Annotated in this window: 123 protein-coding genes and 1 tRNA gene (2 of these 124 only partly in view); 78 read left to right on the top strand and 46 right to left on the bottom strand. The window is 61.9% G+C overall.

Annotated elements, in window-relative coordinates; translation table 11 throughout:
- The 5 genes in view from NKH06_RS05715 to NKH06_RS05695 are tightly spaced (at most 47 nt apart) and all read left to right on the top strand, a layout consistent with a single transcriptional unit that may run on beyond the window.
- Window positions 1–100: the 3' portion of an ATP-binding cassette domain-containing protein gene (locus NKH06_RS05715; RefSeq protein ID WP_023810449.1), read on the top strand. The gene continues 671 nt to the left of window position 1, outside the view; the window shows 100 of its 771 coding nt (coding positions 672–771); the start codon falls outside the window, past its left edge; the stop codon is at window positions 98–100.
- A 33-nt stretch (window positions 101–133) separates the two neighbouring features.
- Entirely contained in the window at window positions 134–1,120 is a 987-nt protein-coding gene (locus NKH06_RS05710) for an autoinducer 2 ABC transporter substrate-binding protein (protein WP_127293279.1), read from the top strand.
- Window positions 1,121–1,167: 47 nt separating this feature from the next.
- Complete coding sequence (locus NKH06_RS05705) at window positions 1,168–2,115, top strand: ABC transporter permease (protein WP_352555246.1); 948 nt, start codon at window positions 1,168–1,170, stop codon at window positions 2,113–2,115.
- Entirely contained in the window at window positions 2,112–3,071 is a 960-nt protein-coding gene (locus NKH06_RS05700) for an ABC transporter permease (protein ID WP_352759174.1), read from the top strand. The genes NKH06_RS05705 and NKH06_RS05700 overlap by 4 nt, the downstream gene beginning before the upstream one ends.
- The gene (locus NKH06_RS05695) at window positions 3,068–4,387 is read left to right on the top strand and encodes a M20 family metallopeptidase (RefSeq protein WP_352892479.1); all 1,320 of its coding nucleotides are present in this window, start codon (window positions 3,068–3,070) and stop codon (window positions 4,385–4,387) included. The genes NKH06_RS05700 and NKH06_RS05695 overlap by 4 nt, the downstream gene beginning before the upstream one ends.
- 177 nt (window positions 4,388–4,564) lie before the next feature.
- Here NKH06_RS05695 and NKH06_RS05690 read toward each other — a convergent pair whose 3' ends face one another.
- Window positions 4,565–5,089, bottom strand: a complete 525-nt coding sequence (locus NKH06_RS05690) for a hypothetical protein (RefSeq protein WP_023810444.1) — start codon at window positions 5,087–5,089, stop codon at window positions 4,565–4,567.
- A 160-nt stretch (window positions 5,090–5,249) separates the two neighbouring features.
- Complete coding sequence (gene tig, locus NKH06_RS05685) at window positions 5,250–6,716, bottom strand: trigger factor (RefSeq protein WP_352555251.1); 1,467 nt, start codon at window positions 6,714–6,716, stop codon at window positions 5,250–5,252.
- A gap of 373 nt (window positions 6,717–7,089) precedes the next feature.
- Here tig and NKH06_RS05680 point away from each other — a divergent pair.
- Window positions 7,090–7,174 (top strand) — tRNA-Leu (locus NKH06_RS05680).
- A gap of 93 nt (window positions 7,175–7,267) precedes the next feature.
- Here the strand turns inward: NKH06_RS05680 and NKH06_RS05675 are convergent.
- Window positions 7,268–7,846 (bottom strand): NUDIX domain-containing protein, encoded by a 579-nt coding sequence (locus tag NKH06_RS05675; RefSeq protein ID WP_352892478.1) that lies wholly within the window; start codon window positions 7,844–7,846, stop codon window positions 7,268–7,270.
- A 225-nt stretch (window positions 7,847–8,071) separates the two neighbouring features.
- On the opposite strand from NKH06_RS05675, the gene NKH06_RS05670 reads away from it, so the two are divergent.
- The 3 genes from NKH06_RS05670 to NKH06_RS05660 all read left to right on the top strand — a co-directional run bounded on the left by NKH06_RS05670 (window position 8,072) and on the right by NKH06_RS05660 (window position 9,972).
- Window positions 8,072–9,175, top strand: coding sequence for an NADH:flavin oxidoreductase/NADH oxidase (locus tag NKH06_RS05670; RefSeq protein ID WP_352892477.1), 1,104 nt, complete (start codon window positions 8,072–8,074; stop codon window positions 9,173–9,175).
- A gap of 248 nt (window positions 9,176–9,423) precedes the next feature.
- Entirely contained in the window at window positions 9,424–9,702 is a 279-nt protein-coding gene (locus NKH06_RS05665; protein WP_013532012.1) for a DUF982 domain-containing protein, read from the top strand.
- Window positions 9,703–9,732: 30 nt separating this feature from the next.
- The gene (locus NKH06_RS05660) at window positions 9,733–9,972 is read left to right on the top strand and encodes a DUF2188 domain-containing protein (protein ID WP_013532013.1); all 240 of its coding nucleotides are present in this window, start codon (window positions 9,733–9,735) and stop codon (window positions 9,970–9,972) included.
- Between the two features lie 153 nt (window positions 9,973–10,125).
- On the opposite strand, the gene NKH06_RS05655 is transcribed toward NKH06_RS05660, so the two are convergent.
- Complete coding sequence (locus NKH06_RS05655) at window positions 10,126–10,407, bottom strand: hypothetical protein (protein WP_128303342.1); 282 nt, start codon at window positions 10,405–10,407, stop codon at window positions 10,126–10,128.
- A gap of 321 nt (window positions 10,408–10,728) precedes the next feature.
- Here NKH06_RS05655 and NKH06_RS05650 point away from each other — a divergent pair, with 321 nt between their 5' ends.
- The 7 genes from NKH06_RS05650 to NKH06_RS05620 all read left to right on the top strand — a co-directional run bounded on the left by NKH06_RS05650 (window position 10,729) and on the right by NKH06_RS05620 (window position 19,579).
- Window positions 10,729–11,472 carry a competence/damage-inducible protein A gene (locus tag NKH06_RS05650; protein ID WP_352720282.1) on the top strand — a complete coding sequence of 248 codons (744 nt, stop codon included), beginning with the start codon at window positions 10,729–10,731 and terminating at the stop codon, window positions 11,470–11,472.
- An 81-nt stretch (window positions 11,473–11,553) separates the two neighbouring features.
- On the top strand, window positions 11,554–12,387 hold the full coding sequence (locus NKH06_RS05645) for a universal stress protein (protein ID WP_352720284.1): 834 nt from the start codon (window positions 11,554–11,556) through the stop codon (window positions 12,385–12,387).
- 132 nt (window positions 12,388–12,519) lie between these two features.
- Complete coding sequence (gene gpt, locus NKH06_RS05640) at window positions 12,520–13,020, top strand: xanthine phosphoribosyltransferase (RefSeq protein ID WP_128303340.1); 501 nt, start codon at window positions 12,520–12,522, stop codon at window positions 13,018–13,020.
- Window positions 13,021–13,231: 211 nt separating this feature from the next.
- Window positions 13,232–13,720: an NUDIX hydrolase gene (locus NKH06_RS05635; protein ID WP_023810435.1), complete on the top strand. Its 489-nt coding sequence runs from the start codon at window positions 13,232–13,234 to the stop codon at window positions 13,718–13,720.
- Between the two features lie 132 nt (window positions 13,721–13,852).
- Window positions 13,853–14,164: a PilZ domain-containing protein gene (locus NKH06_RS05630; RefSeq protein ID WP_023810434.1), complete on the top strand. Its 312-nt coding sequence runs from the start codon at window positions 13,853–13,855 to the stop codon at window positions 14,162–14,164.
- A 598-nt stretch (window positions 14,165–14,762) separates the two neighbouring features.
- Complete coding sequence (locus NKH06_RS05625) at window positions 14,763–18,539, top strand: vitamin B12-dependent ribonucleotide reductase (protein ID WP_352892475.1); 3,777 nt, start codon at window positions 14,763–14,765, stop codon at window positions 18,537–18,539.
- 650 nt (window positions 18,540–19,189) lie between these two features.
- The gene (locus NKH06_RS05620; RefSeq protein WP_352892474.1) at window positions 19,190–19,579 is read left to right on the top strand and encodes a hypothetical protein; all 390 of its coding nucleotides are present in this window, start codon (window positions 19,190–19,192) and stop codon (window positions 19,577–19,579) included.
- Window positions 19,580–19,652: 73 nt separating this feature from the next.
- Here the strand turns inward: NKH06_RS05620 and NKH06_RS05615 are convergent, their stop codons facing one another.
- From NKH06_RS05615 to NKH06_RS05585, 7 genes are all read right to left on the bottom strand, one after another.
- A complete protein-coding gene (locus NKH06_RS05615; RefSeq protein WP_352892472.1) occupies window positions 19,653–19,970 on the bottom strand; it encodes a hypothetical protein in 318 nt (105 codons plus the stop codon).
- Complete coding sequence (gene fghA / locus NKH06_RS05610; protein WP_352892543.1) at window positions 19,954–20,784, bottom strand: S-formylglutathione hydrolase; 831 nt, start codon at window positions 20,782–20,784, stop codon at window positions 19,954–19,956. Before fghA ends, NKH06_RS05615 begins: the two co-directional genes overlap by 17 nt.
- 102 nt (window positions 20,785–20,886) lie before the next feature.
- Window positions 20,887–21,696 carry a formylmethanofuran dehydrogenase subunit C gene (locus tag NKH06_RS05605; RefSeq protein WP_352892471.1) on the bottom strand — a complete coding sequence of 270 codons (810 nt, stop codon included), beginning with the start codon at window positions 21,694–21,696 and terminating at the stop codon, window positions 20,887–20,889.
- Window positions 21,693–22,601 (bottom strand): formylmethanofuran--tetrahydromethanopterin N-formyltransferase, encoded by a 909-nt coding sequence (gene fhcD, locus NKH06_RS05600; protein WP_352610628.1) that lies wholly within the window; start codon window positions 22,599–22,601, stop codon window positions 21,693–21,695. Before fhcD ends, NKH06_RS05605 begins: the two co-directional genes overlap by 4 nt.
- Window positions 22,589–24,220, bottom strand: coding sequence for a formylmethanofuran dehydrogenase subunit A (locus NKH06_RS05595; protein WP_352892469.1), 1,632 nt, complete (start codon window positions 24,218–24,220; stop codon window positions 22,589–22,591). Before NKH06_RS05595 ends, fhcD begins: the two co-directional genes overlap by 13 nt.
- The gene (locus tag NKH06_RS05590) at window positions 24,214–25,302 is read right to left on the bottom strand and encodes a tungsten formylmethanofuran dehydrogenase (RefSeq protein WP_352440201.1); all 1,089 of its coding nucleotides are present in this window, start codon (window positions 25,300–25,302) and stop codon (window positions 24,214–24,216) included. The genes NKH06_RS05595 and NKH06_RS05590 overlap by 7 nt, the downstream gene beginning before the upstream one ends.
- A 117-nt stretch (window positions 25,303–25,419) precedes the next feature.
- The gene (locus NKH06_RS05585; protein ID WP_352440200.1) at window positions 25,420–25,800 is read right to left on the bottom strand and encodes a 4a-hydroxytetrahydrobiopterin dehydratase; all 381 of its coding nucleotides are present in this window, start codon (window positions 25,798–25,800) and stop codon (window positions 25,420–25,422) included.
- A gap of 155 nt (window positions 25,801–25,955) precedes the next feature.
- Between NKH06_RS05585 and NKH06_RS05580 the strand changes: the two genes are divergently transcribed.
- From NKH06_RS05580 to fae, 7 genes are all read left to right on the top strand, one after another.
- On the top strand, window positions 25,956–26,927 hold the full coding sequence (locus NKH06_RS05580; protein ID WP_352440199.1) for a beta-ribofuranosylaminobenzene 5'-phosphate synthase family protein: 972 nt from the start codon (window positions 25,956–25,958) through the stop codon (window positions 26,925–26,927).
- 29 nt (window positions 26,928–26,956) lie between these two features.
- Entirely contained in the window at window positions 26,957–27,850 is an 894-nt protein-coding gene (locus NKH06_RS05575) for an NAD(P)-dependent methylenetetrahydromethanopterin dehydrogenase (RefSeq protein ID WP_023810423.1), read from the top strand.
- A gap of 196 nt (window positions 27,851–28,046) precedes the next feature.
- Complete coding sequence (locus NKH06_RS05570; RefSeq protein WP_352892467.1) at window positions 28,047–28,958, top strand: ATP-grasp domain-containing protein; 912 nt, start codon at window positions 28,047–28,049, stop codon at window positions 28,956–28,958.
- A complete protein-coding gene (gene mch, locus NKH06_RS05565) occupies window positions 28,955–29,911 on the top strand; it encodes a methenyltetrahydromethanopterin cyclohydrolase (RefSeq protein WP_352892466.1) in 957 nt (318 codons plus the stop codon). Before NKH06_RS05570 ends, mch begins: the two co-directional genes overlap by 4 nt.
- A 135-nt stretch (window positions 29,912–30,046) precedes the next feature.
- Window positions 30,047–30,994 (top strand): ATP-grasp domain-containing protein, encoded by a 948-nt coding sequence (locus tag NKH06_RS05560; RefSeq protein ID WP_352610620.1) that lies wholly within the window; start codon window positions 30,047–30,049, stop codon window positions 30,992–30,994.
- Entirely contained in the window at window positions 30,991–31,866 is an 876-nt protein-coding gene (locus NKH06_RS05555) for a triphosphoribosyl-dephospho-CoA synthase (RefSeq protein WP_352440195.1), read from the top strand. The genes NKH06_RS05560 and NKH06_RS05555 overlap by 4 nt, the downstream gene beginning before the upstream one ends.
- Window positions 31,867–32,015: 149 nt before the next feature.
- Complete coding sequence (fae, locus tag NKH06_RS05550; protein ID WP_013532036.1) at window positions 32,016–32,522, top strand: formaldehyde-activating enzyme; 507 nt, start codon at window positions 32,016–32,018, stop codon at window positions 32,520–32,522.
- A gap of 137 nt (window positions 32,523–32,659) precedes the next feature.
- On the opposite strand, the gene NKH06_RS05545 is transcribed toward fae, so the two are convergent.
- The gene (locus NKH06_RS05545; protein WP_128303328.1) at window positions 32,660–33,370 is read right to left on the bottom strand and encodes a HisA/HisF-related TIM barrel protein; all 711 of its coding nucleotides are present in this window, start codon (window positions 33,368–33,370) and stop codon (window positions 32,660–32,662) included.
- 33 nt (window positions 33,371–33,403) lie between these two features.
- Between NKH06_RS05545 and NKH06_RS05540 the strand changes: the two genes are divergently transcribed.
- Entirely contained in the window at window positions 33,404–34,441 is a 1,038-nt protein-coding gene (locus NKH06_RS05540) for a hydantoinase/oxoprolinase family protein (RefSeq protein ID WP_352892463.1), read from the top strand.
- 20 nt (window positions 34,442–34,461) lie between these two features.
- On the opposite strand, the gene NKH06_RS05535 is transcribed toward NKH06_RS05540, so the two are convergent.
- From NKH06_RS05535 to NKH06_RS05520, 4 genes are read right to left on the bottom strand one after another with little or no spacing between them, the layout of a single operon-like run.
- A complete protein-coding gene (locus NKH06_RS05535; RefSeq protein ID WP_352892462.1) occupies window positions 34,462–35,052 on the bottom strand; it encodes a DUF447 domain-containing protein in 591 nt (196 codons plus the stop codon).
- A 4-nt stretch (window positions 35,053–35,056) separates the two neighbouring features.
- Window positions 35,057–36,451, bottom strand: a complete 1,395-nt coding sequence (locus NKH06_RS05530; RefSeq protein ID WP_352892461.1) for a DUF6513 domain-containing protein — start codon at window positions 36,449–36,451, stop codon at window positions 35,057–35,059.
- A complete protein-coding gene (locus tag NKH06_RS05525) occupies window positions 36,444–36,995 on the bottom strand; it encodes a flavoprotein (RefSeq protein WP_352630229.1) in 552 nt (183 codons plus the stop codon). Before NKH06_RS05525 ends, NKH06_RS05530 begins: the two co-directional genes overlap by 8 nt.
- Window positions 36,996–36,998: 3 nt before the next feature.
- Entirely contained in the window at window positions 36,999–38,828 is a 1,830-nt protein-coding gene (locus NKH06_RS05520; protein ID WP_352630231.1) for a (5-formylfuran-3-yl)methyl phosphate synthase, read from the bottom strand.
- 250 nt (window positions 38,829–39,078) lie between these two features.
- On the opposite strand from NKH06_RS05520, the gene NKH06_RS05515 reads away from it, so the two are divergent.
- Genes NKH06_RS05515 through NKH06_RS05490 form a run of 6 tightly spaced genes read left to right on the top strand, consistent with a single transcriptional unit; the run spans window position 39,079 to window position 44,118 of the window.
- On the top strand, window positions 39,079–40,308 hold the full coding sequence (locus NKH06_RS05515) for a lanthanide ABC transporter ABC transporter substrate-binding protein PedA1 (RefSeq protein WP_352440193.1): 1,230 nt from the start codon (window positions 39,079–39,081) through the stop codon (window positions 40,306–40,308).
- Between the two features lie 21 nt (window positions 40,309–40,329).
- Complete coding sequence (locus NKH06_RS05510) at window positions 40,330–41,301, top strand: YVTN family beta-propeller repeat protein (protein WP_352440192.1); 972 nt, start codon at window positions 40,330–40,332, stop codon at window positions 41,299–41,301.
- A gap of 28 nt (window positions 41,302–41,329) precedes the next feature.
- Window positions 41,330–41,773: a hypothetical protein gene (locus tag NKH06_RS05505; protein WP_023810411.1), complete on the top strand. Its 444-nt coding sequence runs from the start codon at window positions 41,330–41,332 to the stop codon at window positions 41,771–41,773.
- Between the two features lie 55 nt (window positions 41,774–41,828).
- Window positions 41,829–42,617 (top strand): lanthanide ABC transporter ATP-binding protein PedB/LutE, encoded by a 789-nt coding sequence (locus tag NKH06_RS05500; protein WP_128303321.1) that lies wholly within the window; start codon window positions 41,829–41,831, stop codon window positions 42,615–42,617.
- Window positions 42,618–42,652: 35 nt separating this feature from the next.
- Window positions 42,653–43,489: a lanthanide ABC transporter permease protein PedC gene (locus NKH06_RS05495; RefSeq protein ID WP_050580490.1), complete on the top strand. Its 837-nt coding sequence runs from the start codon at window positions 42,653–42,655 to the stop codon at window positions 43,487–43,489.
- Window positions 43,489–44,118, top strand: a complete 630-nt coding sequence (locus NKH06_RS05490) for a hypothetical protein (RefSeq protein WP_023810408.1) — start codon at window positions 43,489–43,491, stop codon at window positions 44,116–44,118. Before NKH06_RS05495 ends, NKH06_RS05490 begins: the two co-directional genes overlap by 1 nt.
- A gap of 15 nt (window positions 44,119–44,133) precedes the next feature.
- Here the strand turns inward: NKH06_RS05490 and NKH06_RS05485 are convergent, their stop codons facing one another.
- Window positions 44,134–44,334 (bottom strand): hypothetical protein, encoded by a 201-nt coding sequence (locus NKH06_RS05485; protein ID WP_023810407.1) that lies wholly within the window; start codon window positions 44,332–44,334, stop codon window positions 44,134–44,136.
- A 192-nt stretch (window positions 44,335–44,526) separates the two neighbouring features.
- Entirely contained in the window at window positions 44,527–45,465 is a 939-nt protein-coding gene (locus tag NKH06_RS05480) for a LysR family transcriptional regulator (RefSeq protein WP_127319312.1), read from the bottom strand.
- A 124-nt stretch (window positions 45,466–45,589) separates the two neighbouring features.
- Between NKH06_RS05480 and NKH06_RS05475 the strand changes: the two genes are divergently transcribed.
- The 10 genes from NKH06_RS05475 to gph are packed head-to-tail and all read left to right on the top strand — an operon-like array spanning window position 45,590 to window position 55,568.
- Entirely contained in the window at window positions 45,590–46,636 is a 1,047-nt protein-coding gene (locus tag NKH06_RS05475) for a class 1 fructose-bisphosphatase (protein ID WP_023810405.1), read from the top strand.
- Window positions 46,637–46,644: 8 nt separating this feature from the next.
- Window positions 46,645–47,517 (top strand): phosphoribulokinase, encoded by an 873-nt coding sequence (locus tag NKH06_RS05470; RefSeq protein WP_352440189.1) that lies wholly within the window; start codon window positions 46,645–46,647, stop codon window positions 47,515–47,517.
- Window positions 47,518–47,527: 10 nt separating this feature from the next.
- Window positions 47,528–49,540: a transketolase gene (gene tkt / locus NKH06_RS05465; RefSeq protein WP_352440188.1), complete on the top strand. Its 2,013-nt coding sequence runs from the start codon at window positions 47,528–47,530 to the stop codon at window positions 49,538–49,540.
- Window positions 49,541–49,551: 11 nt separating this feature from the next.
- On the top strand, window positions 49,552–50,631 hold the full coding sequence (gene fba / locus NKH06_RS05460; RefSeq protein ID WP_023810402.1) for a class II fructose-bisphosphate aldolase: 1,080 nt from the start codon (window positions 49,552–49,554) through the stop codon (window positions 50,629–50,631).
- A 21-nt stretch (window positions 50,632–50,652) separates the two neighbouring features.
- A complete protein-coding gene (locus tag NKH06_RS05455; RefSeq protein WP_023810401.1) occupies window positions 50,653–52,146 on the top strand; it encodes a ribulose-bisphosphate carboxylase large subunit in 1,494 nt (497 codons plus the stop codon).
- Window positions 52,147–52,164: 18 nt separating this feature from the next.
- Window positions 52,165–52,599, top strand: coding sequence for a ribulose bisphosphate carboxylase small subunit (locus NKH06_RS05450; protein WP_013532057.1), 435 nt, complete (start codon window positions 52,165–52,167; stop codon window positions 52,597–52,599).
- Window positions 52,600–52,606: 7 nt separating this feature from the next.
- Window positions 52,607–53,545, top strand: a complete 939-nt coding sequence (gene cbbX, locus NKH06_RS05445; protein WP_023810399.1) for a CbbX protein — start codon at window positions 52,607–52,609, stop codon at window positions 53,543–53,545.
- 59 nt (window positions 53,546–53,604) lie between these two features.
- Window positions 53,605–54,291 (top strand): ribulose-phosphate 3-epimerase, encoded by a 687-nt coding sequence (rpe, locus tag NKH06_RS05440; RefSeq protein WP_352440186.1) that lies wholly within the window; start codon window positions 53,605–53,607, stop codon window positions 54,289–54,291.
- A gap of 21 nt (window positions 54,292–54,312) precedes the next feature.
- On the top strand, window positions 54,313–54,870 hold the full coding sequence (locus NKH06_RS05435; RefSeq protein WP_023810397.1) for a thioredoxin family protein: 558 nt from the start codon (window positions 54,313–54,315) through the stop codon (window positions 54,868–54,870).
- The gene (gph, locus tag NKH06_RS05430; RefSeq protein WP_352440185.1) at window positions 54,867–55,568 is read left to right on the top strand and encodes a phosphoglycolate phosphatase; all 702 of its coding nucleotides are present in this window, start codon (window positions 54,867–54,869) and stop codon (window positions 55,566–55,568) included. The genes NKH06_RS05435 and gph overlap by 4 nt, the downstream gene beginning before the upstream one ends.
- Before the next feature lie 47 nt (window positions 55,569–55,615).
- Here the strand turns inward: gph and NKH06_RS05425 are convergent, their stop codons facing one another.
- The gene (locus tag NKH06_RS05425; protein ID WP_023810395.1) at window positions 55,616–55,996 is read right to left on the bottom strand and encodes a c-type cytochrome; all 381 of its coding nucleotides are present in this window, start codon (window positions 55,994–55,996) and stop codon (window positions 55,616–55,618) included.
- 363 nt (window positions 55,997–56,359) lie between these two features.
- Between NKH06_RS05425 and NKH06_RS05420 the strand changes: the two genes are divergently transcribed.
- From NKH06_RS05420 to NKH06_RS05395, 6 genes are all read left to right on the top strand, one after another.
- On the top strand, window positions 56,360–56,569 hold the full coding sequence (locus tag NKH06_RS05420) for a hypothetical protein (protein WP_023810394.1): 210 nt from the start codon (window positions 56,360–56,362) through the stop codon (window positions 56,567–56,569).
- Window positions 56,570–56,602: 33 nt separating this feature from the next.
- Window positions 56,603–57,589, top strand: a complete 987-nt coding sequence (locus tag NKH06_RS05415; protein ID WP_023810393.1) for an ABC transporter substrate-binding protein — start codon at window positions 56,603–56,605, stop codon at window positions 57,587–57,589.
- Window positions 57,586–58,410 (top strand): ABC transporter permease, encoded by an 825-nt coding sequence (locus NKH06_RS05410; protein ID WP_031212962.1) that lies wholly within the window; start codon window positions 57,586–57,588, stop codon window positions 58,408–58,410. The genes NKH06_RS05415 and NKH06_RS05410 overlap by 4 nt, the downstream gene beginning before the upstream one ends.
- Complete coding sequence (locus NKH06_RS05405; protein ID WP_023810391.1) at window positions 58,379–59,119, top strand: ABC transporter ATP-binding protein; 741 nt, start codon at window positions 58,379–58,381, stop codon at window positions 59,117–59,119. The genes NKH06_RS05410 and NKH06_RS05405 overlap by 32 nt, the downstream gene beginning before the upstream one ends.
- 34 nt (window positions 59,120–59,153) lie before the next feature.
- Complete coding sequence (locus tag NKH06_RS05400) at window positions 59,154–60,125, top strand: quinoprotein relay system zinc metallohydrolase 2 (protein ID WP_352440184.1); 972 nt, start codon at window positions 59,154–59,156, stop codon at window positions 60,123–60,125.
- A 118-nt stretch (window positions 60,126–60,243) separates the two neighbouring features.
- Window positions 60,244–61,107, top strand: coding sequence for a quinoprotein dehydrogenase-associated SoxYZ-like carrier (locus tag NKH06_RS05395; protein WP_023810389.1), 864 nt, complete (start codon window positions 60,244–60,246; stop codon window positions 61,105–61,107).
- 127 nt (window positions 61,108–61,234) lie between these two features.
- Here the strand turns inward: NKH06_RS05395 and NKH06_RS05390 are convergent, their stop codons facing one another.
- Window positions 61,235–61,588, bottom strand: coding sequence for a hypothetical protein (locus NKH06_RS05390; protein ID WP_023810388.1), 354 nt, complete (start codon window positions 61,586–61,588; stop codon window positions 61,235–61,237).
- Between the two features lie 686 nt (window positions 61,589–62,274).
- On the opposite strand from NKH06_RS05390, the gene NKH06_RS05385 reads away from it, so the two are divergent.
- The 9 genes from NKH06_RS05385 (at window position 62,275) to pqqE (ending at window position 69,822) form a co-directional block, all read left to right on the top strand.
- A complete protein-coding gene (locus tag NKH06_RS05385; protein ID WP_127293373.1) occupies window positions 62,275–64,176 on the top strand; it encodes a methanol/ethanol family PQQ-dependent dehydrogenase in 1,902 nt (633 codons plus the stop codon).
- A 179-nt stretch (window positions 64,177–64,355) separates the two neighbouring features.
- A complete protein-coding gene (locus NKH06_RS05380; RefSeq protein WP_352440182.1) occupies window positions 64,356–64,880 on the top strand; it encodes a c-type cytochrome, methanol metabolism-related in 525 nt (174 codons plus the stop codon).
- Entirely contained in the window at window positions 64,852–65,745 is an 894-nt protein-coding gene (locus tag NKH06_RS05375) for a quinoprotein dehydrogenase-associated putative ABC transporter substrate-binding protein (RefSeq protein WP_352440181.1), read from the top strand. Before NKH06_RS05380 ends, NKH06_RS05375 begins: the two co-directional genes overlap by 29 nt.
- Window positions 65,742–66,302, top strand: coding sequence for a PQQ-dependent catabolism-associated CXXCW motif protein (locus tag NKH06_RS05370; RefSeq protein ID WP_352440180.1), 561 nt, complete (start codon window positions 65,742–65,744; stop codon window positions 66,300–66,302). The genes NKH06_RS05375 and NKH06_RS05370 overlap by 4 nt, the downstream gene beginning before the upstream one ends.
- 166 nt (window positions 66,303–66,468) lie before the next feature.
- Window positions 66,469–66,564 (top strand): coenzyme PQQ biosynthesis protein A, encoded by a 96-nt coding sequence (locus tag NKH06_RS32010; protein WP_013532074.1) that lies wholly within the window; start codon window positions 66,469–66,471, stop codon window positions 66,562–66,564.
- Between the two features lie 153 nt (window positions 66,565–66,717).
- Entirely contained in the window at window positions 66,718–67,656 is a 939-nt protein-coding gene (pqqB, locus tag NKH06_RS05365; protein ID WP_352440307.1) for a pyrroloquinoline quinone biosynthesis protein PqqB, read from the top strand.
- Window positions 67,653–68,411 (top strand): pyrroloquinoline-quinone synthase PqqC, encoded by a 759-nt coding sequence (gene pqqC / locus NKH06_RS05360; protein ID WP_352440179.1) that lies wholly within the window; start codon window positions 67,653–67,655, stop codon window positions 68,409–68,411. Before pqqB ends, pqqC begins: the two co-directional genes overlap by 4 nt.
- The gene (gene pqqD / locus NKH06_RS05355) at window positions 68,408–68,704 is read left to right on the top strand and encodes a pyrroloquinoline quinone biosynthesis peptide chaperone PqqD (RefSeq protein ID WP_128303310.1); all 297 of its coding nucleotides are present in this window, start codon (window positions 68,408–68,410) and stop codon (window positions 68,702–68,704) included. The genes pqqC and pqqD overlap by 4 nt, the downstream gene beginning before the upstream one ends.
- A complete protein-coding gene (gene pqqE, locus NKH06_RS05350; protein WP_128303309.1) occupies window positions 68,701–69,822 on the top strand; it encodes a pyrroloquinoline quinone biosynthesis protein PqqE in 1,122 nt (373 codons plus the stop codon). Before pqqD ends, pqqE begins: the two co-directional genes overlap by 4 nt.
- Window positions 69,823–69,828: 6 nt before the next feature.
- Here the strand turns inward: pqqE and NKH06_RS05345 are convergent, their stop codons facing one another.
- The 3 genes from NKH06_RS05345 to NKH06_RS05335 all read right to left on the bottom strand — a co-directional run bounded on the left by NKH06_RS05345 (window position 69,829) and on the right by NKH06_RS05335 (window position 72,676).
- Window positions 69,829–70,794: a DUF3592 domain-containing protein gene (locus tag NKH06_RS05345; protein WP_352892457.1), complete on the bottom strand. Its 966-nt coding sequence runs from the start codon at window positions 70,792–70,794 to the stop codon at window positions 69,829–69,831.
- Window positions 70,795–70,911: 117 nt separating this feature from the next.
- Window positions 70,912–71,520, bottom strand: coding sequence for a class I SAM-dependent DNA methyltransferase (locus tag NKH06_RS05340; protein ID WP_128303308.1), 609 nt, complete (start codon window positions 71,518–71,520; stop codon window positions 70,912–70,914).
- Between the two features lie 154 nt (window positions 71,521–71,674).
- Window positions 71,675–72,676: a glycoside hydrolase family 25 protein gene (locus tag NKH06_RS05335; RefSeq protein WP_502895807.1), complete on the bottom strand. Its 1,002-nt coding sequence runs from the start codon at window positions 72,674–72,676 to the stop codon at window positions 71,675–71,677.
- Here NKH06_RS05335 and NKH06_RS05330 point away from each other — a divergent pair.
- Window positions 72,564–72,839 carry a hypothetical protein gene (locus tag NKH06_RS05330; RefSeq protein ID WP_245490376.1) on the top strand — a complete coding sequence of 92 codons (276 nt, stop codon included), beginning with the start codon at window positions 72,564–72,566 and terminating at the stop codon, window positions 72,837–72,839. The genes NKH06_RS05335 and NKH06_RS05330 overlap by 113 nt on opposite strands.
- Before the next feature lie 72 nt (window positions 72,840–72,911).
- Here the strand turns inward: NKH06_RS05330 and NKH06_RS05325 are convergent, their stop codons facing one another.
- The 7 genes from NKH06_RS05325 to NKH06_RS05295 all read right to left on the bottom strand — a co-directional run bounded on the left by NKH06_RS05325 (window position 72,912) and on the right by NKH06_RS05295 (window position 77,664).
- Window positions 72,912–73,688, bottom strand: a complete 777-nt coding sequence (locus NKH06_RS05325) for a phosphodiester glycosidase family protein (protein ID WP_128303307.1) — start codon at window positions 73,686–73,688, stop codon at window positions 72,912–72,914.
- 72 nt (window positions 73,689–73,760) lie between these two features.
- Window positions 73,761–74,633, bottom strand: a complete 873-nt coding sequence (locus NKH06_RS05320) for an undecaprenyl-diphosphate phosphatase (RefSeq protein WP_023810374.1) — start codon at window positions 74,631–74,633, stop codon at window positions 73,761–73,763.
- Window positions 74,634–74,822: 189 nt separating this feature from the next.
- Window positions 74,823–75,020 carry a hypothetical protein gene (locus tag NKH06_RS05315; protein WP_013532087.1) on the bottom strand — a complete coding sequence of 66 codons (198 nt, stop codon included), beginning with the start codon at window positions 75,018–75,020 and terminating at the stop codon, window positions 74,823–74,825.
- Between the two features lie 184 nt (window positions 75,021–75,204).
- Window positions 75,205–75,603 carry a GFA family protein gene (locus tag NKH06_RS05310; RefSeq protein ID WP_023810373.1) on the bottom strand — a complete coding sequence of 133 codons (399 nt, stop codon included), beginning with the start codon at window positions 75,601–75,603 and terminating at the stop codon, window positions 75,205–75,207.
- Window positions 75,604–75,800: 197 nt separating this feature from the next.
- Complete coding sequence (locus NKH06_RS05305) at window positions 75,801–76,757, bottom strand: alpha/beta fold hydrolase (RefSeq protein ID WP_128303305.1); 957 nt, start codon at window positions 76,755–76,757, stop codon at window positions 75,801–75,803.
- Window positions 76,758–76,800: 43 nt separating this feature from the next.
- Window positions 76,801–77,286, bottom strand: a complete 486-nt coding sequence (locus tag NKH06_RS05300) for an SRPBCC family protein (protein ID WP_023810371.1) — start codon at window positions 77,284–77,286, stop codon at window positions 76,801–76,803.
- A 129-nt stretch (window positions 77,287–77,415) separates the two neighbouring features.
- On the bottom strand, window positions 77,416–77,664 hold the full coding sequence (locus tag NKH06_RS05295) for a ParB N-terminal domain-containing protein (protein ID WP_013532091.1): 249 nt from the start codon (window positions 77,662–77,664) through the stop codon (window positions 77,416–77,418).
- Window positions 77,665–77,818: 154 nt separating this feature from the next.
- On the opposite strand from NKH06_RS05295, the gene NKH06_RS05290 reads away from it, so the two are divergent.
- From NKH06_RS05290 to NKH06_RS05270, 5 genes are all read left to right on the top strand, one after another.
- Window positions 77,819–79,462 (top strand): N,N-dimethylformamidase beta subunit family domain-containing protein, encoded by a 1,644-nt coding sequence (locus tag NKH06_RS05290; protein WP_352440173.1) that lies wholly within the window; start codon window positions 77,819–77,821, stop codon window positions 79,460–79,462.
- Window position 79,463: 1 nt separating this feature from the next.
- Window positions 79,464–80,843, top strand: a complete 1,380-nt coding sequence (locus NKH06_RS05285; protein ID WP_352773159.1) for an aminotransferase family protein — start codon at window positions 79,464–79,466, stop codon at window positions 80,841–80,843.
- A gap of 10 nt (window positions 80,844–80,853) precedes the next feature.
- The gene (kce, locus tag NKH06_RS05280) at window positions 80,854–81,783 is read left to right on the top strand and encodes a 3,5-dioxohexanoate:acetyl-CoA acetone transferase (RefSeq protein ID WP_023810367.1); all 930 of its coding nucleotides are present in this window, start codon (window positions 80,854–80,856) and stop codon (window positions 81,781–81,783) included.
- A gap of 226 nt (window positions 81,784–82,009) precedes the next feature.
- Entirely contained in the window at window positions 82,010–82,525 is a 516-nt protein-coding gene (locus NKH06_RS05275; RefSeq protein WP_352440171.1) for a GNAT family N-acetyltransferase, read from the top strand.
- The gene (locus tag NKH06_RS05270; protein ID WP_352440170.1) at window positions 82,522–83,550 is read left to right on the top strand and encodes a histone deacetylase family protein; all 1,029 of its coding nucleotides are present in this window, start codon (window positions 82,522–82,524) and stop codon (window positions 83,548–83,550) included. Before NKH06_RS05275 ends, NKH06_RS05270 begins: the two co-directional genes overlap by 4 nt.
- 15 nt (window positions 83,551–83,565) lie before the next feature.
- Here the strand turns inward: NKH06_RS05270 and NKH06_RS05265 are convergent, their stop codons facing one another.
- From NKH06_RS05265 to NKH06_RS05255, 3 genes are all read right to left on the bottom strand, one after another.
- The gene (locus NKH06_RS05265) at window positions 83,566–84,831 is read right to left on the bottom strand and encodes a cysteine desulfurase-like protein (RefSeq protein WP_352440169.1); all 1,266 of its coding nucleotides are present in this window, start codon (window positions 84,829–84,831) and stop codon (window positions 83,566–83,568) included.
- Window positions 84,832–84,883: 52 nt separating this feature from the next.
- Window positions 84,884–85,951, bottom strand: coding sequence for an aldo/keto reductase (locus NKH06_RS05260; RefSeq protein WP_352796647.1), 1,068 nt, complete (start codon window positions 85,949–85,951; stop codon window positions 84,884–84,886).
- 116 nt (window positions 85,952–86,067) lie between these two features.
- Window positions 86,068–86,523: a hypothetical protein gene (locus tag NKH06_RS05255; RefSeq protein WP_127258340.1), complete on the bottom strand. Its 456-nt coding sequence runs from the start codon at window positions 86,521–86,523 to the stop codon at window positions 86,068–86,070.
- Window positions 86,524–86,919: 396 nt separating this feature from the next.
- Between NKH06_RS05255 and NKH06_RS05250 the strand changes: the two genes are divergently transcribed.
- Window positions 86,920–87,084, top strand: a complete 165-nt coding sequence (locus NKH06_RS05250) for a hypothetical protein (protein WP_224695736.1) — start codon at window positions 86,920–86,922, stop codon at window positions 87,082–87,084.
- Window positions 87,085–87,142: 58 nt separating this feature from the next.
- On the opposite strand, the gene NKH06_RS05245 is transcribed toward NKH06_RS05250, so the two are convergent.
- Window positions 87,143–87,649, bottom strand: a complete 507-nt coding sequence (locus tag NKH06_RS05245) for a DUF1993 domain-containing protein (protein WP_352796643.1) — start codon at window positions 87,647–87,649, stop codon at window positions 87,143–87,145.
- Between the two features lie 138 nt (window positions 87,650–87,787).
- On the opposite strand from NKH06_RS05245, the gene NKH06_RS05240 reads away from it, so the two are divergent.
- Window positions 87,788–88,840, top strand: a complete 1,053-nt coding sequence (locus NKH06_RS05240; protein ID WP_352796640.1) for a DUF1176 domain-containing protein — start codon at window positions 87,788–87,790, stop codon at window positions 88,838–88,840.
- 29 nt (window positions 88,841–88,869) lie between these two features.
- On the opposite strand, the gene NKH06_RS05235 is transcribed toward NKH06_RS05240, so the two are convergent.
- The 7 genes from NKH06_RS05235 to NKH06_RS05205 all read right to left on the bottom strand — a co-directional run bounded on the left by NKH06_RS05235 (window position 88,870) and on the right by NKH06_RS05205 (window position 95,541).
- A complete protein-coding gene (locus NKH06_RS05235; RefSeq protein WP_352796637.1) occupies window positions 88,870–89,721 on the bottom strand; it encodes an alpha/beta hydrolase family protein in 852 nt (283 codons plus the stop codon).
- A 239-nt stretch (window positions 89,722–89,960) separates the two neighbouring features.
- A complete protein-coding gene (locus tag NKH06_RS05230; protein WP_352796634.1) occupies window positions 89,961–91,571 on the bottom strand; it encodes an NTP transferase domain-containing protein in 1,611 nt (536 codons plus the stop codon).
- 66 nt (window positions 91,572–91,637) lie between these two features.
- Entirely contained in the window at window positions 91,638–92,375 is a 738-nt protein-coding gene (locus NKH06_RS05225; RefSeq protein ID WP_352773147.1) for an XdhC family protein, read from the bottom strand.
- Window positions 92,376–92,440: 65 nt separating this feature from the next.
- Window positions 92,441–92,779 (bottom strand): XdhC family protein, encoded by a 339-nt coding sequence (locus NKH06_RS05220; RefSeq protein ID WP_128303293.1) that lies wholly within the window; start codon window positions 92,777–92,779, stop codon window positions 92,441–92,443.
- Window positions 92,780–92,839: 60 nt separating this feature from the next.
- Window positions 92,840–94,084, bottom strand: a complete 1,245-nt coding sequence (locus tag NKH06_RS05215) for a vWA domain-containing protein (protein WP_352773145.1) — start codon at window positions 94,082–94,084, stop codon at window positions 92,840–92,842.
- A 3-nt stretch (window positions 94,085–94,087) separates the two neighbouring features.
- Complete coding sequence (locus tag NKH06_RS05210; RefSeq protein WP_352440161.1) at window positions 94,088–95,017, bottom strand: AAA family ATPase; 930 nt, start codon at window positions 95,015–95,017, stop codon at window positions 94,088–94,090.
- Window positions 95,014–95,541, bottom strand: coding sequence for a flavin reductase (locus NKH06_RS05205; protein ID WP_027036962.1), 528 nt, complete (start codon window positions 95,539–95,541; stop codon window positions 95,014–95,016). Before NKH06_RS05205 ends, NKH06_RS05210 begins: the two co-directional genes overlap by 4 nt.
- Before the next feature lie 179 nt (window positions 95,542–95,720).
- On the opposite strand from NKH06_RS05205, the gene NKH06_RS05200 reads away from it, so the two are divergent.
- Complete coding sequence (locus NKH06_RS05200; RefSeq protein ID WP_352892454.1) at window positions 95,721–96,794, top strand: branched-chain amino acid ABC transporter substrate-binding protein; 1,074 nt, start codon at window positions 95,721–95,723, stop codon at window positions 96,792–96,794.
- A complete protein-coding gene (locus NKH06_RS05195) occupies window positions 96,794–97,819 on the top strand; it encodes a P1 family peptidase (RefSeq protein WP_352892452.1) in 1,026 nt (341 codons plus the stop codon). The genes NKH06_RS05200 and NKH06_RS05195 overlap by 1 nt, the downstream gene beginning before the upstream one ends.
- A gap of 12 nt (window positions 97,820–97,831) precedes the next feature.
- Here NKH06_RS05195 and NKH06_RS05190 read toward each other — a convergent pair whose 3' ends face one another.
- A complete protein-coding gene (locus NKH06_RS05190; RefSeq protein ID WP_352892451.1) occupies window positions 97,832–98,086 on the bottom strand; it encodes a DUF2171 domain-containing protein in 255 nt (84 codons plus the stop codon).
- Between the two features lie 128 nt (window positions 98,087–98,214).
- Between NKH06_RS05190 and NKH06_RS05185 the strand changes: the two genes are divergently transcribed.
- From NKH06_RS05185 to NKH06_RS05165, 5 genes are all read left to right on the top strand, one after another.
- Entirely contained in the window at window positions 98,215–98,940 is a 726-nt protein-coding gene (locus tag NKH06_RS05185) for a DUF2259 domain-containing protein (protein WP_128303288.1), read from the top strand.
- A 107-nt stretch (window positions 98,941–99,047) separates the two neighbouring features.
- Window positions 99,048–99,461 (top strand): hypothetical protein, encoded by a 414-nt coding sequence (locus NKH06_RS05180; protein WP_128303287.1) that lies wholly within the window; start codon window positions 99,048–99,050, stop codon window positions 99,459–99,461.
- A gap of 59 nt (window positions 99,462–99,520) precedes the next feature.
- Window positions 99,521–100,822 (top strand): adenylosuccinate lyase, encoded by a 1,302-nt coding sequence (gene purB / locus NKH06_RS05175; RefSeq protein WP_352552709.1) that lies wholly within the window; start codon window positions 99,521–99,523, stop codon window positions 100,820–100,822.
- The gene (locus tag NKH06_RS32005; protein ID WP_502914407.1) at window positions 100,788–101,144 is read left to right on the top strand and encodes a metallophosphoesterase family protein; all 357 of its coding nucleotides are present in this window, start codon (window positions 100,788–100,790) and stop codon (window positions 101,142–101,144) included. The genes purB and NKH06_RS32005 overlap by 35 nt, the downstream gene beginning before the upstream one ends.
- The gene (locus NKH06_RS05165; protein ID WP_502914415.1) at window positions 101,026–101,556 is read left to right on the top strand and encodes a metallophosphoesterase family protein; all 531 of its coding nucleotides are present in this window, start codon (window positions 101,026–101,028) and stop codon (window positions 101,554–101,556) included. Before NKH06_RS32005 ends, NKH06_RS05165 begins: the two co-directional genes overlap by 119 nt.
- 15 nt (window positions 101,557–101,571) lie before the next feature.
- On the opposite strand, the gene NKH06_RS05160 is transcribed toward NKH06_RS05165, so the two are convergent.
- Window positions 101,572–102,387 (bottom strand): VOC family protein, encoded by an 816-nt coding sequence (locus NKH06_RS05160; protein ID WP_023810345.1) that lies wholly within the window; start codon window positions 102,385–102,387, stop codon window positions 101,572–101,574.
- A 249-nt stretch (window positions 102,388–102,636) separates the two neighbouring features.
- On the opposite strand from NKH06_RS05160, the gene NKH06_RS05155 reads away from it, so the two are divergent.
- Window positions 102,637–103,191, top strand: a complete 555-nt coding sequence (locus NKH06_RS05155; protein ID WP_023810344.1) for an RBBP9/YdeN family alpha/beta hydrolase — start codon at window positions 102,637–102,639, stop codon at window positions 103,189–103,191.
- A 6-nt stretch (window positions 103,192–103,197) separates the two neighbouring features.
- On the opposite strand, the gene NKH06_RS05150 is transcribed toward NKH06_RS05155, so the two are convergent.
- The gene (locus tag NKH06_RS05150; protein ID WP_023810343.1) at window positions 103,198–103,971 is read right to left on the bottom strand and encodes an HpcH/HpaI aldolase family protein; all 774 of its coding nucleotides are present in this window, start codon (window positions 103,969–103,971) and stop codon (window positions 103,198–103,200) included.
- A 128-nt stretch (window positions 103,972–104,099) separates the two neighbouring features.
- Window positions 104,100–104,420 carry a DUF1476 domain-containing protein gene (locus tag NKH06_RS05145; protein WP_352892445.1) on the bottom strand — a complete coding sequence of 107 codons (321 nt, stop codon included), beginning with the start codon at window positions 104,418–104,420 and terminating at the stop codon, window positions 104,100–104,102.
- Window positions 104,421–104,695: 275 nt separating this feature from the next.
- Here NKH06_RS05145 and purC point away from each other — a divergent pair, with 275 nt between their 5' ends.
- From purC to NKH06_RS05115, 6 genes are all read left to right on the top strand, one after another.
- Complete coding sequence (gene purC, locus NKH06_RS05140; protein WP_013532127.1) at window positions 104,696–105,490, top strand: phosphoribosylaminoimidazolesuccinocarboxamide synthase; 795 nt, start codon at window positions 104,696–104,698, stop codon at window positions 105,488–105,490.
- Between the two features lie 43 nt (window positions 105,491–105,533).
- A complete protein-coding gene (purS, locus tag NKH06_RS05135; protein WP_352630298.1) occupies window positions 105,534–105,776 on the top strand; it encodes a phosphoribosylformylglycinamidine synthase subunit PurS in 243 nt (80 codons plus the stop codon).
- 1 nt (window position 105,777) lies between these two features.
- On the top strand, window positions 105,778–106,446 hold the full coding sequence (gene purQ, locus NKH06_RS05130) for a phosphoribosylformylglycinamidine synthase subunit PurQ (protein ID WP_128303282.1): 669 nt from the start codon (window positions 105,778–105,780) through the stop codon (window positions 106,444–106,446).
- An 84-nt stretch (window positions 106,447–106,530) separates the two neighbouring features.
- A complete protein-coding gene (locus NKH06_RS05125) occupies window positions 106,531–107,196 on the top strand; it encodes a glutathione S-transferase family protein (protein ID WP_352892441.1) in 666 nt (221 codons plus the stop codon).
- Window positions 107,193–107,600: a hypothetical protein gene (locus NKH06_RS05120; protein WP_352892439.1), complete on the top strand. Its 408-nt coding sequence runs from the start codon at window positions 107,193–107,195 to the stop codon at window positions 107,598–107,600. The genes NKH06_RS05125 and NKH06_RS05120 overlap by 4 nt, the downstream gene beginning before the upstream one ends.
- Before the next feature lie 3 nt (window positions 107,601–107,603).
- Window positions 107,604–108,245 carry a Pr6Pr family membrane protein gene (locus tag NKH06_RS05115; protein WP_352773135.1) on the top strand — a complete coding sequence of 214 codons (642 nt, stop codon included), beginning with the start codon at window positions 107,604–107,606 and terminating at the stop codon, window positions 108,243–108,245.
- A 3-nt stretch (window positions 108,246–108,248) separates the two neighbouring features.
- Here the strand turns inward: NKH06_RS05115 and NKH06_RS05110 are convergent, their stop codons facing one another.
- Window positions 108,249–108,500: a DUF1127 domain-containing protein gene (locus tag NKH06_RS05110; protein WP_352892437.1), complete on the bottom strand. Its 252-nt coding sequence runs from the start codon at window positions 108,498–108,500 to the stop codon at window positions 108,249–108,251.
- Window positions 108,501–108,593: 93 nt separating this feature from the next.
- Between NKH06_RS05110 and NKH06_RS05105 the strand changes: the two genes are divergently transcribed.
- A protein-coding gene (locus NKH06_RS05105; protein WP_352892434.1) for an aminotransferase-like domain-containing protein crosses the window boundary here: on the top strand, window positions 108,594–109,724 show its 5' portion. It continues 279 nt past the right edge of the window; the window shows 1,131 of its 1,410 coding nt (coding positions 1–1,131); the start codon lies at window positions 108,594–108,596; its stop codon lies off the right edge, out of view.

The following is a 109,724-nucleotide window of genomic DNA, read 5'->3' as shown; positions in this document are numbered from 1 at the left end:
GGTGGCCGAACGGCTGGCCGCCGATACCGATCACGAGGAAGTCGTTTCGCTCATAACAGGCGCTCATCCCGACGTGCGGGCGCTTGAAAAAACAAACTGAAACGCACGTCATTTCCAGAGAGGTTCAAACACAATGCTTTCACAGCTCAAGAAAGTGCTCGCCGCTTCCGCACTGTCACTCGCCATTGCAACCGCGGCGCATGCCGCGGACAAACACAAGGTCGCCTTCGTTCCGCAATTGATCGGCATCCCTTACTTCAACGCCATGGAAGCCGGCGGTAATCGCGCCGCCAAGGACCTGGGCGTCGATTTCATCTATTCCGGTCCCGTCGACACCAATCCGGTCGACCAGTTGCAGATCGTCCAGAACCTGATCGATCAGGGCGTCGAGGCGATCTCGGTCAGCGTCCTCGATGCCTCCAGCATCGCACCCGTGGTCGAGAGCGCCAAGGCGAAAGGCATCAAGCTGTTCACCAGTGACAGCGACGCGCCCGACAGCGGCCGCGCCGTCTATGTGGCGCAGGCGACCGACGAAGGCCTCGGCACAACCATTGTCGACGAACTCGTCAAGCGCGTCGGCGAGGACGCAACCATCGGCATCGTCTCCGGCGAGGCAACGGCGTCCAATCTCAACGCCTGGATCGGCTTCATGCAGAAGCAAGCCACCGCCAAATATCCGAAGCTGAAGCTGCTCGCGCCGCAATTCGCCGGCGGCACCGCCGAACGCGCCGCGCAAATATCAGGCGATCTGATGGCGGCCAACCCGGACATCAAGGCCATCATCGCCGTCGCCTCCTCGACATGCCCGGGCGTAGCCCAGGCCATCGAAACCGCAGGCAAGATCGGCTCGGTCATCGGTGCCGGCTATTGCAGCCCGAACACGGCACGGTCCTACCTGAAGAGCGGAGCCTTCGGCTTCACCGTGCTCTGGGATCCCGAGCAACTCGGCTATCTCACGGTCTGGGCCGGCAAACAGCTGATCGACGGCAAGAGCTTCGAAGCGGAAAACAAGGTCGCCGGCCTGGAAAAGCCAGTCACCTATGATGCCGCCAAGGGCATTTTGCTTCTCGGGCCGCCGGCTGTCTTCACCAAGGACAATGTCGACAAGTTCAACTTCTGAGCTCTGAGATGAACGTAGTGCGGCAGTTTGGAAACGGTGTCTTCTCCATGAACGGGCGGGAGTGGTCTCTGCTTGTCGCCTGTTTGCTGGCGATCGTCATCTTTTCTGTCGCATCGCCGCACTACGCGACATCAGGCAATGCAGCCACGGTCTTGCGCAACAGCGTCGAACTGCTGCTGATCGGCCTTGGCATGACCCTGCTGCTCGCCATGGGCGGCATCGATGTCTCGATCGGCATCGTCATGGGTCTGGCGGCGATCGCCATCGGGCGCGTGCTCGGCGCCGGCGGCAATCCGCTGCTGGCGCTCATTGCAGGCCCTTTGGTCGGTGCGCTGCTGGGATGCGTGACCGCCGCCGTCGTTGTCCTCGGCCGCGTTCCGGCAATTGTCGGTACACTCGGCCTGCTCGGTGTCTACCGCACCGCCGTCTTCGTACTTCTCGGAGGGCAATGGCTTTCGGGCCTGCCCTCGAGCCTTACAGATCTTCTTGCAACCAGCGTGCTCGGCGTCCCCGTCCCTGCCCTGGTGATTGCCGCTGCCTATCTGGCCGTCTGGCTGGCGCTGCGGCGAACCCCTTATGGGCTGCATCTGCTGGCGATCGGCAATTCGGAGGAAAAAGCGCGGCTTTCTGGCATCCCAGTGATCAAGATCCGCTTCACGACCTTCGTCATCAGCGGTGTGCTGACTGGCATTGCCGCCACGTTCTATGTCGCCACCTACCGCAATGTGGAGATGACGATCGGCAGCACGCTGGCGCTCGACGCCATTGCCGCGGTCATTCTTGGCGGCACCAGCATATTGGGCGGCAGATGCAGCCTGATCGGCACCGTGCTCGGCGTGCTTCTGCTTAGAATCCTGCAAAACGGTCTGCTGCTGATCGGTGTCCCCTCCCTTTGGCAGCCTGTCGTCACCGGCGTTCTCATCATCGGCGTGCTTGGCTTCGAAGCTGTTTGCAACCGATTGCCGCTCGGCAGATTTCAACGAGCCCGCGCATGAAAACGCTCCGCAACCTGCAGGGCCCGGCCCTTACCCTGGCTCTGCTCTGTATGCTTTGGCTGATCGTGATTGTCGGCCTGCTGGCGCTCAAGCCTTCTGTCTTCCATCTCGGTACCGTCACCACCATTCTTCAGTTCTCGACGATCCTTGCCCTGGTCGGCCTTGGACAAGGGTTGGTCATCATGGCCGGTGGCGCCGGCATCGACCTCTCGGTCGGCGGTGCGGTCTCGCTGTCCGCCATCGTCGCGATGCTTTGCCTCAAGCTGGGATTGCCGCCGGTCCTGCTGCCCGCCGTCTGCATCCTGGCCGGCGCGATGCTCGGTGCCTTGAACGGATGGCTGGTGAACGGGCTCGCGCTTCTCCCCTTCATCGCGACGCTCGGCACCTTCTTCGTCTATTCCGGCGCTGCACTTGCCATTACCGGCGGCGCGGCCCAAGCCGGCGTGCCCTCCTGGCTGCTTGTGTGGGGGCGCGGCGTCGTCATGGGCATTCCCCTGCCCTTTCTCACCCTTGCCATCCCCTGCTTTGCGCTAGCCGGTTTGGTGCTGCTCTCGACAGCGTGGGGGCGCTGGATCTACGCCATGGGCTTCAACGAACGCTCGGCCAGGCTGGTCGGTATTCCGGTCGATCGCGTTCGCTTGGTCCTCTACGCCTTGAGTGGCGCGCTCGCCGGCGCCGCGGGACTCGTCTCGATCGCCTGGCTCGGCAGCGGCAGGCCCAATATCGGCCAGAACCTCGAACTTGAATCGCTGACTGCCGCCATGCTCGGCGGCATCGCCATCACCGGCGGGCGCGGCGGCGTCGGCGGCGTGTTCGCGGCCGTCCTGCTGCTGGTCACGCTGAAGACCGGCCTTCTGCAATTGAACATCAACACGGTTTGGCAGGTGGGGATTGTCGGCGCCCTTCTGGTTTTTGTCCTTCTCGCCGACCGACTTTCCCAACGTTGGAGATCATGATGCCGTCCATGGAAGAGATCATTGCCGCGCGCGTCGAGGCAAGCGCTGACCGTATCGTCCAAACGCTGAGCGATCTCGTCGCCTTCCCCTCGATCGTGAAATCCGATCCAAAGGAGGCCGGCCCCGGCGAGCGTGATTGCCAGGTCTATCTGCAAAAGCGGATCGAGGCGCTAGGCTTCTCGACCGATCTATGGGACCCGGACGGCCCAGCACTCTACGAAAAATACAAGGGGCGGGCCGGCGCCAACAAAGGCAGGACGTTCGAAGGCCGGCCCAATCTCGGCGGTATCTTGAAGGGCACGGGCGGCGGTCGCTCCATCATGCTGACCGGCCATATCGATGTCGTCCCGCCCGGCGCCGCCGGGCACTGGACGACCGACCCGTTCCAGCCCGTCCTCAAGGACGGATTTCTACACGGCCGTGGTACGGTCGACATGAAAGGCGGCGTCGCCTGCATGCTGATGGCCGTCGAGATCCTGAGGGGACTCGACATTCCCCTGTCCGGAGACGTCGTCTTCACCACCGTCGTCGACGAGGAAATCGGCGGCATGGGGTCGCTGGCCATGGTCGATCGCGGCTTTCACGCCGACGCCGGCATCATGACCGAACCGACCGCGAACAGGATCGCACCGCTCTGTCACGGCATTCTGTGGGGGAAGATCATCATTGACGGCATAGGCGGGCATGCGGAGCTGACGCCCAATGCCTGGTATTCGAGCGGCCCGGTCGATGCCGTCCAGCTTTGCCGGCAGATCCTCGACGGCATCGACATCCTCAACCGGCGCTGGATGTTCGATCCCAGCAAGAACCATCCGTTGATGGACCTGCCCAACCAGATCATCGTCACCCAGATGAGCGCCGGCGAACATCCGTCCTCCATGGCAGGGCGCGGCGAGATCATCATCGACGCCCAGTATCTGCCAAGCGAGCATGACGAGTTCAAATTGGGCGGCAACGTCAAACGCGAAATCGAAGAGCACATAGCCAATGTCTGCCAGGCAGACCCTTATCTTCGCCAGCGCCCTGCCCGCGTCGAATGGATCCTCGACGCCGACTGCGCCGAAATCCCGTCGGACAATCCCTTTGTCGGCGTCTTCCAGGAGGCCGTCAAAGAAGCCAATCTCTCGCCGGTCCTGAGTGGCTTTGGCGCGCACAGCGACATCGGCCTGCCGACCGGACTCGGCAACACGCCGACCGTCAATTTCGGTCCCGGCGACCCCGCGCAGGCGCATCAGCCGAACGAACGCGTTTCGGTGCGCGATCTCGTCGATTGCACCAAGGCAATTGCAATTGCCGTCGAAAAATGGTGCCGCTAGCCGACAGCGCCAACATGAATGGATCGCTTAGCAATGCCACGGCAGGGGGCGGCACCGTGGCCGAACTTGCGCTACTGCCTGGTGACGTCGTCGCGTTCTGACAGCCGGCGGGCTTGCGCAAGAGATTTTGAGGTCCTGAGCAAACCATTCCTTCCGCTGCCCTGGCTCACGATCCGTTCACGGCGGATCGGTGTTGCAGCTGCCGGCTACCTGGTTGACGGCTTCGCCGAACCCGGCGAGGTCGAAATCGGCCTCGCCGCGCCCCGCCAGCAGCCCGAACCGCCACGAAAGCTGGAGCCGGTTCGCGGCAACAAGGCGCCTGATGCCGTCGGCTCCATCGCGCACCAGCATCCGGCCGCGCGGCCCGACCGACCAGCTTTCATCGAACTTGCTCTCCTGATCGACCGTGATCGACATCGTGATCTTGCGGCTGGCCGAAACAGCGTCGTTCAGTTGCAGCCATTCAGTCCAATGCGGCTCGCCGTTTACCCGGCAGGCAATCGTCAGGATCGGGCTGTAGCTCAAGGCACCGCCGCCGGTGATCAGCTTGTTGGTGGCATAGAGCGAGGCCGTGACGAGGCCGTCTTCACTCGTGCCGAACCGCCAGTTGTCAGGCACCGTGCCGGCCTGGGCAATGCCGCAGACCGAGACAAGCATCAGCGCGATTGCCGAAGCGTGTCCCAATTCGACGAACAGTCTCAACACGCCCTCCAACAACCAAGCGGCTTGCAATAGAAGCGCAGATAATGATCAAAGCTTGGTCGCCACAGGCCGTCGCGTGCGAAGCATGGCGGCTGTTGCAGTTTGGCAACGAAAAAGGCCGCCTCGACGGCGGCCTTCCTGTTTCAGCGGAGCGCTGGTGTTATTCGGCGGCCTTCTTCTTCGGCGCAGCCTTCTTCTTGGGCTCTTCCGCGTCGTCGGCCTTCTTGGCGTCGGCCTTCTTGGCGGCGGCTTTCTTCGCCGGCTTCGCCTTGACGGCGGTCTCGTCCTCTTCGTCGTCGGCCATCAGCTCTTCCTTGCTGACCTTGACGTCGGTGACCGAAATCTGACCGAGCAGATGGTCGACCACCTTTTCCTCAAACATCGGTGCCCGCAGCGTGTTCAACGCTTCCGGGTTGTTGCGGTAGAACTCGAAGACTTCCTGCTGCTGGTTGCCCGGATAGCGGCGCACCTGCTCGAACAGGCCGCGCTGCAGCTCTTCGTCCGATACGGTGACGCCGGCCTTCTCGCCAATTTCAGCCAGTACCAGGCCAAGGCGTACGCGGCGCTCGGCAAGCCGCAGATACTCGGCGCGCGCCTCTTCTTCCGTCGTCTCTTCGTCGGCGAAGGTGCGTCCGGCTGCTTCCAGGTCACGATTGACCTGCGCCCAGATGTTGTTGAACTCGGCGTCGACGAGCTTCGATGGCGCCTCGAACGAATAGGCCGCGTCGAGCTGGTCGAGCAGCTGGCGCTTGACCTTCTGGCGCGTCATAGCGCCGAACTGGTTCTCGATCTGGCCGCGTACGACGTCGCGCAGGCGCTCCAGCGACTCCAGGCCGAGGTTCTTGGCGGTCTCGTCGTTGATTTCCAGCGCGCCGGGCTGGGACACTTCCTTGACGGTGACGTCGAAGGTCGCTTCCTTGCCGGCCAGATGCGCGGCCTGGTAGTTTTCCGGGAAAGTCACGGTGACCTGCTTTTCGTCACCGGCCTTGGCGCCGACCAGCTGATCCTCGAAGCCGGGGATGAATTCCTTCGAACCCAACACCAGCGGCTGATCGGTGCCGGCGCCGCCATTGAAGGCCTCGCCGTCGATCTTGCCGACATAGTCGATGGTGACGCGGTCGCCATTGGCGGCCTTGCCGGTCTTCGGCTCATAGCTGCGCGCCGATTCGGCAACGCGCTGAACCTGCTCGTCGATCTCGGTATCCGGAACGTCGAACACCTGGCGTGTCACCTTGATGTCGGAAAAGTCCTTGATCTCGATCGCCGGGATGATCTCGTAGTTGAGGCGGAATTCGAAGTCGGCGCCGCCGGCCAGGATCTTCTCGGCTTCCTTCTCATCCTCGGTCATGATGACTTCGGGCTGCATGGCAGCCTTTTCACCACGCCCGGTAATGATCGAACGGGTCGAATCGTTGAGGATTTCGTTGACCACTTCGGCCATGAACGACTTGCCGTAAACCTTGCGCAGGTGCTGCACCGGCACCTTGCCTGGACGGAAGCCGTTGATGCGGACCTTGTTGCGGGCATCCGAAAGCCGCGCCATCAGCTTGGCTTCCATGTCACCGGCCGGCACGGTGATCTTGATCTCTCGCTTGAGACCGGAGTTGAGCGTTTCGGTGACCTGCATCGTAAAACCTTTGTTTTCACCAATGAGACTGCCACGGCCTCTGCCGTTCACAGCCTGCCGGTATATTCTTGCCGGGAATGGCTTTTGGTACGGAACCTGGCGATTTGACCGAAAACCCGGCTCAAACTCTCCCAAACTGCGTTCCAAAATGTGAATAAGTTCTTGTTTTTCCTACTTCTTATCACATTCTGCAGAAGCGGATCGTCGCGTCCCGTCACATTTGACACGCCTTTTGTCACAGGCGAGGCCAATTTTCAACAGTCTTCGCATTCCGGCGAATAACCAGCATTCGGGCCTGACCACATCTTGTCGCTGACCCACATCTTGTCTCTGACATTGACAGAATGATGGCCACATGGGATTGCCGGTCCATGCGGATGTGGCGGAACTGGTAGACGCCCTGGATTTAGGTTCCAGTGCCGAAAGGCGTGGGGGTTCGAGTCCCTTCATCCGCACCACCCTTCGCTCTGCGAGCTTCGGGTGGCGGCCACCGAAGCTCGTTAGACGAAGGAGTGTCCTCCGAAGCCCTGGCGAAGGAGGACCGGCGCCGTTCAGGCAGCTATCGGATTGAGCTTCAGATGCTGAAGCAGGATAATGGTCTTGGCGTCGAGGATACGGCCATCGGCGATGCCGGCCAGGGCCTCGTCGAGCGGCATTTCCAGGACCTCGATGTCCTCGCCCTCTTCTTGCGCCCCGCCGCCGGCCGAGATGCGGTCGGCGGGTGAATAACGGGCGATGAAAAACCAGAGACGTTCGGTGACGCTGCCGGGGCTCATATAGGGCGAAAACAGCCGCTCGACGTTCTGCAGCCGATAGCCGAGTTCTTCCTCCGCCTCCTTGCGGATGCAGGTTTCGGGATCGTTTTCGTCCAACAGGCCGGCACAGGCCTCGATCAGCGGCTCGCGGTGGCCGGTGACATAGGCGGGATAGCGGAACTGGCGCACCAGAAGCACGGTCGAACGCAAGGGGTCGTAAGGCAGGATCACCGCGCCATCGCCGCGATCATAGGTCTGGCGGATTTGCGTCTCCCACTGACCGTCGCGCCGACGGTAGTCGAGAACGGTCTTCTTCAGGACGGCCCAGTCGTCGGAGAGGATTTCCTCCGAACGGACGCGAATACGATCTTCCATCGTGGTCTCCATGCAAAAGCGCGTCGCGCTTTATGCTCCTGTTTTATGCGTGTCGTTCTCCCAAACCGGGGCCACTTTTGGGCGCCATGCATTGCCGAGGCCTATCCGCGAACCGGCATTTCGGCAATCCCGTCAGTGATTGGTCCAGAACCCCTTTCACCGCCTCGTGTCTGGCGCGGGCGCCATCGGTCGCCTAAATAGCTGCGAACCCTCCCGGAGTTTCTCATGACAGCGTCGCTTTTCCAGTCGATCACCCTCGACGGCCTCACCTTCCCCAACCGCATCGCCGTCGCGCCGATGTGCCAGTATTCCGCCGACGACGGCTCGGCCAGTGACTGGCATCTCCATCACTGGATGAATCTCGCAATGTCCGGCGCCGGCATGGTCACAGTCGAGATGACCGATGTCGAGCGGCGCGGGCGTATTACCCATGGTTGCCTCGGCCTTTATTCCGAAGACAATGAAGCCGCCGCCCGCCGCGCACTGGACGCCGCACGACGCGTCGCCGCACCCGGCACGAAATTCGGCTCCCAGCTCGCCCATGCCGGCCGCAAGGCTTCGAACCGCAAGCCGTGGGAAGGCGGCGGGCCACTGCAGCCAAACGAGGATCCCTGGCAGACCGTTTCCGCCTCGGCCATCCCCTACGACACCGGCTGGAACGTGCCGCACGCACTGGAGGACGAGGAGATCCTGCAGCTCATCGAACGCTTCGCCGAAGCCGCAAGGCGGGCCGAACGCGCCGGCTTCGATTTCATCGAACTGCACGCCGCGCATGGCTATTTGATCTTCCAGTTCCTGTCGCCCTTGTCCAACCAGCGCACGGACCGCTGGGGCGGCTCGCTGGAAAACCGCATGCGTCTTGCCGTCGAAATCGCCAAGGCGGTGCGCAAGGCGGTGCCAAAGCTGATGCTCGGCGCAAGGCTGTCGGTGAAGGATTGGGTCGACGGCGGCTTCGATGTGGCGGACGCGATCGAAGTGGCCAAAGCGCTCAAGGACGAAGGCGTTGCCTATCTCTGCTGCTCGAGCGGCGGCAATTCGCCGTTGCAGAAATTGCCCGCCGGCCCCGGCTATCAGGTGCATCTAGCGGAGGCGGTGCGCAAGGGCGCTGATATTCCGACCCGCGCCGTCGGCCTGATCGACGACCCCAAGCAGGCCGAAGCGATCCTCACCGAGGGCCGCGCCGACATGGTGGCGCTGGCGCGGGCCTTCCTGGCTGATCCGCGCTGGGGATGGCGTGCGGCGGCGACATTCAGCGAGACAATCCACCCGGCGCCACAACTTGCCCGTTCGGTGACCACGATGCAGCACTGGATGAAGGCAGTAGGCTGAACGGTCCGCGCTCCCGACACGCGCGCCCCTCCTGCTTCCAGACAGCTTGACGGTGCTTCGCGGCTATTCCGTCCGCAAGCTGTTGGCGTGGAGTGGGCGTGGCTGGGCTTGGGAGGAAACCTGTTCAGGGCATTCTTGCCGGTTGCGGCGCTGACCGCAGGTGTAGAACCTTCAAACAGCCTCTGAGACGTTTGGGCGCAGGCTGACGGCCATGGTTGCAACCAATTTGGCTGCTTTGCGTTGCGGCCATGATGGACAACAAACCTTTTGAAGTGCCGGTCGTCGTCGAACTTGGCCACGTCGGCAAATATCGCCACATCCGCAGCGCCCAGGAGGCCGCGGAGTGCCTGATGACGGTGTGGCCGCTCAATCGCGGCCCGCGCCATCGTGATGCCCTCGACACTTGCCTCAAAGTGCTGGAAGGTTATCGTTCGACAGCAGATGCGCGCCGGGCGCTGATTGAAGCCGCCAAGGAATCGGAAGTGCTGGTGCCCGACGACAGACTGCCCGACGACCGGCTGCATTGAGCAGACGGACCTTTCAACCGGAGGTTTTCCATGGCGAAGCTGACTTACAAAATCGTCGAGCATGACGGCGGCTGGGCCTACAAGGTCGGAGCGACCTTTTCCGAGACGTTTCCCACGCATCAGGACGCATTGCGCGCAGCCGAAATCGCCTCGGCTGAGCAGCAGGTCGCCGGAGCGACCGACGGCATCCAGTATGAGGACGCCGAAGGCAAATGGCACGAAGAATTGGCCGACGGCCGCGACCGGCCGCAGACAGAAGTCTCAGATTAATTCGATATAGCGCTTGATGTTGAGCGGTCCGACAGGGCGCCGACCGCAGCGCCGTCCGGAGAAAGGACGCGCCAGCGGCCAGCGGCTGTCCTTGCGGCCTCGAACATGGCTTTCCAGAAAGTCGGTATCCGCTTTTCGGAAATTGCGTTCTGGCTATTTGCCGCAATACTGATCGTTGACGTTTTGCCCTGCGTTTGCGTCCGGGCCTGGCGTGTTGTGGGCACATGGGCCTATTGCGCCGGTATTGCCTTGGGTGTTCAACCCGGAGCCGTCACGGATGCTCCCCGTGGTATAGGGGTCGACAGTTGTCTGGTCGCTGTTGCCGAACAGCCACCAGTCACGATTGTTGGAATACCTGTCGTCCAGTGACTGCGCCATCGCCGATGTTGCGAGACCGATCGTCAGAACAGATGCTGCGAGAATTTTTGTAACCATTGAATCACTCCGTATCTTAGCCGCCTTGGTGCGACACTCATAAAACCCGGTAGTCAGCCGAATGGTTCCTTGAAATTGTCGTGAAGCTGAGGTGAGGCCCTGACCAGCAAAGCCCGGCCGGCGATGCGCTCGATGAATGCGGCGGTTCGCTCCGGGATCACGAATTGCGGCATGTGCCCTATTCCCTCGACCAGTTCGAACCTAGATCCTTGACCTCATCGGCTCGCCGTGGCGGCGCGAAGATGACATTGCGGCCACCGTCGCGCCGCGCTATCTCAGACCACTCGCCTTCCCAGGCCACTCGCCTTGCCGGAGCCTTCCATGCCTGAAATCGTGACCGCCGCCATGCTCGTCATCGGCGATGAGATTCTGTCCGGCCGCACCAAGGACAAGAACATCGGCCATCTCGCCGACATCATGACGGCGATCGGCATCGACCTCAAGGAAGTGCGCATCGTCCCTGACGAGGAAGACGAGATCATCGCGGCGGTGAATGCCGTGCGCAGCCGTTACACCTATGTGTTCACCACCGGCGGCATCGGTCCGACGCATGACGACATCACGGCCGATTCCATATCCAAGGCTTTTGGCGTGCCTTGCGAATACGATGCCCGGGCCTATGCGATGCTGGAAGCAAGCTATGCCGCGCGCGGCATCGAATACACGCAGGCCCGCAAGCGCATGGCGCGGATGCCGCGCGGCGCCGATCTCATCGACAATCCGGTGTCGGTCGCGCCTGGCTTCCGCATCGGCAACGTCCACGTCATGGCCGGCGTGCCATCGATTTTCCAAGCCATGCTCGACAATGTCGTGCCGACGCTGAAGGCCGGCACGAAGATGCTGTCGGCGACCGTGCCCTGCCCGTTCGGCGAAGGCCTCATCGGCGGGCCGCTGGGTGATATCCAGAAAGCGCATCCCGATACGATCATCGGCTCCTACCCGAAATATGGCGATGGCAAGTTCTGGACCGAGTTGGTCGTGCGTGCCCGCAGCCAGGAGGCGCTGGACGCCGCCCGCGCCGATGTCGAGGCGATGGTCGCCGGCTTCGCCAGCAATCCCGGCTGATCTGGTCCAGGCCGGAACAAAGCACGACGCTGCAACGTTTCCCCGGCACGAGTTCGCCAGCTCGTAAACCGAGGGATTGTCATGCGATTCAAAACCATCGTCGCCATTCTGCAGAACGAGCAGGACGCCGAGCGCGTGCTCGACTGCGCCATTCCGCTCGCCACCCGGTTTCAGAGCCATCTGGTCGGCATCCACGCCGAAACGCTTCCCGTGCCCTACACCTCCGCCACAGGCTTTCCCGACACCGAATTCCTGCAGGTTTCGGCAGACATGAACCGGGAACGGGCCGAGAAGTTGAGGACGCTGTTTCTCAGGCATATCGAGGATTCCGGTCTTTCCTTCGAGTGGCGAAGCCTGGAAAGCTTTTCGGGTGACAGCGCACTGTCCGGGATTTCGAGCGTGCGGGCCGCCGACCTGATCATAGCGGCGCAGCGCGAAACGGGCGGAGATTCCAGCGCGGACGTAGACACGCTGGTCTACGATGCCGGCCGGCCGGTGCTGGTGGTGCCGCACGAGGGTCCGCTGATCACCACCTTCAAACGCGTCTTGCTCGCCTGGAACGGAAGCAAGGAAGCGGCACGCGCCGCCTTCGACGCGCTGCCCTTCATCATCGAAGCCGAGAAGACCGACATATTGGTTATCGACCCTCCTGAAACGCTCGACGACAGCCCGGAGGCCGCCGGCGCCGAAATCGCGTCGGCGCTATCGCGCCACGGCGCCACCGTCAGCGTCTCGGTGCAGCAGTCGGGCGGCAGTTCGGTCGATGACATCATCCAGACCAGGATCGCGGAAACCGGCGCCGATCTGCTGGTGCTTGGTGCCTACAGCCACTCATGGCTGCGTCAGCTTCTGTTCGGCGGCGTGACGCGCAGCGTGCTGCGCACCGCGCCGGTGGCAGCCTTCCTGTCGCGGTAGGTCCACACCGATCGTTGGCCCTTGCCTTTGCCAAGGCCCTTGCTCTTGCCAAGATGGGGGCTTTCCAGCTAATTCCGCGCGCATTCCCCTGTTTACCTGCGCGCGATCCCCGCGTGCTGTGGAGTGCGCGACATGTCCCTTCCCGAAAAAGCCTTTCCGGTCTCCTGGGACCAGTTTCATCGCGACGCCCGGGCGCTCGCCTGGCGGCTTTCCGGCGCCAACAAGGGACAATGGAAAGCGATCGTCTGCATCACGCGAGGCGGGCTGGTCCCCGCGGCGATCATCTCGCGTGAACTCGGCATCCGCGTCATCGAGACGGTCTGCGTCGCCTCCTATCACGACTATACCAGCCAGGGGCAGCTGCAGGTCCTCAAGGAGATCACCCCTGCCCTGCTCGCCGAAGACGGCGCCGGCGTGCTGATCATCGATGACCTGACCGACACCGGCAAGACGGCGGGCATCGTGCGCGCGATGATGCCCAAGGCGCATTTCGCCACCGTCTACGCCAAGCCGAAAGGCCGGCCGCTGGTCGATACTTTCGTCACCGAAGTCAGCCAGGACACCTGGATCTATTTCCCGTGGGACATGGGCTTCACCTACCAGAAGCCGATCGCCGACGACCACGCGGGCTGATTCGAACTACCTGCCTGTTACAGACCGGCAGCTTGCACTGGGGATGATTTGCTTTCGCAAACAGGTCCGGCAGGGCCGGATATTTTGTGAAATCGACGTCTATCGGCGGAAATCGGCCAGGCGAATGAAATTTTTTACTTTTATTGCCGACAATTAGCCGTAAGATTCGTGAGACGGCAAACGATTCCGGAGGCTGGGGCTAGCTTCTTCGATGTTGACGAGGCCAACGACACACAATCATCTGGCCGAAAGGGTCCGACGGCTCTTCGGCACGGCGCCGTGCCGCCTGCAGGTTGCCGCCCTGCCTTGGCGCGACACGGGAGACGGCGTCGAGATCATGCTGATCACCAGCCGCGATACGGGTCGATGGGTGTTGCCCAAGGGCTGGCCCGAGGCCAGGGAGCCGCTCTGCGAGGCCGCGGCGCGCGAAGCCGGCGAGGAGGCCGGGCTGCGCGGTCGTGTCTCTCATCTTGAAGCCGGCCGTTACTTCTACGCCAAGGTACTGGCTTCCGGCGAAGAAGTGCCGTGCGAGGTCCTGGTGTTTCCGCTGCATGTCGACAAAGTCGCGGACCGCTGGAAGGAAAAACACTCACGCACCCGCAAATGGGTCCGCGCAAGCGAAGCGGTGCGCATGGTCAACGAACCCGACCTTTGCCAGATCATCGCCTATTTCTGCGCCGACCCGCACAGCTTCTCCTGACGGGCGGCCACACCGCGCTCTTTGCAAAACGGGACTGGCTTGCAAGGGCTGGACATGCGTTGCCGCGTATCGACATGAATGCTTTGCTAAGGAATCAAGGATAGGATTCGGCAGCTCTGGTATTTTTGATCGATGGCGAATCCCGCAAATCCAATTCCAAACGAGTCCGACGAGCCCCAGCGCGAGCGTCGTCCGCGCGTGCTCAAGGGCGGGTCGATCATCACCGGAATTTCGAATTCGGAAGTGGGCTGCACGCTGCGCAATCAGCACGACGGCGGCGCCGAACTGAAGATACCGCTCGAAGCCCGGGTCCCAGATCGCTTCCTTCTCTATGTGCCGCTCGACGGCATTGCCTATCGTTGCGAGGTCCGCTGGCGACGCAACGACCGTATCGGGGTGCAGTTCACCGGCACCGAGCCAAAACCCCGGCTGCATTACGGCTGACGCCCGGGCAAGCTTGCGCGCGGAAAATCGTGATCCGCGCCTGCATTCTATCCCCGTTATCCACATATGTGACACACAAGATGTTGGGGTCACAAAAGCTACGCAAACGAATCCTTGACGGCGCAAAACGAGTCGCCTTTTATAGGCCATGTGCTCCTGTTGAGAGTGCGACCGGAAAGTTCTGAGCCCGGTCTTTTTTCCCGGACTATGTGCGTTTTTGCTCGCATTTCCGCCTGTTTACGAGGCCGGCGGAAGCGTTGGGATTGTGGGGCGGTTGGGACGATAGGGACAATTGTCGGGCTTGAATAAATTGTCTGTTAATACTATATTTAGTGTTTGCAGGTAGGTTCGACGCTAGATAGTGTGAATTTCCCTCGATCGAGGGAATCGGAAAAAATCAGTTTTGAGGGACCCGCGGGTTCGTCGGCGCGTTGGACAGATACTTCGCAAGGAGTTTGACCAGCAGGGCCGGCGGAGACCGCGAAAATGGAGAGCCGGTCGTTTCGAACGCCCGGCAGACGGCGGACATGCGCGTTTCGCATCGGGGGCAGAAATCCCTTGGGAAAAGCGCTATATATAGACAAAAGGGACCGGACCAATGCGCATCGAGCGTCGTTTCACCAAGCCAGGACAATCTGCCTATGCGGAGATCGAATTCCGCAAGGCGCTTTCGGAGATCAAGAATCCGGATGGTTCGGTGGTGTTCCGCTTGGACAATATCGACGTGCCGGCGCAGTTCTCCCAGGTTGCAGCCGATATCCTGGCGCAGAAATATTTCCGCAAGGCCGGTGTCCCCGCACGCCTTAAGAAGATCGAGGAGAACGACGTCCCCTCCTTCCTGTGGCGCTCCGTCGCCGATGAGGCGGAACTGGCGAAGCTGCCGGAAGCCGAGCGCTACGGTTCCGAGATCGACGCCCGCCAGGTCTTCGACCGGCTTGCCGGCACCTGGACTTACTGGGGCTGGAAAGGCGGCTACTTCAAGGGGTCGGAGGAAGACGCGCGCGCCTTCCGCGACGAGCTTGCCTACATGCTGGCCACCCAGCGCGTCGCGCCGAACTCGCCGCAATGGTTCAACACCGGCCTGCACTGGGCCTATGGCATTGACGGCCCGAGCCAGGGCCACTTTTATGTCGACCCGTTCACCGGCAAGCTGACCAAGTCGAAATCCTCCTACGAGCATCCGCAGCCGCATGCCTGCTTCATCCAGGGCGTGCAGGACGACCTCGTCAACGAAGGCGGCATCATGGACCTGTGGGTGCGTGAAGCGCGCCTGTTCAAATACGGCTCCGGCACCGGCTCCAACTTCTCGCTGCTGCGCGGCGAAGGCGAAAAACTGTCCGGCGGCGGCCGCTCGTCGGGCCTGATGAGCTTCCTCAAGATCGGCGACCGTGCGGCGGGTGCCATCAAGTCGGGCGGCACCACGCGCCGCGCCGCCAAAATGGTCATCGTCGACGCCGACCACCCCGATATCGAGGAATTCATCGACTGGAAGGTGAATGAAGAGCAGAAGGTCGCCTCGCTGGTGACCGGCTCGAAGATCGTCAAGAAGCATCTCGAAGCGATCATGAAGGCCTGCGTCAACTGCGAAGGCAATGGCGACGACTGCTTCGACCCGTCGATCAACTCCGCGCTGAAGCGCGAGATCAAGGCGGCCAAGAAGTCGGCCGTGCCGGAGAACTACATCTACCGCGTCATCCAGTTCGCCAAGCAGGGCTATAGCTCGATGTCGTTCAAGACCTACGACACCGACTGGGATTCGGATGCCTACCTCACGGTTTCGGGCCAGAACTCCAACAATTCGGTGTCGCTGAAGGACAATTTCCTGCGCGCCGTCGAGGACGATGCCGACTGGCACCTGACCGCCCGCAAGGACGGCAAGGTGTTGAAGACGCTGAAGGCCAGGGATCTCTGGGAAAAGATCGGTTACGCCGCCTGGGCGTCGGCCGATCCGGGCCTGCATTTCAACACCACGATGAACGACTGGCACACCTGCGCATCGGCCGGTGCGATCCGGGCGTCGAACCCGTGCTCGGAGTACATGTTCCTCGACGACACGGCCTGCAACCTCGCCTCGATCAATCTGCTGCCCTACCGCAACGCTGACGGCACGATCGACATCGCAGCCTACGAGCACACGGTGCGGCTGTGGACCATCGTTCTCGAAATCTCGGTCATGATGGCGCAGTTCCCGTCGAAGGAGATCGCCAAGCAGTCCTACGAATACCGCACGCTCGGCCTCGGCTATGCCAATATCGGCGGCCTGCTGATGACGTCGGGCATTCCCTACGACTCCGATGAAGGCCGCGCGATCTGCGCCGCACTCACCGCGATCATGACCGGCATGGCCTATGCCACCTCGGCCGAGATGGCCGGCGAGCTCGGCGCCTTCGCCGACTACGACCGCAATGCGCAGAACATGCTGCGCGTCATGCGCAACCATCGCCGTGCCGCCTATGGCGAGAAGCAGGGCTACGAGAAGCTCGCCGTCAATCCGGTGCCGCTGGTCGCTTCCGACCTGAAGCAGCAGGACCTTGCTACCCACGCTAAGGCCGCCTGGGACCGCGCCATCGAACTCGGCGAGGAGCATGGCTACCGCAACGCGCAGGCGACCGTGATTGCGCCGACCGGCACGATCGGCCTGGTCATGGATTGCGACACCACCGGCATCGAGCCCGACTTCGCGCTGGTGAAGTTCAAGAAACTGGCCGGCGGCGGCTATTTCAAAATCATCAACCGCGCCGTGCCGGAAGCGCTGCGCACGCTCGGCTACTCCGAAGCCCAGATCGCGGAGATGGAGGCCTATGCGGTTGGCCACGGCAACCTCAACCAGGCGCCCGCCATCAACCCCGGCGCGCTCAAGGCCAAGGGCTTCACCGACGACAAGATCGCCGCGCTCAACGCAGCCTTGAAATCGGCCTTCGACATCAAGTTCGTCTTCAACCAGTGGACGCTCGGCGCCGACTGGGTGAAGGAGACGTTCGGGTTCACCGACGAGCAGCTCAACGACTTCTCGTTCGAGATCCTGCCGGCGCTCGGCTTCTCCCGCAAAGACATCGAGGCCGCCAACATCCATGTCTGTGGTGCGATGACGCTGGAAGGCGCACCGTTCCTCAAGGCCGAACACCTGGCGGTGTTCGATTGCGCCAGCCCGTGCGGCAAGATCGGCAAGCGCTCGCTGTCCATCAACAGCCACATCCAGATGATGGCGGCGGCACAGCCCTTCATTTCCGGCGCCATCTCGAAGACCATCAACATGCCCAACGATGCGACGGTGGAAGACGCCAAGGGCGCCTACATGCTGTCGTGGAAGCTGGCGCTGAAGGCCAACGCGCTCTACCGCGACGGCTCGAAGCTGTCGCAGCCGCTCAACTCCTCGCTGCTCGCCGATGGCGAGGACGACGAGGATGATGCCGTCGAGCAGCTGCTCGCCGCACCTGCGGCAGCACGTGCCGCACAGATCACCGAGCGGATCGTCGAACGCATCATTGAGCGCGTGTCGCGCGAGCAGGAAAAGCTGCCCGGCCGCCGCAAGGGTTACACGCAGAAGGCCAAGATCGGTGGCAACACCATCTTCCTGCGCACCGGCGAATATGACGATGGCCGTCTCGGCGAGATCTTCATCGACATGAACAAGGAAGGCGCGACCTTGCGTGGCCTTCTCAACAACTTCGCCATCGCCATTTCGCTCGGCCTGCAGTACGGCGTGCCACTCGACGAATATGTGCACGCCTTCACCTTCACCAAGTTCGAGCCGGCCGGCATGGTGCAAGGCAATGACGCCATCAAGAGCGCGACGTCGATCCTCGACTATGTGTTCCGCGAGCTGGCGATTTCCTATCTCGGCCGCAATGACCTCGCCCATGTCGACCAGTCGGACTTTTCCAACACCGCACTTGGCCGTGGCATCAGCGAAGGCAAGACCGATGCGGTCTCCAAGGGCCTGACCCGTGGCGCCTCGCCGGTGAAGCTGGTGTCGCGCGTCAGCGGCAACGATCCGAAAGGCTTTGCGGCCCCCTCGAGTGCCCCTGCCCGCTCAGTGCCGACCGCCTTCTCCGGCTCCAACGTGCTGGCCCTGAAACCGGCCAGCGACGAAGCGGTCGCCTACAAGCGCGACTATGAGGAACGGGCAAAGGAACTGGCCGAGGACATCGCCTTCGAGGAAGCGGCTGCTTCCGACGCCACGGCGGGATTGTTCACCGATGCCGCGGCCGTTGAGGCGGCCGAAGCCAAGAAACTCGCCAACGACCGCCGCGCCAAGTCGCTGCTCCAGGGCTACACCGGCAATTCCTGCTCCGAGTGCCAGAATTTTACCATGGTGCGGAACGGGACCTGCGAGAAGTGCGACACGTGCGGCTCGACGAGCGGGTGCAGCTGAGGCTTCGCGAGTTTCCGACATGGCTGAGCGGGAGCAACCCAAGTTCCGGCTTATAGTCGGAGGCAACCAAAAGCCTGCTAGATGGTTGTCGCCGCCGGCGACTGCCATCGGTAGGTCACCGTTCGACAAAAATCGGATTATGGCCTATCGGCTCACCACCGGTGACCTTCAAAAACACTTGGACGCTCGCCAGCGGCAACCTATCCTCGACGTTTGGTGGCATGTTCATGGGCTGGTGCCACCAATATCGGGAGCAGCAAAATTTGATACCGCAGACTCTCGAGGAACCCGCGGGTTAGGTGGGGCCCACGCTTGCTTTCGAGGCTTGATGCGACCTGCCGGCGAGGACGACCGAGGGTTCGATTACGTGGCCTTCGTGACCAAGCCCACAATAGGGTTGAAGTATGAACCTTCTATGGGATGCTTGATCAAACAGTTCGACATGCCCGCTGACCTCGTATTTGTGATATACGCTCGGCTTGATTTTCCGGAGGGCCGGAGGCATAATCAGATGGATGGTAAGCCGCCGGTAACGGAAGGTGTGATCGTGCTTTGGCAGCTCGTCGAGTGCGATCCCGAGAATCCGATGCTGCCAATCGATCATAAATCGCGTTTCCGTCGGAGACTGTGGTAGAGCAGGACAAGTAGCTATGGGCATGCTAACCGCAACGTTTGGTGAGTATACGCCGAGAGCACTGTACTACGAAGACGCCGACGCTCTTGAGTACGTTAGAGTTGACGCCCCGGTTGTGTACCGGCGCATCGATGAATTTCTTACTTTGATACTAGATCTCGAAACTCGTGAGCCTGTTGGCTTTAAGATAAAGGGCTTCCGAAATTTTTATTTAAGAACGATAAAATCTAGCCCGCGCACTATAGAGGCGCCCTTCCTACGCCTGGTAACCGTTCTCGAAGATTTAATGACAGAACTTGGTGAAGGCTTTTTCTCGGAAGCTCCGCGACGTGATGCATATCAAGCGGCCGCCGAGATCGCCACCCAAGATCAGGTTATTCTTTCCGACTTTCCCAAAGCCGCTTGACGTCGACCGAAGCTAAAGGTCGATCAGCGCCTTTTCGTCTTACACGAGCTTGGACCTCCGTACTCCCCACTGTCTAGCCCGCCAACATTTGCAGCATCTGCTCGTCAAACAACGGCTCGTCCTGGGCCATACGCACGAACAGCAGCTTGCGCGCCTCACCCGCTGGCACCTCGAAATACTGGATGCCGTCAGGCATTTCGCCGCAGGGCGGCTCGGGGATCTCATTGAGGTCGGCTACTGCTTTCAGTTCTTTCGCGTGGGCGGCGTCGGGGCTGAATGTGTAGCAATTGACGGCGGCAGGCGCGGCGCCCTCGGTGTAAGGCGTCGGATTCGATAACTTGTTTGCATCTGGCCATGCCTTCGGCCTGCCCAGATCAAAGCCTCTCAGCATGCCATCTCAGATGGTCGTCCATGAAGCTGGAGATGAAAAGATACGAGTGATCGTATCCATCCTGCATCCGCAGCTTCAGCGGAATACCTGCTTTGGCGCAGGCCGTCTCAAGCAGCCAAGGCCTCAGCCCGTCGTCAAGAAATCCGTCCGACGTTCCCTGATCCACCAAAAATTCGGGGAAACGGTATCCGTCGTCGATGAGCGACGTCGCGTCGCAGGTTCGCCACGAGGCCTCATCCTTGCCCAGATACTTCTCAAAGGCCGGTCTCGACCAGCCGGCGGTGCTTGGCTGGGCGATCGGGGCGAACGCCGAGCAGCTCTTGAAACGCTGCGGATTCTTCAAGGCAATCGTCAGCGCGCCATGCCCGCCCATCGAATGGCCGGAGATAGCCTGGCGCGCCATATCGGCTGGAAATTCAGCCGCGATGAGAGCCGGCAACTCCTCGGTGACATAGGAATACATGCGATAATTCTTCGCATAAGGCTCTTGCGTCGCATCGAGATAGAAGCCAGCGCCGGAGCCGAACTGCCAGTTGTCTTTTTCATCCGGAATGTCGGGCCCGCGCGGGCTGGTGTCGGGACAGACGACCATCAGACCAAGCTCGGCGGCCATGCGCCTGTACTCGCCCTTGTCCATTACATTGGCGTGGGTGCACGTTAGGCCTGAGAGATACCACACAACGGGACAAGGCGTTTCCCGCGCCTGCGGAGGTATGAAAACGGCAAAAGTCATGTCGCAACGGCAACTCGTCGACCAATGGGAATAGACGCCCTGCACGCCGCCATGGGCTTTCGTTTGAGAGATGATTTTCATGTGTTCTCCACGTTGCAGGCCGAATGACGGTCGGCCCCACCACTGCCACCCAGCGGCAAGCACTTGCGTCCTGCCATCCTATGGTTCTTGTGTCGACGGATCTCAGCGCGGAAAAAGAACCTCGCCCATTCCGAGCACTGCATTGTCCCCGCCATATTTGTGCGGTGCGCTCCCCAGAAGCGGCCGTTTCAAAATGCCCTCGGCGATCAGATGACGATCGATGATGGCGGCGAAAACGCTCTCGGGCGCGCCACATTCGACGAAGCTCGGCGACATGCGTGCCGGCGCGCGATCGAGAAGGATCGAACCGCGACGCATCAGATAGCCGGGCATATCACCGGTGCCACCGGCCACCACCAGCGTGCCGGCGATCATGCGGCTGCCGGCAAGGTCGCCGGAGCCTTTCAGCACCGCGATCAGGCCGCGCCGCATGCGGTCCGCCGCGAAGGCGCCCGCCTTGCCCCTGACGATCAACACACCGCCGTTCATGCCGGCCAGTTCCCCCACGAGCGGCGCGCCGAGGTGGTCGCCGGCATTGCCTGTTATCTCAAGCCTGCCGCCGCGCATGCCGGAGCCGGCGTATGGACCCGAATTGCCTTCGATCGTCAGCTTGCCACCGCGCATGGCGCGCCCGGCCTGGGCGCCGGCATTGCCAACGAGGCGAACCGACCCACCCCGCATGCCTTGCGCCACAAGGTCAAGGCGCGCGCTTCCGCCTTCGAACACGATGTTTGTCGGATCGCTGCCGGCGACGCGAAAAATGTCGCCCACCTTCGATCCGTGTTTCGACATGCCGATCTGGATTCTTTCGACGTCGCGGCTTTCGATCCCGGCCAGCCGCTCCGGCGTCAGCGGCGACAGGTCAAGGCGCTCCGGCGGCTCGGCAACCAGGGTGAAGGTCAGCGCCTTCATGGCAGCATATCCTTCAGCGAGTAGATGAATTTTCCGAGCTTGCCGCCGTAATTGCCGGCGCTGATGCGAACCGCGCCTCTTTTCGGTCCGAGCTGTATGACAGCCTTGATGCCGGCCTTCATCGCGGCGGCAACTGCATCATTGGTTTCACCATCGATGACGATTTCCAGGACGGCGTTGATGTCGGGACCGAGTTCACTCGCGACGACGCCGCGCAGCGTCGGCGCGTAGGCTTCGTTGGCCGAGGCGATCATGCCTTTGTATTTGCCACCTATCTTGGAACCCGAACGGGCAATGCCGCCCGGAAACGGCACGATGGCGCCAGGCACCATGCCGATCGCACCGACCGCGGCCTCGGCAGCGGCCAAAGCGTTGGCGCTGCTTTGCGCCATGACAAAGAAATTGCCGCCACCGACAGCTTCCTTCGTCAGTCCGGTCGTTGCTTCGCACAGGAACTCGCCATCCATGACGGGAATACGCCAGAAATGCCTGTCGCCGATCTTCTTGGAGATTTGCCAGCCGTCGCCGAAATAACGCAGCGCCGAACCGAGCTTGAGCTCGGCGCTGCCCTGCAGCCCGGCAAAGCAGGCGGAACCCGGCGAGGTCAAAACGCACTGGCCGACACGATTGAGCAGTTGTTTCTGCAATTCGTCCGTTCCCATCGCGAAAATCATGACGCGGCAGCCCGGCCGGCCATCCGGTGTGGCCGATGGCGGCAGGTCGAGATCGATTGCTGCTTCGCAGCCGCAACCGATCACCGAGGTGGCGAAGCCGGTCATCGTGATCGCCGCTTGGCGAGCCCATTTCCGACTCGGCGCGGTGATGACGATGGCGGTTGCGCGCATGCCGAAGGCTTCGGCGAAGGTATCGTCGATCGTTACCCCATTGACGCTCATGTTCGGCATGGCACCTCGCCGAATGGCTGTTCGCGCGCAATCGCGGAATCCGGAAAATTGAACCAGTCCAGCGACAGGCCGTAGCGCTGCTGGTGATAGTCCTCGAGCCGTCGCACCATTGCCTTGTCGACAGGCGGCTTGAGCCTCAATGCCTTGCCCCAGCGGTAATGGATGATTTCCCCGTCTTGCACGACGAGATGGCCATCCTTGAAAACATACGCCGCTTGTCCGAGCATTTTCGCGATACTGCGGTCCCTGCGATAGACAGCGATGTCGGCTATTGCACCGGCGCCGAGATGGCCTCGATCCGTCAAGCCGAGCAGCTTGGCTGGCGCCGCGCGCGTCATGATGGCGATTTCCTCGAACGTGTATTCGCGGTCGATTGCGGCCAGGGTAGAGAGCGCCAGGGCGGATGATGAAAGTCCGGCGGTCATTTCGGTGCGCGCTTCCCGGCTCATCAGCAGTTCGAACAGCGCCGGATAAGCGGTAAAAGGTGCACCGTTGGGATGATCGGTGGTGAAGAACACACGCCAGGGATCGTCGATCAGGAGAAAAAGCTCGAGCCCGATCGCCCACTGCATCGTGCCGTAGAAGTCCTTGCCATAGCTGTAGGGCACGATGCCGCCGCCATTGCCGTCACCGTCATGAATGACGGTCTTTTTGGGGTGCGCGCTGCCACGCGCCGAAAACTGCCGCATGACGTCGGAGGAGACCGTGACCGTCTGGCCGAACATGACCTGGCCGATATCGATGGTGACTTCCGGCGTCGCATTGACCAGTTCGGCAAGCCGTGCGGCGGCGGAAGAAAACCCGCGTTTTCCTTCCGTGCCATAGCCATAGAACTGGAGGTGGGCGAGATGCAGCGGCAGCCCATCCGCCGCTGCAATCGTCGCAGCCGCCGTATCCGCCGATCCGGGGCTGCCCAGATTGTTGCAATGGACATGCAGGGGATGCGGCAGGCCAAGACTGTCGACGGCGGCCTGCAGCGTCTTGACGATCTTGCGCGAACTGACGCCATAGGAAGGCACGACATCGTCCAGCGCGAAGGTGCGGACGTTCTCCTTGAAGGCGGCGGCCGCACCGGCGTTGATCACCTTGACCCCAAGCGCTCGCGTCGAAGCGACCGTCCAGGCGACATAGTCTTCGATCATCGTTCGGGGGGCGTCGTCGCGGATCATCGACAACAGGAAATCGTCATTGCCGAGAATGGCAAGGGTCGCTTTGTCGATGATCGGGATGTCAGCCAGTTCGAGATGCGTATGAAGCGCCGCTCCCGGCGACATCGCCGGCTCGACCACCGTCGTAAAGCCCATCTTTGCGTAGAGGCAGCCCGTCTGGAACGTCGACCAGCCGGCATTGGAGAGCGGCGTCGTTGCTGGCCTCACCTGATGGGCGGCGTGCTGTTCGGGCAAGAGCAGCCGCGCGGTGTTCACATTGCCGCCGCCGATGTGGGAGTGGATGTCGATGGCGCCAGCCATCACGATGCAGCCGCTGGCTTCGATGATCCGGTCGGCCGCCCCTCCCGCCGGCGCCGGAACGATCTTGTCGTCCTTGATCCAGAGGTCGCCCTTGCCGAGACGGCCGTTGACGGGATCGATGATGTCGCCGCCGGCGATTTTCGTCAGCATGGCAGTGGCTCGGCGAAAGCATGGGTAGCGATCAGGCGGATGATCGTCGCGGCGGAGGGCAATTGCGAGGCCGCTTGCGCATCAATCGACCTGAGCGAGCCCGTGCGGCTGGAGTAGACAACCGCATCGTGATCGACCCCAGCCTTGCCGATGGCGATGGTGACTACGGCGCCGGCAACCGGCTCTTGCGTTTTCGTCAACGCAATCAGCGCCATGCGGCGCTTTTTTTCCATCGCTTGAGCCGTTGTGGCGGAGATCCGCAGGTGCAGGTCGGCTTCGCCGGCAGCGATCATGCGCGCCACATCGTAACGCCAGGGATCGAACTCCGGGAAGCCGCGCGCAAAGCCCGTGCGCAGCGGAAAACCTGTCATCCAAGCCGAGGCGAGCGTGCTTCCCCAGCCGTTTTCGTTCGCCGGCAGATGAAGGCCGGATGCGCGCGATTTGCGATTGAGATCGGCGATTAGTCCTTGCAGCATCTCCAAAGCCAAGCCTTCGGCGGCGTGGCCTGAAAACAGGAACACGGGAAAATGCGCGGCCGCCAGAGCTTTGGCGAAATCATTGAAATTCGACACCGGTTGCGATGTACGCTGCCCTTTGTACTGTGCTCTCAGTGCCGCCAGCGTGGCGGCGAGGCTGGCTTGGCCACAGGAAAGTTGCGTTGCCTTGCGCCCGCCGTTCAGCGGCGGCACAGACATCCCGTTTGGACCTACCACGAAGAACGCGCGCTGGTTCCCGGTCGAGAGGTCGGGAACCGTTCCAGCGAGTTCGCCAACAAGACCATGATGGATCCGCGGGAGCTCGCCCACGATCACCACGACATCGGCACGCCGGCGCGTCTCTCCGGGGGCGACGGTCATTGCCCCCGTGTCCGTAAAAAGCGCGGTCTCTCGGGCAAGTGCCGCGCCATCGGCATGGTCGTATGCCGCGCCAGCCCGCTCGGCCAGCGCGATCGCCGCCCTGGTGCCGTCTATATCCGTATCAAAGCTGAAAACCGGGCACCGACTTGACGACAATAGCGACGCGGCATGCGCAGCCGCGTGCTCAATCAGCGCTTCCCGGTTGCCGATCCAAGCAACCGCCATTCGCTAAACTACTTTCTGGTGCCGGCCCGATCCTAGACGAAACTGGATTGGCCGTGAACCCCACCTTGCAGCGGATCAGCGAATGTTTTCATACGCGTCAACAAATTCCGACCCTGCCTAGTCATATTTGACGTAAGCGAAGCGTTGATCGGTCAGCGGAGTGCCTTCCAGCGCCCCGCCTTCCTTGGCCGGCTGCCACTGAACAACATCCTCGATCTTTTTCGCCAACTCGAAATCCTTGTCGGTAATGCCTTTCGCCGCGTGGTTCGTCAGGCGCACCTCGACCCAGGCATAGGAGGCGGTGATATCGGGATGGTGCCACGCCGCCTCGGCGAGATGGCCAACCGTGTTGATGACCATGAGCGTCGATTTCCAGCTGTGGGTCTTGTATTTGCGCCGGATCCAGCCGTTTTCGTAACGCCATTTCGGCAGCTCCTTCTCAAGCCGATCGGCGATCTCGGCTTCCGAATGGACCTTTTCCTTGACTGTCTCGTTCATCTCGACCTCCGCGAATTGCTCGGTCTGTCTATGCGCCGGAGCCGGCAAACACGTGATGCATTCTCTTTGGCTTGCCCCATCGACGAAAACAGTTATCATGGTACCGGGCACCTAAACTTCCATGATGCATCCATGATGCACCCATCGGGGGGCAGATGTCGAATTCTGTTACCATACGAGTGCCCGCTCGCCTGCACCTTGGCTTCCTTGATCTCAATGGCGATGCCGGACGGCGGTTCGGCAGCGTCGGGCTTCCATTGAGCGAACCCGAAACCGTCGTCACCCTGTCGCGGTCCGGCGAGACCATCGTCGAAGACTCCGAGAGCACCCGCGCCAGCGAGCATCTGTCGACGCTCTGCAAGCATCTCGGCATTCGCGGCCAGCACCATCTGGTGGTCGAGCAGTCGATCCCCAGTCATGCGGGTCTGGGGTCCGGCACGCAGATCGCCCTTGCCGTCGCCTCGGCATTGCGCACTCTCCATAATTTGCCTCTGGATATCGTCGGCGACGCCAGCCTGCTCGAGCGGGGCGGCCGATCCGGCATCGGCATCGCAAGTTTCGAAGACGGCGGCGTCATAGTCGACGCCGGCAAGAACGACCGCGGCGGAACGCCTCCGGTCGTCGCGCGGCTGCCGTTTCCGGAAGAGTGGCGCGTCATCCTCATCCTCGACCATTCCGGGCATGGACTGCATGGCGCTGCCGAGGTCGCGGCGTTTCGTTCGCTGCCGCCATTCCCAACGGCAGGCAGCGGGGAGATCTGCCGGAGGGTGCTGATGGGCATTATGCCGGCTCTGGTCGAGCGGGACCTTCCGGCATTCGGCGCCGCCGTCACCGCGATACAGATGCTGATCGGCAGCCATTTCGCCCCGGCGCAGGGCGGCGTGTTCACCTCGAAGCGGGTCGAGATGGCGGCCCACCGTCTCAATGAAGAAGGCGCAGTCGGCATCGGCCAGAGTTCCTGGGGGCCGACAGGCTTTGCCTTCGCGCCATCGCATGACGCCGCACTCAAGTTCGTCGACGCGGTTCGGAAGACGAAAGTTGGAGACGGCCTTGAGATCAAGATCGTCAAGGGCAGGAACTCCGGCGCGAAGATCAGCTCAACCAGGCTGAATCTCGTCGGCAGCTGACGCTCCCGTTTCAGGCAGAAAGGCAAGAAATGGCCCGCAAACACATCCTGCACATGCTGACACCGTTGAAGCAGATGAGCCCCTTCGACGTGAATATGGCGCTCGACGCAGGTTTCGACGCCGTCGTCCCCTATGTCGATGTAAGCCTCGCCGAAGTGACAGGCCTGGTCCAGGACGCGATCTTTTCGCGCCCGCCGGATGCGGGTGTCGACACCGGCATCTTCATCGCCGGGAAGGATGCCTCGTTGGCGCTCGACATGTTCGACGCCGCGAAGAAGGCGATGGTGCCGCCTTTCCAGGTTTCGGTATTTGCCGATCCGGCCGGCTCGTTCACCACGGCCGCGGCGATGGTGGCCAAGGTCGAAAAGGCGCTGGAGAAGAAATTCCAGCGTGGGCTCAGGGATACGAGGGTGGCTGTTTTCGGCGCCACCGGCGTCGTCGGCTTCTGCACCGCCGTCATCGCGGCAGAGGAAGGTGCACGGGTCACACTTGTCGGCCATGACGGCATCGAAAGGGTCAAGCAGATCGCGGCCGAGATCGAAAGCAGATTCAACATCATCGTCGATGCCGCTGACGGATCGAGCGACGCCCGCAAGACAAAGCTGGTCGAGGCAAACGAAATTATCCTGGCTTGCGCTAAAGCCGGCGTCCAAGTGGTCTCCAAAGCCCAATTGAAAGGCAATGACCTGCTTATTGCGGCCGACGTCAATGCTGTTCCCCCGGCCGGCATCGAAGGATTGGCCGTCAATGCCAATGGTGATCCACTCGAAACGGCAAAAGCTGTCGGCATTGGTCCGCTTGCCATCGGCAATGTCAAATATAAGGTCGAATTCGGTCTCTTCAAAAGAATGATCGAATCCGAAAAGACGATCACGCTCGATTTTCAGGAAGCGTTTTCCCTTGCACGCGAGATTGCCAAGTAACGCCGGATCTCTTTTGATCGCGGCAATTTCAGGCCGGGCGCTGGCCGCCGCCGCGCGTCGCGCCGGCTATCGTCCGCTGGTCGCCGATTTCTTTTGCGATACGGACACCGTCGCGCTCGCAGAACGCGCGACGATATTGCCAGGCGACCTGCAGGGGGGCGTCGATGGCGAGCGCATCATCGACACGCTTCGGCGATTGGCTGGCGACGACCTCCCGGTCGCCATTATCCTGGGCTCTGGGTTTGAGCGGATGCCTGAGACCGTGGACAAGATCGCGCGACACTTTCCGCTCGCAGGCAATGGCGGCGGCGCGATCCGCAGGATCAAGGATCCGCAGTTGCTGGCTGATGATTGCGCCGAACTTGGCATCCCGCATCCGCAATTGCGATGGGACCAACCGCCTGATCCGGAGAACTGGGTGGCCAAGACCGCGGGCGGCGCCGGTGGCGGGCACGTCAGACGAGCAACCGGAGAAAGCCCGACCGCCGGCCGCTACTTCCAGCGCTTCGTTGCCGGTCGCAGCATCTCGGCCCTGTTCGTCGGCAACGGGCAAACCGCGCACGTCGTGGGCTTCAGCCAACAATGGACGTCCCCCTCCCCGACAGCGCCCTATCGCTACGGCGGCGCCGTGCGGTTGAGACGCTTCGATCGCAGACAGGCGGCGCTCATCGGCGGTTGGCTCTCAAGTCTGACGCGGCGCGCCGGCCTGGTTGGATTGTGCAGCGCCGATCTCATCCGCGGGCCGGATGGCTACAAGTTCATCGAGATCAATCCGAGGCCGGGCGCCACCCTCGACATTTTCGACGATGTCGAAGCGCCATTGATCGAAGCGCATCTGCGCGCCGCGACGGGTCAGGTCTTCCGCTTGCCGCGCTTCGTCGATTCGATGGCGTCGATGGTGACTTACGCCGCGACGCCAATCACTCACTTTCCGTCGATCGCCTGGCCTGAATGGACAGCGGACCAGCAGTCGGCTGGCACCCGTCTGATTGCCGGCGACCCTGTCTGCACGGTCTTCGCGCGCGGTCCGAGCGTCCAATCGACCAAGCGGCTCATCAAGGGACAAGTCAGTCAATTGCAACTCCAATGGGAAGGAGACCGGACATGAAAGACGGTTCGGCATTCCTGAACGACAATGCACAGCGCATCGTTGACGGCATGATCGACGACGCCGAACGCCTGCGTATCGTCGTCTCCACGGGGCCATTGGGCGAGCGCCTGATCGATGCCGGCGCCAAGACCGTCGGCAGCGTCGAAGCCGGGCTGCGCATGGCTGAGGCTGCGATGGGCGGTCTCGGCAGCGTTTCGGTGTTCATGGATCGTGCGTCACAGCAATGGCCGTTCACCGTCGAAGCGCGATCTTCGCAGCCGGTGCTAGCCTGCCTGGGCAGCCAATATGCGGGCTGGAATCTATCTGGCCAGGACTATTTCGCCATGGGATCTGGGCCGGCGCGGGCGCTCGCCCGGGTCGAACCGCTGTTCGAAACACTTTCCTATCGCGACATCGCATCGTCCGCGGTGCTTATCCTGGAGACGGCCGAACCGCCTCCCCGCGCGATCGTTGAGAAAGTGGGCAAGGCAACTGGATTGGCGACGGAAAAGCTCACCTTCCTCTATGCGCCGACACAAAGCCTTGCCGGCGGCGTGCAGATCGTTGCGCGCGCGCTCGAGGTTGCCCTGCACAAGATCAACGATCTCAAATTCCCGCTGGAGAACGTTGTCGATGGCATCGGAACGGCTCCGATCCCCGCCCCCCATCCGGATTTCCTGACCGCCATGGGCCGAACCAACGATGCCATCATCTATGGCGGCAGCGTCCAGCTCTTCGTGAAAGGATCGGCGAAAGAAGCTGGCAAACTCGCGGAAAAACTCCCAAGCAGCGCCTCACGGGACTACGGCCAACCCTTCGCCGAGATCTTCACGCGGTTCAAGGGCGATTTCTATGCCATCGACCCGCTGCTGTTCAGCCCGGCCGAAGTGATCGTGACAGCGATCGAAACCGGCGATACGTTTCGCGCCGGTGGGCGTGATCTGAAGATGCTCGAACGGAGTCTCGGCTAAGAGGATGGCGGTGCAAAGGGATTCGTCCGTCATTCGCCTGCCCGACGACTGCATTTCGTGCAGCCCTGCCGCGGACGCGGCAATGAGGGCGTGGAATCGCTCGCGCCGCCGACATTCCCGCACCCGAGAGGCCACATGATCCCTCGCATCCTGATCGTCAGCGACAAAGTGGACACCGGCTCCAACGGCCTGGCGGTAGGGCTTGGTCGGCGGGGCGCCGCCGTTGCAGCCGCGCCGCTGGCGGCTATCGCATTCGACACCGGCAGCCCGAGCGGGCTTTCGATCCCTGGCTTCGGCGGCACGCTGCCCGACGCCGTGCTCGTCCGTTCGATCGCCGCTGGATCGTTCGAAGCGATTACCCGGCGCCTCGGCGTGCTGCACGCGTTAAGCAGACTGTCGGTTCCCGTGTGGAATTCCGCGCAGGCGATCGAGCGCTGCGTCGACAAGTCGATGACGACATTCCTCTTGAAAAATGCCGGCCTGCCTACGCCACGCACCTTTGCCGTAGAAGGACTTGCCGTCGCCGAGGAGATCGCGGCGCAAGAGCTTCCGCGGGGACCGCTGGTGCTGAAACCATTGTTCGGCGCGCAAGGCCGCGGGATAAAGCTGATCCGCACGCTCTCGGACCTGCCGGCCGCAGAAGAGGTGAACAGCGTCTACTACCTTCAGCAATATGTGTCGCGTGCCGGTCCGCCTTTCCGGGATTTTCGCGTCTTTGTCTGCGCCGGCGAGACCGTGGCGATGATGAGCCGCATCAGCGACGACTGGATCACGAACGTCAACAGGGGCGGCGTGCCGGAACAGGTTTCCGAACATGGCAAGGCGGAACTGGCCTCGCTGGCTGTCGCCGCGTCAGCCGCGGTCGGCGCGGATTTTGCCGGCGTGGACATCGTGCGGGCTGACGACGGCAATCTGTTCATACTCGAAGTGAACAGCATGCCCGCCTGGTCGGGATTGCAATCGGTGGTCGCCGTGAACATCGCCGAAGCAATCGCCGATGCCTTGCTGAAACTCCTGGCCGACCGCGCCGAAGCGGCCGCCGCGCCGCGGCCCTACCGTTTCGCCGCGCCTGCGAATTCGTGAGGGCCGCTAGGTTGGCGCTATCGCGTGAACGCCTCCGGGCCAGCTACAAGGATGCCTGCAGGATGGAGATCGAAGCCCTCAAACCGGGCAACGTCCATCTGTTCGCCGACGGACACGGCATGTCGGCCGCTCAATTCATGATGAGTGCGGAGGTTTCTTCCGGGCCGCTGACCGATCCTCGTCTGCCGGTCGGACAGCGCATGCTGGAGGCGGTGCGCGCGACCCGACTGGCGGTCGCAACCAATACCAATCTCGGAATCATCCTTCTGACAGGGCCACTGATATGCGCCGCCGAAATGAGCGGTGACAGACTGCAGGACAATCTCGACTCGCTGCTTCGGGCTTTGAGCGTGCAGGATACCAAGGCGGTGTTCGAGGCGATCGTCACGGCCGCGCCAGGTGGCCTCGGAGAAGCCGCCAACGATGTGCGGCAGGAGCCGAAGATCCATTTGCTGGACGCGATGCGGGAGGCCACCGACCGCGACATGATCGCCCGCCAGTACGGCAGCTGTTTCGGCGACGTGTTCGGGGTCGGGCTCGCGGCGCTGGATGGAGCGTTGGCACGTGGAGAAACCGGCATGTGGCCGACGATATTCGTCTACATGGCGTTTTTCGCCGACTTCCCCGACAGCCATGTGATGCGCAAGCACGGCGTTGACGTCGCAAATCAGGCGCGGCAGGAAGCCGTTGCCGTCCAGGCGGCGCTCCATGCCGAGGGCGACGAACCGTCTCGCATTCGCCTGCTCATGGAGTTCGACCGTCGGTTAAAGGCCGACAACATCAATCCCGGCACCTCGGCCGACCTCACCGTGGCTACTCTTTTAGTCCACACCCTCGCCCTCACCTTGCATAATCGCGGCGTTGGTGCTTGACTTCCAAAAGCGGAAGCTGTGCTTCCGCGGCTATCTAGCCAACCGGTCCGGGCAAATCCGGACGCTGCCAACAAGGATAGCTGTCCATCGAGCGCCTGCTCGGTTGCAGCGTCCGTGGACACCATAATTGTGTCTTGGAGGAAATTGGCATGGCAAAAATCTCAAAGGTTATGGTCGGTGAATCGCTGGTGGGAGACGGCAACGAAGTCGCGCATGTCGACCTGCTCATCGGCCCGCGGGGGAGCGCGGTCGAAACGGCATTCTGCAACGCGCTTACCAACAACAAGGACGGCTTTACTTCGCTTTTGGCGGTGATCGCGCCCAATCTTCAATGCAAACCCAACACCGTGATGTTCAACAAGGTCACGATCAAGGGCGCCAAGCAGGCGGTCCAGATGTTCGGCCCGGCGCAGCACGCCGTGGCAAAGGCCGTGCAGGACAGCGTCGCGGACGGGACCATTCCGGCCAACGAAGCGGACGACGTGTTCATCTGCGTCGGGGTATTCATCCATTGGGACGCGGCGGACGACGCCAAGATCCAGAAATACAATTACGAGGCGACAAAGGAAGCTATCCAGCGCGCCGTTGCAGGAACGCCGACCGCCGCCGAAGCAACGGCCCAGCGCGACAAGGTCAAGCATCCGTTCGCAGCCTAGACAAGAGACAGCCCCGCACAGGAAAAACCCTCTTCTGAGACGGATGGTCTGTTGCGCCGGCTGAAAAAGGTTCTGGGCTTTTGAAACGTCAACTCCCGAAGGGCGCTCGCCCTTCGGGAGTTGACGAGCGACGATTGTCAGGCGCCGAGTGACGCGAGGCGGCCGGGGGTGAGCGTAGCGTTGTGCAATGAGGTTGCGACCAGCGCCGCGGCGACACCCATCGCGGACAAGGCGCTGATGTCGGTCTCATCTCGGACGCCGCCGGCCGCGATGACGGCGCGATTTCCGGCCTTGGCCTTGACCTCCTGCAACCGCCCGAAGTCGGGACCGGCGGCCGCACCGACCTTGGCCAGCGTCATGACAATCACCTTTTGAGGCCAAAGCTCGGGCTCATCGAGAAGAGAACGCGGTCCGCAAAAACTATCGCCGACGAAATCAAGGGACAGGATGAGATCGGGATGATCGCGAAAACGCCGCAGCAGCATGTCGTCCCGCTGCGATTCAGAGCCCAAAACAGGAGACAGCGAGCGTTCGGCAAGCGCCGCCAAAAGTGTCTTTTCGTCGGCCACACCGGCATCGACCCAAAGTTCCGGCGGCTCCGCCATCGTCCTCAGCCGGGCGAGTGCGTCGCTGTTTGGCACACCGCCTTCGATAGCGTCCAGATCCGCGATGTAGAAGGTCGAAAAAGGATAAAGCCCACGCAGTCCTTCAGCGACCGCGACGACATCAGGGCTTCGGCTGAGCGGCGTAACGATCGGCCTGTAGCGATCGCGTTTTCCCTGCTGGGCGCGAACCACCACGCCGTCTTTCAGGTCGAGAACCGGAATGATACGCAACGCTTTTTTCACCGACCAATTGCCCCCGTCATGAAAGCTTGAAGCGTGGAAAAAAGAAAGGGCATCATTGCCGGTTTCGACATTGGCGGTGCACATCTGAAGGTGACCCGCGCACAAGACGGTCGCATCGTCGAGGCGGTAACGATCGCAACGCCGCTCTGGCAAGGGCTGCACAAGCTGGCGTCAGCCCTCGACGAAACGGCTCCGATCTACGCGGGTGCGGATCTCAACGCATTCACCATGACAGGCGAACTGTCGGACATCTTTCCGTCCCGCGATGTCGGCGTAGGGGCTCTGCTGGGTCAGATTTCCACCCATTTCCCCACAGACAAAAAGCTGGTCTATGCCGGACCATCCGGTTTCGTCGGGGTCGAGCAGGCAGCGCAGCTAGCCGCCGATGTGGCTTCCGCCAATTGGCACGCGACAGCCTTGTTGGTGGCAAAACTCGCCGGCGATGCCCTGTTCGTCGACATGGGCTCCACCACCACCGATATCATTGCCATCAAGAACGGCGCCGTGGCCAATGACGGCTACACCGACGCCGGACGGCTTCTAACCGGCGAATTGGTCTATACCGGCTTCACCAGGACATTCCTGTTCGGCGTAGCCTCGTCGGCTCCCGTCCATGGCAGGCTAACGCCGCTGATGAACGAGTATTTCGCCTCGATCGCCGACGCGCATCGCATCCTGGGCGTGCTCGACGAGGACGACGACAGGCACCCTCCCGCCGACGGCAAGGAAAAGACCGTGGATGGCTCGATCGCGCGGCTGGCGCGCATGGTCGGGCGCGACGCCACTGACCTGACCCCGCCGGAATGGGGTGAAGTCGCGCGCTGGTTCAGCGAGCAGCAACTGCGCAAAGTGCACGATGCAGCGTCGCTGGTTGCCGGAACCCTGCCTCGGGACGTCCCGATCGTCGGCGCCGGAAGCGGTCGCTGGCAGATCAAGCGACTGGCCCAACGCATGGAACGCAGTTACGTCGATTTCGCCGACATCATCCCCGCGGATGACACCGTTCGCGGCCAAGCGAGCAGCGCGGCACCCGCTTCCGCGGTAGCGCTTTTGGCGGGATATCCTTCGTAAACAGGTTGCGGCGCTCGCGTCTATGCTCGGGCGTCCTCGCTACCGGAACCTTTGGCGGTCAAGTGATCGCTGACACGCTGCATCAGCCAGCCCCAGGCTTCCTTTTCACCGTCGCCAGCTGTCTTCTCGATGGCGATCGAAAGGTAGGCGATTTCCGCCTCGATCTTGTCGCGCGGCAGCATGCCGAGCCGGCTGACAAGGATGGCCAGCTCAAGCACCGCCGCCTTGGCTCGGTTGAGGCCGGTGAACGGCGCAAGCGCTTCCTCCCGCACCACGCGGCAGAAATGGCGGGGGCGCACGCCATTGTCATCGACCGCCTGGACTTCGAGGCCCGAATACGCCAGCGCCGACTCGAGCCTCGGCACGGGAAACCCGTCAACCGGAACGATTGGCCAATGCTTGCGGCCTGTCAGGCAGCCGGCAAAGACACGCACGTCGTCGGTATAATTGGCGATGGCGAACGGCACTTCGGCGAGATTGTCGAGCGTGACCGACGGCCGGAACGGCGCAATCACCCAGCCGTCATTCTCGGCAATGATGCCGATCGGCGCGATGTGGACGTTGCCTGCCTTGTTGACCGTCGTGATGATCGATTCTCGAATGTAGGGCATGATCCTAGCGCTCTTTCCTTGCGCGAAGCGTCTTGCCCGGCTCGGCAAGACGGGTACGGTCGGTTTCGGGAGCCGGCGTGGCAACGCCCCATGCGAGCGGCTCGTCCTGCACATAACGCTTGCCGAGGCGCCACGCGATCTCGGCCTTCATCAGTTCCGCGCCGAGGTAAAAAGCGTGTGCGCCATCGGCGTTGACGTCCAGCCCGGCAAAAAGTTCGAACGCATCCGTGGCAACTGCATGCCCTTTGCTATTGAAAACATGGATGCCGTCCTCCGCTACCGCGATCCGGAAGTTGGCATCGCGCACCTGGGCCGCCAATGCCTCGATATCGTCGGTTGAGGCTGTGAAAGGCTTGCGATCGTGGACCTGCAACAGGCCTGGGTGATAGCCGCGCGGCAAGGCGCCGTCCGTGCAAGCAGCCAACATGACGCGGCGGGCGATATCGTGCTCCTCGATCGTCCGCACCGTGTGTGGGCTGACATGCACCGCCAGCACGTTTCGGATCCGGAGTTCCGAGCAGAGTCCCGCTAGAACGGCCGTAACACCAGAACTGTCCGCGTCGGTCAATTCGGTGAGATTGCCGGTGCCCATCAGCAATTCGACGTCCGGCCAGCGGCGCCGCGCCTCGATGAAGCGCCCGAGTGAAACGGCGAAGCCGAAATGGATCGGGTCGAGCACGGGATCGGCAATGAAGGCAACGCCGGCCTTTTGCGCGGCTTCGATGGCCCGGCCGAGCGAATCCAGATCGCCAGGCGTGGAAGGTATCAACACTGCCGTAGCCCTATGGTCGAAGATCAACGGCAGCGTGTTCTCGTCGAGGCTGAGAAGATAGTCCGCGCCGGCGCGTGCCCCGATCGTCAGTTCGTCCACGCTGGCCGAATCGACGCTGACCATGAATCCCCGTGCCTTGAGCGCTCGCACAGCCTCCGCCAGCAACGGAAACGGCGTCTCCGGCAGGCAGCCCAGATCGATGACATCGGCGCCGGCCGCAGCTAGCATCGAGGCCCTCGCCATCAGTGCCTCGACCGACAGCATCGGCGCATCGACGATCTCGGCGAAGATGCGCATATCGTGACGCGTCAGATCCGGCGGTTTGCCCGCCCGGCCAAGGAAGGCCGGAAGGTCGGCGATCTCGTCGGGGCCGCGCACAAAAGGCACGCCGAAATGCTCCGACAGGTGCTCGATGTTTCCCCGATAGCGTCCGGGCAGGATTACGCGGTCGACGTCTCCTGTCAGAGTGAGCCGACGCTTCACAATGTCCTCGCTCATCAGCGCGGCGACCTTGACGCCGACGTCGACGATTTCCCACGCGAATTCGGTTTTGCCCAGCCCGGCCAGCAGCCGTTCCAGCCGCGCCTTGGCCAGATGGCCGGTAAGAAAAACCAGCCGCTCAGCCATCGCTTGCGAGTTCGGCCTGTCGCCGTGTGAGCGAGGCTTCGAGATCAGCGAGCGACTCGACCACCTGGGTCCGCTCGAAACTCTTCAACTGCTTGGTATTTTCCAGGTCGATCCCGCGCGGATAGACCTTGACTAGCCCGTGCGGTGCCTGGGTTTCGAGTTCCGGCGCGGTGTCGCAAGCAAAGACGATGGCTGGCACACGGCACTTTCCCGCTTGGGCAAAGACATTGGTGGCGAGCGTGTCGGAAATGCCATGCACGCATTTGGCGACCGTGTTGGACGTGGCCGGCGCCACCACGACCGTGTGATAGACACCGTGGTAGAATTCGCCGACCGGGATCGCGCTCGCGGTCTTGTCGTGCAGCACGCGCGTCGTCTCCGGGAAATCAAGTTTGAGCTTGTACATGCGCAGCACTTCGTTGGCGGCCTTTGACACGAAGACATCGCAGTGTTCGAGTTGGCGAACAAGTGCGAAGCTCTCCGTAAAAAAATGCCCGGAACCCGTCAAAACCCACGCCCAGCGCGGCACATGCAGCTTCACCATCGGCTATCCCGCCTTCTTTGCCGACGACCCTGTTGAAGCCACGATCCTGATGCCGGGCAGCTTGCCCAACGCGAGCATCGCGCCGGCCTCGGCAGCATCCTTCGGACCGGCGAGATGGAAATCGACGCCGTCAGGCAGCATGGCGGCAAAGCCTGGGTCGACAATGCCTCGGGTCCTCAGGCTGTCAGCGGTATCGCCGTCGAAGAATGCACCGGTCTGTTTGATAAGCAACAGCGCGTCTGCGCCAAGCTTGCCGGCAAGCCAGGCGGCCAGAGAATCGGAGGTAATGTCCCAGGAGGCCGGAACATCCAGCGCCGGCAGTGCCAGTGAGGACGGCAGCCACACCGGAACCTTCCCCGCCTCCAACGCTCGCCCGATCTCATCCAGCGACCGCGCCGGCGTCAGCCTTTCGTCCCGGTCGAGGATGACATGGCCGAACTGTTCCATGGCCAGGATCGCCATGGCATGTGCGGCGGTGTCGGAAAAATCCATGCGGGTCTGCGTTTCGCGCACATGATCGGCAAAGAGCCCGCCGCCGGGCACGATGACGATCGGCAGCCTGGAACCCGCCAGCGCTGCGATCCAGCTCTTCATCTCCGCCGCATGGGCCGTGCTGCCGCCAAGCTTGACGATGGCCCTTCGGAGCATTTCGGGGCGTTCCTGGCGCGGTCGGAAAACAACGCTTCGGTCTTTTCGGCCAGCAGTGCCGGAGGCAGCACCGCGTCCCGCCGATTGGCGCTTGCGTTCGATCTCGACGCCGACGCCGCCAGGGCCGAGCTCGAGCTTTTCCACCCTTACCGTGACGCGCACGACACGCTGGTTCTCCAGGACGTGCGCCGCCACCTGCTCGGCCAAAGCCTCGCTGAGCTGGATATGGCCTCGCGCGACGATGGTGCGAATGCCGTCCATGATGATGTCATAAGAGAATACATGGCGCATGTCCTCGGGATGGTCGGTGATTTGCAGCACGTCGGCGGTCACATCAAAGCGCACTTTTTGAGTATGGCCATGCTCGAAGCTGTAGGCACCGATCTGGACCGGCAGAACAAAATCCCGCACAAAAATCCTGTCCGTGCCCAGTGTCGGGTCGGTGTCCGGCGAATAGCCTCTCGCCGCCAACAGGCGATAGTCGATACTCGATTGACCGCCGGTCCCGGATTCCGCCGGGATCAACTCTCGAATCTGCGAGACCGCCTCGGCGCTGATCGAACTCGTGCGACCGGAATGGCCACACAGCGCCCCCCGAAAGCCGAGAAAATCGGGAGCGAAAGGCAAGAGGCGCGGAAGATCCGGAGCTTCCAGCGATCCACTCAGGCCGACCATCAGACCGAGCGATTTCGTGCGATCGACGAATCCCGGAATACGCTCCGGCGGCAGATGATTGAGCAGCCGGCCCTTCCCCTTTTGCGCGGTATCAACCATCACGCCATGGAAGCGATGCCTGGCGAATATCGGCAGAAGTTCGAAGTCCGGCGCCAGATCGGCAAACAGCACGGCAATCAGCTTCGTTCGTGCGGCGAGCGGTTCGAGCGCCTGTGCGCAGGCAGAGATATTTGCCGAAGGGAAAAATCCGATCTTCACATAGTCGACGCCGGTCGCCGCGATCTCTTCGGCCTTGATGCGGATCGTTTCGGGCTCCATCGGCAGGTCGCCGCAGACCGCGCTGACCGGAGCCCGACCAGCGATGAACGAAATCGTTCGGCGCATGGTTTCCGTGGACACCGCGCCCAGGGCTCCCGCCTTCGGGTCCTTCAGGTCGACGATGTCGACACCTCCAGAAAGAGCGATCTCCGCCTCTTCGATGCCGGTGACGCTTGCCAGCATTCTGGTCATTTGAACAGTTTCTCCAGCTTGGAGGACAAGACGTTTTTATAAAGGCAGTCGAGATCCCTGCGCCACGTCTCGTCGGTGTTGCCACGCGAATCGACGCTGGCGACTTTCCGCACCGTTCTGGCAGGCGCGAAAAGTCGTCCGATAGGGTTTGATAAATTTTGCGGGTCGGCTAAGTTGATCATGGGCACCTTGACTTGGCGCGGGTCCGGCAACAGTCGAACCTTTGCGCAAGAATGGGTAATTACTATCGATGACGAGCGCGGTGCCAGGCACTCTCGCTGCCTTTTTGTGCTTTTTTTCCCTGACCGTCAACGTTTCCGACGCGACAGGCCAGGAAACGGTGGCGAAGCCGGAAAAAAAGACAACTGAAATCAAAATAGGTTATTTGCGGGCCTACGCACCGCAATTGACGCTTTCCATGCTCGACCTGCCGCCACGTGACGAAGGTGTCGCCGGCGCCGAGGTGGCAATCGGCGACAACAACACGACGGGAAAGTTCACCAACCAGAAATTCAGCCTGGACGTGACCGAGATCAAACCCGAAGGCGACGCGGTTCGGGCATTCGAGGACCTGATCGCCAAAGGCGACCGCTATGTGGTCGCCGATCTTTCAGCAAAACAATTGCTGTCGATCGCCGACATCGCCCGCGAAAAAGGCGTGCTGATCTTCAACGTCGGCGCGACCGACGACAGCCTTCGCGAGGAGGACTGCCGCATCAACGTTTTCCATATCGCGCCGACGCGCAGCATGCTGGCCGATGCGCTGGCGCAGTATCTCATGGTGAAGAAGTGGCCGAATTGGGTGCTGCTCTATGGATCGCATGAGCAGGATCATCTTTACGCCGATGCGTTGCGCCGCGCGGCGACCCGCTTCGGCGGCCAGATCGTCGCCGAGAAGGAATTCAAGGATACCGGCACAGCCAGGCGCACCGACACCGGCGCCACGCAGATACAGCAGCAGATTTCCGTGTTCACGCAAGATCTCCCGGAGCATGACGTGGTGCTTGTCGCCGACGAAAGCGAGGTTTTCGGGACCTACGTGCCCTATCGCACCTGGACGCCGCGGCTGGTCGCCGGCACGGCCGGTCTGGTTGCATCGTCGTGGCATCCCGCCAGCGAACAGTGGGGCGGCATCCAGATGCAGAGCCGCTTCCTGAAGACGACGAGCCGGCGGATGCTCTCCAAGGACATGTCGGCCTGGACGGCGGTGCGTGCCGTCGGCGAGGCCACCACGCGCACCAACGGCGACGATGCGAAAAAGATCAGCGACTACATGCGCTCTGACGATTTTTCGGTTGCTGCTTTCAAGGGGCAGAAGCTGACCTTCCGCAAATGGAACCTCCAGCTTCGCCAGCCGATCCTGCTTGGCGATACCAAGTCCGTCGTCTCGACATCGCCACAAGAGGGCTATCTTCACCAGGTCTCCGAACTCGACACGCTCGGTGTCGATCAGCCGGAAACGAAATGCGCTCTCAAGTAGAGTCAATCGGGAGGAATTTGCGTGCAGAAACGAGCTTGCGCATTCGCCATTCTCGCGGCCGGCCTGACAGTCAGCCCCGCATCGGCCTATACGGCCTACGTTTCCAACGAGAAGGACAACACGATGACCGTCGTCGACACGGCGACGATGCAGGTGATGAAGACCGTCGAAGTCGGCCAGAGGCCGCGCGGCATCACCATCTCGCATGACGGCAAGTTCGTCTACCTATGCGCCAGCGATGACGATACGGTCCAGATCATCGATACCGCGACGCTTGAAATCGTCGGTACGCTGCCATCCGGCCCCGATCCCGAATTGTTCGTGCTCTCGCCGGACGGCAAGACGCTTTATGTCGCCAATGAGGACGATAATCTCGTCACCGCCATCGACGTCGAAAGCAAGCAGGTCCTGGCCGAGATTCCGGTCGGCGTGGAACCGGAAGGCATGGGTGTCAGCCCCGATGGCAAGACCATGGTCAACACTTCGGAAACCACCAGCATGGCGCATTTCATCGACACCGGCACGCATGAGGTGACCGACAACGTGCTGGTCGACACGCGCCCGCGCTTCGCCGACTTCAAGCCCGACGGCACGCAGGTCTGGGTCAGCGCCGAGGTTGGCGGCACCGTCAGCGTCATCGACAACGCCAAACGCGAAGTGGTGAAGAAGATCCAGTTCGCGATTCAGGGACTGCGGGCCGAAACCATCCAGCCGGTAGGCATCGCCATCAGTGCCGATGGCAAGAAAGCCTATGTCGCGCTCGGCCCGGCGAACCATGTCGCGGTGATCAATACCGATACCTACGAGGTGGAGAAATACATCCTCGTCGGCCAGCGCGTCTGGCATCTGGCCTTCACGCCCGACCAGAAAACGCTAATCACCACTAATGGCAATTCCAACGATATCACCTTCATCGACACGGCCACCGACGAGCCGGTCCAATCGCTCACCGTGGGCCAGCAGCCCTGGGGTGTGGTCATTTCGCCCAAATAGCAGACATTGATCATCGGGAGGTCAAGACATGAAACTTTGCCGCAGGTTTTTCTTCGCCGCGCTCGCCGGATTTGTCCTTGCTCCGATCGGAGCAAGCGCCGACGACGCAACACCAAAACCGTCGCGTGCCAGCAAGAACCTGCCGGAATTGATTATCGGTTCGGCCGATTCCACCTATGCCGTCAATCAGAAGGACTTCGAGCTGATCGCCGGCCAGGGGTATCGCTGGAAGATCACCTCCAAAGGCGGTTTCGAATACAAGTTCGTGACCGACCTCTTCCGCAATGTCTGGATGGACCAGATCGTCATCAACGATTTGGAAGTGCATATGGACGGCGGACCAGCCTGGCTGGAATTCGACGATGCGGGAACGATCCAGGTGCAGTTCCATACCGTTCGCCCGGGCGAATATACCTGGTCGGTTCCCGACCTTGCCGACAAGGGACTGAAGGGCAAGATTACGATCAAGTGAGACAAAGGCGACCAGGGCGCCAGATAGCCAACGCGTCCTGAAGGAGCGACCCGGCATGCAGCATATGAGGACAAACGGTCCGGGAGAAGAGGTGGCGGCGCTCGATGTCGGCGCCGTCAGCCATTCCTATGGCCAGAAGCGGGCGCTCAACGACGTCTCCTTCTCGATCGCGCCGGCGACTTTCACCGTTCTGCTCGGCCTCAACGGGGCCGGCAAGACAACGCTGTTCTCACTGATAAGCCACCTCTACGACACGCGTCACGGATCGATCCGCATCTTCGGCCATGACATTCGCCGCGCGTCCGGCGAAGCACTCAGACGGGTCGGCATCGTGTTCCAGGCACGCACGCTCGACCTCGACCTCAGCGTCTACCAGAATCTCTCCTACCACGCCTCGCTGCATGGCATTGGCGGACGCGAAGCTCGCCAGCGCATTGCCGCGCTGCTTGAAACGGTCGACATGCAGGGCCGCCAGCACGACAAGGCACGCAGCCTCTCCGGCGGTCAGATGCGACGCATCGAAATCGCCAGGGCGCTGCTTCACCGACCTTCCCTGCTCCTGCTTGACGAGGCGACCGTCGGCCTCGACATCGAATCCCGCGCGGGCATCCTCGCCACCATCCGCAAGCTCGTCCAGGCAGAGGGCATCGGCGTGCTCTGGGCCACGCATCTGATCGACGAAGTCGAAGACGCCGACCATGTTGTCATACTGCGGCGGGGTGATCTGGTCGCGAGCGGCAAGGTGTCGGATGTGACCCGTGCGAACGGTGGAAATTCGATTCGCGAAACCTTTTCGAAGCTCAGCCGCGTCGATGCGGCGGGCATGGCGGAGACGTCGCCATGAGCGCTCCTGCGATGCCTGGAAAGGTCGCCGGCATCATGCCGGTGCGGTCTGAGCCATTCGGCCTGCGCCACTATCTCATTTGCCTGAAAGGCGTCGTCCTGCGCGAGTGCCTGCGCTTCCTGCACCAGCGCGAACGCTTCATTTCCTCGCTGGTCCGGCCGCTCGTCTGGCTGTTCATCTTCGCCGCCGGCTTTCGCCAGGTGCTCGGCGTGTCGATCATCCCGCCCTACAAGACCTATGTGCTCTACGAGGTCTATATCACACCGGGCCTTTGCGGCATGATCCTGCTGTTTTCCGGCATGCAGTCTTCGCTGTCGATGGTCTACGACCGCGAGATGGGCAACATGCGCATCCTGCTGGTCAGCCCGTTTCCGCGCTGGTTCCTGCTGGTGTCGAAGATGCTGGCCGGTGTGGCCGTATCGATCGTGCAGGTCTACGCGTTCCTGATCGTTGCCTGGTTGTGGGGCGTCAAGGCGCCGCCACTCGGCTACCTCTACGTGCTGCCGGCACTGTTCCTGTCGGGCATGATGCTTTGCGCGCTCGGTATGCTCTTGTCTTCGCTGATCAAGCAGCTCGAAAACTTCGCCGGCATCATGAACTTCGTCATCTTTCCCGGCTATTTCGCGTCTCCGGCGCTCTATCCCTTGTGGCGCATCCAGGAGGCGAGCCCGCTGCTCTACAAGATCTGCCTCTGCAACCCGTTCACCTATGCCGTCGAACTGATCCGCTTTGCCTTCTACGGACAGATCGAATGGCTGTCGCTGGGCGTCGTCGCCGGCTGCACGCTGCTGTTTCTGGGCGGCGCCATCATCGCATACGATCCTTCGCGCGGTTTGGTGATCCGCAAACAGGACATGGGAGGAAACGCCTGATGGCGCGAATGAGGCTTGCTCACACTCTGGTTCTGGTCGCCACGCTTGCCTCGATGGGGAGCGCCGGCGCGGCAAACACCGATCCCGACTGGCCCTGCATGCAGCGTAAGGTGCCACAGCTCTCGCTTGGCCAGATCTGGAATGGGCCGGAGCTTCCTGCGACCGCGAAAGATTGGGCGAAGGATGCCCGTGTGTCGGCGCTTGTCGAGGCGGTGGCGGCCCGGCGGACGCCGATTGCCGAAGCCCAGAAAGAGATCAAGGATTTCGCGACTTCCCTGTCGGCCGAGCAGGTCGCACCAAAAATGACGATGCTGGTGCAGGGAATGTTCGACCATATGGACGCCGAGCGTTCGCACGTGATCTCCGGCATCTCCCGCTATGCGCACAAACAGCTCGAAATGGCGGCACAGTTGCGCAAGGAAGCATCCGAAGTCGACGCGCTGCGCGCCAAGGCCGATGCGGATCCGGACGAAGTCGAACGGCGAACCGACCAGCTGAATTTCGCGACGCGAATTTTCACCGAACGGGTCCAGTCGCTGACTTATGTCTGCGATGTGCCCACGATAATCGAGCAGCGGCTTTACCAGTTGTCGAAGACCGTCTCGGAAACGCTCGTCGTGAAGAAATAGACCTTGGCGCCTGCCTCATGACCCCCTGCCAGGCAGCACACGCCAGCGCTGCACGAAATAACCGGGATGCGTCTCGATCCACCGAGCCACCAGCGGCTGCGCCTGCATGAAGGCAGTCCCGGGATTCATCGCCAGACCGTCTACCATTTGTTCGCGTTGTTCGCAGGTCCGCGGTACATCCGTCAGGCAGACCATCATAACGAGTGTGTAAAGCATTACCCCTTTTCCCCATCGAATTCCCGAACCCTACCCGGGAGATTTCTGCAGGGGTTGCACATACGGATCGCTTACGGGTGTGAAAGGACGTGGCCCCCGCTCTTTCGCACTGCAACATAACATATTGCTTATATAACACCAACGATCGCGAGCGTTATCCACCGGGCTTTCATCCGTTGCGTTCGTGCAATGTCATCCCGCCTTGTCTGGATACAGCTTTCCGAAAAGGGGCAGATACATCGCGCCCTTGCGCATCAGGAAATCGTTGAACGTGGCCATGGCCGGCGAGATCGCGTGATCGGTTCGCATCACCGAAAACCATTGCCGGCGGATCGGCATGCCGACAACGTCGAGGATGACAAGCCGGCCTGCTTCGGTTTCCGCAGCGATGGTGTGGGCAGAGATGAAGGCGATGCCGAGACCAGCCATCACCGCCTGCTTGATCGTTTCGTTCGAGGCCATCTCGACACCGAGGTCGTCGATGCGCCCAGGTACGTCGCTCAGGAATATTTCCAACGAGATGCGGGTTCCGGAGCCGGGCTCGCGAATAAGGAAATGCTCCTCGGCGATGCGCTCCTTGGAGATATCGCGCGCCGCGACCAACGGATGGTCGGGCGGCGCGATGATGACCAGCGGGTGATCGCCGAAGACCGAAGCACGCACCGGAACCTCCTTCGCCGGGCGCCCCATCAGCGCGATATCGATGTCGTGGTTCCTGAGGTTGTCGATCGTCTGGGCACGGTTGCCGATGGCAAGCCGCATGTCGATGTCGGGATGGTCCTTCATGAACGCAGCCATCAGCCGCGGCGCGAAATATTTGGCGGTGGAAACAACGCCGAGCCTCAAGCTGCCGGTGCGTACGCCCTTGATGGCATCCATCTTGTCTTCGAGCAAACCGAGATGCTCCTCGATAACCTGCGCTGTCTCGACGAAAGCCCGACCTGCGGCAGTGGGACGCATGCCGTCCGACGTTCGGTCGAACAGAGCCAGCTGGAATTCTTCCTCCACTTGCCGCAGCTGGATTGTCAGCGCTGGAGGAGACAGACCTAACATCTTGGCTGCGCTGACAATTTTGCCGCACTTGATGATTGCCTGGACGGTCTTGAAATGCTTAAGGGTGAGGTTTCTCATGCCGCATACTAAATTATTTTTACTGGTTAAGTAAAGTTATTGAATTTTACTTATCTGGCGACGTTTGTTTCCATTCCTCCAGTCCAGCCGCTCCGAGGAGATGCGGCCCGACCGGGAGGTTACGATGCCAGCGGCAACGCTCGACGCTTTTCTGAACTCCTATCTCGGCCAGCCTGACGAATTTCGCTCGGCAGTTGTGACGACCGTCCGTCAGTTGACACAGGCCGCCATCAAGGTCCGCAACACCATCAACCAAGGGGTGCTCGGCGCCGCCTTTGCCGAAACCCGTGGCGCCAATGCCGATGGCGACGTCCAGAAGGATCTCGACGTCTTCTCCGACGACATCTTCCTCGACGCCATGCGCCGTGCACCGGTCGCGCTTTACGCCTCCGAGGAGCTGGAGCAGCCAGTCCTGCTCGACAGGCAAGCGCCACTCGCCATCGCGATCGACCCGCTCGACGGCTCTTCCAACATCGACACCAACGTGTCGATCGGAACGATCTTCTCGCTCCTGACCGCAACTGGCGCGCCGGACGCTGATCCGGCCGCCTCTTTCCTGCAGGCGGGCGTGAACCAGCTAGGCGCCGGTTTCTTCATCTATGGGCCGCAGCTGGCACTCGTCCTGTCGCTCGGCAGCGGCACGCATGTCTTCGTCTTCTCGACAAGGCTCGGAACCTTCGTCCAGGCCTATGAAAGCCGGATCATTCCGCAACGCACTCAGGAGTTCGCCATCAACGCCGCCAACTACCGGCACTGGGACGAGGCCGTGCGGCTCTATGTAGACGACTGCCTGGAGGGCACCGAAGGACCGCGCGAGAAGGATTTCAACATGCGCTGGATCGCCTCTCTGGTTGCCGACTGTTACCGCATATTGATGCGCGGCGGCGTTTTTCTCTACCCCGGCGATCGGCGCAAGGGCTATGGTCAGGGACGGCTGCGCCTCGTCTACGAGGCCAACCCGATCGCCTATCTCATAGAACAGGCTGGCGGTGCCGCCACCGATGCGATCAACCGTATCCTGGAAATCGAACCCGAGAGCCTGCATCAGCGCGTGCCGATGATCTTCGGGTCGGCGCGGGAAGTCGCGCGCATCACCCGCTACCACACAGAGCCGAGCAACATCGGTGAGCGTGCGCCGCTGTTCAGCCGCCGCGGCCTGTTCAGAGCCTGAGCAGCACCATGTCAGCCAAGCACCCCATCATCACCATCACCGGGTCGTCGGGCGCCGGCACGACCTCGGTCAAGCGCATCTTCGAGCTGATTTTCCGGCGCGAGAACATCGAGGCCGCTTTCATCGAAGGCGACGCATTCCACCGCTACGACCGCGCGGCGATGAAGGCAAAGGTGGCCGAGGAGGAAAAGGCCGGCAACCCGAACTTCACCCATTTCAATGCCGCGGCCAACGAACTCGGAATTCTCGAAGAGGTGTTCGCGGAATATGGCCGCCGCGGAACCGGCAAGACCCGCACCTACATTCATGATGAGGAAGAGGAAAAGCAGCACGGCACGCCCCCGGGAACCTTTACCGAATGGCGCGAATTCGCTCCCAGCGACCTGCTCTTCTACGAGGGGCTGCACGGCTGTGTCGTCACCGACACGATCAATTTGGCCAAGCATGCGGATCTCAAGATCGGCGTCGTGCCGGTCATCAATCTCGAATGGATCCAGAAGATCCATCGCGACCGTTCGACACGCGGCTATTCCACCGAGGCGGTGATGGACGTCATCCTGCGCCGGATGCCCGACTATGTCCGCTACATTGTCCCGCAATTCTCGCAGACCGCCATCAACTTCCAGCGCGTGCCGATCGTCGATACGTCCAACCCGTTTATCGCGCGCTGGATTCCGACGCCCGACGAATCGATGCTGGTTATCCGCTTCGCCAATCCGCGCGGCATCGATTTTCCGTATCTGCTGTCGATGATCCACGACTCGTTCATGTCGCGGCCAAATTCCATCGTGGTGCCAGGCAACAAGCTCGATCTTGCCATGCAGCTGATCCTGACGCCGCTCATTCTGCAATTGACTGAACGCAAGAGCCGTGTGTCGTGAGGAGGATGCAATGACCAGCCAAACAGCACTGAAGCCCGTCACCACAACCGCTCCCGTCTCGGAGCGCGACATGGCGAACGCCATTCGCGCGCTGGCGATGGACAGCGTCCAAAAGGCGAATTCGGGTCACCCTGGCATGCCGATGGGCATGGCCGATGTCGCAACGGTGCTGTTCAACCGCTTCATCAACATCGATCCGTCGAGGCCGGGCTGGCCCGACCGTGACCGTTTCGTGCTTTCAGCCGGCCACGGCTCGATGCTGCAATACGCGCTGCATCATCTGCTTGGCTATGAAGACATGCAGATCGAGGAATTGCAGCGATTTCGGCAGTTGGGCAGCCGCACCGCCGGACATCCGGAATACGGCCATGCGCTTGGCGTGGAGACCACCACCGGACCGCTCGGACAGGGCATTTCCACGGCGGTCGGCATGGCGCTGGCGGAACGTATGCTTGCCGCCCGCTATGGTACCGATCTGGTCGATCATCATACCTATGTGATTGCGGGCGACGGCTGCCTTCAGGAGGGCATCAGTCACGAGGCGATAGACCTCGCTGGTCACCTGAAGCTTTCCCGCCTGATCGTCTTCTGGGACGACAATGCGATTTCCATTGACGGGCCGACCTCCCTCTCCACGTCGATGGACCAGCCGGCGCGCTTCAAGGCCGCCGGCTGGGATGTCCAAAGCGTCGCCGGCCACGACATGGAGGCAGTCGCCGCGGCAATCGAGTCGGCGCGGCGGTCGGATCGGCCATCGCTGATTGCCTGCCGCACAGTGATCGGCATGGGTGCCCCCAATCTCGGCGGTTCGGAGAAGACGCACGGCGCACCGCTGGGTGAAGCAGAGATCGCCGCGACACGCGAAAACATCGGCTGGGCCCACGCGCCGTTCGATGTGCCGGATGATATTTTTTTCGCCTGGCGCGAGATTGCCGGTCGCGGCGAAGCGATGCGGCGCGCCTGGGAGCAGCGGCTTGCCGCCTCGCCGCGGCGCGAGGCTTTTGAGAGCGCCGTCGCGGCCGAACTGCCCGACACCGTCTTCAAAGCGCTCGACGCCTTTCGTCGCGAACATGTCGAGAAGGCAACCAAGGTGGCGACGCGAAAAGCCTCCGAAATGGCGCTGGAGGCCATCAACGGCGTAACGGAATTGACCGTCGGCGGCTCGGCCGATCTGACGCATTCAAATCTGACGATCACCAAGGGCATGAACCGCATTGCGCCGGGTGATTATGCCGGCCGCTACATTCACTACGGCATTCGTGAGCACGGCATGGCGGCCGCCATGAACGGCATCGCGCTGCATGGCGGTTTCGTGCCCTATGGCGGTACGTTCCTGTGCTTCGCCGATTATGCGCGCGGCGCGATGCGGCTCTCGGCGCTCATGGGCCAGCGCGTCATCTATGTGATGACACACGATTCCATCGGCCTCGGCGAGGACGGCCCGACGCACCAGCCGGTCGAGCACCTTGCGATGCTGCGTGCCACGCCTAATCTCAACGTCTTCCGCCCGGCGGATGTCATCGAAACGGCGGAGTGCTGGGAACTCGCGCTAAAGAGCAAGGATCGGCCGAGCGTCCTGGTGCTGTCGCGCCAGAACTTGCCGATGCTGCGTCGGTCGCACAGCGACGAGAACCGCTCCTGCCAAGGCGCTTACATCCTGCGCGAGCCGTCAAAGCACCGCGCCGTCACCCTGATCGCCACCGGCTCGGAGGTCGAGATCGCGGTTGCTGCCGCCGAAAGGCTGGAGACCGAGCATGGCGTCGCCGCCGCCGTCGTGTCGATGCCGTGCTGGGAGCTTTTCGAGGAGCAGGAAAGCGCCACCCGCAAGGCCGTCCTCGGCTCGGCGCCGCGCGTCGCGGTCGAAGCGGCAGCCCGGCTGGGCTGGGACCGCTGGATCGGCGAGACCGGTGCTTTCGTCGGCATGACCGGCTTCGGCGCCAGCGCCCCTGCCCCCGACCTCTACCGGCATTTCAACATAACATCCGAAGCGGTTGCTGCAGCGGCGCTGAAGCTCATCATCTAGGAGGATTCACAATGGCTCGCATCACCCTTCGCCAGCTTCTCGACCATGCCGCCGAGCACGGCTACGGCGTTCCGGCATTCAACATCAACAACATGGAACAGGGCCTCGCCATCATGGAGGCGGCCAAGGCCTGCGACGCGCCAGTCATCATCCAGGCTTCACGTGGCGCCCGGTCCTATGCCAACGACATCATGCTGGCCAAGATGATGGAGGCGCTGACCGAAATCCACCCGGCCATCCCGCTATGCATCCATCAAGACCACGGCAACAGCGAGGCCACCTGCCTTTCCGCGATCCGCCACGGCTTCACCTCGGTGATGATGGACGGATCCTTGATGGCGGACGCCAAGACGCCGGCAAGCTACGACTACAACGTCGCCATAACCGAACGCGTCGCACGCATGGCGCATTGGGTCGGCGCTTCCGTCGAAGGCGAACTGGGCGTGCTCGGCTCGCTGGAAACCGGCCAAAGCGAGGCGGAGGATGGCCACGGCGCCGAGGGCGCGCTCTCTCACGACCAACTCTTGACCGATCCCGATCAGGCGGTCGACTTTGTGACTGCAACCCAGGTCGACGCGCTGGCGATTGCCTGCGGCACCTCGCACGGCGCCTACAAATTCACCCGCAAGCCGGACGGCGACATCCTGGCCATGCAGGTGATCGAGGCGATCCACGAGAAGCTGCCCAACACGCATCTGGTCATGCACGGCTCTTCCTCGGTGCCGCAGGAGCTGCAGGACATCATCAACAGATACGGCGGCGAGATGCCCCAGACCTTTGGCGTTCCGGTCGAGGAGATCGAGCGCGGCATCCGCTACGGCGTGCGCAAGGTCAACATCGACACCGATTGCCGCATGGCCATGGCCGGGCAGTTCCGCCGCGTCGCGACGGAAGACCCGCGCGAGTTCGATCCCCGCAAATTCCTGAAACCCGCCATGGATGCCTTGCGCGACCTTTGCCGGGACCGCTTCGAGCGCTTCGGTACGGCGTCCAACGCCTCGAAGATCAAGGTCATCGCCATGGACGAGATGGCGAAACGTTACGCCGCGGGAAAACTCGACCCCCATATCGCAACCGCGAAAGCCGCCTGAGCAACAAACAGGAGACCTGTCATGAACAAGATCGACATACTGCCAGTGGGGACGCTCAAGGAAGGCAAGGAACGCTACAAGTCAGGGGTCATCCCCTACAAGAAGATGGGCTATTGGGAGCCTGACTACAGGCCCAAGGAAACCGATCTGATCGCCATGTTCCGGATCACGCCGCAACCCGGTGTCGACCACGAGGAGGCGGCGGCGGCCATCGCCGGCGAATCCTCCACTGCGACGTGGACCGTGGTGTGGACCGACCGGCTGACCGCTTGCGAGCTCTACCGCGCCAAGGCGTTCAGATCCGAGCCGGTGCCGAACACCGGTCCCGGAACCAAGACCGAGCAACAGTACTTCGCCTACATCGCCTACGACCTCGACCTGTTCGAGCCGGGCTCGATCGCCAATTTGACCGCATCGATCATCGGCAATGTGTTCGGCTTCAAGGCAGTCAAGGCGCTGCGGCTGGAAGACATGCGTATCCCGGTCGCGTACCTCAAAACCTTCCAGGGGCCGGCGACAGGCATCGTGGTGGAGCGTGAGCGGCTCGACAAGTTCGGCCGGCCGCTGCTCGGCGCTACGACGAAGCCGAAGCTCGGCCTCTCGGGCCGCAATTATGGGCGCGTCGTTTACGAAGCGCTGAAGGGCGGCCTCGACTTCGTCAAGGACGACGAGAACATCAACTCGCAGCCCTTCATGCACTGGCGCGACCGCTTTCTCTACTGCATGGAGGCCGTGAACAAGGCGTCGGCCGCCACCGGCGAGGTCAAAGGCCATTATCTTAACGTCACCGCCGGCACGATGGAGGAGATGTACGAGCGCGCCGAATTCGCCAAGCAGCTTGGTTCCTGCATCGTCATGATCGACCTCGTCATCGGCTACACGGCGATCCAGTCGATGGCCAAGTGGGCGCGCCGCAACGACATGATCCTGCACCTGCACCGTGCCGGCAACTCGACCTATTCGCGCCAGAAGAACCACGGCATGAATTTCCGCGTCATCTGCAAATGGATGCGCATGGCCGGCGTCGACCACATCCATGCCGGCACGGTGGTCGGCAAGCTGGAAGGCGACCCGCTCATGATCAAGGGATTTTATGACACGCTGCGTGAGGAGCGCACGCCGCAGAACCTCGAAACCGGGCTGTTCTTCGATCAAGAATGGGCCTCGCTCAACAAGGTGATGCCCGTCGCCTCGGGCGGCATCCATGCCGGCCAGATGCATCAGTTGATCCACTATCTCGGCGAGGACGTCATCCTGCAGTTCGGCGGCGGCACAATCGGCCATCCGGACGGCATCCAGGCAGGCGCGACGGCCAATCGCGTCGCCCTGGAAGCGATGATCCTGGCCCGCAACGAGGGGCGCGATTATTTGCGCGAAGGGACCAAGATCCTCGAACAGGCGGCCAGATGGTGCACGCCGCTGAAGGCTGCCCTGGAGACCTGGAAGGACGTCACCTTCAACTACGAATCGACCGACACGGCCGACTTCGTGCCAACCGCAACGCCCAGCTTCTAGACGAAAGGAACCATCGTCATGATGACCAATCCGGGAAACAAGGTCACGCAGGGACAGTTCTCGTTCCTGCCAGACCTGACCGATGAGCAGATTTCGGCGCAGATCAAATACGCGCTGAAGAACCATTGGGCGGTCAGCGTCGAGTACACGGACGATCCGCATCCGCGAAACACCTACTGGGAAATGTACGGCAACCCGATGTTCGATTTGAAAGATCCGGCGGGCATACTGCTCGAGGTCAATGCTTGCCGGAAAGCCTGTCCGAACATGTATGTGCGGGTAACCGCCTTCGATTCGACCAAGGGCTGGGAAGCGCCGCGCATGTCGTTCATTGTCAACCGGCCGCCCAGCGAACCCGGGTTCCGGCTGCTGCGCCAGGAGCGCGACGGCCGCAGCCAGGGTTATTCGATCGTGCCTTATGCGACCGACAGGCCAGAGGGCGAGCGGAGCTAGCTGAACCATGCTGAACGCGATGACCAAGGACGCTGCCGCACAGGACGCGACGGTTGATCTGCAGGCCGAGTTCGAGGCCTCCAACATCGACGAGGTGATGGACAAGCTCGACCGTGAACTCGTTGGCCTGAAGCCGGTCAAGACCCGCATCCGCGAGATCGCCGCTCTCCTCCTGGTCGACCGGCTTCGCCGCAAGTTCGGGCTGACCTCGGGCGCCCCGACGCTGCACATGAACTTTACGGGAAATCCCGGCACCGGAAAGACCACCGTGGCGCTGAGGATGGCCGAAATCCTGCATCGTCTGGGCTATGTCCGCGAAGGCCACATGGTCGCCGTGACGCGCGACGATCTTGTTGGCCAGTATGTGGGCCACACCGCGCCCAAGACCCGCGAGGTGATCAAGCGTGCCATGGGCGGCGTGCTTTTCATCGACGAGGCGTACTATCTCTACAAGCCCGAGAACGAACGCGACTACGGCCAGGAATCGATCGAAATCCTGCTGCAGTGCATGGAGAACAACCGTGACGATCTGGTTGTGATCCTTGCCGGCTACAAGAACAAGATGGACCGCTTCTTCGACAGCAATCCCGGTATGCGTTCGCGCATCGCCCACCATCTCGATTTCCCCGACTATGGTGTCAGCGAACTGAAATCAATCGCCGAGATTATGCTCGCGGAGCAGAATTATCGCCTCAGCGAGGCGGCATCCCGTGCGCTCGAAGAGTATCTTCCGATCCGCATGAGGCTGCCGCATTTCTCCAACGCGCGTTCGGTCCGCAATGGGCTCGATCGGGCACGGCTGCGGCAGGCCAACCGGCTTTTCGCATCGCGCAGCAGGGTGTTGACCAAGGCCGATCTTGTCACCATCGAGGAATCCGACATCCGCGGCAGCCGCGTGTTCGCGGAAGGGAAACTCGAAGGCGAACCGGAGACGAAGATGCGCTGACGGGATGAAGCCGGCTGGCGCAGAGACCAACAGCGCAGACAGGATTGGAGACGACGACCATGGTCACCAGGACAATCATCGCACCCTCCGTGCTTTCCGCGGATTTCTCGCGGCTCGGCGACGAGGTCGAAGCTGTCGTGCGGGCGGGTGCCGACTGGATCCATCTCGACGTGATGGACGGGCATTTCGTACCCAACATCACCTTCGGTCCGCCGGTGATCAAGGCGATCCGCGACCGAACGGACAAAGTCTTCGACTGCCATCTGATGATCGCGCCGGCCGACCCCTATCTGGCCGCCTTCGCCGACGCCGGCTGCGACATCATCACGGTGCACGCCGAGGCCGGGCCGCATCTCGATCGTTCCCTGCAGGCGATCAAAAATCTCGGCAAGAAGGCCGGCGTATCGCTGAATCCTTCGACGCCGGAGAGCGCCATCGAATATGTGCTCGACAGGCTCGACCTGGTGCTTCTGATGACGGTCAATCCAGGCTTTGGCGGCCAGGCCTTCATTTCCGCGGTCATCGAGAAGATCAGGCGAATCAAGGCACTGGTTGGCCACCGCCCGATTGACATCGAAATCGATGGCGGCGTCACGGCCGAAACCGCCCCGCTGGTCGCCGCGGCCGGCGCCAATGTGCTGGTCGCCGGGTCGGCCGTGTTCAAGGGGGGCACCGAGGCGGCCTATCGCGCCAACATTGGAACCATCCGAAAGGCGGCCGACGGTGCGATCCGGAAAGCCGCGTAAACCATTCCATCGGAGGCAAGCATGGCGGCCGTCCCCCCTGTCTGCGATTTCGGCTGGCGCGCCATCGATGCCGTTTTGCCTGACGTCGACGGCAGGTCGCATTCGATCTTCAGCCAGGCCGGCCCGAACGGCCTGGTCGTGGCCTTCATCTGCAATCACTGCCCTTATGTGAAGGCGGTGATTTCACGTATCGTGCGCGATGCCAACGACCTCAAGGCCGAAGGTATCGGCTTTGTCGCGATCAACTCAAACGATGCCGATGCCTACCCGGAGGATTCCTTCGACCAAATGAAGCTCTTCGCCACGACGAGCGGCTTCAGCTTCCCTTACCTGCACGACCAGCACCAAACTGTGGCGCGCGATTACGCAGCCGTGTGCACTCCCGATTTCTTCGGGTTCAACAGCGAGTTGGGACTGCAATATCGCGGTCGGCTGGACGCCTCGCGACGAGAAGCCGGAGCGCCCGGGCTGAGACGCGATCTGTTCGAGGCGATGAAGCAGGTTGCCCGAACCGGCGACGGGCCGCTGGACCAGATCGCCTCGATCGGCTGCTCGATCAAGTGGAAGGATGCCGCATGAACGTCGGCGCAGGTAGGCCGCTTCGATCGCCGAAGGCGATCCTGTTCGACCTCGACGGCACGCTGGTCGACTCGGCGCCGGACATAGCGGCCGCAGTCAACGAATTGCTGGCCAGCCGCGATCTGCCGCCGCTGCGCCTGGATCAGGTCACGGCCATGATCGGCGGCGGCGTCAGGAAATTGATCGAGCGAGCCTTCGCGGCGTCGGGAGCGCCACTGCTCGGTAACGCTCTCGATGAGGCCAACCGCGTCATGGCGCCTATCTACCGCCGGCATCTGACCGGCCTGACAAGGCTGATGCCTGGCGTCAGGGAGGCTCTCACCCACTTTCATTTGGGCGGGGTAAGCATGGGGGTGGTAACCAACAAACCGCAGTTGGCGACCCGCGAAATCCTGCTTCATTTCGGATTGACGGAATATTTCGGCGCCATCGTTGGCGGAGACGCGGTGACATTCCTGAAACCGGCGCCCGATGCCCTGCTGCTGGCGTTGGCACAGCTTGGGGTCGACGCCGGTGACGCGCTGCTGGTCGGAGACAGTGGCGCTGACCTGGGCGCCGCACGCGCCGCCGGCTTGCCCGTCATTCTGTTGCGCGGCGGCTACAGCCACATTCCGGTGGAAGAGCTTGGCGCCGACCTTGTTTGCGACAGCCTTTTCGATCTGCCTTCGGCAATGCAGAGGCTGCAAGCCGATGCGTGATTGAGGCGTCCGCCGGCCGAACGCAAATTCGAACGGCCGGCTGCGCTCTATTTCGAGAATTGCTTCAGATAGGCAATGACATTGGCGATGTCTTCGTCCTGCTTGAGGCCGACAAACGCCATCTTCGTTCCTTTGACCATGGCCTTGGGATCGTGAAGATAGGTCTTCAGTGAGGGCTCATCCCATTTGACGCCGGATTTGCCAGCCGCGACCATCGCCTGAGAATAGCTGAACCCCGGGTGTGTTCCAGCCGTTCGGCCTATGACGCCGTTCAACGACGGGCCGACCTTGTTCTTGTCCTGGTCGGCGACGTGGCAGACCTTGCATTTGGCGAAGACCTTCTCACCCGCCGCCGCATCCTGTGCCTGGGATTGGCTCGCGATGAAGGGCACAACGGACATGACTGCGAAAAATGCGATTGCGCGCATGGCATTTCCTCATTGATCGTCTGGGTGCCCTGGACGATTTGCGCATGCCGATCCTTTGATCCGTCGGCATGCGCCTTACGCGGTGGTGTGGAATATCCGCTTCTCCCGTGGAGCCGCGCCGCGTGATTCAGAAGCTAATTGGCATGTTGTGAAAGTCAATCGTACAAAGGTTTAGAGGCCTGGGTGCTCAACAGACCCGTCCATTCGTCTTTGTTGACGGTGATCCGGCGAGCGCGTAGCTTGACCTCACTCCGGTTTCTCCATTGGCACCTCGGGAAATCCGGCAAACGGTGATTTTGCCCTCGCTTCTGGTTGGGCTGAGCTCGCCGGGATGAGCGTTTGGGAACGCGCAAGAGGTGCTGAATGGACATGGTCGATCTCATATTGACGGTTTGCCTCAGCGCCAATCCGAGCAATTGCCGAGACGAACATCTCTATTTCGAGAGCCGCGGCACTCTGTTCCAATGCATGATCCTTGCCCCCAGCGAAATCGCGAAATGGTCCCAAGAACACCCGACCCTCAAGGTCATGCGCTGGAAATGCGCATTTCCAAACAAGGAACGAGCCATCTGATTTGGCAGCGCGGAACCCTGGGGAGGAGGTGTCATGATGGTTTCACGGCGCATGACGTTGCGTCTGGCGGTTCTCGGGACAGCCGCTGTTCTTGCTACCAGGCCGGGCGTTGCGGCAGCCAGGATTCGCCTCGGTGTGCTGAAGTTTGGAACCGTGAGTTGGGAACTCGATACGCTAAGGCAGCACAAATTCGATGCCGCGAACGGGATCGGTCTGGAGATCATCGACTTCGCCGGCGAGGATGCAACCAACGTCGCGATGCTGGCTGGCGCGATCGATATGATCGTCTCCGACTGGCTGTGGGTCTCGCGCCAGCGCTCCGAAGGCGGCGACCTCACATTGACCCCCTATTCGACCGCGGTGGGTGCGATCATGGTGAAGGAGGATTCGCCGATCCGGACGGTCGCCGATCTCAAGGACAAGAAGATCGGCGTCGCCGGCGGCCCGCTCGACAAGAGTTGGCTGCTGATACAAGCGCTGACCAGACGCGATCTCGGCGTCGACCTGTCGGCAACCAGCGACATCGTCTTTGGCGCGCCGCCACTGATTTCGGAAAAGGCGATACAGGGCGAACTCGATGCAGTGCTGAATTTCTGGCATTTTTGCGCGCGTCTCGAGGCCAATGGCTTCCGTCGATTGATCGGCGTGAATGACGCGGCAAAGACGCTCGGGGCTCTGGGACCCGTTTCGGCGCTCGGTTACGTCTTCCATGACCAATGGGCCAACGAGAACCCCGATGCCGTCAGGGGTTTCGTGAGGGCGTCCGCGCAAGCCAAGGACTTGCTGGCCAGATCCGATGACGAATGGCTGCGCCTGGCGCCGATCATTCGCGCGGAAGGCAAGGAACTGGAAAAACTGCGCGATCGCTACCGCCAGGGCATTCCCAGCCGGTCGATCGCCGAGGAAGCGGCCGACGCCGGGAGGCTATACCATGTGCTTGCGGCGATCGGCGGCGCGAAGCTTGTCGGCAGCGCGCCGGAAATGGCGCCCGGCACGTTCTGGCAGGACCCCGAGAAATGACCGCATTGGGAACCGACGGCGCGCGTGATGCCCCGCCGACCATGTCCGGCCGACGCAATCTGGCGACGGCACTCATGCCCGCGCTGACCGTAGCGGTCTCCCTGCTCGGGCTTTGCCTGCTATGGAACCTTGCGGCAAGTGTCTGGCCAAGCCGTGCCTTTCCAGGACCTGGGCAGGTCTGGCAGGTGCTTCTCAGGGAGGCTGCGAGCGGCGACCTTTTTTACCATCTCGGCGTGACCCTCGGCCGGGTCGCCGCGGCATATATCGTCGCAATGATCATCGGATCCGTCATCGGCGTTTTGCTCGGCAGCCATCGTCGCGTCGACCGTTTTTTCAACCCGTGGGTGATCCTGTTCCTCAACATCCCGGCGCTGGTGGTCATCGTCCTCGGCTATATCTGGTTCGGCCTCAACGAGGTGGCGGCGATCGGCGCGGTGGCGGTGAACAAGATCCCGAATGTCGTGGTGACGATGCGCGAAGGCGCCAGGGCGCTTGATCCAAGTTACGCCGAAATGGCCACCGTCTATCGCTTCGGCCGCCTTGAACGCATCCGCCATATCCTGCTGCCGCAATTGCAGCCCTATCTTGCCGCCGCATCGCGATCCGGCATCGCCCTCATCTGGAAGATCGTCCTGGTCGTCGAGTTGCTCGGCCGCTCGAACGGTGTCGGCTTCCAGATCCATCTCTATTTCCAGCTCTTCGATGTCGCCGCCATTCTTGCCTACACGCTGGCTTTCGTGGCGGTGATGCTTGTCATTGAACTTCTCCTGGTGCAGCCCGTTGAACGACATGCAACCCGTTGGCGCCGTCGTCCCGCTTAAGGTCGACATCGCCGAAAAGACCTTCAGGTCCGCGCGAGGCGTCTCGATCACGGCGCTTCAGGACCTTTCCTTCGAGGTCCGGCAAGGCGAATTCGCCTGCTTGCTGGGACCGTCGGGCTGCGGCAAAACCACGACGCTGCGTATCCTGCTTGGCTTGGACAAAGACTTTTCCGGCTCCTTCCAGTTGCCGCAAGGAGGTTCGAACCGCATCGCCGCCGTATTCCAGGAACCGACCCTGCTGCCGTGGCGAACGGTGGAGCAGAATGTCAGGCTGGCGTTGCCGAAAAGCTTGAGAGCGAAAAATCTCGACAGGCTGTTCGACACGCTCGGCCTCGCCGGCATGCGCTCGCTCTATCCTGCCGAACTGTCGCTCGGCCTTGCGCGCAGGGCAGCACTTGCCAGGGCTTTCGCCACCGAGCCGGCGGTGCTTTTCCTGGACGAACCCTTTGTCTCGCTCGACGAACAGACCGCCGAGCGGCTTCGGCATCTGCTTTTGACCGTGTGGTCGGCACGGCCAACGACCGCCTTGATGGTGACGCACAATCTACGCGAGGCACTGATGCTGTCGGACCGCATCATCGTGCTCGCGCCGCGGCCAACCCATGTGCTCGGCGTGTTCGACGTACGGCTGCCACGGCAACATCGCAATTCGCAGGTGATGAGCGACCTTCTGCGGTCGTTCCATCATAGATTTCCGGACGTCACCTGATTGCCAGCAGGCGAAATGCATATCGGAGGCCTTCATGTCGGTTGATCGGCTAAGACGCAGGCTTGTGAGTGGCTTCGCCTGCACCGCCGCCAGCGCCGCCTTGCTGCCATGCTGCCTCGGACGAGCCGTTCTGGCCGCAGGTGGCAGTTCTCGGTTCTCGGTCAGACAAATCGCCGACGGCGTCTTCGCCTTCCAGGGCGCGGATGAGTTGATGACCGCCGCCAACGACGGTGCGATCTGCAATCTGGGCGCCGTCATCGGCACCGATGCGGTTGCCGTCATCGACAGCGGTGGCAGCCTGATCGAGGCGCACGCCTTTCTCGCCGCGATCGGAAAGCTGACAGCAAAGCCGGTTCGCTTCCTGGTCAACACCCACATGCATCCCGACCATATCTTCGGCAATGCGGCATTCCGGAAGATCGGCGCGACCATCGTCGGTCACCGCAATCTGCCGCGTGCCCTCGAGGCGCGTGGCGCGTTCTATCTGCACAACTATCGCGAACAGCTTGGCGAGGCGCTGATGGAGGGGATCGAGATCGTGTCGCCGACCATGCTGGTCGACGATCGCCTGCAACTCGACCTCGGCGGGCGCATGATCGAACTGCGGGCATGGAAGGCGGCGCACACCGACAACGACCTGACCGTGTTCGATCCCGCGACCAGAACGCTCTTTGCCGGCGATCTCGTGTTTATGGGCTCCTTGCCGACGCTCGACGGATCCCTGCTTGGATGGCTCCGCCAGATGGATGCGCTCACCGCGATCGACGCCGCGCGCGTCGTTCCAGGTCATGGTCCTTTAACGGCCGACTGGCCACAGGCGCTGGCGGGGGAGCGACGCTATTTCGAGGTTCTGGCGCGCGATATCCGCAAGGCGATCGCCGACGGAACGCCGCTGCGCGAAGCAGTCAAAACCGCTGGCGAAAGCGAACGGGATAATTGGCACCTGTTCGACGACTACAACGAGCGCAACGCAACGGCCGCATTTGCCGAACTCGAATGGGAATAGACGACACCGACATGCGCCAGGCAGCTGTAAGGCACGGCGATTTGCCAAGGCGTCGCCAAAGGCTTATCCTCAACGCCAGCCTGGGCACCACCTCTCTTGCATTGGTGGAGGCATCGAAATGCAAAATCACGCTTACTCGAGCCGGCAGCTCGCTTTGCCGCTCGCATTCGTTTTCGTCGCGATCATCTTGGCCATCGGCACGCTGCTCGGCTCCTCGGGAACCGCCAGCGCACAGCAAACAACCGCGTCCTCGGATAGGATCTGGCAGGATTTGAAGGGCGACGTGTTCGGCGATCGGGCAATTCTGGTCGATACCGGCGTCGTCAGGATCGAAGCGCCGAAGCGGGCGCAGGATGCCGCCATCGTGCCCGTCGACATCTATCTCGATCCAGCCAAGGCCCCGGACGGCATCAAATCCGTTACCTTGATCATCGATGCCAACCCTGCACCGGTGGCGGCAACGTTCCAGCTCGGCAAGGATGCCGGCGTGACGCATCTGTCGACGCGCGTGCGCGTCAACGACTATTCCTATCTGCGTGCCATCGCTGAGACGCAGGGCGGCCAACTCCATATGGCGCAGACCTTCGTCAAGGCGTCAGGCGGATGCTCCGCCCCTGCGGTCAAGAACCAGGACGAGGCCAACGCGACGATGGGTCAGATGAAGCTGCGCCAGTTCCCGCCCAAAGAGACGATGACCAAGACCGAGGAACTGCAGTTGATGATCCGGCACCCTAACAATTCGGGGCTGCAGCGGGATCCGCTGACCCAGTATTTCATACCGGCGCATTTTGTCCAGAAACTGTCGATCTCCCAAGCCGGCCAGCCGATCCTCTCCATGGAAGGTGGAATATCGATTTCGGAAGACCCCAATTTCCGATTTGATTTCACCGTGCACGGCAACGGCGAAATCCAGGTTGAAGCGATCGATACGGATGGCAAGACATTTCGCAATCAGTGGCCGCTGGAGACAGCGGGACTCTGAAGTCTCGATATCCTGTGCCGGACTGCCGGGTGCTTGCCAGCTTGACCCCGAAAGTGGAGCTTGTTTCGGGAAGGTACTGTCCAGACAAAGGATGGAACCCCATCCGGCTTGCGGATTTGAGCAGGTTCTAAAAGCAGCGCACGTCGGCTTCCGACTGCGCGCGCTTCAATTCGGTACGGGCTGCCTTCGCCGGTGCGCTCTCGCGAAACAGCCCCGCGTTTTCCCCTGTGGTCAAAGACATGCTCTTGAAAGTCTCGGCTCTCTCATAGTGGTCGTAGGGAAGGATCGAGGCGATGACGTCGATCGAGCAGGAACAGCTTTCCAGCGCCTGACGTGTCTGGCCGTTCGTCTGCATGCAGCCGAGCACGTAATCGGCAATCGTTGCTGTCGGGTAATCTCCCGCCGCGCCCGCCGGGTTTGCGAAGGCCAGCGGCGCGGCAAGGAGCAGCGGCAAAGTCGAAAATCCAACATATCTGATCACGGGAAAACCTCCGGTTGGCCTGGGCGCGATGCGCCCAGTCGGGATCACCGTGGCAGTTGGCAACGTGCCGCAGAGTCAGTCAAGCGCCCATGGCTTCCGTATACGACCAAAGGAGGAATGCGGTGCTGGTCGACGGTGGTTCCGCATGGCGGCCCCATGGCCCGCTCCACGCCCCAACTCCAACGATCATCTCATGCTTGGCTCACTATCGATTCCCAATGGGGCACGTACATGGCCAGGCCGAGACATCGAAGTGAATACCTCCAAATAAAATCCACACTTAGGTGAAATGTAAAACTCAAAAAATAATCAAATTTTATCCGGCCCACCGTTATTTCTCAATCAGAAATACTTCATCTAACAAATACTACCCCACTTATTTCCTTATATTGCGCCGCATCATTTACGATATTGCGGTGCAAAAAAACACCCAGCCTTTTTTGCTTGCCTAGCGTTTTGCGATGACATAGCCTCACCCTGTTTCCGGCTTCAAGGGCGTCACCGTCATTAGGGAGCGGCGACAGTCTTTCGTAGGCCAAGGTGAGGTGGGCAGTAACGGTGCCCTCTGCACATCTGGCTTAGGTCGTGACACGCTGCCGGAAATATTTCCCCCCCGTGAATCGCTTGGGCAAGCCCTTGTGGGCTCAGCAAATGATTCATCACTATGAACCTCGGGAGGAATTCGGATGCGTGTACTTACGAAAGCTACCTATATTCTAACCACTGCGGCGTTTCTGTCGCTCGGCGCGGCCTTTACGGCGTCGGCTAACGAGGACCTTGCAAAGCTGGCTTCGGATTCGAAGAACTGGGCGATGCAGACGGGTGACTACGCCAACACCCGCTATTCCAAACTCAACCAGATTACTGCGGACAATGTGAAGAACCTGCAGGTCAAGTGGACCTTTTCCACCGGCGTGCTACGAGGCCACGAGGGTGGACCGCTTATCATCGGCGATGTGATGTATGTCCACACGCCTTTCCCGAACAATGTCTTTGCGCTCGACCTCAAGAATGACGGGAAGATCCTCTGGAAATACGAACCCAAGCAGGATCCCAACGTCATTCCGATCATGTGTTGCGATACGGTCAATCGCGGCGTTGCCTATGGTGACGGCAAGATCATTCTCAATCAGGCCGACACCACGGTCGTCGCCCTCGACGCGAAGACCGGCAAGGTCGTCTGGTCGGTCAAGAACGGCGACCAGACCGATGGCGGCAAAGGCGAATCCGGTACGGCTGCCCCCGTCGTCGTCAAGGACAAGGTGCTCATCGGCGTATCCGGCGCCGAATTCGGCGTTCGCGGCTGGCTGGCCGCCTACAATCTGAAAGATGGCAAACTCGCCTGGAAAGCCTATTCGGAAGGTCCGGACGCGGACACCCTGCTCGATCCTGAGAAGACCACGCATCTCGGCAAGCCGGTGGGCAAGGATTCCGGCACGAACACCTGGGAAGGCGAGCAGTGGAAGACAGGCGGCGGCACGACATGGGGATGGTATTCCTATGATCCCAAGCTGAACCTGGTCTACTATGGCACCGGCAATCCCTCGACGTGGAACCCGGTACAACGCCCCGGCGACAATCGCTGGTCGATGACGATCATGGCCCGCGATGCGGATACCGGTGTTGCCAAATGGCTCTACCAGATGACCCCGCATGACGAATGGGACTATGACGGCATCAACGAGATGATCCTCGTCGATGGCATGGAGGTCAACGGCGCCAAGCACGACGTGCTGGTGCATTTCGATCGCAATGGTTTCGCCTACACCATGGATCGCGCCACCGGCGACCTTCTCGTCGCCAAGAAATACGATCCGGCCGTGAACTGGGCGACGGAAGTCGTCATGGACCCCAAGAGCGAACAATATGGTCGCCCGCAGGTCGTGGCGAAATATTCGACCCAGCAGAACGGCGAAGACACCAACTCGACGGGCATCTGCCCGGCGGCGCTTGGAACGAAGGACCAGCAGCCGGCGGCCTATTCGCCGAAGACCGGGCTGTTCTATGTCCCGACCAACCATGTCTGCATGGACTATGAGCCTTACAAGGTGAGCTACACCGCCGGTCAGCCTTATGTTGGCGCCACCGTGTCGATGTATCCCGCACCTGGCGGCGACGGCAACATGGGCAACTTCATTGCCTGGGATGCGGCCAAGGGTGAGATCGTCTGGTCGAAGCCCGAGCAGTTCTCGGTGTGGTCGGGTGCGTTGGCGACAGATGGCGACGTCGTCTTCTACGGTACACTCGAAGGCTACATCAAGGCGGTCGATAAGGACGGCAAGGAACTCTACAAGTTCAAGACCCCGTCCGGCATCATCGGCAACATCACGACCTACGAGCAGGGCGGCAAGCAGTACATCGCCGTTCTGTCCGGCGTCGGTGGCTGGGCAGGTATCGGCCTGGCAGGCGGCCTGCTTTCGCCTGATAACGCCGCTGCCTGGCATGGCGCCGTCGATCAGGGCCGTGCCCAAGGCGACGAGGCCGCGGTCGTTGGCACCGCTGGTCTTGGTGCCGTCGGCGGCTACGCGGCACTTGCCGACTACACGACGCTGGGCGGTCAGCTCACCGTCTTCGGTCTCCCGGATTGATGCGCCGGGAACCTTGAGCACGCCTCGGGTCTTGTGAGACCAAAGGCTTGAAGAACGAGAGCCCGGATCATCCGGAAGGCATGTCCGGGCTCTCGATTCGGTTACGCACCCAAAAACACCGATCAAGGCCGGTCGCGACAGCAAAACCGTGTCCATTGGCAAATGAAGGAAGCGTTTGAATGTCCGTTCGCATTGTAATTTCGGCTTTGGTCCTGGCTCTGCTGCCTCTGGCAAGCTCAGGCGTCGCCCAGGCCGATGACAGCATGGAAAAAGCCAAGGCGGTAAAGGAAGAAGGCGGCAAGTATTTGGATGCGGATGGAAATCCGACCTACAAGATCGAAAACGGAACCGTCGATTGGTACACGTTCAGCGGCTACCGCCGGTATCACTCCGATTGCCATGTCTGCCACGGACAGGACGCGACAGGTTCGAGCTATGCGCCGGCTTTGGTCAACAGCCTGAAAACCATGGATTACCCCACATTCCTCTCGATCGTCGCCGAAGGCCGCAAGAATGTCGGCGGCGGCAAGGAAAACGTCATGCCTGCCTTTGGCGACAACAAGAATGTCTATTGCTACATGGACGACCTCTACGTCTACCTGCGCGCGCGCGCAGATGGCGCGGCCCCCCGCGGACGGCCGCCCAAGCACGAAGACAAGGCCCAGGCGGCGAAGGATGCCGAAGCATCCTGCATGGGTGGATGACATGATTGGCCGCGATGCATTGAAGCTGCGCGTCGTTCTGCCGATCCTCGGCACACTCGCCTTGCTGCCGTCGAACGCGCATGCGCAAAGCGCCGGCCTTGGCGCGGCGGGAGAACTGGTCGATCCCGACATTCTGCGCGTCTGCGCCGATCCCTCGAATATGCCCTTCACCGACAAGAGCGGCGAAGGCTTCGAAAACAAGCTGGCCGAGCTGGTTGCCGCGAAAACCGGGCGCAAGTCCGTCTCCTACACCTGGTTTCCCACGATCACCGGCTTCGTGCGCAATACGTTGGGGGCCAACCGATGCGACATCATCATGGGCTATGCCCAAGGCGATGAGCTGGTGCAGAACACCAACGCCTACTATCGCTCCGCCTATGTGCTGGTGCATCCAAAAAGCCACGATATGGAAGGTGTGGAAACGATCGAGGATCCCAGACTCACGGGCAAGACGATCGGCGTCGTTGAAAGCACGCCGCCAACCGCCAACATGGCCGCCAACAAGCTTCTGCGGACCGCCAAGATCTATCCGCTTGCGGTGGATACGCGCGTCACCCCATCCATGGGAGAGGTCATGATCAAGGACATGCTGGCACACAAGATCGATGCGGCGGTGCTGTGGGGACCGATGGCAGGTTACTATGCAAGGGAACTCGGAGCTGATGTGACGATCGTTCCACTGGTGAAGGAAAAAACCGGCTCGCGCATGTCTTACCGCATCACCATGGGCGTACGTCCGTCCGACCAGGAATGGAAGCGGACGCTCAACCGGGTGATCAGGGAAAACCAGGCTGAGATCACCAGGATCCTGCTGAGCTACAACGTGCCGCTGATCGACGAACACGACAACCTGATTACCCAATGAATGGAAGGGAGACTATTTTCTTGCTGGTCGCCGCGAGCCTTCTGGGTCTGACCGAGCCGACATGGGCCGGCGATGTCGTCGAACCCAGCGGTTTCCGGATGGACGACTATCGGGCGCCGGTGCCGCGGACGCTGCAAGGCGCGAGGGTGGTGACGACGGTGGAAGCGGAAGCGCTGTGGCGAGCGAAAAAGGCGATCTTCTTCGACGTGATGCCGGACACGCCCAAGCCGGCCAATTTGCCGGCAGGAACCATATGGAGGGACAAGGTCAGAAAGGACATTCCAGGCAGCACATGGCTGGCCAATGTGGGATACGGCGCTATTTCGCAGGAGACCGCCAGCTATTTTCGCCGAGGCCTCACGGCCAAGGCCGGGACGGACAAGTCGCGCGCGATTCTGTTCTACTGCATGACGAATTGCTGGATGTCGTGGAATGCGGCGAAACGCGCCGTCGAGTGGGGCTACAGTTCAGTAATCTGGTATCCGCTTGGCGCTGATGGGTGGGAAGATGCAAACCTGCCACTGGAGGAGAAAAAACCCTACGCCACGACCAATTGAAGTAAGGACTGCAATTATTCTCGATAGTTTGTTTTCAATTTTTCAAAACCTATTGTTTCATTTGTCCATTTTGAGACTTGATGGACGAGCCATTGCGTCGGTGCCCTGCAATGGTTGGCTAACGACAGGATCGGTCCCTTCGGGCTGGTATAAGAGGAGAAATGTCATGAAGAAGAACTGGAAAAAACCGACCATGTGTCAGGTTGCCGCTGGCTTCGAAATTTCACGGTATCTGCCTGCTGAAATTACTCCCAAGAAGTAGGCCGCAGAGGTGCGCGTCCCTGGCGACAGGGGCGCGCATCCCCTCGCCGCATGGGATTTTCGTGAAAGATTTTGACGCACGCAAAGCGTGCGAAGCGTTTTTTGTGACTGCAAATTGCCTGCAGGTCAGAGAAGCCGCCGCGCGGGCATTTTCATGCATTTAAAGATCATCGGATCGGCGGCGGGCGGCGGCTTTCCGCAATGGAACTGCAACTACCGTCTGAGTCGTGCGGCTCGCACCGGCATGGCCGGCGTACATTCACGAACCCAGTCAAGTGTCGCCGCCTCTGCGGACGGGTTCGGCTGGGTTCTTTTCAATGCCTCGCCCGACATTCGCCAACAAATCGCTGCAACACCTGAACTGCAGCCTGCGGGCGATGCGCCGCTGCGCTCGACGCCTATTCGCGCGGTGGTGCTGACCAATGCCGATGTCGATCATATCGCCGGACTGCTCAGCCTGCGCGAACGGCAGCCTTTCGCCATCTATGCAACGGCGCAGGTTCTGGCGACGCTGGAGGCGAATTCGATTTTCAACGTTCTCGATCCAGCGCTTGTGCCGCGGCGCATCCTGCCGCCGACGAAAGAATTGGCCATCTGCGATGCAGAAAGCCGCGAGACCGGCGTGATGATCGAGCCCTTTCCGGTGCCCGGGAAGATAGCACTCTATCTGGAGGATAGAGACCATCCGGATGCCAATTTCAGCTCCGACGCAGGTGATACGATCGGAGTCCGGATCGCCGGCATCGGCAGCCGCGGCTCCGTCTTCTATATTCCGGGCTGCGCGCGCATCGATGCGCGCTTACGCGCGCGTCTCGCCGATGCCGCCTGTCTTCTGTTCGACGGCACGGTCTATACCGACGAGGAGATGATCGTCGCCGGCGTCGGTCAGAAAACCGGCGCGCGCATGGGGCATCTGGCGATCTCGGGAGAATTGGGTTCGATCGCCGGCTTGGCCGATGTGAAGGTTAGCCGCCGTGTGTTCGTCCACATCAACAACACCAATCCCATCCTTGACGAGAATTCCGCCGAGCACGCGGCGGTCAAGGCGGCAGGCTGGGAAATCGCAAGCGACGGTATGGAGATGGAATTTTGAGCGACTTCCGCGATGCAGCCAAAGGCGGACTCTCCACGAGCGCTCTCGAAGCCGTATTGAGGCAGGTTGGCGCCGAGCGCTATCACAATCGCCATCCCTTTCACCACAGGATGACCAGCGGCGCGTTGTCAAAGGCCGAGATGAAGGCCTGGGCGCTGAACCGCTATTGCTATCAGGCGGTCATCCCGCGCAAGGATGCCATGATCCTCGTGCATGCCGAGGATCCGGCGTTTCGCGCCGCTTGGCGCAAGCGGATCGAAGACCATGACGGCGAGGACGGCTGGAGCGGCGGCATCGCGCGCTGGCTGCATCTGGCAACTTCGCTCGGCCTGGACGCCGAGGCCGTGAAGAGCCAAAGGCTGGCGCTGCCGGCGACGCGCTTCGCGGTGGGCGCTTACCTTTCCTTTTGTACAAACCGGACGCTGTTCGAGGCGGTCGCGTCGTCGCTGACCGAGATGTTCTCGCCACTCATCATCGGCGAGCGGGTGCCGGCAATGCTGGCCAAATACGACTACATCACCGAGGATACGCTGGCCTATTTCAGGCAACGGCCCGAACAGGCCTCGCGTGACGCCGACTTCGCCCTCGCCTACGTGCTCAGCCACGCCGATACGGCGGAGCGCCAGCAGCAGGCAATCGATGCACTGGTGTTCAAATGCGATATACTCTGGGCCATGCTTGATGCGCTTCAACACGCCTATGGCGAGCAGGGAAACATACCGCCCGGCGCCTTCCAGCCTGAGGCAGCCCTATGATGGCGCTGCGCGAAAGAGCCGTGGTGTCGCTGCGGTCGGTACCTTCGCTGCCGAAGCACGTGCGCATACAGTACGATTCCGTGCGGCAGGCATTCGCCGTGCTTTCACCGGAAAAGATATTCTGGCCGAACGATGTCAGTCTCGACATATTGCGCCGCTGCGATGGACGGGCAACGGCAGGTGACATCATTGCCGGCCTTGCCGCGGATTATGAGGCTGAACAGGAGGCCGTGGCGACCGACGTCATCGCCTTCCTGCAGGAATGGTCGGACAAGCTGCTGGTGAGGCTATGAGCACGCCCCTCCTCCCTCCAATCGGCATGCTGGCGGAACTGACGCATCGCTGCCCGCTGCAATGCCCTTATTGCTCCAATCCGCTCGAACTGCTGAAGGCCAATCGCGAACTCGACACAGAGACCTGGCTCGCTCTGTTCTCGGAGGCAGCCGATCTCGGAGTGCTGCAGGTGCATCTGTCCGGCGGCGAGCCGACACTGCGCCGCGACCTCGAGCAATTGATCGCCGGGCTTGCGGGGCGCGGCGTCTACACCAATCTGATTACCGCGGGCGTTGGCATCGTCGAGGGCCGTATCGAGGCATTTGCCGAAGCCGGTCTCGACCATCTGCAACTGAGCTTTCAGGGTGCGCGGCCGGCGACCACCGATCGCATCGGCAACCACAAGGGCGCTCACGAAAAGAAGCTGGAGACGGCACGCCGCGCGCGCGCTGCCGGTCTGCCTCTTACCATCAACGCGCCGATCCATCGCCATAACATCGAGGAAGTGCCGGAATTCATCGATCTCGCCCTTTCGCTGGGCGCGGAGAGGCTCGAGATCGCCAATGTGCAGTATGCCGGCTGGGCGTTGACCAATCGCGACCAACTGATGCCCGAGCGTGAAGCGGTCGACAGGCAGGCGGAGATCGTCGCGGAGGCACAGGAGCGGTTGGCCGGCATCATCAACATCGATTTTGTGACGCCGGACTATTTTGCGATCTATCCCAAGCCGTGCATGGGCGGCTGGGCGCGTGACGCCTTCATGGTGACGCCTGACGGCACCGTACTGCCCTGTCATGCCGCACAGACGATCCCGTCTCTCAGCTTCGAGCGTTTCGAACCACGCAGACTGTCCTCGATCTGGGCCGATTCACCGGGGTTCAATGCCTTTCGCGGTACGGACTGGATGCAGGAGCCGTGCCGCGGCTGTGAGCGGCGCGAGATCGACTGGGGCGGCTGCCGCTGCCAGGCGATGGCGATCGCCGGCGATGCCGCCGCAACGGACCCGGCTTGCGCGAAATCGCCGATCCATGCTCGCATGGCAATGCTGATCGACGAAGCCAAGCGCATTGCCACAATTCCTTCGAGAGAAGAACCATTCGTCTACCGGCGGATCGGCGCCGTGACCGAATCCGCCTGACCAGTGTCATACCAGCCCGAGCAGAAAGGCGGCGCCGCCGAGAAAGCCTGCCGAGCAGATCCATAGCAGCCCAAGCCCCCGGACCCGGCATTCGAGCACCGCTGAGCCGGGGTTGACGGGGTCATAGTGAACGTCGACCTTGCTACCTTCGACATATTGCCGTGCCTGGCCGCCGACGAGGCCGGGCAGCGAGGCGGTCACGGTGGCGCCGAAGGTCACACGATCGGCGCTGTAGCGCTTGCCGGCGACGCCATAGGAGTAGACGATGCGGGATTTGAAGACGGTGCGCCAGCGACCATAGCCTGAATGGTTTCGGAGCGCCTGCAGGCCTGAGGTTTCGATGCGGCCGGCCGCGATCGGCCATTTTGCCGCCTGTTCGGCCAACGATTTCTGGGCAAAACCCATGCGCAGGATGAACAAGCCCATAAAAAGCAGCAACGCCGCGGCACCGAGATTCTGCGGCTTGGGCAAATGCGGCCCGATCGCTTCCAGAACACCGCCGACGGAAAACACCAGCACAACCGCCCCGATCACCAATCCTGCCGAAAGTTGGACCATGAACTTGAAGGCGCCGTCCGGCAGTGTGCGCTCGATCACCGCTTTGCTCGGATCGGCCGGATTGTAGAAGACAGTCACCTCCGCGCCGCGGGGAAACTGGGCAAGGGTTTCAGCGACTTCGAAATTCCCCAAATTCTCCTTCACGCTGTGGCGCGAGCTTTGAAATTTCTTGCCGCCGACCTTGTATTCGAAGGTGATCGCCGGAAAATTCCGCATTTCGGTGGTATCGCTGCTGTCCGAGCCAACGCCCGAGTTTCTCACTTCACGTGCCTCGACGCGCGAGGAAATGATCTTTCCCGGCGCCGGCAGCCAGCGGCTGAGCGCTTTCACCTCTCGCCATTTCATGAAGGTGATGAACGACAGCGCGCCCGCGACCACGCAGGCAAAGCCGACAAGCATGATCTTGAGTTCCAACTCGTCTCCCCCAGGAGTGCAGGAACTTCACATAGACAGCAAGGCTGCGGCAATGTCTTGCTTATTCGCGAAATCTGAAAAGGCTGAGCAGCGCAAACAGCGACAGCGTTCGGCGGGTCATGCAGGCTTGACGGCCAGGAACGTGTTCCATTCTTCGCTATCGCGGCCGACGTTGAAATCGTCCCTGATGAGGACGAGCCCGGCGCCTTCGAGACGGGCCGCGAAGTCGTCCCTGCGCCAGTAGACCATGTGATATTCGCCTGATGTCTCGCCGTCGCCATTGCGCATCGAGACGAGGAAGGCGCCGCCCGGCCGCAGCGACCCGGCTATCTTGGCAAGTACCTGGTCGGTCTCGTCGCGAGGCACATGGATGAGGACGCATAGGGCCAGGACTGCGTCGTAGGGGCCGCCGAGATCATCGGTGATGAGATCGAGCAACTCGCCATGCTTGCCACGCGCGGCCTGCAGTTCCAGAAACCGCTTGGTTGCGTCGGTGCGCCGGACTTTGACGCCCAAAGTCTCCAGAAAATCCGCGTCGTATCCAGCTCCGGATCCGACTTCCAAAATCCGGCCGCCTGCACCGGCGATTGCCACCAGGCGCTTCAGCGATGCCTGCTCTCTCTCATTGGGAACATGGCGCACGATGGCATCATATTGTTCCGCATAATCCTCGTAAGCGCTGATCGTTTGACGGCTCTGCGCCAGAGCCTCCGATGACACACCCATCTTTCCCTCCCATGCGTCCATGTCGGTCAAAGGGCCGGACACTTTCCTCAGCGAATGCTGCCGGCGGAAGCGTGTCCATCGAGCAGTCCGATATCGCGCTTGCCCAGACCGCGGGCATCAGGCAGAGCGAAGCGCGCCGGGACTGACGACTGTCTCAGTTGGCGTCGGCTACCGTCTGCCGGCCGCCGGCCCAGGCGCGCCATTGCCGTTCGTCGCCATGGAAGACATTGAGGTCTATACGGCCGGTGACGCCGTGCGACAGGCCGGAGCCGGAATACTGCCAGAAGAGCCATTTGCGGCCGGGATAGACCTTTGACGGATGCTGGGCCACGGCACGCAGCCAGAACGGATAGTCGAGGAATTCGCCCCTGAGATTGTCGCGGTAGAAATCGGGCGCGGTGTAGATGATGGGACGCTGGCCGTAATGGCGCTCCAGCTTGTCCATGAACACCTGCATCTTTTCCAGCACCTTTTCGCGCGACGGCCGGCGCTTGCAGCTGGACTCGCCGTTCCACTCGACGTCTATCACCGGCGGCAGTGCGCCTTCGACCCTGGGCACGTTGCGGATGAACCAGTCCGCCTGCTCGCCGGCCGTGCGGCACCAGTAGAAGAAATGATAGGCGCCGCGCTTCAAGCCGGCGGCGTCGGCGTTGCGCCAGTTTTTCATGAACATCGGATCGAGGTGGTCGCCACCGTCGGTCGCCTTGATGTAGGCGAAGTTGGCGCCCTGGGCGCGCAGCTTGTCCCAATTCACGTTGCCTTGCCAACGCGAGACGTCGACGCCGTGCACTGCAAGGCGGCGAGGCGAAGCCTTGCCGAAATTGATAGGCTTGGCATCACGAAAACCGTAACGGGTGAGCGGCCCGGCAAGCATGGCCGGTGCCGCGCGGGTCAACAGCTTGGGCGGCGACACCAAGGCTGCCGGCTCGACCGGCAACCCGCCGACATCAGGCACTTGGGGATCAGGCACATCAGGTGCGGCAAACACCCCCGTCTCTTCCTCCTCCGCCAAACCAAACGGGCGCCTCGGACCGTTGTCAGACATGGGGGCCAATTCGGCCCTTGCCGCCCTGTTGCCCCTTGCCGCCGGAGCAGCGGCGATCGGTGCCGGCGGCCGAATCACGGAACTGGTGGTCTCGTTGGACGGTTTCTGCAAATCCAGCGCGTCGACGCCGGCCGTTGAAGAGCAGCCGGCAAGGCATAGCGATGCGATCAAAAAACTGACGACGCCCGGAATCCGCATCTGGACCTGTACTCAAAACACAACAGACCGAGGGCAAAACGACAGCCGACGGACAAACCGGATCAGTTATGAATGAGAAATTACCAATAAAGTTTGAATCAATTTTTTTCGCCCATACCGCGTGTGGGTAAGCGCGGTGGAAAACCGGCTAGGATTTCCTGAAAACGCCGATCATCGGCCCGAGATTCCAGTAGTCGTCTTTGCGGCCGATGGCAGGCGCAAACAAGCTTGATATCGTGCCGTCGAGGAACAGCGCGTTGTCGCAGCCAAGCGCGTCGCGGAAAAGCCGGGCGAAGGCATGGAAGGTCACTGTGCCGTTCGAAATCGCAAAGACCGCGACGCCGTCCTTTCGCACCCCGACACCGTCGCGGGTTTTCCGCGAAGTGCCGTCAGCCTGGAATTTTGGATGCAGCTTGCCGTCGATCACCAGCATCGGCCCCGATTGCGTCGCATAGTCGACGGTCGGGCGCCTTTTCACGAAATCCCTGGTGGCACGGACCGCGGCCTTGCCGTCGCGCAGGTAGAAAATGCCGTTCGGCTGCAGGGAAAAATTGCCGCTTCCCGATCCCGTTTTCACCGAGGCCATCTCCTGGCCACGCTCGACATAGAGGCCGACCGGCGCGAGGTTAGGGTGATACATGCCGGCATTGATGCCGAACACCATCGTGCGCCCGATCGCCTGTTGCGCGGCATGCAGATTGTGCAGCGACTGAAACGGCTTGCCCGCCGCATCCTTCCAGAACAGCTCGAGCTGGTATCGTTTCGGATCGACCTCGCAAACGAGATAGCTGGTCGCCTCGAAGGTGAAGTCCCGGCATGGCGGCAGTGAAGCGGCCCACTGGCCAAATGCCGCCACCGACGGCAGTGCGCCCTTGGCCAACGCCAGCAGCAACGGCAGTGATTGCAGGAGGGTCAAAAAATCCATGTGCGTACCGGAATCGAAGTTCGAGGTCCGGTACGGATATAGCCCGTTTCAAGCGATACTGTGGAACTTGCCTTAGACGAGCCATCCCATCGCCACGCCCAGCAGCAGGACGACACCGAGCAGGCCGCGATAAATGACGAACGGCCAGGCCGAGAAACGCTCCAGCACGTGCATCAGCCCCCATATGGCGAAGAAGGCGGAGATCGAGGCGACGACCAGCCCGACGGCAAGGACCGACCACCCATGGGCGTCGAGATGGACCTTGTGCAGTTCCCAGAGTTCCTTAAGGCCGGCGAGTGCAATCGCCGGCAACCCGAGCAGGAACGAGAAGCGCGCCGCCTCGGCCCGCTTGAAGCCGAGCCCCAGTGCCGCCGTCAGGGTCGAGCCCGAGCGCGAGACGCCGGGGACAAGCGCGCCGATCTGGGCAACACCGACGAGCAGCGCATCGGTCAGCGACGCACCGCCCATGCTGCGCCGGTGACGGGCAAAGATCTCGGCCAGCGCCAGCAAGATCGCCATTGCGATGCAGGCCCAGCCGATCACCGTTAGGCTGCGTAGCGGCGAATTGCAGGCGTTGAGCACGCCCGACAGCGCCACGCCGGCGATGACGATCGGGATCGTCGCCAGCACGATCCAGAGCGCCAGCTTGAAATGCCGGTCGGCGAAATCGCGTCGCGCCAGAGCGTCGAACGAACCAAACAGGATATTCCTGACATCACTCCAGAAATAGCTGACCACCGCGGCAAGAGCCGCGAGTTGCATGGCGGCGGAGAAGGCGGAGCCAGGATCCTGCCAGCCGAGCACGGCCGGCACGATGCGCATATGGGCGGTCGAGGAAATCGGCAACAGTTCGGTGATGCCTTGCACCACGCCGAGGAACGCCACCTTGGCGAACCCCAGCCCGACGAAGCCCGTGTCCAGGCCTTGTGTGCAGATGTCGGCCAAAATCGAATTCCGTGCATGAGAGATCAGAGTTGCGTGGACCGACCACCGGTCAATCCCCGACAAGCCTTATCGTCATGGGCCGGATAATCAATTTACGGATTTGTAAGCTGGCGTGCCGAAGTGCACGCCGTTCGAAAACCGGCCCACCTTGGAGCCGGCTTGAGATACACAGGGAAAATCGCAAAGCGACTACGGGCAGAGCCAGAGTTTCTGGCATGTCCTGGCGATCACATGCGCCGGCGGCACTTCGGGCTCATCGGTCGAAGGCCGGCGAGCCCGTTCGAGCAGCATGCGCACCTGTTCGGGGCGCACACGATCGCGCTCCATCACAAGCAGGACCATCGGATCGCTCAAAAGCTCGTCCAGGGTGCTGATGCTGTCGTTCATCCGTCGTCTCCTCGAATGCCGTACCCGCGACCCATAAATAGGGAGACAATGATGGCCCGCCAATGACGCTTTGCCGGCTATCTCGTGTCGATTTGGATTAAATTTTGGCCATGGTTGCGTTCTTCCTTCTCGCTGGCGTAGCGCGTCGATCCACCTTCTTCCACAACAAAGGGAAAAGGGAAAATTAGCCTGGCGGAGGGGCGCCTTCGTATTTCGGCAGGCTGTCATCGAGCACCACCCAGGGCTGCTTCGAGGCGGTGAAAATATGCATTTGCGGCTTGAAAACCGTGGGATCGTCGAGCGAACCGGTGGTGATGCCGATGATATCAGCGGAATCACGCCGGGAAAACATCGTCGTGCCGCAGCTCGGGCAAAAGCCGCGCTTGAGATCCGGCGAAGAGTTTATGGTCGCCAGCGGCCCGTCGATCGTCACGTCGTCGATGCGAAACAGGACGCGTGCGTTGAAGGCGGCGCCGATCGCCTTCTGGCAAACCCGGCAGTGGCAGACGCGTTCGTTGATGGGGGCCGCGTCCGCGCGGTAGCGCACCGCCTTGCACAGGCATCCGCCGTCATATCTTGCCATTGTCCGGATCGATCCACTGGTGGGGGAGAATAGGCGCGCAAGGTATCGGCGCGGCCGATTGGGTCAATTGAAAAGCTTTGATGCAACGTCATCGCTTATGCTGATGCGAGTGGGGCTGAAGTCATGACGCCGAAAGCCGTCATGGCGGCCGCATGACGATCCGCCGGCTGCCAGCCAACAACCGGCGGCCTTGGCGTTCACTCCGTTTCGCCGACGACCTCGTCCCAGGTTTTGACCTTGGTCTGGCCGTTGAGGAACGGCAGCGCGGCGGCCGTGAGTTCGGGGGCGAAGAAAGTGTCGTAGTGGGTGCGGTTGGGCAGGATCGCCAGGCGGTTCTGCGACAGGTTCTCGCGCATCCAGCCGGCGTCCTTCAGCCCGCCGCCGAGCATCTGATAAAACTTGATCTCGTGCTCGGGCTTGTACATATCGCTGTCGCCATAGACCAGCATGACAGGCATCTTCAGCTTGGCGACGTCGGCCGAGTAATCGCGGTTCTGACGCATGAAGCCGCCCAGCGCATCGAGGAGCTTCGGGAACTCCTCCGGATGCGGCGCCACCGCGACGTAGGATTTGTACATCGGCGTGTCCTTCATGAACTCAGCCGCAGCCGCGCTCACCTGTGCCTGCTGGGGACGCATCTCGTCATAGAAGCCGTCCGTGGCGTAGCCGGTCGATACCAGGACGAGGCGGCGCACCGCTTCGGGATGCTGGCCGGCCATGCGGAAGGCGACGCCGCCGCCCAGCGAATAGCCCATGACATCGACCTGGTCGTAACCGAGCGCCTTGACGATGGCGGCCATGTCGTCGCCCATCGCTTCCACGGTGAATGGTCGGTCACCCAGCGCGGTGCGACCGTGACCCTGCAGGTCGACGCCGATGACGGTGCGGTTTTCGGCAAGTTTCGGCAGGATCGGCGCGAACATATCCGTGGTGCCGAGACCGCCATGCAGCAGAAGCAGCGGCTCGCCCTTGCCATAGATGGCATAATAATAATTCAGGCCGTCGATCGGCAGCAGGCCAGACTTTTCCGGCTTCGGCAGTGCGTTCGTCTCAGTCGTCATGGCGGGTTTTGTCTCCTCCGCATTGGTGGTGCCCGGGCAGGCAAGCAGTGCTGCGGCCGAAGCAAAAATGGCGAAAAACAGGGTTTTGGACATATCGATCTCCTCTCGTCCTGCCGGTATCAGAGCGTCATGCGGATCAAAGCGTTTTGGCGAGTTCTTCGAGCTGGTCGGCGCACTGTCCCCAACCCTCGTGGAAACCCATCTTCTCATGCTGTTCGCGGTCGGCGACGCTCCAGTGCCTGACCCGAGCGATGTAGCGCGTCTTGCCGTTGCCCTCGTCCTCGAAGGTCAGCACGACGGTCATGAACGGCTTTTCCGAAGGCTGCCAAGCCTCTGTGTAGGCGTCGGTGAAGACGATCTTCCTGCCGGGAACGACTTCGAGGAAGATTCCCGGGTTGGGGAATTCGTTACCGTCCGGGCTAGCCATGACGACAAGGCTCGAGCCGCCGGTGCGCACATCCATCTCGGCGCGCGGCGTCGTCCACGGCTTTGGCGAGAACCAGCGCGTGATCAGTTTCGGATCGGTCCAGCAGCGATAGACGTTCTCACGCGGCGCATCGATGATGCGGGCAAGAACCACTTCACGGTCGTTGGTGGGGGCGGTGTCGAGCTTGGTGGTCATAAGGGCGTCCTGCGTTTGATCTGGCTTCCGTCCCAAGGACGAGCCGATGAACCGCAAACCGACATCGTCCACGAAAATTTTGCGATGACGTCCCTGCTCCGCGTCGGTCCGTGGGGAACGAAGGAAGTGTCAGTGGCGCTTGGCTTGCACCAGATAAGCCTCGATTTCGGTCTCGCCGAGCCACTTTGCCGCTTCCAGCCGGTGCAGGCCTTCGACGAGGATGTGGCGTTTGCCGTCATGGCGGACCTGGATCGGCGTCTTCATGCCGTTTTCCAGAATGTCCTCGGCCAGATGGCGGACGGTCTCGGGATGCAGCGTCTTCTTGCGCGCTGTCGGCACGTAGATCTCGTCGACTTTGACCTTTTGCACTCTGAGCATTCCGACCCCCGTGGCGGAAACGCCGCCTGCCCTGAGATAGTCCGTTTGATGGAGGCGGCCAAGGGTGCGGCTAACGAATGCTGGTCCGATCGTTTCCATTTGACGCAACGACAGCAGATCGCCGAAATGGCGGCCTTCGACCTTTCAGGTGTTCATGACCCATCTGCCGACCGAATTCCCCGATTTCGGACTGACGCCGGAGCAGCGCCGCCACGCGGTGCGTGGCCATTACTACGAATGGCCGGGGATGGATGGCGAGCGCGGCGAGATCTGGTGCTACAGCGACCGCTTTTCCTATCGCGCCGGCGAAACGGTGGCGTTGCATGTCAGTTCGACAGCTCCGAACTTCGGCATGACAATCACCCGGGATGGCGGCAGCGAGACCAAAGCGTTCGAAAAATCGGGCATCGCGGCACGCCGGCAGGACACACCTGACCAGTGTTCGGTTGAAGGCTGCGGCTGGGACGTATCCTTCGAATTTCGCGTCGGGGCGGACTGGCCGTCCGGTGCCTATCGGGTCACGCTGACCGCCGACGGGCGCGACGGCAAGCCGATCCAATGCCACCATGTTTTTATCGTCAGCCCACAGCCGGGCCGTAAACCCGGCCGTGTGCTGCAGGTGGCTGCGACAGGCACATGGCTGGCCTACAACACCTGGGGCGGCTCCAACCATTACCAGGGCATCACCGGGCCGGACCGCAACCAGTATTCGCCCATCGTGTCGACGCAACGCCCCTGGTGCCGCGGCTTCGTCGTGCTGCCGAAGGATGCGCCGCGCGTGCCGCTGGAAGTCGCCGTGCCGCCGAAGACGGTGCCGCGTTATCCGCATATGGAATGGGCGCTCGCCACCGGCCATTCGAAGAAATACGCCTCGTCGGGCTGGGCCAGCTATGACAGCCATTTCTTCCGCTTCGCCGAACGGGCCGGCTATGGCGTCGATCTCATCAGCCAGCACGATCTGCATTTTTCGCCCGAAATTCTCGACGGCTACGACTGTGCCGTCTTCGTCGGCCATGACGAATACTGGACCTGGGAAATGCGCGATGCCGTCGACGCCTATGTCGAGCGCGGCGGCCATGCGGCGCGCTTTGCCGGCAATTTCATGTGGCAGACGCGGCTGGAAGACGAGGCCCGCCGGCAGGTCTGCTACAAATATCGCGCGCGTGCCGAAGACCCCGCCTATCTCCCAGGCGGCGACATCACCCGCGCCACCAACTCCTGGGAAGCGCCGGAAATCGGCCGGCCGGGTTCGGCGACCTTCGGGCTCAACGCCACGCGCGGGGTTTATACCGGTTGGGGCGGTTGCGCGCCGCGCGGCGTGCGTGGCTTTCCGGTCTACCGGCCGGAGCACTGGGCCTTTGCCGGCACCGGCATCTATTATGGTGACCTGCTGGGCTCCGACAGCCACGTCTATGGCTATGAAGTCGATGGGCTCGACTTCGAGGTACGCGGCGGCCTGCCCTACCCGACCGCCACCAGCGGCGCGCCAGACGGCCTGCAGGTTCTCGCCGTCGGCATGGCATCCCAGGTCGAGGAAAGTGCCGACATCCCGATCGAGGACCAATTCCTCACCGACGAGGATGGCCGCTTCACCGCCGAGACGCTGTTCGGCGAGGCGAGCGACGCCAATCTGGAAAAAGTCAAACGCGGCAACGGCATGATCGTCAATTTCCCGCGTGGCAAGGGCGAGGTGTTCCACGCCGGAAGCTGCGAATGGGTCGCCGGCCTGCTAAGACAGGACCCGATGGTCGAACGCGTCACCAAGAATGTCCTCGATCGTTACCTCGGAAAGTCCTGACATGTCGAAAGTCCAGACCGCCACGCAAGACACCGATGCCCGGCGAGAGTCGCATCTGTTCTATTTGTCCAGCCTGCGCCGGCCGCTGATCGACCGCGCCGAGGGCATTTATATGTGGACGCAGGATGGCCGCCGCTTCATCGACGGCTCGAGCGGCCCGATGGTCGCCAATATCGGCCATTCTAACCGCAATGTGCTGGATGCCATGAAGCGGCAGATGGACCGCGCCACCTTCGCCTATCGGCTGCATTTCGAGAACGAGCCGGCCGAGGAGTTGGCACGCGAACTGGCCGGCAAGCTGCCGGAAGGCATGGACCGCATCTTCTTCGTCTCGGGCGGCTCGGAGGCGACGGAATCCTGCATCAAGCTGGCGCGGCAATGGGCCGTTGCCACCGGACAGGCCAGCCGCTGGAAGGTGATCACGCGCTTCCCCTCCTATCATGGCGGCACGCTGGGTTCGCTCTCGATCACCGGCGACGATGCGCTGGCCGAAACGTTCGAGCCGATGATGCGGGTGATGCCGACCGTGCCGGCGCCGAACGCCTGGCGCGACCGCGACAATCTCTCGATGGAACAGCGCGGCATCCGCTATGCCGACATGCTGGAAGAAAAGATCCTGGCCGAAGGGCCTGAGAGCGTGGTGGCCTTCATCATGGAGCCGATCGGTGGCGCGGCGACCTCAGCCCTGGTGGCGCCCGACAGCTACTATCCGCGCATCCGCGAGATCTGCGACCGCTACGGAATCCTGCTCATCCACGACGAGGTGATGAGCGGCGCCGGTCGCACCGGCAAATTCCTCGGCGGCGACCATTGGAACTGCAAGCCCGACATCGTCGCGCTGTCGAAGGGGCTGGGTTCGGGCTATGCGCCGCTTGGCGCGCTCGCCGCCCCGATGCGGCTGGTGCAGCCGCTGCTTGACTCCGGCGGCTTCCAGCACGGCCACACCTATGCTGGCAATCCGCTGGCCTGCGCCGCCGGGCTTGCCGTGCTCGGTGAAATGGACCGGCTCGACCTGATCGCCAATGCGGCCGCCATGGGCGACGTGCTGATGGACGGGCTGAAGGGGCTGGCGAAGCGGTTTCCGTTCATCGCCGATATGCGTGGCAAGGGCCTGCTCACCGGCGCCCAGATGGTTGCCGATCCCGAGACGCTGAGGCCGATCGACCAGACCAAGAAAGCCACGCAACGGCTGCTCGACCTCGCCTATGAGCGCGGGCTGATCATCTATGGCCGCAGGGTCAAGGGCGGCGTCGACGGCGACAATTTCATGGTCGCGCCGCCGATGATCGTCACCAGGGAGCAGGTCGGCGAGATCGTCTCCATCATCGGCGACTCGCTGGACGTTCTGGCCTCCGAACTCGACCTACCGGTCGAAGGCTGAGGCGACAAAGATGGCGCCTAGAAAAGTCATCGTCACCTGCGCTGTCACCGGCTCGGTGCACACGCCGTCGATGTCGCCCTATCTGCCGGTGACGCCGGACCAGATCGCAGCGGAGGCGATCGCGGCGGCCGAAGCCGGTGCTTCGATCCTGCATCTGCACGCCCGCGATCCGAGTGACGGCCGCCCGACCGCCGATCCGGACGTCTACATGCAGTTCCTGCCGCGCATCAAACAGGCGACCGATGCAGTGATCAACATCACCACCGGCGGCTCGTCGCTGATGACCCTGGACCAGCGGCTGGCGGCACCGCTCAGAGCCGAACCCGAAATGTGCTCGCTCAACATGGGTTCGATGAATTTCGCGCTGTTCCCGATGCTCGACAAGCCGAGGGAATGGCAGCACGAGTGGGAACCGAAGCTGCTGGAAGCCACCCGCGACACGATCTTCAAGAACACCTTCGCCGACATGGAAGGGGTGCTGGAAAGACTGGGCAAGGGCTGCGGCACGCGCTTCGAATTCGAATGCTACGATGTCGGCCATCTCTACTCATTGGCGCATTTCCGCGACCGGGGGCTGGTGTCTGGCCCATTGTTCATCCAGTTCGTGCTGGGCATTCTGGGCGGCATCGGCGCTGACCCGGACAATCTCGTCCACATGAAGCGGATCGCCGACAAATTGTTCGGCGACAGCTACCAGTTCTCGGTGCTGGCCGCCGGCCGCCAGCAGATGCCGCTGATCTCGATCGCCGCGGCCATGGGCGGCAATGTCCGCGTCGGGCTGGAGGACAGTCTCTATGACGGCCGCCAGCTGGCGAAATCCAATGCCGATCAGGTGCGCCGCATCCGTGGCATTCTCGATGGGCTGTCGCTGGAGGTTGCAACCCCCACCGAAGCGCGCGACATGCTGGCGCTCAAGGGCGGCGACCGGGTGGCGTTTTGAGATGCTGGCGTTTGAAAGGGAGACAATCTGAAATGATTGCGTTCCTTCGCACCCCCCTCTGTCCTGCCGGACATCTCCCCCGCAAGGGGGGAGATCGGATGTCATTTCGGCTTTCGCTAACTTCCAACGTTGCAGGATGGGCGGTAGTATCAAAACTGCCAATCTCCCCCCTTGCGGGGGAGATGTCCGGCAGGACAGAGGGGGGTGCCTGGGCACCGAACCTCCGATGATTGTCCCCCCGCCCAATATCCTCCTTCGACTCGGCACTCTCGACGACGTCGAAACGATCCACGCGGCGATCCTGAAACTCGGCACCCATATCGGCGCGCCGGAGGAAATCATCTCGACACCGGACGATCTCAGAACCTATGGCTTCGGCGAAAAGCCCGCCTTCTCGACCCTGATCGCCGAGGTGGACGGCGAATTTGCCGGGCTTTGCCTGCATTTTCCGATCTTTTCAACCTGGATGGGGCGGCCTGGCGTCTATGTGCAGGACCTCTATGTCGAGGATCGTTTTCGCGGGCGCAAGATCGGCGAGCGGCTGCTGCGGCACGTTGCGGCGCAGTGCCGGAAAGAAGGCGGCGTCTATCTCCGACTGTCGGTCGACACCGACAATGAAGGCGCCAAGACCTTCTACGAAAGGCTGGGCATTGCCTGGTCGAGCTATGAGCAGACCCAGAAAATCATTGGCGAGGCGTTCTTTGCCTTCGCCGATGCGCCGCAGAACGAGGATCCGGAATGAAAGCCTTCTATGCCGAGGAACAGAAGCGTCACGACCCCAAGGCCTTTCTGTCAAGCGGTGCGGCGCAGCCCAATCCGGAAAAGCCGGAGCGCGTCGGGAGATTGTTATCCGGCGCAAAATATGCTGGCTGCACGATCGAGCGACCTCGCAACCATGGCCTCGGTCCGGTCGCGGCTGTGCATACGCCCGAATATCTGGATTTCCTCGAGCATATCTACGCGCGCTGGCAGCGCATCGAGGGCGCTTCGGCCGAAGTGATCCCCAACATCCATCCGATCGCGCGCAACGGCTCCTACCCGGCCTCGGCAGTCGGCCAGGCCGGCTACCACATGGCCGACACGGCCTGCCCTATCTCAGGGGAAACATGGCAAAGCGCGCTGTGGAGCGCCTGGAGCGCGGTCGAAGCCGCCGAGGCGGTGATGTCAGGCGTACCGGCCGCCTACGCGCTATCCCGCCCGCCCGGTCACCACGCCTTTGCCGATGTCGCCGGCGGCTTCTGTTTCATCAACAATTCGGCCGTCGCCGCACAGGCTCTGCGTAAACAGGCCGCACGGGTGGCGATCCTCGATGTCGACCTGCATCACGGCAACGGCACGCAAGGCATCTTCTATGCACGACCGGATGTGCTGACCGTCTCGCTGCATGCCGATCCCGTGCGTTTCTACCCGTTCTTCTGGGGCCATGCCGACGAGCGCGGCGAAGGGCCAGGCCTCGGCTACAATTTCAACCTGCCGCTGCCACGCAAATCCGCCGACGCGGCGTTTCTCGAAGCGCTCGAGGTAGCGTTCCAGCGCATCCGTGCCTTTTCGCCCGACGCGCTGGTCGTGGCGCTCGGGCTCGATGCGTTCGAGGGCGATCCGTTCGGCGGACTTTCGGTGACGACGCCGGGTTTCTCGCGCATCGGCGAGGCCATCGCAAAGCTCGACCTGCCGACGGTCATCGTCCAGGAGGGCGGCTACCTCTGCGACGAACTCGGCGACAATCTCACCGCGTTCCTCACCGGCTTCGGCGGCAAGATGCGGTGAGTACTCAAGCCAGTGTCAGGAGCGCTGCTGCCTGAGCATGGCGATGACCCGGTGCACGCTCTCCAGCGTCTCGTCGATTTCGGCAGATGTGTTGTAGTGAGCGATGCCGATGCGCACGACGCCATACTCGGCCGGGATGCCGAGTTGATGGACGATCTCCCAGGCATAGTTGTGCCCCGACCACAGGAAGATGTTCTCGGCGTTCATCTGCCGTACGATCGTCTCCGGCACGATGCCGTCGACGGTGAAGGACACCGTCGGCACGCGCTCGCCAATCCGCTTCGGATCGGTGATGCCGTGGATGGTCAGACCCTCGATATCGGACAGACCGTCGATCAGCTGTTGCGCCAGCGGGTTTTCATAGGCGATCGACACCGCGAACGCCTTGGCAATCTTCTGCCTTCGCGATCCACCCTCGCCCGCTGCCGCGCCAAGGTCGGCGAAGTAATCGACCGCGGCCGTGAGGCCGGCCATCAGTTCGATCTGCGGCGTGCCCAGCTCGAACCGCTCCGGCAGGCCGTTGGATGAACAGCGGCACTTGTAGGGTTTCAGATCATCGATGACATCATGCTGGCCCCACAAAATGCCCATATGCGGGCCGAAGAATTTGTAGGCCGAACAGATCAAGAAATCGCAGCCGAGCTCCTGAACGTCGATCAGGCCGTGCGGGGCGAACTGCACGGCATCGACATAGACCAGCGCGCCGGCGTTCCTGGCGATGGCGCTCAGCGCCTTCACCCGGTTGATGGAACCAGTCAGGTTGCTGGCATAGTTCAACGCGACCAGCCGGGTCCTGTCGGATAGCAACCCGGCGAGCGTCGCCTCTTCGACCTGCCAGCTCTTTTCGTCGAACGGCAGCCAGCGCACGACGAGGCCGAGATCCTCGGCCAGCTGCAGCCAGGGCGACACATTGCCCTCATGGTCCATGCGGGTGAGGATGATCTCGTCGCCGGGCTTCATCGTGCGACCGAGCGTGCGCGACATGTGATAGGTCAGCGTCGTCATGTTGGCGCCGATGATGATTTCTTCCGGGCTCGCCGCACCAAGGAAATCGGCCATTGCCCGATGCGCCTCATCGACGACGGCCTGCGCGGCAATCGTCGTTTCGAAATAGCCGCCAAGGTTGGCGTTGGTGGTCAAAAGACAGCGCGACACGGCGTCTGCGACGACTTGCGGCACCTGCGTGCCGGCCGGATTGTCGAGATAGATGCGGCGACGGCCCTTGTCGGTCAGGGAGAGAGCGGGAAATCTTTCGCGGACCAGCTCGATCGGAAAATTCATTGTTGCCCTCTCCCATTGTAATCATTGGATTCGGCCAGCGGCCAATCCCCGTTCAAGGACAGGGATTACCGACCCGCTGATGGATCGCATCCACCGCCTTCTGCATTTCTTCGGTCCAGACGACATCGACGGAAGACAGCGCCATGTCGAGCTGCGAAAGCGTCGTTGCGCCGACGATGTTGGAGGTTACGAACGGCCGGCTTGAGACATAGGCATTGGCAAACAGTGCCGGCTCCAGGTCAAAGGAGCGCGCCAGCTCATTGTATTCAAGTTGTGCTTCGGCAGCACCTGGCGTCTCGTAGCGCTGGCCGCGGTTGAATAGCTGCGTGCGCGAGCCCTGAGGCCGCGCGCCATGGTCGTATTTGCCAGTCAGGTATCCCTGTGCCAGCGGCGAATAGGGCAGCAGCGACACTTGCTCGCGCTCGCAGACCTCGGCGAGGTTCACCTCGAAGGTGCGGTTGACGAGATTGTAGGCGTTCTGGATCGACGCGACGCGCGGGCCGATGTCCTTGTCGGCTTCGGCAAGGAACCGCATCACGCCCCAGGAACTCTCGTTCGACAGGCCGAAATGGCGTATCTTTCCTGCCTTCACCAGTTCGTCGAACACGGCAAGCGTCTCGGCGACCGGCGTTTCGTCGGCCGGTGCGCCGACGGAATCGGCGCGCGGCGACACGGCGCCGACGCGCGTCGGGTTGGCGCCCCAGGGGATATCCCGCTCCGGCCAGTGGATCTGATAGAGGTCGATATAGTCGGTGCCGAGCTTGGCCAGCGACTTGTCGATGGCGTCAAAGATATCGGCGCGCACCAGTTGCGACGGCCTGTCGCCGCGAAACCAGCTGTTGGCCGTGCGGCCGACGACCTTCGAGGCCAGGATTACCTTGTCACGGTTGCCCTTGGCTTTCATCCAGCTGCCGATGATCTTTTCGGTCCGTCCCTGCGTCTCCGCCTTGGGCGGGATCGGATAGAGCTCGGCGGTGTCGATGAAATTGACGCCGCGCGAGAAAGCCAGGTCCATCTGGGCGTGGCCTTCGGCCTCGGTGTTCTGCTGGCCCCAGGTCATGGAGCCCAGGCAGATCTGGGTAACAAGGAGATCGGTCCGACCGAGACGGCGTTTGTGCATGGAATTCGGCTCCGGAGGAAGGCTGGCGCGACTGCGCGGAGGAAGCCGCATCTATAGGCAAAGCAGAGCCGCTCTCCAAGCCTGGCCAGAGCGACTTTTGCGTGAACCCGAAAGGTTTAGCGGCGAGCGCCGGCCAGCGCGCGGCGCTTGGCCTCGTCGATCAGCATGTTGGCCACTTGCATGCGGATCATGGCGCGCTGGCGCAGATGCGGAGCGACACGGTCGGGGTGGTTGGCAAAGGCAAAGCTGCGGCGCATGCGGCCGAAATCGGCGACCTGCTTGGGCTGATTGAGGCCGAGTTCCACGGCGATGGCTTCGGGATCGATCGGCGGCAGTTTCTCCTCGGGCTTTGGCTCTTCGCCGGCGAGAGCCAGCTTGGCATGATCGAGCAAGGCGGCGAATTCGGTCGCCAGATCCGCGCCCGCCTCGCGATATTCGGCAGCGGAAACCTTGATGCGGCCGGAATGGAGTTCATCGGCCACCGAAAGATAGTCGAACGGGATGGATGGACGCGCGCCGGCCTCTTCGCCCTCGCCATTCTTGTCGGGGGCGATGAAGAGGTCGTCGAGCAACGAAGCGAAATCCCGCTTGGCGCCAGTAGCGATGTCAGCCTCCCCCTCGCCCGACCATTCGGGTATAGAAGCATAGAACCGGCTCGTTAAAAATGCATGGCACCGATCTTAACGAATTTAGCCGTCGCCTCATCTACCGCTTGACTGACCGCAATCCCAAAAACAAAAGCCGGACTGCATTTTCATGCAGTCCGGAATTCGCCAGGAGTGGCGAGGAAAAACCGGCCATGTAGCCAGCATTCGAGGCTACGATGCGCATCAGTCAAAAGTTTCATCCGGTTGCAGAAAATGGCGAAAAGATCGCCAAGACATGGCAGGTATGCGAATGCTGCACTGCACAATTGTCACGATTCACCTATATTGGCAGCGCTGGAGGACCAATTTGGGGCTTGAATCATGGGTTTCTTCGCTGAAATGTTCGCCCGGCCGCGGCCGCAGGAGCATCTGAGATACCGCTCGGCGCTTGCGCTGCTTCATTCGATGAGCAATGCCGACCGCGCCGACATCGGGATCAAGCCGGCCGACTTCCCCCGCATCGCCCGCGAAATGTCCGTTCGCTAGCTGCATGCGGTGTTCAGGATGTCCCGGATCGGTCCGGGACACCTAAAAACTCAGTTCCTTAGCGCGATCCCAGGAACGTCGCCTTGCCCAACGGCACGCCGTTGTGGCGAAGGATGTCGTAAGCCGTGGTAAGATGGAAATAGAAGTTGGGCATGGCCACATGCAACAGATATTGCAGGCCGGGCATCGAGCTTTCGCGTCCGCCAAGTTTCAACTCGATGATCTTGTCGTCGGAGCCATCGAACTCTGCCGCCGAAAAGGTCGTCAGAAGGTCCAGCGTCTTCGTGATGCGCGCCTGGACATCGGCGAAACTCGCCTCGTTGTCCTCGTATCTCGGCACTTCGCGCCCGGCGAGCCGGGACGGCGCACCCTTGGCGTGATCGGTGGCGATCTGCACCTGCCGCGTCAGAGCGTACATGTCGGGCGCCAGCCGAGAGGTCAAAAACACCTGCGGATCGATCTTGCGGTCAAGCGCATTCTGTTCGGCGGTCGCCAGCACATTGGAAAGCGCTTTCAGCCTGGCTGCAAACACCGGCACGGATGCCTCATACATCGATATCGTCACGTCAAATCTCCTGTCCGGCCGAACGCCGGCGGACGCCACGTAGCGCCTTCGCGCAGGATTTTTCAAGACCGCCGACGCTGCGTCACCACGTTGCCGCAATCGCCGTCGTAGAATCCTCTTATCGAGCGGAGGTTCCCGATGAGACGCGCCCTTTTCGCAGCGACTGCCTTTCTCTCCCTTGCACCGATCGGCCAAACGACATTGGCAGCCGAAGATGCCCCCGAAGCGCCCTATATCGACGATCGGTCGAGCGCCGATGCGGTTGTCCGTTCGCTGTACAGCGCCATCAGCCGGCACGAATTCGCCCGCGCATGGGGGTATTTCGGCGATACAAAGCCGGCAAAGGATTTCGATAGTTTCGTCAAGGGCTATGATGGGACGGACAAGGTCGAAGTCCAGACCGGGACGGTTTCCGACGAAGGCACGGCTGGCAGCATTTTCTACAACGTCCCCGTCGCCATCCGCGCGACGGACAAGGCTGGCGGCGAAAAGGTCTTTGCCGGGTGCTATACGCTGCGCCAGGTGAATGCCCAGATCCAGGCGGAGCCACCCTTCGATCCGATCCACATCGAGAAAGGGGCACTGAAGCCCTCCACTGCCGATTTCGAGAAGGCGCTGCCGCCAAGCTGCGGCGATAGCCCGCCACCGCCAAAGAAAGACACCGCACTGGAACAGGCCAAGAAGGCCTTTCTGGCAACCTATGGCGACCAGTGCGACAAGCAGTTCCTCGCCAATGAGCCGACCGTTTTTTCGATCAAATACAAGGACAAGGATGCGCAGCCCGGCGATCCCGACAAGGAGACGCGACTGTTCCATTTTTCCTGCTCGGCCGCCGCCTACAATGAAAGCTCGGTCTACTACATGACCGACGAGGTATCGGGCGTGCAGCAATTGCAGTTCGCCGAACCCAAGATGGACATCCGCTACGAGAACAATGACAGCAACGGCAAATTGCTGGGCATGAGTATCGTCGGTTTCCAGACGTCGGGCTGGGCAGTCAATTCCGACTATGACGAGGCCACCCAGATGATCACTACGTTCAACAAGTGGCGCGGCATCGGCGACGCGTCCGACGCGGGGACGTATCTGTTCCGCAACGGCAATTTCTCGCTGGTCCAGTACGACGTCGATGCGTCCTATGACGGCGAGCAAAACCCGCAGACTGTCGTCGACTACAACACCGCGCCTTGAGCGTCACACGGGCTTGCAGGCAGCGCCTGTCAGGGCGACTTCGATAGCATCCAGTTGAGCGTGCCGCGCCAGTCGGTCATGCGGATCGGCGTGCCATGGGTGCCTGTCTCGAAACGAACGAAATGGGTCGGGTAAGTCTTCGATTTGGCCAGGATCGAGCGAAAGAATGCTTCCTGATTTGCCACGGGGAAGACCACATCGTGACTGCCCTGGCCGAAAAAGACCGGCACACGGCGCTTGAAAGCAGGGCTGGCGAAGAAGCTCTCATCCCACAGCGAGCCGAGCAGCAGCAGGCCGCTGATGCGGCCGCCCATGTCCTTGCGCGCGGCAAGCCTCCAGCACAGCGCGCCGCCCATCGAGCCGCAGGCGACGAAGATCTTCGCACTTGGCGACCGTTCGGCATAATGACCGATCAGCGCCGTCACCTGCGTCGCTCCCTTGTCGCCGAAATCGGTAAAATCCGGGCTGAGGTAGAGGCCGCCATTGCCGGCCATCAGGTTCTTGAGCCGGTTGAAATTGCCGCCGAAGGTGAAGTCGTCGACGCCTTGCTTGCGGCTGCCGCCCTGCCCGTGCAGATAAAGCACGATGATGCCGGCGCCCTCGGTCCTTCCGACGGCGACATGCCTGACATCGCCAGCATCGGTTTTCAGCAACAGATCCTGCTGCATCTTGCGGACGCCGGTGTCGGTGTATTGGGCGTTCACCCGGCGCTCAGGCACCTGGTCACGCTGGTTGATATCGCGCATCTCGCGGTAGTCGATGACGGTGTAGGCGCCGTTGGTGTCGGACGACAGCGTGGCCGGATAGGCGAAGAGATCGTCCTTGAAGGGTTTCAAGGACAACGTGTCGGCGTTGGCGGCCGAAGAAAACAAGAAAAGCATTGCCGTGAGGAAAGCGCGGCACGCCCCCCCCTGGCCTGCCGGCCATCTCCCCCTCAAGGGGGGAGATTGGATGCGCCTTCTGCTTTCGCCAATCTCCAAGGTTTCGGGACGTGAGCTGCCGTCAAAGCTGCCAATCTCCCCCCTTGAGGGGGAGACGGCCGGCAGGCCAGAGGGGGGTAAAAGCGCCAACATGGAAGATGAAGTCATCCCTCTGGCATGCGTTTTTAGGCTTGGGTTTGTCAATCCTGCAGCACGCCGCCAGCGCCTTCCAGCGCCTCGCGCGTGTCGACATCGACAGACGCCGCCGCGCCGATCTCGACATCGATGACATCGAGCCCTTCGGTCTCGACCAGATGGCGTGCACCGGTGTCGCCTTCCAGATGGGCGATCGCCGGAAACAGCGAGCGCGGCAAAAGCACCGGGTTGCCGCGCTTGCCGTCATGCGAGGCACGGACCACCGCATTGCCGCCGGCCTTGCGGAATGTATCGATCAACCTGTCGAGGTCGTCGGACGCGATACCCGGCATGTCGCCGAGAACGATCATCACACCGGCGGCGTCTCCCGGCAGATAGGCAATGCCGGCTTTCAGCGAGGTGGACAGGCCCTCGGTAAAATCCGGATTGTCGGCGAAGGTCACGTCGAGGCCGGCCAGCGCCGTGCGCACCCGCTCGCGCTGATGGCCGGTGACGACAATCGTTCCAGACGCCTTCGAGCCGAGCGCCCGCTCGGCGGTGCGGCGCACCAGCGGCTTGCCGTCGAACAGCGCCAAAAGCTTGTTCGGTCCACCCATGCGGCTCGACCGGCCCGCCGCCAGCAGCACGATCCCGACCTTGAGCTGGCTCATGGCCGGCAGCGGTTCGCGCGGCTGCGGCCGCGTCGGGATTTCCATTAGCAGCCCGCCTACTCCCATGCCGGCAATATCCTTGGCGGTCACGTCGAGACCGGCGATCAGCCTGTCGAGCACCCAGTCGAAGCCGTTTTCCTTGGGGCTGCGGGCGCAGCCGGGAGCGCCGATGACGCGCTTGCCGTCGAGCATACCCAACACCAGCAGATTGCCGGGATCGACCGGCATGCCGGCGCGGATGACAGTACCACCCGCCTTCTCGATCGCGGCGGGAACGACATCGGCGAAATCGCTCATCGCCGAGGCGCCGAAGATCACCACCATGTCGTTGTCGCGCGCCAGCGAGGCCGCGGCTTCCGCCACCGACGCGATCTCATGCGGCGTGCGGCGCTCCGCCGTCAGCCTGCCGCCGGTGCGCGCCAGCCGCGCTTCGGTGACGCGCAACGTCTTGTCCAGCACACTCGGCTTGATGCCCGGCAGAACCGTCTGGATGACGCCGACACGCACCGGCTGGTAGGCGTTGACGGCAAAGATCTCACCACCGGCGCAAATTTTTGTCGCGGCGTCGACCAGCGCTGAACTGACCGCGAAGGGAATGATCTTCACCGTCGCGACCATCTGGCCTTTCTCGACCGGCGCATGCTGCGCCAGCGTGGCGATGGTGATGGCGGGATCGATGGCATTGATGGCGTCGATGGCAGCGGCATCGACCGTGAAGATGCCCGGCGCCTTGGCATGGAGGTTGACCCGCCCGGTCGCGGCAGGCCTGGCCTCGATGCCGCGAAAGGCCATACTCTCGGCGATCGTCTGCGCGGCGGCATCCTCGCCGAGGTCGTCGGCGGCCAGCACGGCTGCAACGACCTCGGAAATGCCGGCAGCCCGCAGCAGCGCCACATCTTCGGCGCTCAGCCTGTGCGCCTTGCGGAAGCGGCGTTCACCAGCGGTGGTGGAATGCGCCAGCACCGCGCCTTCCGCCGTCTCAATAGGGATCGGGCCGAATTTCACGCGACGGCGCCCGTAGAGCGCTGCGCGTCCTTTTGGACGCGCAAAGGACGCTCTACTACTTTGAATCTACGCATCGTGCTTTTCCAAAATCGATTTCGATTTCGGAGCCGATGCGGAGGCATCGAAACCGCGCGAGCGGAAGGCGTGGATCGCCTGGGCCAACACCGCAACGGCGATCTCTCCCGGGCTGGCAGCACCTATGTCGAGCCCGATCGGCGCATGGATACGGGCGATCTGATCGGCGCTCGCGCCCAGCGCCAGCAGGCGTTCGACCCGCTTGGCATGCGTCTTCCTGCTACCGAGCGCCCCGACATAGAAACAGTTGGCGTCGAGCGCGGCCTTCAGGGCGAAATCATCGACCTTCGGGTCATGGGTGACGGCGGCAAGTGCGGTGTAGCTGTCGAGCGGCTGGCGCTTCAGCACATCCTCCGGCCATTCGGCATGAAGCGCCACGTCGGGAAAGCGGTCCGGCGTGGCGAAAGCAGTGCGGGGGTCGATGATCTCGACGGGATAGCCGGCGATCCTGGCCATCGGCGCCAGCGCCTGGCTGATATGGACAGCGCCAATCACGACCAGACGCGGTTGCGGCAGATGCGCGTTGAGAAAGAAAGTCCGCCCCTCGGCTTCGGCCGAACCGGAGTTGCCTGTGCGAAACGCCTTGGCGATCGCGGCGCCAAGATCGCCGGCGACCTGATCGCCCTCGCGCACGATCCGGTCGCGGCCGTCACCGAGATCGGTGACAAGGATCGCCGCACGGCGAGCGCGTCGTTCGGCGTTCAAAGTTTTTAAGGCGTAGGGATCCATCAGGAAATCTCTTGTCCGAACATGATCTTGTCCAAAAACCGGGTCCCACTTTTTGGGATCATGCTCTAGCCCAGTCTTTCCACGTACACCTTGATGCGACCGCCACAGGACAAGCCGACCTGCCATGCGGTTTCATCGGCAACACCGAACTCCAGCATCCTGGCCTTGCCGCTGTCGATGACGTCGATGGCCTCGCTGACCACAGCGCCTTCGACGCAGCCGCCGGAAACGGAGCCGTGGAAATTGCCGTCGGCATCAATGACCAGATGGCTGCCTATGGGTCGGGGCGCCGAACCCCAGGTCTCGACCACAGTCGCGATGGCCACGTCCTTGCCGTCCTTCATCCAGCCCTCCGCAATGATCAGCGGGTCGCGGGCCTCATCCAGATAAATGCTGTTTTCCATGACCGTTTCTCCAGAAGTCTGTTTTTCTCGGGATCTGTTTTCCGGATGGGAAAGATATGGTTATGCGGCGTGCCTCGCGCCAGCTTCCAGCCATCGGCGCGGATCGACGGATTGTGCCGACTTCTTGTCCAGCGACGCGCAGAGATCGGCGAGCGCGTCGAGATTGTGCACCGAGCGGAACTCGTCGACATGCGGCAGCATCGTCTTGACGCCGCGGGCGCGCGCCTGGAAGCCGTCGAAGCGCAGCAACGGGTTCAGCCAGATCAGACGCCGGCAGGATTTGTGCAGGCGTTCCATTTCTTCTGACAGGCCGGCGACATCGTCGCGCTCCAGCCCGTCGGTGATCAGAAGCACGACCGCGCCCTGCCCCAGCACACGCCGCGACCATATCAGGTTGAACTCGGCCAGCGTGTCACCGATGCGGGTGCCGCCCGACCAGTCCCTGACCGCCGCCGAACAGTCGGCAAGGGCTGCATCCGGGTCGCGATGGCGCATCTGCCGGGTCAGGTTGGTGAGCCGGGTGCCGAAGACGAAGGTGTGCACGCGACGCCTTTTTTCAGTCAGCGCATGCAGGAAATGCAGGAAGATGCGCGTGTACTGGCTCATCGAGCCGGAAATATCGGCCAGCACCACCAGCGGCGGGTGAACCTCGCGCGGCGAACGGAACTTCGGCAGAATCAGCTCGCCGCCGGTGCGCGCAGCCGAACGCATCATGGCGCGCGGATCGATGCGGCGGCCATGCGCATCGGCCTTGAAGCGCCGGGTCCGCACCATGTCGAAAGGCAACCGCAACTGCGCGATCGCCTTCTTGGCGTCGGCCATCTCGGCGGCGTTCATCTGGGCAAAATCCTTGGCCCGCAGCACCTCGTTGCCGGAAAAGGTGAAGCGGGCGTCGACCTCGATCTCGGGAATTTCCTGTGGCGGCTGGTTCTTCTGGTGGCCCTCGAACATCGCCTGGCTGACCCGGTTTTCAGCGGCGCGTGGCTTCTGCTTTTCCCTGGTGTCGGGTGTCACCGGCGAAAACATAGCCAGCATCTTTTCGATCAGTTCGCGCGACTTCCAGAACAGCCGGAAGGCTTCGTCGAAAATGGCGTGATCCTCATGCCGCGACACCAGCACGGCGTGCAGCGTCCAGTAGAAATCGTCGCGCGAACCAATGCCCGCGGCGAGCACCGCCTCGATGGCGTCCTTGACCGAGGCCGGCCCGACCCGCATGCCCGCCTTGCGCAAGGTGCGGGCAAAATAGACGATGTTGTCGGCGATTCGCCCGTGCGGCATGGCCTCTTTTGGCTCGGGGCGCAGCATCGCCTACTCCGCCGCCGAAAGCTCGGCCTTCACCTCGTTGAGGATGCGCCGGCCTTCGCCCTGTTCGATGCGGGCAATGTCGTCCTGGTATTTCAACAGCACGCCGATCGTGTCGGAGACGGTTTCAGGATCGAGCGCCACCTTGTCGAGCTCGGTCAGCGCGCCGGCCCAGTCGATGGTTTCGGCGACGCCCGGCACCTTGAACAGCTCGATCTGGCGCAGCTTCTGGATGAAGGAGACCACTTCGGCCGAAAGGCGCTGGTTGGCCTGCGGCACCTTGCGGCGCACGATCTCCAGCTCGCGCTCGGCATTGGGATAGTCGACCCAGTGATAAAGGCAGCGCCGCTTCAGCGCATCGTGGATTTCGCGGGTGCGATTGGTGGTGATGATGACGATCGGTGGTTCTTCCGCCTTGATGGTGCCGAGTTCGGGCACCGTCACCTGGAAATCGGACAGGATTTCGAGCAGGAAGGCCTCGAACGCCTCGTCGGTGCGGTCGAGCTCATCGATCAGGAAAACCGGGGCAGCGCCCGTCTTTCCGGTCAGCGCATCGAGCACCGGGCGGCGGATCAGGTATTTTTCGGAAAAGACGTTGCGCTCCATGGCGGAGCGCTCGACCTCGCCGGCCGCCTCCTCCATGCGGATCTCGATCATCTGCGCGGCGTAGTTCCACTCATAGACGGCGGACGAGACGTCGAGGCCTTCATAGCACTGCAGGCGGATCAGCCGGCGGCCGAGCGCCTGTGCCAACACCTTGGCGATCTCGGTCTTGCCGACGCCGGCCTCGCCCTCGAGGAAAAGCGGCCGCTTCATACGCAACGACAGGAACAGCACGGTCGCCAGCGACCGGTCCGCCACATAGTCCGCACCGGTCAGGAGATCGAGAGTCTCGTCGATCGTCCGTGGCGCGGCGCGCGGTTTCAGCTCGGTCATTCTTTCTCCGTGAACGCCGCCGCTCCGCTTTCCAGTACGTGGTAGCCGCGGGCGTGATAGATCAGCGGCCGCAAATTATCGCCCATACGCAGACCTGTCACCTTGCCAAAAAGCACACGATGGGTGGCCAGATCCTTGGTGTCGATCAATTCGCAGTCGAACACGGCGAGCGCGCCTTTCAGCGTCGGTGCGCCGGTAGAGATCACATCCCATTCGCCAAGCGCGAAACGTTCCTCGACCGGCAGGCCGGTGATGCCGGAAAAGCCGACCGACAGCGGCTCCTGGTGCGAGGCCAGCGTGTTCAGGGCAAACCTGCCGTTTTTCACGAACAGCTCATTCTTGGCATTTTCGCGGTTGAGACAGACCAGGATGGTGGGCGGCGTGTCCGACACCGAACAGGCGGCGATCACCGTCGTGCCGCGCTTGCCGGCCGGCCCGTCGGTGGTGACCACATGGACGTGGCCGGCAAAGTGGCTCATCGCGTCGCGATAGGCCTGCGGCCCAATGTCGTTCTTCTTCAGCACCGGAATTTTTCCATGGTCAGGATCCTACCGACATATATGGCCAGACATAGCCCGCCACAAGCGAAGTGCCTGAGCCATATCCCGAAATTCGCGTGTTGCACCAAGGCCGGGCAGCCTTTAGGTCTTGGCGGCAATAGTGCCGGGAGCATAGAGCCGGCACGGAGGGACCCATCGCTCGAATGCGACCCAGGACAAGAACAATAGCGGCGCTGTTCTGGCTGTTTCTGGCCAGTGCCGCGGATGCCCAGACGCTGCTCGTCGGCGTCGCGGCACCGCTATCGGGACCATCTGCCATTCTCGGCAAGCAGATCGAGGCCGGGACCGGCCTGGCGGCCGAAGCGAACGGCATCGAACTGAAGACGGTGGATGATTCCTGCACCGCCGATGGCGGCGCTGCCGCGGCCAGGAAGTTTGCGGCCGCCAAGGTCAATATCGTGGTCGGCTTTCTCTGCACCGAGGCCATCGAGGCGGCGATGCCGATCCTGAAGGATGCCGGCATTCCGGTCATCACCGTTGGCGTGCGGACCGAAAGCCTGACCGACCGCCGCGCCAAGACCGGCTGGCCTGTCTATCGTCTCGGGCCGCGCGGCGACGATGAGCGCAACGCCATCGCCTCCACCCTCACCCGTTTATGGCAGAACGAGCTGTTCGCCATTATCGACGACGGCACCATCTACGGCCGTGAGATCGCCGAGACGTTGCGGGCAGCGGCCGAGCAGGCGGCGCTGAAGCCGGTATTCACAGACACGTTCCGGCCACAGCTCGACAACCAGATCGGCATGATCGGTCGGCTGAAGAAGGCCGGCGCGACGCATGTCTTTGCCGGTGGCGACGGCGACGACATCGCCATCATGGGCCGCGATGCCGCACAGCTTCAGGCGGGCATCGTCTTTGCCGGCGGCGAAAATCTCCGCACGCCGCCGGGCGACGTGCCCTATGCCGTGGGCACGCTGATGATCGCACCGCCGGAATGGGCCGATGTCGCCGACCCCAAAGTGTTGGCGGCGTTTGCCGCGCGGAAGATCGTGCCTGACGGTTATACGCTTCCCGCCTACGCGGCGGTCGAAATCGCCAAGGCAGCGTCAGGCTTGTCCGAGGCCTCGGGCAAGCCGCTGGCCGAGGCCCTGACCGGACAGGATTTCACCACGGCGATCGGGCCGATCCGGTTTGATGCAAAAGGCGACCTCAGCCAGAGCCCCTACCGCGTCTTCCGTTTCGACGGCACGCGCTTTGCGCCCTTGGAAAGCAACTGATGTTTCGCACCGGCCCACGCAACCTGATCACCGACGTTGCCGGCCTGCGCGTCGGCAATGCGTCCGACGCCAGCCTGAAGTCCGGGGTGACGACCGTGCTTTGCGACACGCCGACAGTGGCTGGCGTTCAGATCCTGGGCGGCGCGCCGGGCACGCGCGAGACCGACCTGCTCGAACCGCACAATTCGGTCGATGTGGTGCACGCCATGGTGCTTTCAGGCGGTTCGGCTTTCGGCCTCGACGCGGCGTCCGGCGTGCAGGCGGCATTGCGCGAACGCGGTATCGGCCTTGAAGTCGGTGGCTTTCGCGTGCCGATCGTGCCATCGGCGATCCTGTTCGACCTGCGCAATGGCGGCGACAAGGATTGGGGCCGTTATCCGCCCTATCGCGAGCTTGGCTATGAGGCGGCGCAAACCGCCACCGCCGATTTCCAACTCGGCACGATCGGTGCCGGCACCGGTGCGCTGACCTCGGGGCTGAAAGGCGGCCTCGGCTCCGCCTCGACGCTACTCGACAATGGCGTCACCATCGGTGCACTGGCCGCCGTCAACCCGGCCGGATCGGTGACCACAGGCCGAACCCGCCATTTCTGGGCGGCACCGTTCGAAATCGGCGACGAATTCGGTGGGCTTGGCTATCCCTCGCCGATGCCGGACGAGGCGAAACGGATTCTTTTGAAATACCGCGACAAACATTTTGGCCAGCAGACGGAGACCGGCGGCAACACCACCATCGCCGTCATTGCCACCGATGCGGTGCTCACAAAGGCTGCCGCCAAGCGCCTGGCGATATCGGCGCATGACGGGTTCGTGCGCGCGATATGGCCGACGCACACACCGGCCGATGGCGACCTTGTGTTCGCGCTGGCGACCGGCACGAGCGGCATCGAACTCTCTGCCGATGCCGCAATCGACCTCCACGCCACAGCCGGCGCCACGATGGCGCGCGCCATCAGTCGCGGCGTGTTTGCCGCGACGCCCGCCGAAAACGATCTGTTTCCGGTCTGGTCGTCACGCCTGGGGTGAAGCGAAGGTTGATCAGACCGGGTCGGACTTTTCTTCCTCGAACATCACCGCGACGTCGGAATTCGCCGACAGCCAGACCTTCTTGCCATCGACCTCGGCAATCAGGCTCAGGGGAATGTAGTGGTGATGGCCCTTGTGAGCGCCCTCGCCGCTATCGGCCTTGGTCAGCTTGATGCGCTGGCCATCGACCTTGTCGACAGTGCCGACATGCACGCCGTCGGCGCCGACAACTTCCATATGCTCGCGAATTTTGCTGGTGTCGGTCATGGTGGTTCTCCATTGGGACTGCCGACCATAACAAATGACGGGCCGATTGGATGCATCGGCTTTCGCACCGCACGACGTTTTGATTTTGTCGTGCTAGGGGATTGAGACGATCACGGGGGTGAAGACCGATGCGAATGCTCTTTCTGTTTGCCGTTGGCCTGCTTGCACAGTTTGCCACCTCGATCGCGGCTCATGCCGGCGATGTCGCCGAACTTGAAATCCTCGGCTTCACCAAGGACGGCAGCGTCTTTGCTTTCGAGGAATATGGCGTGCAGGATGGATCGGGTTTTCCCTATGCCAACCGCTACTACATCGACACCAGCACCGACAGCTTTCTCAAGGGCACGCCGATCCGGGTCCGGCTTGAGGACGAGAATGCCAAACTGGATGCGGCGCGCCTTCAGGCCCGGCAAAAAGGCGAAGCCATTGTCAGTCAGGCCGAGCTGAGCGCCAATCGCGGCATCACCGCGGGTTTCAACCCGGTGACCGAGCTTTCGGCGGATCCGCACCGGATGGCGGTCAATCCGCGCCCGATCTTTTCGCCGGTCGACCCACCGCTCGAGTTCCGGCTCGACGAGATCGGCATGAACAACACCAAGGGCTGCGAGAGCCAGGGCGAGATCAACGGCTTCCGGCTGCTGCGCATCGAGGCGCAGGATGGTGGCACCACCAAGCTGCTGCACGAGGATAAGGCGATACCGAAAAGCCGGGGTTGCCCGAACGGCTACCGCATCGGCGCCGTGCAGACCTTTTCGATGGACAGTCTCAGCGCCTATGCCGTGCTGATCGCGGTGCGCCAGTACGGCTTTGAAGGCCCGGACTTTCGCTGGATCGCGGTGACCGGCCGCCTGTGACACCGCTTGTCCCACCCGCCCCGCGCGATCGTTCGCTGAACCGCCTTCGCCGCGCTATACCGACGCCGCGCACTGCGTTTTATGGCGCCTTGCTATGGGCCACGACGATGGGCGCCAGTGCGCTCGTCACCCTGTTGTTGGACGACTGGGAGACGCCGGCGAAAATCCGCATTGTCACCGTACTGTTCGCGGTGGGAGCTGCGCTGGCCTTTCCTATCGGCCTGTTCGCGGCGCGGCTGGTTTCGCAGGGAAGACGCTGGGAAGTCGCCTTTGCCGCGGCCTTCGTGTGCCTAGCCGCGGCGACGATCGGCCTGACCGCCGGGCTGTTTGCCCTGCAGTACCGCTCCTACTATGCCGAGTGGCATGCGCCTGCTTTCACCCGCACCTGGGTCCTCCAGTTCGTCTTCACGACGTTGATTGCGCTTTATCAGTTCGTGGTGCTGGGCATCCGGCTCTATTTTCCAGTTGGTTTCATCGCTCTGTTTGCCGCGGGCGTCTGGTTTGCGCGCCAGCGGCGTTGAGCATTTTGCTCGCCTCTGTTAGGACGCGGGCAAACTTCTCGATATGTCAGGACTGACCGATGATCCCTCGCTATTCCCGGCCGGAAATGGTCGCCATCTGGTCGCCAGAAACCCGGTTCCGCATCTGGTTCGAGATCGAAGCCTATGCATGCGACGCGCTGGCCGAACTCGGCGTCATCCCCAGGGAAGCGGCAAAAACCATCTGGGAAAAGGGCGGGGCGGCAAAATTCGATGTCGAGGCGATCGACGAGATCGAGCGCGTTACCAAGCATGACGTGATCGCCTTCCTCACCCATCTTGCCGAATTCGTCGGGCCGGACGCCCGCTTCATCCATCAGGGCATGACCTCGTCCGACGTTCTCGACACCTGCTTTGCGGTGCAGCTTACCCGCGCCAGCGACATCCTGCTCGCCGACATCGATGGTCTGCTTGCAGCGCTCAAGCGCCGCGCCTTCGAGCACAAGGACACGGTCACCATCGGCCGCAGCCATGGCATCCATGCCGAGCCGACCACCTTCGGCGTCAAGCTGGCGCAGGCCTATGCCGAGTTCTCGCGCTGCCGCGAGCGGCTGGTGCACGCGCGCGAAGACATCGCCACCTGCGCCGTTTCGGGCGCAGTCGGCACCTTCGCCAACATCGATCCCTATGTCGAGGAGCATGTCGCGGCGAAGCTCGGCCTGAAGCCCGAGCCGGTGTCGACGCAAGTGATCCCGCGCGACCGCCATGCCATGTTCTTTGCCACGCTCGGCGTCATCGCCTCCTCGGTCGAGCGGCTGTCGATCGAGATCCGGCATCTGCAGCGCACCGAGGTGCTGGAGGCGGAAGAGTATTTTTCGCCGGGCCAGAAAGGCTCGTCGGCCATGCCGCACAAGCGCAACCCGGTGCTGACCGAGAACCTCACCGGCCTTGCCCGCATGGTGCGTTCGATGGCGCTGCCGGCGATGGAGAATGTGGCGCTCTGGCACGAGCGCGACATCTCGCACTCCTCGGTCGAGCGCATGATCGGCCCGGACGCCACCGTGACGCTCGATTTCGCGCTGTCACGGCTGACCGGCGTCATCGACAAGCTGCTCGTCTATCCCGACAACATGCTGAAGAACATGAACAAGTTCCGCGGCCTCGTGCATTCGCAGCGCGTCATGCTGGCGCTGACGCAGGCGGGCCTGTCGCGCGAAGACTCCTACCGGCTGGTGCAGCGCAACGCCATGAGAGTGTGGGAGCAAGGCGCTGATTTTCTTGAGGAATTACTGTCCGACAAGGAAGTGACCGCAGCGCTGCCGGAAGCCGAGATCCGCGAGAAATTCGACCTAGGCTATCACACCAAGCATGTCGACACGATCTTCAAGCGGGTGTTCGGATAGGATTTCCATGCGACTGGCTGTCCTTTCCGACATTCACGGGAATCTGCGCGCGCTTGAAGCGGTTCATGCGCGGATCAAGGACAATTCTCCCGACATCATCGTCAATCTGGGTGATTGTCTCTCCGGGCCGCTATGCCGAAGAAACCGCGCAATATTTGATTGCACAGAACTGGCCGACCGTGCGCGGCAATCACGACCGTGTGCTGATCGAGCCGCCGGCTTCCGGGCTGGAAGACGTCGATGCCTTTACCCACCATTGCCTCTCCCAGACGTCATTGGCTTGGCTTTTGGCATTGCCGATTGCCCTGACGCTCGCCCCTGAAATTCTGCTCTGCCACGGCAGCCCCAGCGACGACGAGACGTTCCTGCTCGAGGAAGACGGCGGCAATCACTTCTATCCATCCAATCAAAAAGAAATCAGACACAAGCTCGGCAGCATCGATGCCGGGCTGACCTTGTGCGGCCACACCCATACGCCGCGCGTCGTGCGGCTTTCCGACCGCCAGACGATCCTAAATCCCGGCAGCGTCGGTGTTCAGGCGTTTCCCGGCCTTACCGTGACCGGCAGCCCGCATGCCCGCTACGCCCTCGCCACGCACAAGCGCGGAGAATGGTCGTTCAGCCATCACGCGGTCAGTTATGACTGGGCCGAAGCATCCAGCCGCGCGACGGCGGCCGGCTTCGACAGTTGGGCACACGGATTGCTGACCGGTTACGCCGCCAGTTCTGTTTAAGAGCGCAGCGGGCGCTTAGCCGGCAGCGCCAGGCACGGTGCGGATCACCGTGCCCCACGGGTCTTCCCGCGTGGTTTCGGTGGATGCCTTGTCCGAACGCATCTCGACCCAGGCCAGACCTGACCGGGAGGGATCGCGGCGGCCTGCGCCTGAACTCTGCCAGGCGTTGGCGCCGATGTGGTGGTGATAGCCGCCCGACGACAGGAACACCGCCTGGCCGCCATATTTCGCCACCGTGTCGAAGCCGAATTCCTGGTTCCACCAGGCTTCGGCGTCTTCCGGCCTGCCGACACGCAGGTGGACATGGCCGACGATGCTGTTTTCCGGCGCGCCCTGCCAGCCGGCGTCACCCGCAGGCACTTCGGCAACGACGGACGGAATGTTCAGCCGCTCCGTTGCCATGGCAATCTTGTCGCCATTCCACTTCCAGTCCTGCGGGCGGCGGTCGGCATAGATCTCGATGCCATTGCCTTCGGGATCGGTCAGGTACAGAGCTTCGCTGACCAGATGGTCGGAAGCGCCCTCGATCGCGATCTTGTTCGATATAGCGTGGTTGATCCAGCGGCCGAGATCGGCGCGGCTGGGCAGCAGGAAGGCGGTGTGGAACAGCCCGGCGCTGCGCGGATCATCCGGCTTAGCTGAAGCGTCCTGCTCAAGCACCAACAAGGGACGGTTGGCGGCGCCCAGCGTGATCGAACCATCGGCACGGCTCAACTCCTGCAGACCGACAATTTCGCGGTAATATGCGGCAAGGCTTTCCGCGTCGCGCGCCTTCAGCCCGACGCGGGCAACGCTGACTGGGGTGGTGGCGGCAAAAGGCAACTCGCTCATCAAATGCTCCGTTCGACCGGCCTGCGATGAAGCTCCCAAAGCGAGAAGCCCCACTCCGCCGATCATTGTACGTCGTGTCAGTTCCAAAGTCAGGGTTCCCGCGTACGGCTGTTTCTTTTCCTGACCACAGATCGTCCATCCGCATCGTTCACACAAGACGCGAAGAAGCGAACATGGTGTTCACTATTGTGATCAATAGCGGCGTTCCTGCCGGTTGCACGAAGCGATGCCGCTCGCTATCTCAGCGCCATGAAGGTCAAGGAAGCAGATATCCTCATCGTGCCGGGCTACACCAATTCCGGCCCCGACCATTGGCAGAGCCGCTGGCAGTCGAAACTGTCGACGGCGCGCCGCGTCGAACAGGCCGAGTGGTCGAAGCCGGTTCGCGAGGACTGGACGGCGAGCGTCGCCAAGGCGGTCAACGAGGCCGAGCGGCCGGTCGTCCTGGTCGCGCATTCGCTCGGCGTCACCACTGCGGTGCAAGCCATTCCGCAATTCCGCAAGCCGATCGCCGGGGCCTTCTTCGTGGCACCTCCCGACGTCGCCAATCCCGAGATCAGGCCCAGGCACCTGATGACCTTCGGTCCCTACCCGCGTGAGCCGCTGCCCTTTCCCTCGATCGTGATCGCCAGCCGCAACGATCCGTTCTGCGCCTTCGATGTCGCCGAAGACATTGCCGGTGCATGGGGCTCACTATTCATCGATGCCGGCGAGACCGGTCATCTGAACGCGGATTCAGGCTTCGGGCCGTGGCCCGAAGGTTCAATGACCTTCGCCAAATTCCTGACGGATTTGAAACCCTGAGTTTCTTCAGGACCCAATCGAATCGCGGACGCTCTTGATCAGCGTTTTTGCGCCAAGCCCGATCAGCGAATGCTCGGAGCCCATGGCCAGCAGGCGATAGCCCATCGACACAACCCGGCCGGCAATTGCCGGCTCGACAACGTAGATCGCCGCATGTTTGCCGGCCTTGCGGGTGCGCTCGGCCACCGATGCCACCGTCTCCATCATGCTTTCCAGCGTCGAATTGACGGTCGCACCATTGCTCCAGGCGATCGAGAAATCCGATGGGCCGAGGAAGATGCCGTCGATGCCGGGCGTGTCGAGGATGCCGTCGAGCGCATCGAGGGCCGGACGCGTCTCGACCATGGCGAAGGCCATGGTGCGTTGGTTGGTGTCGCGCAGCCACTCGGCCTGGTCGCCCTTGCCGTGGCGTGGAAAAGCGTAGGTCGGACCCCAGGAGCGCTCGCCGAGTGGCGGGTATTTCATGGCGGCGGCGAACAATTTTGCATCGGCAACCGAATTCACCATCGGCGCGATGACCGCCTCGGCGCCGAAATCGAGCGCGCGGCTTGCCATGTCGAAACGGCCAACGGGAATGCGCACCAGCGCCGGCTTGCCGGCGGCGAGCACCGGCACCAGGCCACGCAGCACGCTGTCTTCGTGATGGCCGCCATGCTGCATGTCGAGCGTGACGGCATCAAAGCCCTGCTTGGCGACGATCTCGACGGTCAAGGCATCCGGCACGCCGGACCATGCGGTGAACAACGTTTCATCGGCCGCGAGGCGGGACTTCAGGGACATGGGTACTTTCCTTGTTAACTCCGGCAGTTTCAGCCGGAAATCGTGACAAAGGCAAAGAAAAACCGCCCGGATAGGCCGGGCGGTCGATTGGTCCAGCGTATGGCCGCGGGATCAGCGCATGGCCGGGATCAGGTGTTCTTGATCTGCTCGATCGCCTGCGCCATCAGTTCGTCCATGGTGCGGCGGATCTGGTGGTCCGACTGCTCGACGCCGGCCGCGTCGAAATCCCCGCGGATTTTGCGGAACACGTCGTGGTCGCCGGCTTCCTCGATGTCGGAGATAACCACTTCCTGGGCATAGGCGTCGGCATCAGCGCCGGACTTTCCGAGCTTTTCGGCGGCCCACAGGCCGAGCGCCTTGTTGCGGCGTGCCGAGGCCTTGAACCGAAGCTCCTCGTCGAATGCGAATTTACGCTCAAAGCCCTCTTCGCGGTCTTTCATGCTGCTCATGGCGTCCCTCCGGTCAAATTCGATTCGTTGGCGGTGAATATGTGCGTTGCCAAAGCACAAACCAAAAGGTCGCGGGCCGGTCAATACGCTTCATCGCATGCTGCGCTGCGGCATTTCAGTCCCGAAAGCGGTTGATTGGAAGGATTTGCCGATTGAGCAAACGATGTGATTGGGATAGACCCGGCATTGAACCCTACCGTAGCCGCACTATTTCAGGCAGACGGACAGGAAATGGTCTGATACCGCCCTGTCCGGAACCCCAGAGAAAAATCCAGATGAAAAATCGCCGCCGCATTTATGAAGGCAAGGCCAAGATACTCTATGAGGGACCCGAACCGGGCACGCTTATCCAGTTCTTCAAGGATGACGCCACCGCGTTCAACAAGAAGAAGCATGAAGTCATCGACGGCAAGGGCGTCCTCAACAACCGCATTTCCGAGTACATCTTCAACCATTTGAACCGCATGGGCATTCCGACCCATTTCATCCGCCGGCTGAACATGCGCGAGCAGCTGATCAAGGAAGTCGAGATCATTCCGCTCGAAGTGGTGGTGCGCAATGTCGCCGCCGGCTCGTTGTCCAAGCGGCTCGGCATCGAGGAAGGCACCGTTCTGCCGCGCTCGATCATCGAGTTCTATTACAAGGCCGACGCACTCGACGATCCGATGGTGTCGGAAGAGCACATCACCGCGTTCGGCTGGGCGAGCCCGCAGGAAATCGACGACGTCATGGCGCTGGCCATCCGCGTCAACGACTTCCTCTCCGGCCTGTTCATGGGCGTCGGCATCCAGCTTGTCGACTTCAAGATCGAATGCGGCCGGCTGTTCGAGGGCGACATGATGCGCATTGTCGTCGCCGACGAGATCTCGCCGGATTCCTGCCGCCTGTGGGACGTGGCGACACAGGACAAGCTCGACAAGGACCGTTTCCGCCGCGACATGGGCGGCCTCGTCGAAGCCTACCAGGAAGTCGCACGCCGCCTCGGCATCATGAACGAGAACGAGCCGCCGCGCCCGACCGGCCCGGTGCTTGTCGCCTCGACCGACGGCCTCAAAGGCAAGCCGCACTGATCGCGGCTTGCGAACTGATAGTCCGAACAGGAGCATGTCCAGCGTGATCAAGGCCCGCATTACCGTCACCCTCAAGAACGGCGTGCTCGACCCGCAAGGCAAGGCGATCGAACACGCGCTGTCCGGCCTGGGGTTCGATGGCGTGGGCCTTGTCCGGCAGGGCAAGGTGTTCGACGTCCAACTGGCGGAAAGCGACAAGGCCAAGGCCGAGGCCGACCTCAAAGCCATGTGCGACAAGCTGCTGGCGAATACGGTGATTGAGAATTACGCGGTGGAGATCGCCTAAATTGAAATCAGCCGTCGTCCTCCTGCCCGGCCTCAATCGCGACCGCGACATGATCGCAGCGTTGACCAAGATTTCGGGAACACCGCCAATCACCGTCTGGCAGACCGACACCGAAATCCCCGATGTCGACCTGATCGCCATTCCAGGCGGCTTTTCCTTCGGCGACTATCTGCGCTGCGGCGCGATCGCGGCGCGCATGCCGGTCATGCGGGCTGTGGCCGAAAAAGCGGCCGCCGGCGTTACGGTCATCGGCGTCTGCAACGGTTTCCAGATCCTGGTCGAGGCCGGCCTGTTGCCGGGCGCCTTGATGCGCAACACCTCGCTGAAATTCGTCTGCCGGCAGGTGAAGCTCGAGATCACCAATGCCAACACCATGTTCACCCGCCGCTATCAGCCGGGCCAGATCATCCGCTCGCCGGTCGCGCATCATGACGGCAATTATTTCGCCGACGCCGACACGCTTGCCCGCCTCGAAGGCGAAGGCCAAGTGGTGTTCCGCTATGCCGAGGGCACCAACCCCAATGGCTCGATCAACGACATTGCCGGCATCGTCAACAGCCAAGGCAATGTGCTCGGGCTGATGCCGCACCCGGAAAACCTGATCGAAGCAGCCCATGGCGGCACCGACGGCCGCGGACTGTTCGAGAGCGCTCTCGGCATCGCCGCCTGACGATATCGAAGCGAACAGCTTGAAAACAGCCGGACATTCCTGTTTCTTTGGAGCAAGTCTGGTTCATTGGGGAGAGAGACGGTCATGAAACTCTATTCGCGGCCGTTGTCGCCCTACTCGTCGATTGTGCGGGCACTGGCCTACATCAAGGACGTACCACTCAAGATCATCGCGCCGCCGCCCGGTTTCCCCATCCCGGAAGAGTTTCGCGCCATCTCACCGATGAACCGGATTCCGGTGCTGATCACCGGCTCGGGCGAGACGATCGTCGAATCGGTGGTCATCGCCGAATATCTCGAGGAACGGTTTCCGGAGCCGGCGCTGCTGCCGCCCGACTCCAAGGACCGCGCGCTGGTGCGTATGTTCGCCCGCATCACCGATCTCGATGTGCTGACACCGATGATGAAGCTTTTCGAGCTTCATTCCGTGCCGAAGCGAAACAATGCCGAGATCGACGCCCAGTTCGCCCGCCTACATCATGGACTGGCAGCGATCGAGGCCCGCATGGCGCAAGGGCCCTTCGCACTCGGCGACGACATTAGTTTCGCCGATGCCTGGCTGACGCCGACGCGGTTCATCTTCAACAATTTCCGGGCCATGACGGGACGCCACGACCTGCTCGATGCCTATCCCAAATTCGACGCCTACCAGCAGATCGCCTCGCAACACCCGGCATTGTCGAGGGTGTTGGGCGAGATGACCGATGGTTTGAAGATTTTTCTGTCCGAGCTTGAGATGGGTGCCGCTTGATTAAGTCGAAGACGATCGCGCTGGTCGCCGCGGCGGGCTTTGTGCTGGCATCTTGCCAGTCGACGCCAAAGAGCACGCCTGTTCCCTCAGGCAAAAGTGCTGCGCTGCTGGCCATGGAACAAGTGGCGATCGCTGCCCACAAATGCTGGATCGCCAGCAAGGACCCAGCCTTCAAACCGTACCAGATGGCCAATGAGCTGAATTCGTTCAGCGGCACGCCGCGTTTCCTGCTGGTGCCGGCCAAGCACTATGGCGGCAAACCTTTGCTCGTCGTGCAAGCGCAAGGCAATTCTAGCCGCGTCGACTTCTTCGGACCGCTGATGAACGATCCGCTCGGCGCCCGCATCGGCTCGGACATCGCCCGTTGGCAGGCCGGCAATCCGGCCTGCGCCGCGACGGCCTAGCCCGTGGGCCGGTTCCTGCAGATCGCGGGTCTGGTCATCGGTCTGGCCGGGCTCATCCTGCAGTTCTGCATCAGCATTCCGGCATCGATGGAAGCCGGCCGCAGCCTGCTTGGCTCAATCATTTTCGTCTTCAGCTTCTTCACCATCCTGACCAACATCGGCGCGGTGCTGGTGTACACGTCGCTGCTGTCACCCACCTTCTATGCCTGGCTGCCGGCCTTTGCAGGCGCGCGGATGCGCACCGGCGTTGCGGTTTCGATCGCGCTGGTCTTCATCATCTACGCAACGGTCCTGGCACAACTCTGGCAGCCGCAGGGGCTGTTCCTGCTCTGCGACGTCCTGCTGCATTATGTGACGCCGGTGCTCTTCGTGCTGTGGTGGTTGATATCGGGCGCTGACGGCAGGACGCGCTGGAGCGACATTTCCTGGTGGATGCTCTATCCCGTCGCCTATCTGATCTATGCGCTGGTACGGGCACCGCTTGCCGGCGAGGTGCCCTATCCCTTCCTTGACGTCGCCAAGAACGGTGCTCCCAGCGTTGCCATCTCGGCGCTGGCCATCACCGGACTTTTTCTCGTGCTGTGCGTGGTCGCCGTCCTTGCGGACCATGGCATTGCACGCATCAGGGCATCAAAACTCCGCTAGCTTTCAGTCCCAGAACGGCCTGATGCCCTCACGGTGGGCATCGCAGCGCGAGACGCCGATATCCTTGAGCTGATCATCGGTCATTTCCAGCAGCGCCAGCCGGCTGCGGCGGCGATCCAGCAGGCTGTCGATCCATCTCGCCAGCGATCTGACCAGACGCACCAGACGGCTGACAAAGCCGCTCCGGTCCGATGGACGTGTCGCTTGGCCCGATAACTCGGTGCTCGAATGACGGATTGTGGCGATTGTATTCATTTTCTTTCTACCAGAATTCCAAATTGTACCCTTTTTGGCACGCATCTGATATGTATTGACTCATGTATGGGTGCAATATAGAAAATTGTCACCATGACAAATTGGCTCCCCGACCTCACCACCGGCTCCGGCCCGCTGTATCAGCGGCTTGCGGATTCCATCGAAACGGACATCGACCGGGGGGTGATCGATGCCGGCGCAAAGCTGCCGCCGCAACGCGACCTCGCCTACGACATCGGCACCACCGTCGGCACGGTCGGCCGGGCCTATCAATTGCTGCGCGAGCGTGGGCTGGTGAGCGGCGAAGTCGGGCGTGGAACCTATGTGCTCGGCCAGCGCGCGAAGCCGGATTTTCCGGCTCCGGACGTCGGCGGCGAAGGCACACGCTATATCGATGCGCCTAAAGGCAAGCTGCGTTTCGACAGCACCGCAGCACCCGATATCGGCCAGGGCGACATCGTCGCCGGTGTCCTGTCGCGCACGGCGCAGGACCATCCACATGAGATTTCAAGCTACACGCGGGATTTTCCCGACCGCTGGTACGAAGCCGGCGCCCGCTGGTTGGCGCGCAATTCGTTTCGTCCGAGTGCCGACACCATCGTTCCCACGCTCGGCACCCATGCGGCGGTGATGGCGGCAATCGCGGCGCTCACCATGCCTGGCGACTATATTGCCTTCGAGCACCTCACCTACTCGCAGATTTCCCGCAGTGCCGGCCTGATCGGCAGGCGCACCGCGCTGGTGGCATCGGACGAGGAAGGCATCGATCCGCAGGATTTCGAGCGCGTCTGCGCGCAAAAGCATCCCAAGATGATCTTCCTGATGCCGACTGCGCAGAATCCGACGCTGGCCACCTTGTCGGCGGCGCGCCGCGAGGCGATCGCCCATGTCGCACGCGAATACAACGTCGTCCTCATCGAGGACGACCTCTATGGCAATCTGACCGATGATCCGACACCATTGCTGGCCGAGTATGCGCCTGAACGCACCATTGTCGCGGGCGGCCTGTCGAAGTCGGTCGCAGCCGGTGTACGCGGCGGCTGGCTTTCTTGCCCGCCCGCCTACCGCCACCGCATCCGTGTCGCTCACAAGATGATGACCGGGGGCATGCCCTTCCTGCTGGCGGAGGTGAATACAAGGCTGGTGCTGTCAGGTCAGGCGGATGAGATACGCAAGCGCAGCATCGCCGAAATCGGCGCCCGCATCGCCATCGTGCGCGAGACT

Origin of the sequence: Mesorhizobium sp. M1342 (assembly GCF_040317955.1) — a bacterium.
Taxonomy (GTDB): Bacteria; Pseudomonadota; Alphaproteobacteria; order Rhizobiales; family Rhizobiaceae; genus Mesorhizobium.
This window is presented reverse-complemented; position numbering and strand designations above follow the sequence as displayed.

What these genes read in the sequence shown, in the direction of transcription:
- NKH06_RS05710 (WP_127293279.1), top strand. Translation starts at nt 134, where the DNA reads ATGCTTTCACAGCTCAAGAAAGTGCTCGCCGCTTCCGCACTGTCACTC.
- NKH06_RS05705 (WP_352555246.1), top strand. Translation starts at nt 1,168, where the DNA reads ATGAACGGGCGGGAGTGGTCTCTGCTTGTCGCCTGTTTGCTGGCGATC.
- NKH06_RS05700 (WP_352759174.1), top strand. Translation starts at nt 2,112, where the DNA reads ATGAAAACGCTCCGCAACCTGCAGGGCCCGGCCCTTACCCTGGCTCTG.
- NKH06_RS05695 (WP_352892479.1), top strand. Translation starts at nt 3,068, where the DNA reads ATGATGCCGTCCATGGAAGAGATCATTGCCGCGCGCGTCGAGGCAAGC.
- tig (WP_352555251.1), bottom strand. Translation starts at nt 6,716, where the DNA reads ATGCAGGTCACCGAAACGCTCAACTCCGGTCTCAAGCGAGAGATCAAG.
- NKH06_RS05675 (WP_352892478.1), bottom strand. Translation starts at nt 7,846, where the DNA reads ATGGAAGATCGTATTCGCGTCCGTTCGGAGGAAATCCTCTCCGACGAC.
- NKH06_RS05670 (WP_352892477.1), top strand. Translation starts at nt 8,072, where the DNA reads ATGACAGCGTCGCTTTTCCAGTCGATCACCCTCGACGGCCTCACCTTC.
- NKH06_RS05665 (WP_013532012.1), top strand. Translation starts at nt 9,424, where the DNA reads ATGATGGACAACAAACCTTTTGAAGTGCCGGTCGTCGTCGAACTTGGC.
- NKH06_RS05660 (WP_013532013.1), top strand. Translation starts at nt 9,733, where the DNA reads ATGGCGAAGCTGACTTACAAAATCGTCGAGCATGACGGCGGCTGGGCC.
- NKH06_RS05655 (WP_128303342.1), bottom strand. Translation starts at nt 10,407, where the DNA reads ATGGTTACAAAAATTCTCGCAGCATCTGTTCTGACGATCGGTCTCGCA.
- NKH06_RS05650 (WP_352720282.1), top strand. Translation starts at nt 10,729, where the DNA reads ATGCCTGAAATCGTGACCGCCGCCATGCTCGTCATCGGCGATGAGATT.
- NKH06_RS05645 (WP_352720284.1), top strand. Translation starts at nt 11,554, where the DNA reads ATGCGATTCAAAACCATCGTCGCCATTCTGCAGAACGAGCAGGACGCC.
- gpt (WP_128303340.1), top strand. Translation starts at nt 12,520, where the DNA reads ATGTCCCTTCCCGAAAAAGCCTTTCCGGTCTCCTGGGACCAGTTTCAT.
- NKH06_RS05635 (WP_023810435.1), top strand. Translation starts at nt 13,232, where the DNA reads ATGTTGACGAGGCCAACGACACACAATCATCTGGCCGAAAGGGTCCGA.
- NKH06_RS05630 (WP_023810434.1), top strand. Translation starts at nt 13,853, where the DNA reads ATGGCGAATCCCGCAAATCCAATTCCAAACGAGTCCGACGAGCCCCAG.
- NKH06_RS05625 (WP_352892475.1), top strand. Translation starts at nt 14,763, where the DNA reads ATGCGCATCGAGCGTCGTTTCACCAAGCCAGGACAATCTGCCTATGCG.
- NKH06_RS05620 (WP_352892474.1), top strand. Translation starts at nt 19,190, where the DNA reads ATGGGCATGCTAACCGCAACGTTTGGTGAGTATACGCCGAGAGCACTG.
- NKH06_RS05615 (WP_352892472.1), bottom strand. Translation starts at nt 19,970, where the DNA reads ATGCTGAGAGGCTTTGATCTGGGCAGGCCGAAGGCATGGCCAGATGCA.
- fghA (WP_352892543.1), bottom strand. Translation starts at nt 20,784, where the DNA reads ATGAAAATCATCTCTCAAACGAAAGCCCATGGCGGCGTGCAGGGCGTC.
- NKH06_RS05605 (WP_352892471.1), bottom strand. Translation starts at nt 21,696, where the DNA reads ATGAAGGCGCTGACCTTCACCCTGGTTGCCGAGCCGCCGGAGCGCCTT.
- fhcD (WP_352610628.1), bottom strand. Translation starts at nt 22,601, where the DNA reads ATGCCGAACATGAGCGTCAATGGGGTAACGATCGACGATACCTTCGCC.
- NKH06_RS05595 (WP_352892469.1), bottom strand. Translation starts at nt 24,220, where the DNA reads ATGCTGACGAAAATCGCCGGCGGCGACATCATCGATCCCGTCAACGGC.
- NKH06_RS05590 (WP_352440201.1), bottom strand. Translation starts at nt 25,302, where the DNA reads ATGGCGGTTGCTTGGATCGGCAACCGGGAAGCGCTGATTGAGCACGCG.
- NKH06_RS05585 (WP_352440200.1), bottom strand. Translation starts at nt 25,800, where the DNA reads ATGAACGAGACAGTCAAGGAAAAGGTCCATTCGGAAGCCGAGATCGCC.
- NKH06_RS05580 (WP_352440199.1), top strand. Translation starts at nt 25,956, where the DNA reads ATGTCGAATTCTGTTACCATACGAGTGCCCGCTCGCCTGCACCTTGGC.
- NKH06_RS05575 (WP_023810423.1), top strand. Translation starts at nt 26,957, where the DNA reads ATGGCCCGCAAACACATCCTGCACATGCTGACACCGTTGAAGCAGATG.
- mch (WP_352892466.1), top strand. Translation starts at nt 28,955, where the DNA reads ATGAAAGACGGTTCGGCATTCCTGAACGACAATGCACAGCGCATCGTT.
- NKH06_RS05560 (WP_352610620.1), top strand. Translation starts at nt 30,047, where the DNA reads ATGATCCCTCGCATCCTGATCGTCAGCGACAAAGTGGACACCGGCTCC.
- fae (WP_013532036.1), top strand. Translation starts at nt 32,016, where the DNA reads ATGGCAAAAATCTCAAAGGTTATGGTCGGTGAATCGCTGGTGGGAGAC.
- NKH06_RS05535 (WP_352892462.1), bottom strand. Translation starts at nt 35,052, where the DNA reads ATGCCCTACATTCGAGAATCGATCATCACGACGGTCAACAAGGCAGGC.
- NKH06_RS05530 (WP_352892461.1), bottom strand. Translation starts at nt 36,451, where the DNA reads ATGGCTGAGCGGCTGGTTTTTCTTACCGGCCATCTGGCCAAGGCGCGG.
- NKH06_RS05525 (WP_352630229.1), bottom strand. Translation starts at nt 36,995, where the DNA reads ATGGTGAAGCTGCATGTGCCGCGCTGGGCGTGGGTTTTGACGGGTTCC.
- NKH06_RS05520 (WP_352630231.1), bottom strand. Translation starts at nt 38,828, where the DNA reads ATGACCAGAATGCTGGCAAGCGTCACCGGCATCGAAGAGGCGGAGATC.
- NKH06_RS05515 (WP_352440193.1), top strand. Translation starts at nt 39,079, where the DNA reads ATGACGAGCGCGGTGCCAGGCACTCTCGCTGCCTTTTTGTGCTTTTTT.
- NKH06_RS05505 (WP_023810411.1), top strand. Translation starts at nt 41,330, where the DNA reads ATGAAACTTTGCCGCAGGTTTTTCTTCGCCGCGCTCGCCGGATTTGTC.
- NKH06_RS05500 (WP_128303321.1), top strand. Translation starts at nt 41,829, where the DNA reads ATGCAGCATATGAGGACAAACGGTCCGGGAGAAGAGGTGGCGGCGCTC.
- NKH06_RS05495 (WP_050580490.1), top strand. Translation starts at nt 42,653, where the DNA reads ATGCCGGTGCGGTCTGAGCCATTCGGCCTGCGCCACTATCTCATTTGC.
- NKH06_RS05490 (WP_023810408.1), top strand. Translation starts at nt 43,489, where the DNA reads ATGGCGCGAATGAGGCTTGCTCACACTCTGGTTCTGGTCGCCACGCTT.
- NKH06_RS05485 (WP_023810407.1), bottom strand. Translation starts at nt 44,334, where the DNA reads ATGCTTTACACACTCGTTATGATGGTCTGCCTGACGGATGTACCGCGG.
- NKH06_RS05480 (WP_127319312.1), bottom strand. Translation starts at nt 45,465, where the DNA reads ATGAGAAACCTCACCCTTAAGCATTTCAAGACCGTCCAGGCAATCATC.
- NKH06_RS05475 (WP_023810405.1), top strand. Translation starts at nt 45,590, where the DNA reads ATGCCAGCGGCAACGCTCGACGCTTTTCTGAACTCCTATCTCGGCCAG.
- NKH06_RS05470 (WP_352440189.1), top strand. Translation starts at nt 46,645, where the DNA reads ATGTCAGCCAAGCACCCCATCATCACCATCACCGGGTCGTCGGGCGCC.
- tkt (WP_352440188.1), top strand. Translation starts at nt 47,528, where the DNA reads ATGACCAGCCAAACAGCACTGAAGCCCGTCACCACAACCGCTCCCGTC.
- fba (WP_023810402.1), top strand. Translation starts at nt 49,552, where the DNA reads ATGGCTCGCATCACCCTTCGCCAGCTTCTCGACCATGCCGCCGAGCAC.
- NKH06_RS05455 (WP_023810401.1), top strand. Translation starts at nt 50,653, where the DNA reads ATGAACAAGATCGACATACTGCCAGTGGGGACGCTCAAGGAAGGCAAG.
- NKH06_RS05450 (WP_013532057.1), top strand. Translation starts at nt 52,165, where the DNA reads ATGATGACCAATCCGGGAAACAAGGTCACGCAGGGACAGTTCTCGTTC.
- cbbX (WP_023810399.1), top strand. Translation starts at nt 52,607, where the DNA reads ATGCTGAACGCGATGACCAAGGACGCTGCCGCACAGGACGCGACGGTT.
- rpe (WP_352440186.1), top strand. Translation starts at nt 53,605, where the DNA reads ATGGTCACCAGGACAATCATCGCACCCTCCGTGCTTTCCGCGGATTTC.
- NKH06_RS05435 (WP_023810397.1), top strand. Translation starts at nt 54,313, where the DNA reads ATGGCGGCCGTCCCCCCTGTCTGCGATTTCGGCTGGCGCGCCATCGAT.
- gph (WP_352440185.1), top strand. Translation starts at nt 54,867, where the DNA reads ATGAACGTCGGCGCAGGTAGGCCGCTTCGATCGCCGAAGGCGATCCTG.
- NKH06_RS05425 (WP_023810395.1), bottom strand. Translation starts at nt 55,996, where the DNA reads ATGCGCGCAATCGCATTTTTCGCAGTCATGTCCGTTGTGCCCTTCATC.
- NKH06_RS05420 (WP_023810394.1), top strand. Translation starts at nt 56,360, where the DNA reads ATGGACATGGTCGATCTCATATTGACGGTTTGCCTCAGCGCCAATCCG.
- NKH06_RS05415 (WP_023810393.1), top strand. Translation starts at nt 56,603, where the DNA reads ATGATGGTTTCACGGCGCATGACGTTGCGTCTGGCGGTTCTCGGGACA.
- NKH06_RS05410 (WP_031212962.1), top strand. Translation starts at nt 57,586, where the DNA reads ATGACCGCATTGGGAACCGACGGCGCGCGTGATGCCCCGCCGACCATG.
- NKH06_RS05405 (WP_023810391.1), top strand. Translation starts at nt 58,379, where the DNA reads ATGCAACCCGTTGGCGCCGTCGTCCCGCTTAAGGTCGACATCGCCGAA.
- NKH06_RS05400 (WP_352440184.1), top strand. Translation starts at nt 59,154, where the DNA reads ATGTCGGTTGATCGGCTAAGACGCAGGCTTGTGAGTGGCTTCGCCTGC.
- NKH06_RS05395 (WP_023810389.1), top strand. Translation starts at nt 60,244, where the DNA reads ATGCAAAATCACGCTTACTCGAGCCGGCAGCTCGCTTTGCCGCTCGCA.
- NKH06_RS05385 (WP_127293373.1), top strand. Translation starts at nt 62,275, where the DNA reads ATGCGTGTACTTACGAAAGCTACCTATATTCTAACCACTGCGGCGTTT.
- NKH06_RS05380 (WP_352440182.1), top strand. Translation starts at nt 64,356, where the DNA reads ATGTCCGTTCGCATTGTAATTTCGGCTTTGGTCCTGGCTCTGCTGCCT.
- NKH06_RS05375 (WP_352440181.1), top strand. Translation starts at nt 64,852, where the DNA reads ATGCCGAAGCATCCTGCATGGGTGGATGACATGATTGGCCGCGATGCA.
- NKH06_RS05370 (WP_352440180.1), top strand. Translation starts at nt 65,742, where the DNA reads ATGAATGGAAGGGAGACTATTTTCTTGCTGGTCGCCGCGAGCCTTCTG.
- NKH06_RS32010 (WP_013532074.1), top strand. Translation starts at nt 66,469, where the DNA reads ATGAAGAAGAACTGGAAAAAACCGACCATGTGTCAGGTTGCCGCTGGC.
- pqqB (WP_352440307.1), top strand. Translation starts at nt 66,718, where the DNA reads ATGCATTTAAAGATCATCGGATCGGCGGCGGGCGGCGGCTTTCCGCAA.
- pqqD (WP_128303310.1), top strand. Translation starts at nt 68,408, where the DNA reads ATGATGGCGCTGCGCGAAAGAGCCGTGGTGTCGCTGCGGTCGGTACCT.
- pqqE (WP_128303309.1), top strand. Translation starts at nt 68,701, where the DNA reads ATGAGCACGCCCCTCCTCCCTCCAATCGGCATGCTGGCGGAACTGACG.
- NKH06_RS05340 (WP_128303308.1), bottom strand. Translation starts at nt 71,520, where the DNA reads ATGGGTGTGTCATCGGAGGCTCTGGCGCAGAGCCGTCAAACGATCAGC.
- NKH06_RS05330 (WP_245490376.1), top strand. Translation starts at nt 72,564, where the DNA reads ATGGGGGCCAATTCGGCCCTTGCCGCCCTGTTGCCCCTTGCCGCCGGA.
- NKH06_RS05325 (WP_128303307.1), bottom strand. Translation starts at nt 73,688, where the DNA reads ATGGATTTTTTGACCCTCCTGCAATCACTGCCGTTGCTGCTGGCGTTG.
- NKH06_RS05315 (WP_013532087.1), bottom strand. Translation starts at nt 75,020, where the DNA reads ATGAACGACAGCATCAGCACCCTGGACGAGCTTTTGAGCGATCCGATG.
- NKH06_RS05310 (WP_023810373.1), bottom strand. Translation starts at nt 75,603, where the DNA reads ATGGCAAGATATGACGGCGGATGCCTGTGCAAGGCGGTGCGCTACCGC.
- NKH06_RS05305 (WP_128303305.1), bottom strand. Translation starts at nt 76,757, where the DNA reads ATGTCCAAAACCCTGTTTTTCGCCATTTTTGCTTCGGCCGCAGCACTG.
- NKH06_RS05300 (WP_023810371.1), bottom strand. Translation starts at nt 77,286, where the DNA reads ATGACCACCAAGCTCGACACCGCCCCCACCAACGACCGTGAAGTGGTT.
- NKH06_RS05295 (WP_013532091.1), bottom strand. Translation starts at nt 77,664, where the DNA reads ATGCTCAGAGTGCAAAAGGTCAAAGTCGACGAGATCTACGTGCCGACA.
- NKH06_RS05290 (WP_352440173.1), top strand. Translation starts at nt 77,819, where the DNA reads ATGACCCATCTGCCGACCGAATTCCCCGATTTCGGACTGACGCCGGAG.
- NKH06_RS05285 (WP_352773159.1), top strand. Translation starts at nt 79,464, where the DNA reads ATGTCGAAAGTCCAGACCGCCACGCAAGACACCGATGCCCGGCGAGAG.
- kce (WP_023810367.1), top strand. Translation starts at nt 80,854, where the DNA reads ATGGCGCCTAGAAAAGTCATCGTCACCTGCGCTGTCACCGGCTCGGTG.
- NKH06_RS05275 (WP_352440171.1), top strand. Translation starts at nt 82,010, where the DNA reads ATGATTGTCCCCCCGCCCAATATCCTCCTTCGACTCGGCACTCTCGAC.
- NKH06_RS05270 (WP_352440170.1), top strand. Translation starts at nt 82,522, where the DNA reads ATGAAAGCCTTCTATGCCGAGGAACAGAAGCGTCACGACCCCAAGGCC.
- NKH06_RS05265 (WP_352440169.1), bottom strand. Translation starts at nt 84,831, where the DNA reads ATGAATTTTCCGATCGAGCTGGTCCGCGAAAGATTTCCCGCTCTCTCC.
- NKH06_RS05260 (WP_352796647.1), bottom strand. Translation starts at nt 85,951, where the DNA reads ATGCACAAACGCCGTCTCGGTCGGACCGATCTCCTTGTTACCCAGATC.
- NKH06_RS05250 (WP_224695736.1), top strand. Translation starts at nt 86,920, where the DNA reads ATGGGTTTCTTCGCTGAAATGTTCGCCCGGCCGCGGCCGCAGGAGCAT.
- NKH06_RS05240 (WP_352796640.1), top strand. Translation starts at nt 87,788, where the DNA reads ATGAGACGCGCCCTTTTCGCAGCGACTGCCTTTCTCTCCCTTGCACCG.
- NKH06_RS05235 (WP_352796637.1), bottom strand. Translation starts at nt 89,721, where the DNA reads ATGCTTTTCTTGTTTTCTTCGGCCGCCAACGCCGACACGTTGTCCTTG.
- NKH06_RS05225 (WP_352773147.1), bottom strand. Translation starts at nt 92,375, where the DNA reads ATGGATCCCTACGCCTTAAAAACTTTGAACGCCGAACGACGCGCTCGC.
- NKH06_RS05220 (WP_128303293.1), bottom strand. Translation starts at nt 92,779, where the DNA reads ATGGAAAACAGCATTTATCTGGATGAGGCCCGCGACCCGCTGATCATT.
- NKH06_RS05215 (WP_352773145.1), bottom strand. Translation starts at nt 94,084, where the DNA reads ATGCTGCGCCCCGAGCCAAAAGAGGCCATGCCGCACGGGCGAATCGCC.
- NKH06_RS05210 (WP_352440161.1), bottom strand. Translation starts at nt 95,017, where the DNA reads ATGACCGAGCTGAAACCGCGCGCCGCGCCACGGACGATCGACGAGACT.
- NKH06_RS05200 (WP_352892454.1), top strand. Translation starts at nt 95,721, where the DNA reads ATGCGACCCAGGACAAGAACAATAGCGGCGCTGTTCTGGCTGTTTCTG.
- NKH06_RS05195 (WP_352892452.1), top strand. Translation starts at nt 96,794, where the DNA reads ATGTTTCGCACCGGCCCACGCAACCTGATCACCGACGTTGCCGGCCTG.
- NKH06_RS05190 (WP_352892451.1), bottom strand. Translation starts at nt 98,086, where the DNA reads ATGACCGACACCAGCAAAATTCGCGAGCATATGGAAGTTGTCGGCGCC.
- NKH06_RS05185 (WP_128303288.1), top strand. Translation starts at nt 98,215, where the DNA reads ATGCGAATGCTCTTTCTGTTTGCCGTTGGCCTGCTTGCACAGTTTGCC.
- NKH06_RS05180 (WP_128303287.1), top strand. Translation starts at nt 99,048, where the DNA reads ATGGGCGCCAGTGCGCTCGTCACCCTGTTGTTGGACGACTGGGAGACG.
- purB (WP_352552709.1), top strand. Translation starts at nt 99,521, where the DNA reads ATGATCCCTCGCTATTCCCGGCCGGAAATGGTCGCCATCTGGTCGCCA.
- NKH06_RS32005 (WP_502914407.1), top strand. Translation starts at nt 100,788, where the DNA reads ATGTCGACACGATCTTCAAGCGGGTGTTCGGATAGGATTTCCATGCGA.
- NKH06_RS05160 (WP_023810345.1), bottom strand. Translation starts at nt 102,387, where the DNA reads ATGAGCGAGTTGCCTTTTGCCGCCACCACCCCAGTCAGCGTTGCCCGC.
- NKH06_RS05155 (WP_023810344.1), top strand. Translation starts at nt 102,637, where the DNA reads ATGAAGGTCAAGGAAGCAGATATCCTCATCGTGCCGGGCTACACCAAT.
- NKH06_RS05150 (WP_023810343.1), bottom strand. Translation starts at nt 103,971, where the DNA reads ATGTCCCTGAAGTCCCGCCTCGCGGCCGATGAAACGTTGTTCACCGCA.
- NKH06_RS05145 (WP_352892445.1), bottom strand. Translation starts at nt 104,420, where the DNA reads ATGAGCAGCATGAAAGACCGCGAAGAGGGCTTTGAGCGTAAATTCGCA.
- purC (WP_013532127.1), top strand. Translation starts at nt 104,696, where the DNA reads ATGAAAAATCGCCGCCGCATTTATGAAGGCAAGGCCAAGATACTCTAT.
- NKH06_RS05125 (WP_352892441.1), top strand. Translation starts at nt 106,531, where the DNA reads ATGAAACTCTATTCGCGGCCGTTGTCGCCCTACTCGTCGATTGTGCGG.
- NKH06_RS05110 (WP_352892437.1), bottom strand. Translation starts at nt 108,500, where the DNA reads ATGAATACAATCGCCACAATCCGTCATTCGAGCACCGAGTTATCGGGC.